The following is a 115,343-nucleotide window of genomic DNA, read 5'->3' as shown; positions in this document are numbered from 1 at the left end:
GGCCACGTACTTGAACGTCGAAGCCATGCCAAAGGCAAACATCGCGCCCAGCACAAAGAGCAGCAACGTGAACAACCACACAGGCAAATAAAGATGAAATGCCGCCGGACCGTTCAAGGTCTTGATCGTCAATGTCGTATCCGGGTAAGACAGGACAAACAAGGCCATCCAAGCCACCCACAGGCACCACCACGTCATTTTGTGCGCACCGAAACGATCGGCCAGGCCGCCACCCACCGCGCGCAGCACCGCGCCAGGCAAGGAAAAGCCCGCGGCCAATGCGGATGCCGCCACCAACGTCAGCCCGTATTCGGCCTGAAAATACTGAGGAATCCACAACGAGAGCGCGGTAAAGCCGCCAAAGGTGATCGAATAATATTGGCAATAACGCCACACGCGGGGATTCTTCAGTATCTTGAACTGCTCGAGCAGTTTGCCGCCGGTTTTCCCGGCGCCGGGATCGGGTGCCGCCACAAACCAGAACATCACAGCAGTCACCAGCAAAGCAACCGCATAGATCTTGGGCACCATGCGCCATCCGTATGCTTCCAGCAACACCGGCGTCACGAATAAATTAACCGCAGCCCCAACGGTGCCCGCGCCAAAAAACCCCATGGCAAAGCCCTTGCGCTCGGCCGAAAAAAAACGCGAAACGTAGGGCGTCCCCACCGCGAACGATGCCCCGACCAGGCCTAGAAACAGGCCGATCACCAAAAACTGCCACAAGGCCTGCGCGTAACTGACCAGATAGACCGGAATCGCGCAGCCCAGCAGCAACACCGTCATCACGATGCGGCCGCCAAATCGATCCGTCCACATGCCCAGCGGCAAACGAAAGATGGCGCCGGTCAACACAGGTGTAGAAGTGAGCAGCCCAAACTCAAACGCATTCAGTCCCAGTTCCTCGCGGATGCGGATACCCAGTACGCCGAACATCATCCACACCACAAAGCACACCATGAACGCAAACGTACTGCTGTACAACACCGCATAGGCACGTGGATGGTTGCTCATCGCGTTATTCCTGTTCGATAGGTTCACATCACGATCAATTGAGTCCGGCTCACTGCAATAGTGGTGAATCCGCTCCGGAAATATCTACGCCCTCGATGCGGGCCTGCCCTACCAGCCACTGCAAATACTGGTGCGTCGCGCGACGCTCGGAAGCCTGCGTCAGCCAGGCGGCGATACGCTCGTGGACGGCGTCAAAAGTCATGAGCGAGCCCTCGACCTTGCGCCCGGTACGCACGACATGAAAACCATGGCGCGTCTGCACCAGGCGATTCAACAAGGTATGTGCGGGCATGGCGAACACCGTCTCTTCGAATTCGGGCAAGGTCTCGCCACGTCCGATATCCCCCAGCCGCCCTCCTTCTTGAGCAGACAGGCAATTTGAATACTGTCGCGCGTAATCTGCAAAGGTCTCTGGAGGCGCTCGATGCACCTCTTGCAAAACCTCGCCCGCGCGGGCGCGCAAGCGCTGCGGATCCACACGCGGCGTGAGTTGGAACAGGATGTGCCACACCTCGACCAGCGCGCCGCTGATGAAGCGATCTGCATTCTGCTCATAGTAGCGGCGGCAACTGGTTTCGTCTGCGACCGGTGTTTTCACCTCTGCGGCCAATACTGCCTGTATCGCGGCATCGTCACCGCCCTGCGCCAACCCCAACTCACGAGATCGCTGCAACAGCAACTCGCGCAACACCAACTCATGGGCTGCGCGCTGTACCGGGTCGGCGTCATTCTGATGGCGCGCCATTTCTGCCTGCACCTGGGCATCGCTGATCGAAACGCCGTTCACGACGATCATATTTACTCCCTGTTAACGCGAGCGTACGAGTTGCCATGCGCGGGTCAGGTATCCCACTGATGCAAAACCGCTCCAGACATGCACCAAACGCGTGAAAGGAAAGATCAGGAACAATGTCATGCCCAGCACCATGTGCACCTGATACACCCATGGCACGCCCACCATCACCTCAGCAGCCCCGGCACGAAAGGTCACGATCCGCTGCGCCCAATCGCCCAGCAACAACATCAAGGACCCGTCCTTGTGCTCGGCTGAGGTCAAGATGGACAACAGTCCCAGCGACAGTACGATCAAGATCCAGATGAGCGTCACCCAATCTGAAACGCGTGAGGTCGCTCTCAAGCGCGGCTCAGACATCCTCCTATAGATCAAAATCAACAAGCCAGCCAGACAGATCAGCCCCAGAATCGCCCCGACGACGACGGCCATCAGTTGCTTCGCTTCGGTGGACAAACCCAATGCGTGATATACCGCGGGCGGCGTCAACAATCCGAACAGATGCGTAAAGAACAGGGACAGGATGCCGATGTGAAACAGGTTGCTGCCCCAACGCAACGCCCCCCGTTTCAACAATTGGCTGGAGTCGCTTTTCCAGGTGTACTGGTCACGCTCGAACCGAGCCAGGCTGCCAAACAAAAAGATAGCCAGCGCAATATAGGGGTACACCGCAAAAAAGAAATGATGCAAATAGGCAGTCATGCGGGGCCCCTTATGACGAAGCAGAACCGGACACAGCCCGTACGCGCCGAGGGTCCGTTTCGTAAAAATGCACGGGCTGTGCCGTTTGCGTGCGCGCCCGCAGCGTGGGCTCGGACCCGTCTGCGTCCGGCCCGAACGTAATCATGGACTCATCCAGTTCCTCTGGTGCAGGATCTGGCAAGGGCTGCGGCACAGCAGAGGTCAGCTCGCGCAATACGGTGAACACCGATGCATAGGGGCTGCCGTATTGCGCCAGCTTGTCGCCGATGCGCGCCAGCACATGAATCGCATCGCCCAGCAATGCAGAGGCTTTTTCGGCAGGAATCTGTCCGAGAAACTCCAGGAACAGCGGCACATAGTCCGGCAGCTCCGAAGTATCCAATATCAATCCATGGCGCAAATACTCATCACGCAAATCGACCATCGCCTGCCCGCGATCGCGCGATTGACCGTGAATGTGCTCAAACAAATGCAGGGAATGCGCGGGCCGCCGATCAAACGTCGCCACGTATCGTTCCTGCACTTCGATCACGTCGTCCGTGTCGCCCAATGCCTCAAACAGCGGTGCCAGCTGCTCGCGCTGCGCCCCCGTCACGCTGGCCTGCAGTTCGGGTAATGCCGCCAACAACGCCTGATCGGGATAGGTCAACAATGCCGACAGTACGCGATACACCGATACCGGCGGCGCCGAGGACTCGCCAGTGTGGTTATGCTCGATCGTCATCATGCCCTCCTACCCCGAGACCTTGTCGCGCTGCACTTCCATGAACACCATTTTCTGGGCATCGCCGCGCGGCTTGCTGCCAAACAGGCTGCCCTCGGATGCTCCATCCGAGCAGCCATTGCCGAACGAGAACCCACAACCGCCCCGCATATCAAAGGCGTCCTCCGCATACTCGCGATGCGAGGTGGGAATGACGAACCGGTCTTCATAATTCGCAATCGCCAGATAGCGATACATTTCCTCTATTTCACTTTTGCTTAATCCCACCTGCTGCAAAATATCAGTGCGTTCCTGACCATCGACGGTACGCGCCCGCATAAAGGCCCGCATCGCCAGCAGACGCTCCAGTGCAAGCGCCACCGGCACCTCATCACCTGCCGTCAACATGTTGGCCAAGTAACGCAACGGAATACGCAGCGATTTCACATCGGGAATATCGCCAAACGCCCCTATGTGACCGCTATTGGCCGCGGCCTGAATCGGCGACAGCGGAGGCACATACCACACCATCGGCAAGGTGCGATATTCCGGATGCAAGGGAAACGCGATGCGCCATTGCACGGCCATCTTGTAGGTCGGTGAACGCTGCGCCGCATCCAGCCACCCCTGAGGCACCCCATCTGCCAGGGCTTGCGCAATCACAGCCGGATCATCGGGGTCCAGGAACACGCTGAGCTGCGCCTCGTAAAGGTCCTTCTCGTCTGCGGTAGCGGCCGCTTGTTCGATACGGTCAGCGTCATATAACAACACGCCCAAATAACGTATGCGCCCCACACAGGTTTCCGAACAGACCGTAGGCTGACCGGCCTCGATGCGCGGATAACAGAAAATGCATTTCTCGGCCTTGCCGCTTTGCCAGTTGTAGTAGATCTTTTTATAGGGGCATCCGGACACACACATGCGCCAGCCGCGGCACTTGTCCTGATCGACCAGGACGATGCCGTCTTCTTCGCGTTTATAAATAGATCCGGACGGACAGCTCGCCACACAGCTGGGATTCAAGCAATGCTCGCACAGACGCGGCAAATACATCATGAAGGTATTTTCGAATTGACCGTAAATATCCTTCTGCACGTCTTCGAAGTTGTAGTCCTGAGATCGCTTGGCAAACTCACCCCCTAGGATTTCCTCCCAGTTCGGTCCCCATTCGATCTTTTCCATGCGCTGACCGGTAATCAACGAACGCGGCCGCGCCGTGGGTGCGGCCTGTAATTCGGGCGCGCTCTGCAGATGATCGTAGTCAAAGGTGAACGGCTCGTAATAATCGTCGATCTCTGGCAGATTTGGATTGGCGAAAATATGCGACAGCAGTCGCAATTTGCCTCCTTGGCGCGGCTCGATTTTTCCCGAGGCGGTGCGTTTCCAACCGCCGTTCCATCGTTTCTGGTTTTCCCAGTCCTTGGGATAACCAATGCCGGGTTTGGTCTCGACATTGTTGAACCATGCATATTCCATGCCTTCGCGTGACGTCCATACGTTCTTGCACGTCACGGAACAGGTATGACAGCCAATGCACTTGTCCAGATTCAGCACCATGGCGATTTGCGCGCGTACTTTCATCGTTCGGCTCCAGTGCTCAGGCTTGAGGGGTTTCGGCATGGTCGGCACGTTCGCCTTCCAGCCAATCGATCTTGCGCATCTTGCGCACGATCACAAACTCATCGCGGTTCGAACCCACCGTGCCGTAGTAATTCAAACCATACGACTGTTGGGCATAGCCGCCGATCATGTGGGTGGGTTTGAGCACGATGCGTGTCACAGAATTGTGGATGCCGCCACGCGCGCCGGTGATCTCCGAGCCGGGCATATTCACAATTTTTTCTTGCGCGTGGTACATCATCGTCATGCCCTCGGGCACGCGTTGGCTCACCACCACTCGGGCAACGAGTGCACCGTTCTCGTTGTAGGCCTCGATCCAGTCATTGTCGACCAGGCCTGCCTTGACGGCGTCTTTTTCCGAGATCCACAAGATCGGCCCACCGCGCGACAGGGTCAACATGATCAGATTGTCGGTATAGGTGGAATGAATCCCCCATTTCTGGTGGGGCGTAATGAAGTTCAACACGATCTGCGGATTGCCATTGTCATGGCGGCCGTCTGTCATGCCCCTGAGCGATTTCGTATCGACAGGTGGTCGATAGACGCAGAGGGCCTCGCCGAACGCGCGCATCCAGAGGTGATCCTGATACAGCTGTTGACGCCCCGTGAGCGTGCGCCACGGAATCAACTCGTGCACGTTGGTATAGCCGGCAGTGTAGCTGACATGATCGGATTCCACGCCTGACCAGGTGGGCGACGAAATGATTTTGCGCGGCTGCGCTTGCAGGTCGCGATAGCGAATTTTTTCGTGTTCTCGAGGCAAGGCCAGATGCGTATGATCTCGGCCCGTCATGACAGAGAGCGCCTTCCACGCCTTGACCGCGACTTCGCCATTGGTCTCCGGCGCCAATGTCAGGATCGTCTCGACCGCATCGATGTCCGTATCGATGCGGGGCAATCCTTGGCTGACGCCTTCCTCTTGCACCTCATAATTCAGCTTTGCCAGCAGATCGCATTCTTCGCCAGCGGGCCAGTTGATTCCCTTGCCGCCCACGCCCAATTTGCGCGTCAAGGGTCCCAGCGAGGTGAATTGTTTATAGATCTCGGGATAGTTGCGTTCGACGACTGCGATGGCTGGCATGGTCTTGCCCGGGATCATCTCGGCCTGACCGCGTTTCCAATCCTTGACACCAAAAGGGTCGCCCAGCTCTGCAGGGCTATCGTGCTGCATGGGCGTCAACACCACGTCTTGCGATGCCGGCAACTCGGCCTTTGCGATCTCGGAAAAAGCGCGTGCAATGCCTTTGTAGATTTCCCAATCGCTGCGAGATTCCCAGACAGGATCGACGGCGGCCGAAAACGGATGAATGAACGGATGCATATCCGAGGTATTCAGATCGTTTTTTTCATACCACGTGGCCGTGGGCAACACCACATCGGAATACACACAGGTCGTAGACATCCGAAAATCGAGCGTGACCAGCAGGTCCAATTTCCCGCGCGGCGCCTCGTCGTGCCAGGCCACCTCTTGCGGCTTGTCGCCGCCCGTCTCGCCCAGGTCTTTACCCTGCACGCCATGTTCGGTGCCGAGCAGATGCTTGAGAAAATACTCATGCCCCTTTCCTGACGAGCCCAGCAGATTGGATCGCCACAAGAACATATTGCGCGGATAGTTGTCAGGATGATCCGGATCCTCGCAAGACAGCTTCAAACGTCCGTCTCGCAGCGCCTGCACCACATAGTCAGCGGGCGATTGTCCTGCCTCGCGGGCATCGCGGGCGACTTGCAGCGGATTGGTCTGCAACTGCGGAGCCGATGGCAACCAGCCCATGCGTTCTGCACGCACATTGAAATCGATCAGCTCGCCCTGGAACGTGTCGGGCTCGGCCAATGGCGAAAGGATTTCAGAGACCTTCAGTTTTTCGTAGCGCCATTGATCCGTGTGCGCATAGAAAAACGAGGTGCCGTTCATGTGACGTGGCGGACGGCACCAGTCCAGGCCAAAGGCCAAGGTGGTCCAGCCTGTCTGCGGGCGCAGCTTTTCCTGGCCCACGTAGTGGCACCACCCGCCGCCTGATTTCCCGACACAGCCACACATCACCACCAGATTGATGATGCCGCGATACGCCATGTCCATGTGATACCAGTGATTCAGGCCGGCTCCCAAAATCACCATCGACTTGCCCTGCGTCTTGTCAGCTGTCTCGGCAAACTGCCGCGCCACCGTAATGACGTCCTCACGTTTGACGCCAGTGATACGCTCTTGCCACGCAGGGGTATACGGCACGTCATCGTCGTACGACATCGCGACGTTCGCGCCCCCCAGACCTCGGTCCAGTCCGTAATTGGCCATCAGCAGGTCGTACACCGTCACTGCCAATACCTCGCCCTCGACGGTCTGTACTCGCCGCACTGCCATGTTGCGCTCCAGCACCTCGGGATGATCCGTGCCCTGGAAATAGTCGTGCTGACGCCCGCCAAAATACGGGAACGCCACCGGCACCACTTCGTCATGGCTACCCACGAGCGACAGGCGCAGCGGCAGGGGATTCCCATCCGCGTCTTTGGCGTCCAGATTCCATTTGCCAAGATCTCCGCCTTCCTTCTGCCCCCAACGAAAGCCTATCGATCCATTCGGCGCGACCAGATCGTCCGTCGCGTCATAGCAGGCCACGGTCTTCCATTCGGGATTATTGGTTTGCCCCAGACCATCGGCAAAGTCCGAAGCGCGTAACATACGCTCAGGCACATGGCGCGTGCCCTGGCGCACCAGTCGCACCAGGAACGGCATGTCGGAATACTGCCGGCAGTACTCGCGGAAATACTCGCTCTTTCCCTCGAGGTGAAATTCTTTGAGAATCACATGCCCCATGGCCAACGCCAGTGCAGCGTCGGTGCCCTGCTTGGGATGGAGCCACACATCGCCGAATTTCGCGCCCTCGGCATAGTCGGGAAAAATCGACACGATCTTCGCGCCGCGGTAGCGTGCTTCGACCATGAAATGCGCATCCGGCGTACGCGTCTGGGGCACGTTCGAGCCCCACATCATGATGAAGCTCGAGTTATACCAATCCGCGGATTCGGCCACGTCCGTTTGTTCGCCCCAGGTCTGGGGGCTGGCGGGCGGCAGATCGCAATACCAATCGTAGAAGCTCAGAATCGTGCCGCCCAGCATCGATAGATATCGACTGCCCGCAGAAAACGACACCATTGACATGGCGGGAATAGGCGAAAACCCGATGATGCGATCCGGTCCATAACGCTTGATCGTGTGGACGTTGGCCGCCGCAACCAACTCGTTGACCTCATCCCAGGTGGCCCGAACAAAGCCTCCCAGACCCCGTACGCGCTTGTACTCGTCTGCGAGGCCTGGTGTCGTACAGATATGCTCCCACGCCGCCAAGGGCGCCATCGTCTTGCGGGCCTCGCGCCACAGCCGAGCCAGGCGCCCGCGCAGCATGGGATATTTGATGCGGTTCGCGCTATACAGATACCAGGAATACGATGCGCCACGAGAACAGCCGCGCGGTTCGTGATTCGGCATGTCGGCACGGGTACGGGGATAGTCCGTCTGCTGAGTTTCCCACGTCACAATGCCGCCCTTGACGTAGATCTTCCACGAACAGGAGCCCGTGCAGTTCACGCCATGGGTCGAGCGTACGATCTTGTCATGCTGCCAGCGATCCCGATACGCTTTTTCCCAACCCCGGTCTTCGTGGACAACGGCGCCGTGGCCGTCCGAGAAGGACTCTTTGGCGCGCGTAAAGTATTTGAGGCGATCGACGAAATAGCTCACTGTCAGGCTCCTGGCGTTATTGGGAAAGCAACAACATGCTCAGGAGCTAGGGTGGAGGCCGAAAGCGTCTGCACGAGAGAAATGCCATCGAAACGTCCTTATCGACGATCAAGCTGCAAGCAAAACGTTACTACCGTACTGTGTACGATAAATGACGTCAAGATTCGCAATATTTAACAAGAATCACCATTACTGGTAGAAATATCGCTTTCTGAGCAACAGGATGACGATAAAGCCCCCTACCGCCCGGATACGGGCGCCGACCCATTGAAAGATTGATAACGATCAAGCGCGCAGCATTTAGTCTCGCGCCGGCCCTAACAATCCGATCAAAAAAGATACAGTTTTGCGCAGTGAGGGCTTGCTAAGCTTGCTGGCTTCACAGAGAGGAACCAGCATGCAAGGGATCACCGCACCGTTTGCACTGACCTTTCGCCTATGGCGGCGCTTTTGGCCGCAATTGGTCGCCCTCGTACTAGTCGGCAGCCTGGCCCACGCGCTCCTGCTGCGCTTGGCGGTCCATACCGGCTTCGCAAACCATATGGCCGGCCTGGCGGTGTTGACGCTCGTGGCCCTGGCCCAGCTGGTGGTCACCGTGACGATGTTTCAGATGTTGCTGCCGGGCCTGCCTGCGATACGTGCTGCCCAGGAGGCCGCGCGCGGCGATGCCGCACCAGACTCGAACTCGCGCCGATTTCTGTCCGCCGTGTCCGTAGCCCTGCTGCCCTTTTTTGCCTACTACGCCGCCTGGGGATTCCTGGGCGATACCGTGAGGCAATACTCTCGTCTCGCTCTCAGCCTGGACCCGATGGGACAACACGGCATGATTCTGGACGCCCTGGATTCACGCTGGCTATTGATTTCGGTCGCCATCTCGTGGCTGGTGCGCAAGCTGGCACTGCGATGTCAGAAAGCGACGGGACGCCCCTTCTGGCAGATCGTCGTGGTGATCTGTGAGACCAACTGGATCCTGGTCGGTCTGTATGTCATCAGCCGCTGGAAAGACCAGCTCTGGGCCTGGATCGCGACCCATTCCGTGTGGGAAAACCTGCTGTCCTTCCTGAATGTATTGCTCACGCCCATTGCCACGGCCTGGGCGGCAGCCACGGACAACGGCCCGCCCATCCCTGTCGAAGACCTGGTCGACACCCCGGGCAAACTGCTGGTGAGCCTGTTTTTCTATGCCTTGCTGCCCGTGGTCTGGTTGGTGATGACCGCCTTGGTGTACGGCTATGATGTGCGCAATGATCAAGAGCTGCTGCGATCCCATCGCCGCATCGAGCGTTTCGGAGAACGCTACCAAGCCATTCCGAAATTTTTGCGCGACTTCCTCGCGCACTTCATCGGCGGATACCGGTCGCGTTATCTGCCGGTCGCCAACAGCGTGCGGCTGACACTGAATGCCGGCGTACTGCTGTTGATCACCTTGATTGTGGGTTACCGCCTGATTGATTGGTGCAGCGTTCAGTTATGGATCATCGGCGGCCGCCTGATTGGGCCGCTGGATATTGATTCGGCTCAGGTGGTCGCCCAGGGCTTGACCTTGTTGCTTGGCAGCCCGTTTCGGGATTCGTCTACAGGCATTTTGATCGAACCGTTGCGGATATGTTTTCTGGTGGCGATTCTGGAAACAGCATTTGCCCAACCTCTGCGACGCAACGCATCCCCTGCCGGACAAGCTGCCTGATCGCGCTTTCGGCGATTCCCTGACGGCCTGTCGACAGGGCCCTCCTCTTGTCTCGAAAACAACAATTCGAAAAAACAATAATGGAAATGAGAATCATAATTATATAATATCCATGCCGGTCACCTATCTAAGAAGAATTCTCATGTGCCACGCAGGTCCTCGAAAGCTGCTCCCCTTTGTCCTGTGCGCCGGTACGCTGATCCCCCTGCCGCTCGCTGCGCAAGACGCTGACACCACGACATTGGCACCCGTCATCGTCCAGGGTTCGGATGACGGCGAGAACGATCTGGCCACCGCGCCCGTATCCAACGGCGCATTGGGGACCCGCAATGCGTTGAATACGCCTTTTTCCATCACGTCGGTCGGCGAAGAGGCGTTGGCCGACCGCCAGGTGTCGTCGTTAGGCGAAGTCTTCGCGCGCGACGCCAGTGTGATCGCGGTAGGCAACAGCTATAACAGCCGGCCGTCGACTCTGGTGGTGCGTGGCCTGCAACTGGATGCCTTCAACAGCTACAAGATCGACGGCATGTCCATCGTCAACTATGGCGTGGAGCTACCGCTGGAACAGTTCGAACGCGTGGACCTATTGAAAGGTCCTGGCGGATTTATGTACGGATTCGGTTCACCGGGAGGCATCGTCAACTACGTCACGAAAAAGCCGACCGAAGATTTTCTGGCCAGTGTTGATGTGGGCTACCGGTCAGACAGCATTTTTCAAGAACATGTGGATCTGGGCGGACGCGTAGGGCCGGACAAGCGTCTAGGCTACCGCCTGAACTACACGCATGAGCAAGGCGATACCTATAACGATGGCAGCATCAACCGCGACTCGTTCTCGCTGGCGCTGGATTTGCGGCTGACGCCGGATCTGCTCTGGACATTCGAAGGCCTGTATCAAGACCGCGACACCGACGGCACCGTGCAGGCCGTCTCGCTGTCAGCGGCGCGATATACAGGCAACGGCCTGCCGGATACCATCAGTGGCCGTACGCAATTGTCGACCAATGGCAGCGGCTATCACGCAGTCAGCAAATTCGCCAAAACGGGACTGCAGTGGAAGTTTGCGCCCACATGGACGGCGTCCGTGGACTACAGTTTCAGTCAGGCGATTCGTACCTACAAAGAAGAAACCCTGAATCTGCTGAATGAGGCAGGCGACTATGACGACTACATGTACGATCAGAAAAATGCGTACCGTTTTAACCAGCTGCAAGCGATGGTCCAAGGCCAATTCGCTACCGGGTTTCTGACGCATGAGGTGGTGCTGGGCGCCGCCACCCAAACGCAGGCCAACGATTTCAATTCGAATGGATTTTACGGGTCGATCGGCTACGGCAATCTCTATGACGGCGCACGTCCGTCGCCCTACAACGGATCGCGGACGCCTCAAATGTACCGTGGTGCGGAATACGAGCAGGATGCCTTGTTTGCCAGCGATACGATCAGCATAGGCGAGCATTGGTCGCTATTGGCCGGCGCGCGTTATATCTCGTACCGCCAGCACAGTATCAATGCCGCAGGGGTCGCAGGCGAAGCCTACAAAAAACATCCTCTCACTCCGACTTTCGCGTTGATGTACAAGCCCGCTGCAGGAACCACGGTATATGCCAGCTATGTCGAGTCCTTGGAACAGGGCAGCACGGTGGGCAGTCAGTATGCGAATGCGGGCGCAACCCTGGCACCTCTCAAGAGCAAGCAGTACGAATTCGGCATCAAGACGGCGCAAAGCGATTGGGGCGCCTCCGCCGCGCTGTTTCGCATCGAACGCGGAACCGGCTACGTGAACAACGCCAATGAATATGTGCAGGATGGCGAGGGGCGCATTCAAGGGCTGGAACTGGCCGGCAATGTCCGCGTGGCGCGCGATTGGGATCTCCAGGCCAACGCCATGTGGCTGAGCGCAAAATACCAGACCGGCAATGCCGCCTTGGAGGGCAATCGTTTGCCGGGCTCCGCGCGCTTTATCGCATCGGGTCAAGTCACCTATGCCCTGCCCGCGATGCCGGGGCTCAGTGTGGCTGCCGGCGTGAAATACATAGGATCGTCCAACCTCGATTCGACCAATAATCTGACCGTGCCCAGCTATTACACCGTGGATCTGGGCGCGGTATACCGTACGCGGATCGCCACCAAAAACGTGGTGCTGCGCGCCGCTATCGATAACCTGACCAATCGCCGCTACTGGTATTACGTGGGAGAAAACAGCATCCTGCCCTCACCGTCGCGCACTGTCAGCCTGAATGCCCAGGTCTATTTCTGATTATCCGGCGGCTTGACCTGGATCAACTGTGGCGGTTGTGCGAAGCGTAGATAGCGAGGTTGCTGCGGCTGCAGCGTCACTGCGACTCTGAGCGAGTCGGCCACATCGCGGGGCGCGAGAAACGCCTCGCGCACACGCACGGTAGAGCCGGCCTTTGCGCCCGACATATAGATCGTCGTCGTGCAGGGTCTCGCTTCCGAACGAGGCAGGCGCATGGCCTCTGTCGGGGCCCAACGCCGGCCATCGGGACTTTCCAGGGAAATCGTGCATCCACGCCAGTTCTTGGCCAGATCCGCGTCCTGCACCTGTACTTCGAATTCCGCCAACATCCCCATCGCCCCCTCGGGAATGTCTTTGCCGGCGGGGACCGGCAACATACGGAATTTGCTCAGTTTCCATTGCGAGCCACCGAAATCACCGCTGCCGTTGAGCTCAACATCTTGTGCCAGACGATCCCGGCTCACCCACCATGCACTGATCGACTCATAGGCGGACACACCGATAAGCAGGGGCAACAGCACGATCAACGCATAAAGACTGCGGCGGCGCCAGCGCTTTTCGTCGGCATCTACCGGACCGTCGCTGCGCCCGTTCATGGTTGGGCTCCCTCCAGTCGATTGAGAGAAACCAAGTCTGTGACTTCCAACGCCCCATTCGCTGCCCGCGGCAAATCGTCCAATGCGATATGGGCCTCGGCATCCAGGCGCGGCGGCAGCCCTGACGGCCACACGACCAAGGTCGCATCGCCCACCTGGTCCGGCCGAATCTCGAACAGAAAACGCCCGAATGTGGACAGACCCGGATCCAACCGGATGGGCGTCATATGGGGCGGGTTCACGGCGCGATCGGATTGCTCGTAGCGCAGCCCTTGCGGCCCATCCCAAAAACCTCTCGTGATGGACATCGATTCCGAACGCGCCGTCAGGCTGGCTGTCACAATCGCCCACAGTCCCGATGTCGTGAGCACCACGTCTTTACCGATATACCGATACGCGATTTTCCGGGCAAATTGCACGCGCTGCACCTCGATATCGAACAGCCGCGTCGATGCGGTCTCGTGCATGCCGGCACGCACCGGGATCGCGCCCGTCAATTCGTCATAGCGCGGCGTGGTGCGCTGCATCGCGAACAATACGGCAGCGGCGATCAGAATCAGCGCCAATGTCGCCAAACGCCGCTTCACGAAGTTCGCTCCGTCGAGCCGGCAGCCGATGGCGCGGCTGGGGGTGTGCGAATGGCCGGTGCTGCGGCGGTGTCCAACGGCAAGGTGAATTGTCCAATCACTTTCGGGTTGGTCCACAAGGGCGTGCCATACAGGTTATCGACTGGTTTGTAGGTCTGGGCGATAACTTCTATCGGCATTTTTTCCGGCAGCGACACCGAGCCGGACAATACCCAGACGTAGGCCACGCGTTCAGGCATGCCAGGATGCAGCAGCGGTATCAGTTTTGAATCGCGCAATAGCGCCACATCAGGATTTTCGGGTTTGGCGCCCGCGGGCCATTTGGGTTTGAGCGTATCGTTGTACGCGCGGCTCGACGATGCCGAGCGATTATTCAAATCGACTTCCACGACCAGGGCTTGTTGCCCTGGCTGCACTCGCACGCCGTAGACGCGTTCGTCTTTGCTGATCCAGACGCGATGCGGCACCACCTGCCAGCGGCCGGCATCGATTTGCGCACCTGCTGGATATTGCGTCACGGGCGCAACAGCCCCCGCACCCATGATGGTGTAGACCGTCGCCGTGCAGACTGCCACGGTAGAACCCACCCCAGTGGCAATCCTTGTTTTGAGTTTGCCGAGTGCTGGACGCATCCGCGCTCCCGTATCAACGTGCGTAGATTGGGTATTGCCGAAAGTCCGAAATCGTAGCCGCCCTCGCCGCGCGAGAATCTTGCAGTTTTGTTTCTATACGTACAGCATTATTTCTTGCTGCAGTGCATGGTACGTCGACCTAGGCGAAAACGGCGCCTCGATCGGCGAGCAACTGGCGCAATACACTGCGATGGCAGCGATTTTCGTCCTCGCAATAGCACCCCACAGAGAAATCCGTCGTCGCAGACAGCGCCGCCAACACATCGAGCACCTTGGCCGCGTCGCCATGATCCAGCTCGGCGTGCATCTTGCGAGCGACCGTGCGCCATTGCGCGTCCGTGGTCACGGCCAGTGCTTGCGTGACCAGCTCGGGGCTGGGAGACAACGTAGGCAGCCAGACATCGTAGTAATTGCGGCTGGCGAACTCGGCTTTCGGCACACCGCGCGGCGGACGCCGCACTGTCCCGATGCGCAACCCTTCGCCTTCGACACGAGGCGACCCCAATCGCACGATACGAACACTCATGATTCCCTCCGTCGCCTGACTGCCTCATCGAATCGAGGTGTTACGCCTCGACCACGGCCTGATCTCGGTCCCGGTCCCCGTCCAGGTCCAGGTCTGGATCTCGGTCCCGGTGTGGGTCTGCGCCATGCTCCGGCACGACATCGACCGGAGTATCGGGCGCTACTATGCTCGCCGCTGCAGCCGATATACCAGAGTATCCAATTTTGCCAGGCCACGCTCTTTGAATTTTGGCTCCTTGTCCAGAATATCGCGCCGGTCGATCAGCGTCGCGTCAGAATGTCCGGCATAAATCGCCTGCACCTCGGCATCGCCCACGGAAAACGGAGGCCCTTCCATCTGGCTTTGATCGTAGTCCAGGGTGATCAACAGCGCGCGATAGGCATCAGACAACTGCCCGTAAACGTGCTTCGCATAGCGTTCACGCATATCCTCGGGCAGCGCCACCAATGCCGCGCGATCATAGGCACCCACGCATTCACCGAGCACATCCGCATCCAACGCGAAAATATCGCCGCAGTAGATCTCGATATTGCCGGCAGCGTAATACCGTCCTTGATCGGCGTCGCGCACCGTGGGCGTCAGATTGTTTTCTGCAAAAAACTGCTCCACGGCCAGCGACGACAATTCAACGCCCAATACCTGATGCCCCTGCTCGGCCAGCCACACCATATCCAAAGATTTCCCGCTCAACGGCACCAGCACTTTGCTGTCTGGCGGCAATTCCAGCGTAGGCCAATATTTCGCCAACAACGGCGTCACGCGTGTTTGATGAAAATGCGTACGCCCATCACGCCAGCGTTCCAGCCAAAATTCTGCGTCCATCCTGATGTCCCTGCTCCAAGTGTTCTCGATATGGATATTATTGTAGAAACAAACGAGGTGCGGCTCTCCCTCTGTCCGATTCGGGCTTTCACAAACCACAATCGTCCGGTATGCTCTTATGTATGGACAACACATACGCCAGCTTCTGCGACTCGCATTCGCGACGAACGACTCGACGATTTCGTTGAGTGGCTTTGTCTTGTCCTGACACCGTAATGGGTGTCCCCCTCAAAGGCCACGATACCGCGTGGCCTTTTTGTTGTGTAGTGCGTTCCTCGCCCCGGGGTATCCGAATTGGCCTTTGTTTTTTCAACGTTGAAGGAACAAAGTGTGAATCCGACCGAGTTTTCAATCCGGACCTACCAACCCGCTGACGCGGATGCCGTCGTGCAATTATGGACAGCCTGCGGCCTGACACGGCCGTGGAATGATCCCTACAAAGACATCGCTCGCAAACTCACCGTGCAACCCGAGATGTTTCTGGTGGGAACGGTAGGCAATACCATTGTGGCGGCAGTCATGGGTGGTTATGACGGCCATCGCGGCTGGGTGAACTATCTGGCTGTCGCGCCTGACTATCAGCGGCGCGGCTATGCCGCGGCATTGATGCAGGAAATCGAGCAGCGGCTGCTGGCCCTGGGCTGCCCCAAAATCAATCTGCTCGTACGTGGCGGCAATACGGCGGTGGTGGCGTTCTATGAAAAGCTGGCTTTCAAACAGGATGATGTCATCAGTTTGGGCAAGCGACTCATACCCGATATGGCCCCCTTGCCAGCGGCTGCGGCGGTCACTAGCGGCTAGCGGCTACGCGTTCGTACGCATCGCAAGTTGAATTTTTGCTGCATTTTGCCGCTTGCCGCCGCTCGCACTAAATGTGTACGCTAGTCACTTGCCCCATGGGTTTTACAGAATTCGGGCGCACGGTTTTCCACGCCCGAATACGTCATCCGGAGGAGTTATGAAGCGTCATCTGAAGGTCACCTTACTGGCAGGATTACTCGGTTTGGCGGCAAACGCCTATGCCGATGTCACGGTACCGCTCCACCAGGCCACGGATAAAGGCCCGGGTCAGGAAATTGGCTCCGTCAGTCTGGCCGATAGCAAGTACGGCCTGGTTTTGACGCCAAACCTGAAAGACTTGCCGCCGGGTGTGCATGGATTTCATGTGCACGAAAAAGGCAGTTGCGATGCTACGCAGCAAGATGGCAAAACCGTACCCGCGGGCGGCGCCGGCGGACACTACGATCCGGACGGCACCAAAAAACACAGTACGCCCTGGGACGACGGCGGCCATCGCGGCGACCTGCCCGCGCTGTATGTCGGTGCTGACGGCACCGCGACCACGCCAGTGTTGGCTCCCCGCTTGAAACTGTCAGAAGTCCAGGGCCGTGCGTTGATGGTGCATGCGGGCGGCGATAATCACAGCGATCATCCCAAACCGCTGGGCGGCGGCGCGGGCCGTATCGCTTGCGGTGTTATTCCGAAATAATCGCCGGTAACGCATAACGCAATCGTTCGCCGCGGAAAACTCCGGCAGGAGTCTGCCGCGGCGATCATTCCCACTAGCCCGCGGCCGCCTCCGGCTCTGCTACCGGCGCCTGAGTTTCTTGCCCATCGATCGCGTAGCGGATCGCATCCTCTATTCGGTCGAGCAACAGGAACTTCAGTTTCTGACGCGCTTCGGCGGGCACATCGTCCAGATCCTTTTCATTGCGTCTTGGGATCATCACCGTCGTGATCCCCGCACGCAATGCGGCCAGGGTCTTTTCCTTGACGCCGCCGATAGGCAATACCAACCCTCGCAGACTGACTTCACCGGTCATCGCGATATCCGAACGCACCGACCTGCCGGACAGCAGTGAGGCCAATGCCAGGAACATGGCAACGCCCGCACTGGGACCGTCTTTGGGCGTGGCACCTGCGGGGACGTGGATATGCACGTCGATTTTCTCCAACGAATCGCCGCTCCAGATCTTGGCCAGCGTCAACGCGGTCTGCGCGGATTCCTTCATCACGTCGCCCAGTTGGCCGGTCAAAATCAAGCGGCCCGCACCTGGCGTTTTGCTCGCCTCGATGAAGAGGATATCCCCGCCCACCGGCGTCCAGGCCAAACCTGTAGCCACGCCTGGCACGCTGGTGCGCAAGGCGACTTCGTTCTCGAAACGATGAGCGCCCAGAATCGCAGGCAAATCAGCGGCATCGATCACGATATGCTCGGCCTTGCCCTCTGCCACCTGCATGGCGGCGTGGCGCAGCGTCGCGCCAACCTCGCGCTCGAGTTGCCGCACGCCTGCCTCGCGGGTGTAGTCGCCCACGATGGAGGACAAAGCAGCATCCGTCAATTCGGCTTGCTCGGGTTTGAGCCCATTGGCTTCCAACTGACGCGCGACCAGATAGCGGCGAGCGATCTGGATTTTTTCTTCTTCCGTGTAACCGGGGAGTTGAATGATTTCCATACGATCGCGCAGCGGCCCTGGAATCGTGTCCAGCATGTTTGCCGTGCAAATGAACATCACATGCGACAGATCGAAATCCACGCCCAGGTAGTTGTCTCGAAATTTGTGATTCTGCTCGGGATCCAGAACCTCTAGCAGCGCACTGCCCGGATCACCATGAAATCCACCGGCGCCGAGCTTGTCGATCTCATCCAGCATCACGACCGCATTATTCGTACCCGCACGCCGCATCGCCTGGATGATATTGCCCGGCAAGGCGCCCAGATAGGTACGGCGATGGCCTCGAATTTCCGCCTCGTCGTGCACGCCCCCCAGTGCCACCCGCTGAAACGCGCGCCCGGTCGCCCGAGCGATGGATTGGCCCAGCGAGGTTTTGCCCACCCCTGGAGGGCCGGCAAAACACAGAATCGGGCTGCGGCCCTGCGGATTGAGTTTGCGTACGGCCAGATATTCCAGAATGCGACGCTTGATCTTGTCCAGGCCGAAATGGTCTTCGTCCAGGATTTTGCGCGCTTCGGTCAGGTCGATGGGCGGCTGCGGCGACTGTTTCCAAGGCAGCTCGGTCAGCCATTCCAGATAGGTGCGGAGCATGGCAGACTCGCCACTGGCCTCGCCCATGCGTTGCAGACGGCCCAGTTCCTTGCGAGCGTGGCTCAACACCTCGTCGGGCATGCCCGCGGCTTCGATGCTTTCCTTCAGGCGTGCGACTTCCGCCGCGCTGTCATCGACCTCGCCCAGCTCTTTCTGAATCTGGCGCAGTTGCTCGCGCAGCACCGTCTCGCGCTGACGCTCGTCGAATTGTGCGCGGGTGCGGTCGCCGATCTCTTTGGACAGCCGCAATACCTCGACGCGCCCTGCCAGCAGTTCGATGGATTTATCCAGGCGGCGCGACAAGTCGAACGTTTCCAGGATGTCCTGTTTTTGCTCGGGCTTGATATCGATCATGTGCGTGACCATATCGGCCAGCAACCCGGGAGACTCGATGCTGCGCACGACGCCCACCAGCTCGTCGGGCACGTTGGGCAACAGCGCAATGGCCTCTATCGCCTGCTCTTTCAATTGCAGGAAACGGGCCTCGACCTGGCTGTCCTGCGCCTCGGCCTCTGCGACCTCGGCGACACGGGCCACCATGTACGGCCACCCTTCCAGGAACTCCAGCACGCGAAAACGCGACTGCCCCTGCACCAGCAGATGATGCGCGCCTTCCTGGCCCGTGATGTAGCGGGCGATCGGCCCTTCGGTGCCCACCCAGCACAAGTCATTCGGCCCGACGTCGTTCTTGGACGGATCACGCTGCAGAAGAAACCCGACGGGGCGCTCGGTTTTCACGGCCTCTTGGGCCGCAGCAATGGAAGACTCGCGCCGCACTGTCACAGGCGACAGTACGCCGGGAAATAGCACCGCGTCGCGCAACGGAATGATGATGCGTGCGTCGTCGGGCAGAATGCGGGTGTCGCTCATGGAGCCTCCCTTACTTTGTTCAGCGTCAAAACCAGGCAGCCATCTGCCAAGGTAGAGGATTCGGGTTCCAGCGCGTGCAGCGGCAACGCGATGCGGCGGCGGAAGCGGCCGTAGGGAATTTCAAATCGATGAATGCGGGCGTTGGCCGCACACGGCATGGGGCGCACGCCCGACACCGTAATGCCGCCAGGATCGAACGCCACCACGAGCGTGTCAGACGGCACACCCGGCAGCGCCACATAGACCATGACGGCAGTAGCGGTTTCAATGATGTCCACCGGGGGTTCCCAGTGGGGTGCATCCGCGGGGCCAGCGCGCAGCAACTGACGATGCAGGCGCTCGGCGTGATCTAGCAGCGATAGTGCATCGCCCCAGATCCAGGATGAAAAATCTCGCGATCTCATGAGCTTGCCCTCTTAACCATACTAGGTATGTAGCGGCGAGTTGGCGTATTTCAAGCCGGTCGGGGCGAATCGCGATCAGGCCGCGCGGCTCAACATTTTTTGATGTGGTGCGTGAGCGACACCACGGAGACATCAAGCAAAATCCATTTGGACCGGATCCATGCCGGTCCCCTTCAGGTTACCTCTACATGATGTGCCGTGCACACCTCGTTCAGTGACGCCTACGCCGTCTTGTCCGCCACGGCGACGGGCCTGCCATAGAACGGGTAGCTGGGATCGTTATAACCCGGTGTCGAGGCATGGCCAGGCGTCACCCATGCATTGACCATGGCTTCCTCCTCAGGCGTGATCTCCAGATCCACGGCGGCGTAGTAATCCTGCATCTGGGCCAGCGTACGCGGGCCGGCGATGACGGCGGAAATCAAGGGATTGGCCAACACCCATGCGGTGGCCAGTTGGCCTGGTTTGACGCCTCGCCCTTCGGCGTAGGCTGTCAATTCAGCGGCGATTTTCAAGGATTCCTCGCGAAACTCGGTGTCCATGATGCGCTTATCCCCACGGCCTGCACGGGTATCCGCTGGGGGCTGTTGACCCGGCGCATATTTGCCCGTCAACACGCCGCGGGCAATGGGGCTGTATGGCACTACCCCCAACCCATAATGGCCGCAGGCCGGCAAAATCTCGACCTCAGGGCCCCGATTCAGCATGTTGTAGTAGGGCTGGCACACCACTGGCTGCGGCACGCCGAGTTCGCGGCACAAACGAACGACTTCGGCAATCCGCCAGCCGCGGAAATTCGACAGGCCGAAACTGTGCAGTTTTCCTGCGCGAATCAAATCGCCCAACGCGCGAATCCCCTCTTCGAGGTTCTCTTCGTGGAAGTCCCGGTGCATGTACAGAATATCGATGTAGTCGGTAGCCAGACGAGCCAGGCTGGACTCCACGCTCTGCACGATCCATTGACGGGAATAATGCGAGCGGTTCGGGGCTTTGGCCACGGCGTTGCCCATTTTGGTGGCCAGGATCCAGTCATGGCGCTGTCCGGTCAGCAATTTGCCCACGACCTCTTCGGACCGTCCGCCGTTATAGACGTCGGCAGTGTCGATGAAATTGATCCCGGCCTCGCGGGCCGACGCAACGATGCGCTCGGCCTCGTCGAACGGCGTTTGCTCGCCAAACATCATAGTTCCCAGGCACAACGGGGAAACACGCAAATTGCTGGTACCGAGACGGCGGTATTTCATTCGAGATTTCCTTGCTGAAGAAATTGAAAAACACACAGACGATCTATAAGCGACAGCGTACTGCGGCAACCTTTCAATGCCTAGGGCCTGGGCGAGCTGCCTTTCAGGGCGAACAGATGCTGGGGGTCGCCCCCAGCCATATCCCCTGCTCTGCAAACGCTCTCGCCATGCGGGTCAACATCACGCGCGCTGCGAGTCCGGCAGGTGATAACTCATCATCAGACAGGCTGACCAAAAAACATTTACGTGCCATGCGGCTGCCTGCGACGGGAATGACAGACAGGTCATCATCCTTGCCATAACCAAAAGTGGGAAAGCCAGCCTGGCTCGACAACAACGAACCTGGCTGGACGCTGGCGCCCACCCCGGCCCGCACCGCCCTCATCAAGGTATGGGCGCCGTCGATTTCGAGGATCACATTAGGCGTCGCGCCGTCAGTCCGAAAACCCTCATCGACCAGCGAACGCAAAGCATGCCCGGGCCCCGGCAGAATGAGGGGCAGCCGCTCGATGGCGCTGAGCCTGATTCCGTCCGTGTTGCTACAGGCGGGCCATCCTGCCAGATTGGGCCTGCCGATAATGAACAGGCGCTCTTCGGCCAACGGGATGACGCTCCAGCGTTTTGCTTCGATCCCCCCAAAAACGACGGCGAGATCGAGCTGCCTCGAATTAAGCATCACCTGCAGATTGCTGGTCAGGCCTTCGATAAGGCGCACATTGACTGTGGGATAACTCTCGCGCATCGCTTGCACAAAGGGCAAGGCCAACATGGTCGCAGTGGATCCTGTCATCCCCACGGTCACCTGGCCGGACAGCCGGCCTTTCTGTGCCACAGACGCCGCGATATCGACCTGTTTAAGAATGACTTGCGCCTGGTGCCAGAAATCCAGTCCGGCATCGGTCGGATAAACCCCCGTCGGCCTGCGCTGCAATAACCGCGTGCACAACTCGCTTTCCAGCATGCTGATCTGCTGGCTCAGCGTAGAAGTCGCCAATCCCAGTTCCACCGCGGCGCGTCCCATGCTGTTGAGTTCCACCACACGAACGAAAGAACGCAATTGTCTGAGTTCCATGAGAAACCTGGAAATGAGGGACCGATCAACAGATCGAACCAGTATAGCGTGTTCGAAAAAACCGAAGCCCTCTTTGCGCCAACCTAATGCGTGGGTCCGCAGAACCCGTCAGACTTTCTGGATACCCAACGTCCGCCTATGTCCGGCCACATTATTAGCCGCCAAGGGCTGAATGCACGACAACCCGTCAACCACGAGAAGCACATGTCTCATACAGGTCGAATCCATATCCCGTCGATGAAATCCCACTGCAGCGAAGCGGAATGGAAGGCCCGCGTCGATCTGGCGGCCTGTTATCGGCTGGTCGAGCTCTATGGCATGGCCGATATGATGGCGAACCATATTTCCGCCCGCGTACCGGATGAAGACGGCGCTTTCCTCATCAATCCGTACGGCATGATGTACGAGGAAATCACTGCCTCCAGTCTCATCAAGGTCGACCTGGCCGGCAATATTCTGTCCAAACCGGATTTTGGTGATTTGAACTACGGCATCAACAAGGCCGGCTATGTCATCCACAGCGCCATCCATGGCGCGCGTCACGAGGTGGACTGCGTCATTCACACGCATAGCTGGGCCTCAATGGCCGTCTCGTCTCTCGCGTGCGGGCTGCTGCCGCTCACGCAGACGGCAATGCGATTCCTGAAAATCGGCTATCACGATTATCAGGGTGTGGTGCTGGACACCAAAGAACAAGCCTCGCTGATCGAGGACTTGGGTAACGGAGAGGCCTTGATTCTGCGTAATCACGGCGCCCTTACGGTGGGCCGCACGGTCGGCGAAGCCTTTAACTGGATGCATCGACTGGAACTCGCGTGCCGCGCGCAGTTGGCTGCACAGGCTGCGCAACAACCCTTGCAGGCGGTTTCGCCTGAAGTATTAGAGGAAACCTGGAATAACTACCAACCAGGCACACGGCGCCCCTACGGCGTCATGGAATGGCCCGCATTGCTGCGCAAGCTGGATCGTCTGGACAGCAGCTACCGCGACTGACGCACCGGCGCACTTGCCGGGCTAAATAATGATAAAGACGAGGAGACCCCTATGAAAACAAGCTGCACTTCGATATTGGCCGCGGGCATTCTGACGCTGGCTGCGGCCCTACCCACCGAGGCAGCCAACTACCCTGAGCGGCCCGTCAAGGTCGTGGTGGCATTCACCGCAGGCGGCACCACCGATATCCTCACGCGCACCACCAGTGAGCAACTATCCCAAAAACTGAAGCAGTCCTTCATCGTGGAAAACCGCCCAGGCGCGGGTGGCAACATCGGCACCGAATACGTCGTGCGCGCCGACCCCGACGGCTACACCCTGATCGTCGATTCAGTCGGGCCGATCGCGGTGAACCCGTCGCTGACCAAGCTCAGTTACGACCCGCTGACCGATCTCGTCCCCATCATTCAGATCGCGACCGTGCCGAATGTGCTGGTCGTTCCTCCCGAGCTGCCAGTCAAGAATTTCGACGATTTCCTCAAATACGCCAAATCCAAAAGCAGTCTGAACTATGGGTCTACCGGCGTGGGAACATCGTCACATTTGTCCAGCTACATGCTGATGCAACGCCTGGGGGCTAAAGACGCCACCCACGTCCCGTACAAAGGCGCCGACGCCATCAACGACCTGATCGCAGGCCGGCTGGACTTTATGTTCGCCACGGCTCCCTCCGTCATGCCGCAGATCCGCGCAGGAAAATTGCGTGCATTGGCCGTCAGCACCAATAAGCGATTGGCCTCGCTGCCGGACATTCCAGCCGTCGAAGAGAAAGGCTTCGAAGATTTTGATGCCGGTTCATGGTTTGGTTTCTTTGCCCCCAAAAACACCCCGGCCAACGTCATCGACACTATCAATAAAGGCGTCAACGAGGCACTGCCCGGGCTGAAAGACAAAATGCTCAGTGAAGGCGCAATTGCAGTAGGCGGCTCTCCTGAGGACTTCGACAAGTTCACCCATGTCGAATACGAAAAATGGAAGAAAATCGTCGAACAGGCCAACATACAAGCACAATGACCGAGAACTCGCCTCTACATATCCTCTGCTCCGAAAAAGAGGCCCCGCTGCTGGCGCCTCAACTTGGATCGATGGCGCGCGCCATCGCGCTGTGCCATCCCGGCGACACTCAGGCGGCCCTGGCAGAGGCTGCCTTTATCTCCCGCGATATCACGGGCCGCTCGACCAAATTCGAGATCATGCCCGAGACGGAGCGATTCTATGACGCGATGCGCGCTGCTCCCAACATGCAATGGATGCACGTGCACTCGGCCGGGATTGATCGCGATTTTTATCAAGAGCAACAACAGCGTGGCGTTCGGGTCACAGCATCTCATGGCGCATCGGATGCCGTGGTCGCCCAAACCGCGTTGACGGGCCTGCTCGCCCTGGCACGAAAGTTCCCGCAATTAATGCGTGCGCAACAGCGGCACAAGTGGGAACCATTGTTCGGCGAACATACCCCACGCGATATCCAAGGGCAATGTGCAGTCATCGTCGGTTGGGGCGGCATCGGCCAACGTATCGGGCAATTGCTGCAAGCCCTCGGCCTGAAGGTTTGCGTCGCCAGGCATGGGGGAGAACCGGCGGGCCCTGATCTGCGCACCGTGCGCTATGACGGCCTGCGAGACATTTTGCCCGAAGCCTCCTGGCTCATTTTGGCCTGTCCGTTAACGGACACCACGCGTGGCCTCATCAGCGCGGAGTTGCTTGCGATGTTGCCCGCGCATGCTTGCCTCATTAATGTGGCACGCGGTCATGTAATTGATGAGCCCGCGCTCATTCAGGCACTACAGAGCAACCGGCTCGCTGGGGCCTTTCTGGATGTGTTCTGCCACGAGCCACTGCCTGCCGAATCGCCAATATGGGATTTGCAGAATGTCATTGCCTCCCCGCACAGCGCGGGCTTTTCTGATGGGAATCCTGCGAGGGTGCGGCAGATATTCATTGACAACCTGCAACGGTGGATACAAGGCACCCTTTGACGTGACGCGATGCCGATTCGCGTCATACGGTTGAAAAATGGCGCGCCGTACAGATAACACTGACGGCGCACTGCCATGATTACTCTACGGTAATACCACCGCGCTTTATCAACTCGCGCCACGTGGCGATCTCTGTGTTGATACGCTGAGCAAATTCCGCAGGCGAGCTGCCGACTGGATTAAAGCCCATATCGGTCAATTGCTTATGCATACTGCCGGACCGTATCGAGGTCGCGACCGTCGAAGATAATTTGTCGATCACGGCGACAGGTACGCCTGCCGGCGCAACCAGGCCGAACAAGGGTGAGAGATTCACGCCTGGCAGTCCGGCTTCAGTAAAGGTGGGCACGTCAGGCAATTGCGTTGAGCGTTGAGCACTGGTCACTGCCAATGCCCGCAAGCGCCCCGCCAAAATATGGTCACGCAGGCTAGGCACGGTCGCAAACGCAAACTGGATTTGTCCGCCCAGTAAATCGGTAAAAACAGTGCCGCCGCCTCGATAAGGCACGTGCAAGATATCAATGCCGGCTTCCTGCCGTAATTGCTCGCCGGCCAAATGCGGGCCGCTGCCTACGCCCGCGGATCCATATGACAGCGTGCCCGGCTTGGACTTTGCCAGCTTGATGAAGCCTGCCAGATCCTGCACCGGGACGGAAGGATGCACGACCAGGACAAACGGCGCCGTTGCCATCAACGAGATAGGCGCAAAGTCTTTCAGCGTGTCGTAGGGCAGACGGTCGCCTAACAAGCCGGGATTGATCGTGAAAGACGAATCCACCATCCCTATCGTGTAACCATCCGGCTTGGAGGTCGCCAGCGTGCGCGTACCGATCGTCGTACCGCCGCCGCCGCGATTTTCCACGATGAACGATTGTCCCAGCGTCTGGGTATAGGTCTGGCCTGCCATCCGCCCCAAGGTATCCGTTGCCGCCCCGGGAGGATAGGGAATGATCAGGCGCACGGGTTCCGTGGGATAGTCTGCGGCAAAAGCCGGCCGCCCCCATGCCGCTGCCATCGAACCGACGGCGAACGCGGCGCTGCCGGCTATGAATGTTCTGCGTGATGTGTTCATGGTGTCTCCTGTCTTTTCATGGATCTACGAGGCTGCGCCGATACTGACCATCCACTTTTTTGCGCAATACATCGCCGGGTTCAGATCAAGCTGTCTATTTCCGATACTGTCCTTGGGCCAGCACCTGCTCCGGATCTGCACCCAGCCCCGGCGCGTCGGGCACCGCGACCCATCCGTCCTTGATCGGCACCGTTTCGCCGTAAGGCACGTGCGCGAGCTCTACATACAAGCGCTCCAACGACACCTCGTCCTGTTGTGCGGCGATCAGATGCAAGCTCGCCAAATATCCCGGCCCGAAAAACGCCACCTGCGGCGCACACCGTACCGACGTTCCCTGGCATTGCTGCGCCAGCCCCCATGCTGCGGTAAAGCCCAGTTTGATGACGCTCGGTTGCACATACTGCACCGCCTCTTGCTCGATCAGGCGCCTTAGCGCATACACGCTGCTGGCGTTTTCCCCCACGGCCAAAGGCACCGCACATTGATGCCCTAACTGCATCAACGCCTGGTCGTCCTCCGGCGGCCACAAGGGCTCCTCGATCCAGAACGGGACATGCGGCATCATCGCAGCGATGGCGGCTGGGGCTTCGGCTGGCAGCCATGCGCAGTTGGTATCGACCATGACGGGAACCTGCGGGCCTGCTGCGCCTCGTGCTGCGCCCAAGGCATCGGCCGTGCGCTCATGCAATTTGATTTCGGTATAGCCTTCGTTCAGAGCACGCGTCACGACTTCGTGCAAACGTTGCGCATCGCCGTAGTACTGCAACAAAGACGCGTAGGCGCGAACGCGATCCCGGCGCTTGCCACCCAGCAGCGCATAAAGCGGAACGCCTTCGCGCTTGGCGCGTAAATCCCATAGTGCAATGTCCAGGCCTGCCAGCGCATGCACTACCGGCCCTGATCGCCCCAGGTTATGCAGCGTACGCTGCATGACCGGCAACAGCGTCGGGTCCGCGGCATCTTTGCCGCATGCCAGCGGCGCAATCAATGTCTCGAATACCGCCTGCAGCGCGCGCGGCTCTACACAATAGGACTCGCCCCATGCGACTGTACCGTCATGAGTCTGGACACGAACCAATGCGCTGTCCAACTTGTCGCGCGGACGCCCCGCAAACAAAGGGGGAGGATTCCAATGAAAAAAAGGCAGTCGCATCGGGATGCAGTCGACGGACACAATCGTATTGGCGCTCATTGATTCGGCTCGAGCCGAGCACCGCGGATCTGGCGGGCAGCTCATCTCACAAAACAGGATGACCAGGATTGTGTTGGCTCGCTTCCCATATGGTCAAATAGATAAATCAGCTGATTTCATACAAATTTCATATGCTCAACCGTCGCGAACTGACCTTGTTGCGCGCCATGTACCAACACGGCACGGTGACCGCCGCAGCCGCTGCTGCTCACATGACGCAGCCGGCAGCCAGCGCCCTGCTGCGCGATCTCGAAATCCGCCTCGGCTTTGCGCTCTTTAGCCGCGAAAACCGCCGGCTGCAGCTCACGAGTCAGGGACGCACGTTGATACCCGAAGTCTTGAACGCGCTGGCCGGGATTGAAGCCGTCGACCGGTTGGCGGGAGACATCCGTCAAGGCGCTCAAGCGCGCTTGGCGGTGGGTGCTGTAGCTATCGCCGCCTCCAGCCTGCTGCCCGCAGCACTGGCCAGCATGCGCGAGCGCCATCCTTCGATCGCCGTCACCGTGCGGGCAGGCACAGCGCTGGAAATCATCGAAATGGCCGTAGATCATCGGATCGATCTGGGTATCATTATTGGCTCCCCCGCCGATCAGACGCGCGTAGCCAGCCAGCGACTCAGCCCGCTGAGCTTGTATGCCGTCATGCGCGCCGATCACCCTTGGGCCGAATTGCCCGACCTGACGCTGGAGAAAGTCGCGGCAGCCTCCCCCATCGTGCTCGCAGCGGCCCTGCCCGCCGGCCGTGCTACCCGGCAGGCCACCGAGGGGCGTGGCCTGGCCTTTCAGCCCACGATCGAAGTCGCCCAGTCATCCGCCGCCTGCGCCCTCGCTGCCGAAGGATTGGGTATTGCCATCGTCGAGAGCCTGGGCGCACGCTATGCCCAGCGTCAGGGATTGCTGGCTCGCCACCTCCTGACGCTCTCCGATCCGGTATTGGCGCTGGTATGGGCTCACGACCGTGCGCTCAGCGATGCCGCGCGATGCCTGCAGCGATGCCTGCAGTCGCAGGCGACAGGCCAGACTGAATCATTGCTGCCGGCCTGACGACACGATTGCGCATAATTTGTTCACTTTTACCGATTTCAGGGGGTAAAAACGCGCAAAAGGGCGGCAACACGTGCCCATCTGCCTCACTCCCTGTAAACTGCCGGATTTTGACTCCGGCCGTATGGTGCAAGTACTCCGGCGAGGTGTCAGCGGCCCCACGCTTATCCGTCTGCTTGCCCGGCTGACGGACGCTGACGTTTCCGAATCCCGCCAACCCCTGTCAGATCGACTCAGCCTATGGTTAGGCTGGACGGACGCGATCGCCCTTTCTACTGTGTTAGAAGGCGGTCCGTTGGCGGTGACCGCCAATCCAAAGTCGCTCGATAGCGCCGAAATGCGGGAATACGATCGCATGCGCGCGGCGCTGACCTATGCCATCGCCGACGAAAAGGCGTATACGGCGGACGTGTTTGTGCCCACTCAACGCGGCGCGCCACGAACCGCCCCTGTCTCGCCCGACGAGGCGCTGCTCGAATACACGATTTACCGGAAACGCTATCAGACAATCCAGCAGGCGATGGAAACCAGCATCGCCAAGCTGCGGGGCAGCCTGCGAGCCGTTCTCGCCGCGCAAACACCTGACCGGGCTCGCCTGGCCATGGTGGACGCTATCCTGGAACGCTCATTGAGCCTGCAGGAGCGCCGGCTTTTGGCTACCGTACCCGGTCTGCTGGAAAAGCACTTCAAACGTCTGCGCCAAGCCGCTCAGAAAGCCGAAAAAGAAGCCCAAGAGCGCGCAGCGAAAGCCGCCGAGGCGGAGACGGCTGCGTCTGCTGGCCCGGCCGCCGACCCCGTAACTAATGTCGCCCAGGCAGACTCCGTCGGATCCTCCCGTAGCGAAGGGACCCAGTCCGCTGGCGAACCCGTGCCGCAGACATCAGCCTCCCAGGCCTCTGCAGCAAAAAATATCGCATCATCTCGCTTTGCAGCGGCAACGGCCACGACTGCCGAAGCCGCCGCAACGACCTCTCCCGCTGTCCAACCCACGACGCGCGCCGTTCCCTTGGCCAATACCCGCTACACAGCGAACCGCGCCAATAAACCGGCCGCGCCCGTCGTGCCCTTGTGGCTCTCCACGTTTCGCAAAGACATGCGCAGCGTGTTGCTGGCCGAACTGGACATCCGTTTACAACCGATCGAAGGCTTGCTAGCCGCTCTGCGCGCCAGTTGACCGAACCCCTATGACCCGAACAATCATCTCTCTCGTCGTTTTCCTGGCCGGTCTGGCCGTTGTAGGCTGGATCGGTGCCGGTTACATAGGCACCAACCTGCTGGCGTTAGCCATCATTGTCCTGATTGGTCTCGTCTATCTGACCGGGGTCATAGAACTGCAACGCTATCAGCGCAGTACCGACACGCTATCCCATGCCGTCGGCAGCCTGACTGTGGCGCCATCGAGCCTGGACAGCTGGCTGAGCCAATTGCACCCCAGCCTGCGCGGCGCGACGCGCCTGCGCATCGAGGGCCAGCGCGTCGCCCTGCCCGGCCCCACGCTGACGCCCTATCTGGTGGGAATGCTGGTGTTGCTCGGGATGCTCGGGACTTTCCTGGGGATGGTCGCCACCTTGCGCGGCACGGGCGTTGCCCTGGAGAGCGCCGTCGATCTGCAAGCGATCCGCGCGTCTCTCGCCGCTCCCGTCCAGGGTCTGGGTTTCGCGTTCGGCACCTCGGTCGCCGGCGTAGCGACCTCCGCAGCATTAGGTTTGCTGGCCACGCTTTGCCGGCGCTCGCGTATTCAGGCGGCGCAACAACTCGACGTCATGATCGCAACCACGTTGCGGCCCTATTCCCAGAACCATCATGGCGAACAGACCTACAAACTGATGCAGCAGCAAGCCGAGGCCATGCCCCTGCTGGTCGAACGCCTGCAAGCCATGATGACGTCCATGGAAAAGCAGAGCCAAGCCCTGCATGACCGCCTGGCCGCCAGCCAGGACGCCTTTTACGGCAAGACCGAGACCGCGTACACTGGCCTGGCCTCGTCCATCGAACAATCGCTCAAGCAAAGCGTCATCGACAGCGCTCGCATGGCCGGCGAGGCCATCCAGCCTGCCGTGCAAGCCACACTGGCAGGCTTGGCGCGCGAAACCAGCGCCTGGCAAGACACCCTGGCCATTGCCGTTCGCCAACAGTTGGAAAACCTGTCCGGCCGTTTCGAAGCAACCACCTCATCTGTTGCTGATATCTGGAATCAGGCCCTGTCGCAACAGCAGCAAGCCAACACCAAACTGGCAGACGACAACCAACGCGCGCTGACAGCCGCCACCGCCAGTTTGGAACAGCACGCCTCGGCTTTGCTGCGCAGCGTGGACCAGTCCCATACAGCGCTGCAAAACAAGCTGGCCGCGCACGATCAGCAACGCCTGGATACCTGGAAAGCGTCATTCGACCAAGTCGCCTCCGGATTGAACGCGTCGCTGGAAAATACCGCGTCTGCCTTGCAAACATCGATCGCGGGGATCGCGTCGTCGCTGGATACCTCACTGCAAGGCACCGCCTCGGCGATGCGCCAAGAATGGCAACAAGCCAGCGCTCACGCCGTTGAACGCCAACAGGCCATCTGCGATACCCTGGCTCAAACTGCCCAGGAGCTGACCGCGCAAACGCAGGCTCATGCTCGCGACACCATTACCGAAGTGTCCCAGCTGCTGCATACCGTTTCCGAAGCCCCCAAGGCAGCCGCCAGCGTCATCGCCGAGCTGCGCCAATCGCATGCCGACCTGCAGGCCCAGCTGATTGCCCAGGATCAACAACGCCTGGACAACTGGAAGGCCTCGCTCGATCACATCGGATCCGCGCTGGGCTCGTCGATGAAGGACGCGACCTCGACACTGCGCCAAGAGTGGGAACAAGCGAGCGCGCACGCCACCGAACGCCAGCAACTCATCTGCGATACCCTGGCCCAGACTGCCCAGGAACTGACCGCACAAACGCAGGCTCACGCTCGCGACACCATTACCGAAGTGTCCCAGCTGCTGCATACCGTTTCTGAGGCCCCCAAGGCCGCTGCCAGCGTCATCGCCGAGCTGCGCCAATCGCACGCCGATCTGCAGGCCCAACTGATTGCCCAGGATCAACAGCGCCTGGACAACTGGAAGGCCTCGCTCGATCACATCGCATCGAACTGGAATACCTCTCTGGAAACCACGGCAGGCGCGCTGCATACGTCGATGGCGGACACGGCATCCACATTGCATACGTCTTTCGAGAGCCTGTCGTCCTCATTGGACACCTCGTTGAAAGACACCGTCTCGACGCTGCGCCAGGAATGGGAGCAGACCAGTTCGCGGGCTGCCGAGCATCAGCAAGCCATCCGCGAGACGCTGGCCCAGACAGCGCAGGAACTGACCTCGCAAACGCAAGCTCACGCACGCGACACCATCACCGAGGTATCCCAGCTGCTGCATATCGTCTCCGAGGCGCCCAAGGCTGCAGCCGACGTCATCGCAGAACTGCGCCAATCGCACGCCGATCTGCAAGCCCAGCTGATTGCCCAGGACCAACAACGTCTGGACAACTGGAAAGCCACGCTCGATCACATCGCATCGACCTGGAATACCTCGTTGGAAAGCACAGCAAGCACACTGAGCACCTCGCTGGAAACCACCGCGACCGCGCTGAATGACTCGCTCGAAAAGACCACCACCGCGTTGAACGCCTCCATGGAGGACACTGCGGCGTCCTTGAACGCCTCGCTGACGGGCACGACCTCCACCCTGACCGTCACGCTGGAAAACACCGCGTCCACGTTGCACAACTCGTTCGACGACATTGCATCCTCGTTGAATGTGTCTCTGGAGAACACCGCCTACGCACTGCGCCAGGAATGGGAACAAGTCAGCGCCCAGACGACCAGCCGTCAGCAGGAAATCTGCGACACGCTGATCCGAACCGCACAGGAACTGTCGTCCCACACGCAGACCCAGGCACGCGACACGATTGCCGAAGTCGCGCAGTTGGTGCAGACGGCCGCCGAAGCTCCTCGCGCCGCTGCCTCGGTGATCTCCGAGCTGCGTCAAAAGCTGTCCGATGGCATGGCCCGCGACAACGAATTGCTCGACGAGCGCAACCGCCTGATGGAAACCCTCAGCACGCTGCTCGATGCAGTGAATCATGCCTCGACGCAGCAACGCGATGCCGTGGACTCGCTCATCTCCAGCTCGTCCCAGCTGCTGGAACGCGTCGGCTCGCAATTCACCGACACCGCCCAGACAGAAACGGTCAAACTGACTGACGCTGCCGCGACCATCACCGGCAGCGCCGTCGAAGTCGCCAGCCTGGGCGAAGCCTTCGGCACCGCGGTGCAGCTTTTCAGCCAGTCCAACGACAAGTTGGTCGAACACCTGGAGCGCATCGAAACCGCCCTGGAGAAATCCATGGCGCGCAGTGATGAACAGTTGGCCTATTACGTTGCACAGGCTCGCGAAGTCGTGGATCTGAGCGTCATGTCGCAGAAACAGATCATCGAAGACTTGCAACTGCTTGCCGCCCAACAGACTGCAGCCAATAGCGAAGCCTCCGCATGAAAGACGACATCGACGCGGGCGTAGAGCCCTCCGCCCCTGCGTGGGCGGTATTCGGCGACTTGATGTCGGTGCTGCTGGGCGCCTTTGTGCTGATCCTGGTCGGCGTCATCGGCATGCAGTTGGAGCTGTCCACCAAACTCGAGACCGAAGTCAAAAAACGCCTGGACCTGTCCAGCAAACTGGAAACCGAAGTCCAGCAGCGCGAGGTGGAAACGCAGCGCCGCGAAGCCCTGGAACACGCATTGGCCGTGCCCTTGGCCGCGGGCCAGGTCACGCTGATAGATGGCCGCATCGGTATCAGCGGCAGCGTGCTTTTTGCGCTGAATTCCGATCAACTGCAACCCGAAGGCCGCAAGGTCCTGCAAAGCCTGATCGCTCCGCTGTCCGCCTATCTGAAAGAGCATGACGAAGTCCTGATGGTGAGCGGCTTTACCGATGACCAGCCTATCCACGAGAACAATCGACGCTTTGCCGATAATTGGGAACTCTCCGCGCAACGTGCATTGACGGTAACGCGCGCCCTGATCAACGACGGGATCTCGCCAGAGATCGTGTTCGCTGCCGCCTTTGGAGAACAACGCCCCGTCGCTGCCAACACGGACGAGGCAGGCCGCGCCAACAACCGCCGCGTAGAGATCGCCCCGATTCCGAAATCCTCCAATGCGGGGGCTGCGACCAGTGAGTAACGCCCAGCCTGCCGACATTCAACAGACCTTGGACGCTTGGCGCGAACAGGGCGCTGATCGTCTGGATCCGGTGCGATTTCAACTCATCCAGACCATGGCGAATCGAGCAGCAGGCCTGACTGACGAGAATACACAGCGCGTACTGCACGCGAGGCTGGCGCAATTACTCCAGCAATATGGTGCGCGCATAGAAGATGCGGCCAATACCGGCACTACGGCAGCCGCCACAGCGACATCCCGCGAAGGCGCTCTCACCGGACTGCTCGCTCACCTCGCAGCGTTGACGCCCGCCGACCACACGCGCACGTTTGCCACCAGCGTCGGCAATCTGCGAGAACGCTACCCGGAGCTTCCGGTACTCGACGAGTTCCGTTCGACGTGGTCTCGCGTCAGCGCGAATCGGCAAGTACGCCAGTCCGAAGAGCAAGTCCACGAAAACGCGGGACCGCTGAACTCAAATCATCTGGTGCACCGCGCCCTGGCATACATGCGCGATGTCTCGCCGGGTTACTTGCACCAATTCTTGAGTTACCTGGATACGCTGGCTTGGGTGGAGCAACTGCAAATGAGCAGCGAGCCGCCGGCGAAAGAAACCAAACGCGGTGCGGGCAAAGCCGCGAAAAGCACCAAAAGCCCTGCAAAAGCCGCCAAGAAGAAAGCACCCAAAGCAGACAGTTAAGCGCTCAGTACCCGCGCCACCTCTCGCAAACATTTCAACAACTGCCGGCTGCTGGCCGAGAGTTTCGCCTCACGCAAGGTCATCACCCCCACGGGCGGGACCGATACCTCCAGCGGAATATTCAAGACCCGGCACAGGCCTTGCTGCTCAAAATACTGCGCTGCAAACTGTGCCAGAAAACCTACAGCGCCTCGCTGTCCGACACATGCCAGTGCCGTCAAATACGAGGACGTCTCTATCAAATCGGTCGACGGAGTCACATCGTGCCGATGAAACTGCTGCTCCAGTTTGACACGCAGTGATGCCCACGGCGGCGGCATGACACAGGGCAAGGCCGCGATATCCGCCCAGGTCGGAGTCCGCTTTTTCGCGATGGCGCTCTTTCTCGCCCCCACCGCCACCATCGGTTCCTCGTACAACACTTCCGTAGATAAATCCGGGGCGGCATAGCCGGGCTCCAAGCGGCCCACAAAAAAATCCAATTCTCCCAAACGCAATTTAGGCAGCAAATGGGTCAGGTCGCCTTCTTCGACCAAAACTGTCGCGCGCGGGGACCGGAGCTTCAGACGCTCAACGGCCTGGGTCAACAACACAGGCACTGTCACCGCCATCGCCCCGACTCGCGTCTTGCCCACCGCGCCGCTGGCAGCGGCATCGATCTCGTCACGCGTACGCTCATATTGTGCCAACACGCCGCGCGCAAAACGCACCACAGGCTCGCCCGCCAGAGTAGGCTCCGTCCCACGCGATGAACGTTCGAACAGAGTCAGCCCCAACATGGACTCAACCTCGGACAACATACGAGACACTGCAGGCTGGCTGACGGCCAGGAATTCTGCCGTTCGCCCTAAATGGCGAAACTCATCCAGCGCTACGACCAACTGCAAATGTCGCAACTTCAGATTTGAACGGAACACGCGGTCCAAATGTGCCATGACGATAAACGGCCTTTGTAATCGGGCAATGGAGGGGAACAGTCTTTACATAACAATTATGTTATCTAAAGATGCACTCATTTTATTGGATTGTTATAAAAACCTCCCACAAAATGGCCGTCGATCACAGCAAGCCATACGAGCACGACAACCCGCTGACGATCGTATAAAAACCAAGGAGACGCCCCCATGAAGCCCGCATTCCCCCTGGATCATCAGCGCCGCCGGTTACTGGCAGGCGCAGCCTGTGCTGGCGTGGCCAGCCTGCTCGCCCCGCTATCAGTCCGCGCCGCCAGCTATCCTTCGCGGCCCATCACATTCATCTGTCCCTGGCCCGTCGGTGGCACGGCAGATCAATCGATGCGCGCGCTCTGTCAGGTGGCTTCCAGCAAACTGGGCGTCTCCATCGTCGTCGAGAACCGTGCGGGCGCTTCTGGCATGATAGGAACCGCGGCCCTGGCGCAGGCCCAGCCTGACGGCTACACCATCGGCCAAATCCCGATCTCGGTCACCCGGTTTTCGCAGCTGGGCATGCTGCAATTGGACCCGCGCAACGACTTGACCTATCTGGCTCGCACGTCTGGCCAGACGTTCGGCATCGCGGTACTGGCCAGCTCACCCTTTAAATCCCTGCAAGAGGTCGTCGCCTACGCCAAAGCCAACCCCGGCCGCGTCACCTACGGACATGCAGGCGTAGGCGGCGCCACTCACGTGGGCATGGAACAGTTCGCCATGGCTGCCGGGGTGCAATTCAATCCCATCGCCTACAAAGGCGGCTCGGCCGCACTGCAAGATCTGCTCGGCGGCCAGGTCGACCTGCTCGCGGACTCCAGTTCCTGGGCTCCCCATGTCGAGTCGGGAAAACTACGCCTGCTGGCGACATGGGGCGCCGAGCGCACGCCGCGCTTTAACCAGACCCCCACGTTGAAAGAGCTCGGTTACGACGTCGTCGTAGAAGCCCCCAACGGTGTCGGCGCTCCCAAAGGACTGCCGCCCGACGTCGAAAACAAGCTGCGCGACGCCTTTCGCGCTGCTGTCGAGAGCGACACGTTCAAGCAGGTCGCCAGTCGCATCGATGCCCCCGTCATGTACCTGGACGGCCCCGACTACAAAGCCTACGTGGCAGAGGTCTACCAGCAAGAGACCGCATTGATAGACAGCCTGAAACTCAAAGCCTTGCTGCAAAAGGGTTGATGCCGCAGTGAATAACCTTCCTCTGATACGGTTGCACGCCAACGACAATGTCTTGATCGCCAAACAGACGCTGGCATTAGGCATGGCCATTGGCGAACTGGGGCTGCGCCTGCGCGCGCAGGTCCCCGGCGGACACAAAATCGCAGCGTGCCACATCCCGGCCGGCGCACCGGTACGCAAATACGACACCGTCATCGGCGTCGCTGCACGCGACATCGAAGCCGGCGAACATGTGCATACCCATAACCTGGCGCTGGTGGATTTCGACCGCGACCCCGCCTTCTGCCAAGACATGCGCCCCGTGACGCTTTTGCCCGATCACGAGCGCGCGACATTTCAGGGTTACCTGCGCCCGGACGGGCGGGTCGGCACGCGTAATTTCATCGGAATCATTGCCTCGGTCAATTGTTCCGCTACCGTCATCAACCATATCGCCAATCACTTCACTGCCGAGCGTCTGGCCGCCTTTCCGAACGTCGACGGCGTGGCGGCGTTTGCGCAGACCAGCGGCTGCGGCATGTCGTCGCCCAGCGAACACTTTGACGTACTGAGACGCACACTGGCCGGCTATGCCCGCCATCCGAATCTGGCCGGCGTGCTCATTGTGGGATTGGGCTGTGAGCGCAATCAGGTTGCCTCTCTCGTAGAATCGCAAAACCTGGCATCGAGCTCCCGGCTGCGCACGCTGGTCATGCAGGACAGCGGCGGCACGCGCGCCACAATCGCCGCCGGCATTCGCGCCATCGAGGAAATGCTGCCCGCCGCCAATGCCGCACAACGCCAGACGGTGTCGGCGAGCCACCTCAAAATCGGGCTCGAATGCGGCGGCTCCGATGGATTCTCCGCTATCACGGCCAACCCGGCATTGGGTGCCGCCATGGATATCCTGGTACGCCACGGCGGCACCGCGATTCTGTCGGAAACGCCCGAAATCCATGGCGTCGAATACATGTTGACCCGCCGTGCCGTCACGCCTGAAGTCGGCAAGAAACTCCTCGATCGCCTCGCCTGGTGGGAACAATACACTGCCGGCCACAACGCCCAATTCAATGGCGTGGTCGGCCACGGCAATCAACAAGGCGGCTTGGCCAATATCTTTGAAAAATCGCTAGGCTCTGCGATGAAGGGTGGGACAACTCCTCTGCAGGCGGTCTACGAATACGCGGAACCGATCGATAAAGCAGGGTTCGTGTTTATGGATTCCCCAGGCTACGATCCCGTGGCAGTCACCGGACAAATCGCCAGCGGCGCAAACATGATCTGCTTCACCACGGGACGCGGTTCCATGTTCGGCTCCAAGCCTGCTCCCACGCTGAAACTCGCCAGCAACACCGCCATGTATTCGCGGCTGCAGGACGACATGGACATCAACTGCGGTGTCGTACTCGACGGCGAACTGGACATTGACGCCATGGGCCAGCGGATCTTCGAACGCATTCTGAGCGCAGCCTCTGGCGAACGCACCAAAAGCGAAATGCTAGGCCTGGGCAGCTACGAATTCGTTCCGTGGCATTTAGGTATTGTGAGTTGAGCCGATACTCTGAGACCATAACGGCCCCGCTTCCCTTTTTTCACATAGGCGCTTTCACATGTCCGCAGACAACTCCTTTAAATCCGCCTTGACGGCAGGTCAGGCACAAATCGGGCTATGGCTTTCCATGGCGGATCCCTATCTGGCCGAAGTCTCAGCCACAGCGGGATTTGACTGGCTGTTGATCGATGGCGAACACGCCCCCAACGATCTGCGCAGCGTCCTGGCGGCATTGCAATCCATCGCTCCCTATCGCTCGCAGCCCGTCGTACGTGTCGTGGCGGGAGAAACCGCGCTCATCAAACAGGTGCTGGACATAGGCGCCAAGAGCATTCTGGTGCCCATGGTAGACACTGCCGAACAAGCCAAAGCCGTCGTCTCGGCAACGCGCTACCCCCCCGAGGGCGTACGCGGTGTCGGCAGCGCCGTTGCGCGCGCGTCGCGCTGGGCGCAGCGCAGCGACTATCTGGATGTCGCCGACGACGAAATCTGCCTGCTCGTCCAAGTCGAAACCGTCACGGCGCTCAACAACCTGGAGAGCATCTGCGCGGTACCAGGTGTAGACGGCGTATTTATCGGTCCGGCGGATCTGGCAGCGTCCATGGGCTTTCGCGGGCATCCAGAAAACCCCGCCGTGCAGGCTGCCATCGAAAACGCCATGAAAACCATCATCGCCAGCGGCAAGGCAGCAGGCACATTGACCTCGGACCCGGCGTTGGCACGACGCTACCTGGACCTGGGATGCACCTTTGTCGCCACGGGTGTGGATGTCTTGGTCTATGCTGGCGCCGCCCGTCGATTGGCCGCACAGTTCCAGGCGCCCGGCGCCTCTTCTGCAGCGCCAGCCGCTTCTTCCGCCGCCTATTGAGCTTGGCGTTTCCGGCAATCGCCCGGAAACGTTTTATCTCTCCGCTCGGGCAATCGATACGCCGCGCATCCTTGCGCGGTGCAACGATGCAATATACCTATCCGCCAGAGCCGCAAAATCTCGTCCTGCACCTGTCACGGTACGGATACATCGCTTACGCACACTTGCAAATACTTCGCCCGCTCCAGGGGTATGCAACGCCGATTGTCACGGGCGGCATACACTCCGTCACGAATATGTGCATTCGTCACGATTAAGTAATTTCTAAACGATTACAGAATCGAACGCAGCCCCTTGCTCTATGCCTAAATAGGCGCGTCTGTGCATTACCGGCACGACGTTAAAGGAGCTACCATCATGAGAACCCTCGCCATATTGTTCATCGCCGTCACCACGTTGGCAGGATGCATTGTGGTGCCGCATCACCACAGAGGCGGGCACGATCACTATCGTGGCGGTCGGGGCTATTATTCTCAACCGGGGCCCCCACCGTATTACTACCACTCTGGCCCTCGCTACTATAGATACTGATTTTCCCCACGGGAGATCATCATGAATACATTAAAACGACTATCCGCTGGCGTCTTGATATCGGGCTCGCTGCTCGCCACGCTGGCTGCACCGCTACCGGCCGCGGCGGCCGATGTCTCGATCAGCATCGGCGTCAACGCATGGGACGCGCCGCCACCACCGCTGCCCGTCTACGATCAGCCGATGATTCCCGGCCCAGGCTATATCTGGACGCCCGGCTATTGGGCGATTAATCATGGCGGGTATTACTGGGTGCCTGGCGCCTGGATCATGCCGCCTTTCATCGGCGCACTCTGGACGCCGGGTTATTGGGGTTTCGTCGGCAACCTCTATCGCTGGCATCCGGGTTACTGGGGCCGCCAGGTAGGCTATTACGGCGGCATCAATTATGGCTTTGGCTATATCGGCTCGGGATACCACGGCGGCTATTGGAAGAGCAATCGCTTTTACTACAACCGCGAGGTCAACCATATCGACGTGCATCGCGTCACGAACGTCTATAACCGCAAGGTCGTGGTCAACAACGTAGATAACCGTCGTATCAGCTACCACGGCGGCAGGGACGGCATTCAACGCCGCCCCACCGACAGAGAACGGCAAATCGACCGCGAACATCGTCGCACCGTCGAGGCGCGCGAACGCCAGAATCAGCGACGCGATGACGATCGCGATCATGCGCAACGCGGTGATCAGCGTCCGGGGCAACCAGGACGAGGCGACAACGATCACCGTCCGAACGGGCAGCCTGATCGGCGCGATTTTCAACAGAACCAGAATGCCAACCGTGGCGATGATGGACGACGTGCTCAAGAGCAACGTCAGCAACAGGAACGCCAGCAACGGCAGGATGAGCAGCGCCAGCAGCAAGCTCGTCAACAGCAACAGCGAGAACAACGCGAGCAACAAGGTCGCCAGCAGCGGCAGGAAGAACAACGCCAGCTGCAGGATCGTCAACAGCGGCAGAACGAACAACGTCAACAGCAAGCTCGCCAACAGCAGCAACGAAAGCAACGCGAGCAACAAGATCGCCAGCAACGGCAGCAAGAGCAGCGGCAGCAACAGGCGCGTCAACAGCAACAAGAGCAACGTCAACAACAAGCTCGTCAACAGCAACAAGAGCAACGTCAACAACAAGCTCGTCAACAGCAACAAGAGCAACGTCAGCAACAAGCTCGTCAACAGCAGCAAGCGCAGCGTCAGCAGCAGGCGCGTCAACAGCAGCAACAAGCGCAGCGTCAGCAGCAATCGCGCCAACAACAGGAGCGCCGAGGTGGTGGCGGCGGCGGTGGCGACCACGGAGGCGGTCGAGGCAACCGGGATTAGAACACCTGAATGACCTCAACCCCGGGGCAACCCCATGGCATATTCCTCCAGCAGATGACAGGCCCAGACGCTACGCAACTGGGCCTGTCGTCAATCAATCGGAATATTCGCGTCCTGATCAGCTTGGTCCATCTTTCTTGCGGACTTGCTCCACACCCTGCGAATCGTCCGTTATAGCGCTTTTGTCATATCCATCTCCAATACGCACATTACTTTCTGATGTACATTCGCGAAGCACAATTTCCGGGGCATGACCATCGCCCCTGCAATAAGCGTGCGGAAACACAGTAATTATGTAATTGGAGATGTTGGTATGGCTGTTTCAGTACAGGAAAGCCGGTCCGCCCGGTTCGCCATGCGTTGTGCCAGTTGGGCAGAACGCTGGTTCCCCGATTCCTGGGTATTCGCCACGGTTGCCGTCTTGATCGTCGTCGTAGCCGCGTTGGCGATGGGAGCTCCCGCTGCCGCTGCGGCCAAGGCATTCGGGGATGGATTCTGGAGCCTGATTCCGTTCACCATGCAGATGGCGTTCGTGGTGATCGGGGGCTATGTGGTGGCGAGCTCCAAACCCGCCTCGCGTTTGATCGACGTTCTGGCGAGAGTGCCCCGTAACGGCCGCTCTGCCGTTGCATGGGTGGCCTTCATCTCCATGCTGGCCTCGCTGCTGAACTGGGGATTGAGTCTGGTATTCGGCGGGCTGCTGGTTAAAGCGCTGGCTCGCCGCACGGACATCAAAATGGATTACCGTGCCGCCGGCGCCGCCGCCTATCTGGGCTTGGGCGCGGTGTGGGCGTTGGGCCTGTCATCATCGGCAGCACAATTGCAGGCCAACCCGGCCAGCTTGCCGCCGTCGATACTGGCCATCACCGGTGTGATTCCTTTTACCGAGACCATTTTCCTGTGGCAGTCGGGCGTCATGCTCCTGGCGCTGGTGATTGTTTCCATCATCGTGTCGTATATGACTGCCCCCGGCGACCAGAGCGCCAAAGACGCCGCAGCCTGCGGCATCGATCCGGTCGTGGTGGTGCCCGAGCTGCCCAAGCGCACGCGCCCGGGCGAATGGCTGGAATACAGCCCGTTCCTGATTCTCGTTCTGGTAGCCCTCGCGGGTGGATGGCTTTGGCACGAATTCGCGACCAAGCCCGCCATCCTCGCCATCTCGGGGCTGAACACCTATAACCTGCTGTTCCTGATGGCGGGCGCGCTGCTGCACTGGCGGCCGCGCAGCTTTCTGGACGCCGTCGCTCGCGCCGTGCCGACCACGACAGGTGTGCTGATTCAGTTCCCGTTGTACGGCTCCATCGCCGCCATCATGACGACAGTACAGGGCGCCGACGGATCCACCCTGGCCCACCACATTTCAGATTTCTTTGTACAGATCGCCTCGCACGATACCTATGCGTTGCTCATGGGTGTGTATTCGGCGATATTGGGGTTCTTCATTCCGTCAGGCGGCGGAAAGTGGATCATCGAGGCCCCGTACGTCATGCAAGTCGCCAACGATTTGCAGTATCACCTGGGCTGGGCGGTACAGATCTATAACGCTGCCGAGGCCTTGCCCAACCTGATCAACCCGTTCTATATGCTGCCGCTGCTAGGCGTACTGGGCCTGAAGGCGCGGGACCTGATCGGATTCACGTTCGTGCAGTTGCTGGTGCATATCCCGCTGGTGCTTGGCTTGCTATGGCTGCTCGGCGCAACGCTGAGCTATTTCCCGCCCATGCAGCCCTGACCGGGCCTCAAAAGCCGAAGCCGTGATGCACCCCAAGGGCATCACGGCTTTCGTCGGTTTGGACAAGACGTACGGCCGCCTTGTCCCAATTTTAGCGCCCCAGCATAGGCGTGTTGTGAGATTGCTGCGAGAAATAGGCTGCTGTAACGACTTGGTCCTCGTAATGTGAAATCGATGCTATCAAGCCCGATGCTGCACCTAAAAGCGCAGATCGGCCCATTCGAGTCGACGTATCACTTCCCGCCAAATACAGATCAGCAAAGAACGGAAGAACCCCGCCATAAGCCATCGCCTTGACGATCCCGACGCGAGCTACCGGGCCCATCAGCGATGCACCAACGACATAACCTGCGGTAGTCGCAACCGACCCCACAGCGGCAGAAGCGATATACATCCCCTCTGATCCGCCCACGGCAGGTCCCAGGGCGCTCGCACCACCAGCACTAGAGATCTCATGTAACGTGAGCTCACGCATAACTCCTCCACATTTCGCTAATAAGAAAAATTTAGCCTCGAAACCTCTGAGGAATACAAAGTCGTCGCACGACTGCGAACAACTGAGGCATTTTGAAATGGGCAGTGTAGGCGTATGAGTCCTATCGACGACGCGAACGCTCGCATCCCCATAAAAATCAGACATTGCTCCATCATTCCTTTGCACAAGGCCTCATCACAGCGATAGGATCTGATCATTCTTCGGCTAACACTGCTCCTGGTCGGTCAAGTGAAGGATTTGTCCCGCTCCAGCAGACATCCTCAGCCAGGCACACCACAAAAAAGCCCTCCGTTTTACGGGAGGGCTAGTTCGAGCCTGCATTACCACAGGCGGCTCATGTGGGCTTACTTGCCGGCGCGTTCGATCAGCGCCTTCAGTTGCGCTTTCTCTTCAGCCGTCAGGTTGGTCAACGGCGCACGAACCGGCCCCGGCTTGTGGCCGATCAATTCAACACCGGCCTTGATGATCGACACGGCATAACCCTTTTGGCGATCACGCAGTTGGGCGAACGGGAAGAAGAAATCGTCCAGGATCTTGGCCATGGTCGCATTGTCGTTGGCGTTCAAGGCGTTGTAGAAACGCAGAGCCAACTCGGGCACAAAGTTGAACACGGCCGACGAGTAGGTGCTCAGGCCCAGACCGTTGAAGCCCTGGGCGAACAATTCGTGCGTGGGCATACCGCCGATGTAAGACAGGCGATCGCCCAGCTTGGCCGTGATGTGGCGGACCAGATCGGTCTTGCCGGTGCCGTCCTTGAAGCCCACCAGGTTGGGGCAAGCATCGGCCAGACGAGCCACCGTGTCAGCCGTCGCCACCGAGTTGGCACGGTTGTAAATGATGACGCCCAGGCGGGTGGAATCGCACACGGCTTTGACGTGTTGATAGATCCCTTCTTGGGGCGCTTCCATCAGGTAGTGAGGCAGCAACAGCAGACCGTCGGCGCCAGCGTCTTCGGCACGGCGGGCGATGTCTTTGGCGATGGCGGTGCCATAGCCGCAACCGGAAATAATGGGGACATTGCCAGCAACCGACTTGGCGGCGCGGGTGACCTCGCCGATTTCCTCGGGGGTCAACGAGAACATTTCACCGGTGCCGCCCGCGGCAAACAGCGCGGCGGCGTCATAGCCCGACAACCAGCCTACGTGTTCCTGGTAGCTGTCCAGGTTCAAGCTGAAATCGTCTTTGAAGTGGGTGACGGGAAACGACAACAGTCCGGAGGCGATGCGGGTCTTGAGTTCTTGCGGTGTCATGTGATCCTCACTAGGTCATAATATGAATTCTGAACAAATCATATTATGAATTTTGAAAACAAGTCAATCGACTTCGACGGGTGTGGGGTGCGCACTACGCCGGGTCAGCAAACGATAGCGCTGGATCCCGATCAACAGGTGCCGTCGCATGGCGTCCCGCGCCCGGTCGACGTCACTGGCAAAAATCGCATCGGCGATTTCTTCGTGTTCGGCCAATATCGTGTGGTCCCGGCTGGGCAGCGGGTCGATGCCCCCCATTACCGTACGCAGCTTGACCCGCGGGATCATCCGGCGCCCGATGTGCTCTAGGAAGGTCTTGAACCGGCTGTTATTGGTAGCCGCAGCGATCGCCATATGAAAGCGAAAATCCGATTCATCGGTCGATTTTCCCTCGGCAATCAATTGTGCAAACTGATCCAATTCAGCCTGGATTGCCGCCTCTTGCGCCGGAGAGCTGCGAGCGGCTGCCAGACCGGCCGCCTCAACCTCGATACCGATGCGCAATTCCAGTTCCTCGATGATGTCCGAGATTTTGTCACTGGCGTGCGAAAACAGGGTCAGGGTTTCGTCCGACTGCTGCGGTCCCAGCACAAACACGCCCGCGCCCTGGCGGGACTCCAGCAAGCCATCGGCGCGCAGGGTCGCCACGGCCTCGCGGATCACGGTCCGGCTAAAGCCGAATTTCTCCACCAGGACTTGCTCGGTCGGCAGCTTGTCGCCCGGCGCGTAGATACCGCCTTCGATCTGGGCACGCAGCTCATCCGCGACCTGAGACGAAAGCGTCTTTTTCTTCGTCGGAGCGGGGGGGCTGGCTTTCAAGGTATTCTCCTGCAATGCGGCGTCGTAAGCCGTCATATTACTGGGAAAACCATGTCATATGACAAATTTCACATCAACGGAAATCACGAATTTTAGTTAACTAAAAACCCCGTCAGGCAGATGACGGGGCTCCCCCGCACTTCTCACCGAAATCTCTCCTGCGCCGCCATCCCCGTCCATGAGCAGAGCGGCTAACCCGCCTGGACGACGGGTGGCCACGCACCGCACAGTCACTGCGCCGGCGCAGTCGCTGCCAACTGGTCGAATTGCCGATCCAGATCCGCCAGGGAATTCTTGATGTGATCGCGACGCGCTTGTATCCACGCCGCCTGGGCCGTCAAACGCTCATTTGCCTCTTTCAGCATCCGTTGCATTTCCGCCGGCTGCGGGCCGCCCGAGGTGTGGCGGTTTTTCACGATCGCCACCGGATCCAGTGTCGAGCGAAACTCGGCTTCGCTCATCTGCAGCTCGGCAGGATAGTCTGTGCCCTTCACCGCCTCAGCATAGATCCGGCGAGCCTGTTCATACGGAAAATCCAGGGGCTTGATGTTATTGGTCTTGGCATAGTCCACTACCTCCGAGGCAAAGTGATGGCCAACCCGGAATGGCAGCTTGTATTTACGCATCAGCACATCGGCCAGTTCCTGGGATGCCGTCCAATCGCTGTTGAGCTCTTCCAACGCCCGTTCCGGGCTCACCACCAGGGCTTTCAAGACGCGATCCCAGCGCTTTAACACGACGATGGCGCTATCGACCATGGCGGCATTCTGCTTGTCGTCTTTCGGGTCACTCATGCCCGGTGTGATGTTATGCGTCTGCCAGACCGGCCCCATCGCCAATGTCACCGCCGTCGAGGCGTCGCTGCGCGTGCTGTTCAGCAAACCGGGATTGCGTTTCTGAGGCATCGCGCTGGATACATAGGTATTGCCGCTGCCCTCCTGCAACAGGATCCATGGTCGCGGCTGCGCGTACTGCGTCATCACGTCCTCGATAAAGTTGCCCGTATGCAAGGCGATGCTGGTGACGATAGCCCCCACTTCGACCGGTTGATCCATCGCCGATATCTGCGCCGCATCGTAGGCGTTGTCCACCACCGCCTCAAAGCCCAGGTACTGGGCCATACGTTTGCGATCCAGCGGCCAGCTCGTGCCATTAAGCACCGTCGTCCCCATGGGGGAACGGTCAATCCGCGCGTAGGCCTCGCGAATACGCTGCGCGTCACGATCCAGGCCCGCTGCATGGCCCAGCAAATAATGGCCGTAGCTATTGGGCTGCGCCGCCACACCGTTCGTATAGTTGGGCACGACGGTATCGGCGTGTTTAGCCGCCAGATTCACCAGCGTCGTCGAGGTGGCATTCAGTTGATCGGCCAGCTCCAGCAGTTTGTCGCGCAGGATCGCGCTACGGTAGGTCGCATGCATATCCTGGCTGGATCGTCCGGCATGCAATAGCGTGATGTCCTGCCCCGCCGCCTTGATCAACAGCGGCTCAAACGTAATCACGGTGGAGGGCCGTTTTGCGCCGGGCTGATTACCGTCGTTGATGACCTTGGCAACACCTGCAGCCAGGCGGGCGCCCAGCGCCTTATCCAGCAGTCCCTCGTCGGTATTGATCACCGCGGTGGCTTTGTTGATTTCCCCCAGCCAGAAAAAGGGATCGCGCGCGGGCGCTTTGTTGGTCGCCGCAGCCTCGGCTTTAGCGGGCGCCGGCTGCTGTGCCCAGACACCGCTACTGGCCAACGAAAAGATAAACGCGACACTCAAAATAACGGGGGTATGTCTCATCCTTTGCTCCAAGAATCCGCGTCGCTCCTACCGAGAGGGGAAGCGGCATAGCCGCAAGACCGCGGGATTGGTCTGATTTGAGTCCAATACTGGCTAAACGTCCAGGCATTAATTTAATGCGGATAGCATCTCGGGAACAGGCGCTCAGCGTGTCTACTGATTCCCGTCCAATCCAACGCCCGAGCAAGTCATTATGCTGGCAAAACTGGCTTCAACCCGCCCTATCCTCTTTGGGCGAGTCCCCCACTCTTGCCCGAATAGGTCTGTCTCACGTAAAATTCCCTATAACAAAACCCGCCAAGGCTCTGCGCACAAACGTACCCTCAAACCGGCGGGTTACTTTTTTGGGCCGCCAGGGCTCTCAATGCCGAACGCATTGACGGGCAGGCGATGAAACGCCCCTTTGGCAAACCTGCCACTACTCACGCTCAGCAGGTCATACAACTGCAACGCCGCGGCATGATCGTTGATGATCCGACAGCCGCTGCGTTTTCCCTGCAGCACCTCAATTACTATCGCTTGAGCGCTTATTGGCTCCCTTTCGAGGCCGATCACGCGTGAATTCACCATCACTCCACTACTGCCCCGCAAGAAACCCGCAGAACTCGCCCCCAGCTTCAACACGGCTCCCGCAAGCTCTACAACGCGTTAGCCTTTCTCTTGCATTGCATCGATCTGATCTCGCCCAGTCATTGTTGGCGAACACGTCTAAAACATCTCATCACCTCGCATGACGTCTCCATGTCGAGTATGGGGTTTCCTGCAAACTGGCACACTCTGCCTATATGGCAGGACAGAGGGGACTTCACCGCTGCATCGCTATCATCAACGGGCTAATACATTCCGACGGGGTGTTGATGCAAGGACCTGCCGCAAAGCCTTCAGGCAGCCCACAATCTGCAATCTCTGATCGATGCGTCGACCCAGCAATATGAAGCAAATGTGGATTTCTCGTCTGAAACGGAGCTTTTCCCATTTCATGGTGCAAAATTTCGCTTTATGCCTCTTTTCCCACGCCCGACTATGAAGCTCGGCATCACGTCCAAGTTGTTTCTGGCAGTCCTCGTCTCGTGCGCGATCGTGCTGCTGATCAACAACTTTGCCTCGCGTATCAGTTTCCAGCGCGGCTTCCTGGGCTATCTGAACGAACAAGGGGAAAGCCGCATGCTGTCGGTCATACCGCGCATCGCCCAAGCCTATCAAGCCCATGGCAGCTGGGATTTTCTGCGCACCGACAATCTGCAGCCCTGGTTTGAATTCATGCGCCCCGATCCCCTTCCGGATCAGCCCCGGCTCGCGCCGCCAGTGTCCGACCAAACGGGAGCCATCCTGCGTTTCGCGCTGCTGGATCGCGACTATTCATTCATCGTTGGCAATCCTGACGCCAATCGCAGCTCCATCCTGCGTCCGGTCAATGTGAACGGAGATACCGTGGGATGGATGGCCCTCGTGCCCTTTCAACAAGCGGTTTCGGCAGGCGATGTACGTTTCTACGAGTCCATCGACGGCGTAGGCTACCGTTTTGAGTCTTGATCGGCTTGATCGTCATCGTCATCGATATCGCCGATCTCCACCGCATTCGGCACCTCGCCCCAGCGCGGCATATTAGGCATGTCCAAGCCAAAACAATCCAGCGCGCGTCCCAACGATTGATCCACAATGTCCTCGATGGACTTGGGATTCGTATAAAACGCCGGGACAGGGGGATGGATGATCGCCCCCATCTCCGTTGCCGTCAGCATATTACGCAGATGACCTGCATGCAGCGGCGCCTCGCGCACCATCATCACCAGCGTACGGCGCTCTTTCAGCACCACGTCGGCTGCGCGCGTCAGCAGCGACGTCGTCACGCCGGTGGCGACCTCGGCCAGACTGCGTACCGAACACGGAGCAATCAGCATGCCCATCGTGCGAAATGAGCCGCTGGCGATTGCCGCTCCAACATCGTTAATGGGATACACGACATCTGCCAAGGCATGCAAATCTCGCCGGCTCAGCTGAGTTTCGTATTCGCGCGTCATTTCCCCGGCCCGCGACACCACCAAGTGAGTCTCGATGCCGAGCTCACGCAGCACTTGCAGCGCGCGTATACCGTAAACCACCCCGGTCGCACCGGTAATGCCGACAATCAGGCGGCGGGGGGAATTGGACTGCTTCATTATTCAGGGAGCCTTGGGGGAACGAGATTGCGCACGGACGAATCCAGATACTTTAACGTATTTGAAGTTCCCCGCTTCAGCCTAGTCTTTCGTCACCCCGGCACTCTGCACCACGGCGCGCCAGCGATCGGACTCCTGAGCGATAAATCGCCCGAATGCCTCCGGACTGCCTTTTACGGGCATCGATCCCAGTTGCGCCAGACGTTGCCGGGTTTCCGGTTCGTCCAGAATCAGATTCACCTGTTCGTTCAAGTAGGACACAATGGGCTTTGCCACCCCTGTCGGCGCCAACAATCCATACCAGACCGGTGCATTGAATTGCGGATACCCCGCCTGGGCAAACGTGGGCACGCCAGGCAATGCCTCCAGCGGCTGATCGCCCGTCACCGCCAGAACCTTCACCTTGCCGCCTGCGACTTGCGGCACTGCCGAGGGTGCGGTATCGAACATGGCCTGTATCTGCCCACCGATCAGATCCACCATCGCGGGGCCGCTGCCCTTATAGGGCACATGCTGCATATCGAGCGTGTTCTGCGATGCAAACAGATACCCTGCCAAATGCACGGAGGTCCCCGCGCCACCAGAGCCGTAGTTGACCTCGCCAGGATGCTGTTTGGCATACGTGGTAAACGTCTTGACGTCTTTGAAAGAACTGGTCGCGCTGACCAAAAGCACTGTCGGCGAGTTCGCGATATGGGCAATGGGAGTGAAGTCCTGCGTCACGTCATAACGCAGTTTCGGATACAGAGACGGGTTGATGGACAAAGTCACCTGGCCGAATAACAACGTGTAGCCATCGGCCGCCGCACGTGCAACGAACTCGTTGCCGATATTGGTACCTGCACCGGGACGATTTTCCACAATCACGCTGGCGCCTAGCCTGTCGTTCAAGCGCGAGGCGATATAACGCGCGATATTATCGCTGCCGCCTCCCGGAGAAAACGGCACGACCACCGTCACCGGGCGTGCCGGATACCCATCCGGCCCATTACCCGCCATCGCCACAACAGGCGCAACCATCCCCAGTGCAGCACATAGTGCCGCACGCAAACGTGCAATATTCATTGATGTCTCCTCACTCAACCGGCAGGTGGCTCGAACGGCCACCTTGACGGCGATATGCTTAGTTCAGAATCACAACTGTTTGGCCACTGCGGCGCCAAACGCTTGAGTCCCTATGCTGCCGCCAATATCCGGCGTACGCGTGGCCGGATCGTCCAACACCCGATCAACGGCGGTATGGATCGCCTGCGCGGCCTTTGCGTAGTTTTCCAATTGGCGGTGCTCGCCCACCCAATCCAACAGCATCGCCACTGACAGAATCATGGACGTAGGATTGGCCTTGTCCTGTCCCTGGATGTCGGGCGCCGAGCCATGTTGAGCCTGTGCGCAACATAGATCATCGCCTGCCATTACCGAACCCGCCAGGCCCAGGCTGCCCGACAGCTCGCTGGCCAGATCGGAAAGGATATCGCCATAAAAATTCTCGGCCACCAGTACGTCAAAGCGCTCCGGCGATTTCACCAGATGCGCGGTCGAAGCATCGACCAGCAGATCATCCAATGCCACCTCAGGAAACTCCGCTGCGACGTTGCGTACGCACTCCAGAAACAGCCCGTCCGTCATGTGAAAGCTATTTGCTTTGTGGATAGCGGTCACTTTTTTTCGGCGTTTCATCGCCAGCTCGAAAGCACGACGGGCAATACGCTCGCTGCAATGACGCGTGATCTTGCGCACGGACAATGCCATATCGGGCGACGGCATCATTTCGCCCCAACCGCGCGCCATATTCCTATCCGGATAGAAACCCTCGGTCGCCTCGCGCATGATCACCAGATCCATCTTGCGGCCCGCGCGCATATTGCTGGGGATACTCTCACGTGTACGCGCCGGCCGGACGTTGGCGTACAGATCCAGGCCCACGCGAAATGTGCCCGAAATATTGCGACCACCCTTTTCCGGGGCGGGATAGTCTGCATGCGATTGCGTGCCCAGAATAATGCCATCGTAGGCGCGCGCGCCCTGCAGCACCTCTTCACGCAGTGTCGTGCCATGTTTTTCCAGGCTGACAAAACCCACATCCTCGTACACGAAAGAGAGGTCCAGGCCATAGCGCTGATCAGCGGCCTTGAGCACGTTAACGGAGGCTTCGACAATTTCGGGCCCGATACCATCACCGGGCAGCACCAAGAATTTCATGTTCCTATCCTAAAAAATAACCGCTTATTTGTTGTGCTTGCAGCGTCATGCGCATCCTCACCCTGAACGAGCCAGGCACCGTGACCATTCACGCCGCCCAGGGCAGTTCCAGGTGATTAGCCTTGGCTGCCATGCTCCGCCGCAATGGGCCGCGTTTCGCCGCTGTCTACCAATGTGCGAGTGGCATTCTGCGAGCCGTAAATCCACAGAATCTTCATAGGCTCGGTCTGCGATGCATTACGAAATCGATGCGGCACCCCTGGCGGAATAAACGTGACGTCCTGCGCCTTGACCACGAACTCCTCGCCATCGATGTCAAAGATCGCATTCCCCTCGACCAGCATCACACTTTCCTCGCAGTTGTGATGATGAAAAGGAATCTGCGCGCCGCCCTGAAACTCGGTATAGCCGGTAATGAACGCAGTCGCACCGACGTCGCGCGTGACCAGCGGCGTCGTGCTCGCACCACCGCCTCGGTCATGTTTTTGAACCGTTTCCGGTTGGATCAGCACCGCATTGGAGCTTGTCTTGATCATGAGTACATTCCTTTAAAAAACAACCCGTGCATGACGCTTACCTGCACGGACACATAGCCAAATCAAAGATCGAAGCCATAGAGACGCGCAGGGTTGTCGACCATCAACGCGTTGAATTGCTGCGGGTCCGAGACCCACTTGCGTAACAACATCAGCATGGCCGCCACGTCCACCTCTCGGAACGGCTCGATCTCCGGCACTGCGCCCTTGCGCTGGCCATTCCCGCCGGTATGCGGCCAATCGGATGCCCATACCAGGCGATCCGGCGCGATCTCCAGGCACTCGCGCACCATGGACGCCAAGTCAGCGTACTCGGCCACCTGCGACACCCGATACGGCGCCGAAAGCTTCATCCACACATGACGGCAGGGCAATAGCAAGGCCAGCGTTTTCATCGATGCAGCACCGCCGCCAAAATGATCCAGTACGACAGGCACTTTCGCATTCCGCAACACCGGCGCCAACACAGCCAACGTATCGCTATCGACGTGCAATTGCACATGCCAGCCACGCCCGCTGATCCGATCTGCTGCCGACTGAAAGCTCTGAATCAACACCGACGGATCCATGGCGGCATGCACATGAAAATTCAAACGCACGCCTCTTACCCCTTGGTCCTGCAACGCATCCAGCTCCGATTCAGGCACGGTGGCGGGATCCACGACAGCAACGCCACGAGCCCGCTCCACGCCCAACGTTCGCAATGCCTGGCACATGGCGCGGTTATCCAGTCCGTAGCAACTGGGCTGCACCAGCACTGCTCGCTCAATGCCCAGCGAGGACTGCCACTGCCGTAACGCCTGGACTGGTGCCGCCGCGGGGGTATAAGCCCTGCCGGCGTCATAGGGATAGCGCTCGGGGCAAAACACATGCACGTGGCAGTCACAGGCATGGGCTGGCAAAACGGTCACAACAGAGGACATGTGAACTGCCTAATCAAGGGAAGCGTCTCGGCTGAGCGCTCCGGGGTATCGGCCCTGGAAACAATCGAGTGGTCTTTTGTTAAAATAAAGTACCATTCATTCAAACCCCGGCGCAAGCAAATTTTGAAACCGAACCATCGCCCCGGACGAACCCGGCATCGTCAAACGTGCGCCTCTCGCTGGCACTGAGATACGATAGGCAGGCATTCCCTTTCCATTGAGCGCATGTCCCAATCCCTTCAGTCTCAACTCGCCACCGATATCCTTCAGCGGATCAATGCTCAGTCGATGCCGGCAGGGACACGTTTGTCCGAACGCAGTCTGGCCGAGGCACTGCGGGTGTCTCGATCCCCGGTGCGCACGGCGCTGCGGCAATTAGCCGACCAGGCATTGATCGATCCCCATCCCGACGGCGGATTCGTAGTTGGCGCAGGCGCGCTCCAGGTCAAACCCACGGCCCTGATCAGCACGTCCGACCAGGAAGACCTCTACCTGCGCATTGCGCAGGAACGGCTCGATGGCAAGCTGCCCGCGCGAGTATCTGAAAATGAATTGATGCGCCGCTACGAGGTCACGCGCAGCCAGCTCACCGACATACTGCGCCGCATTTCAAACGAAGGCTGGATGGAACGGTTGCCCGGCCATGGCTGGGCCTTTACCGAGGTCATGACGTCGTCGGTCGCTTATGCGGACAGTTATCGATACCGCATCCTGGTCGAGCCGGCCGCGATTCTGGAACCTACGTTTCGCATCGACGAAGCTGGGCTGAAACAATGCCGCCAGGAACAACAATCCCTGGTCAACAGCGAAGTGCATCATGTATCGCCAGCGCAGATTTTCGACGCCAACACGCGGCTGCACGAAACCATTGCGGCGTGCTGCGGCAACACTTTTATTCTGGATTCACTGCGGCGCATCAACCGCGTTCGCCGGTTGATGGAATACCGTAAAGCCGTGGACCGGCAACAGGCGTTGCGCCGTTGCGAGGAACACCTGGTGTTGATTGATCTGCTGCTGGCGGGGCAACTGGAAAAAGCCTCCAGCATGATGCGCACCCATCTGCGGGACGCTGCCCGCGAAAAGCGGGCAGTGGTATCGGCGTAGCGGAAAAGCTTTAAACGTGGATGCCCGCGACCTGGACCAATTTCTTCCAGCGCTGGCTTTCCTGGGCCATGAACGCAGCCGTCTCTGCCTGGGACATCTTTGGCATGAGCGGCGTGCCCTGGCGTTCGAAATTTTCCACCAGTTGCTTATTATCCCGTGCGGCCTCGAAAGCCTGTCCCAAGCGGTCCACGATACTTTGCGGCGTCCCTGTCGGCGCCCACAAGCCGTTCCACGTCACAATCGTGAAGTCTTTCTTCAACAGCTCGCTCAGCGTCGGGATATCGGGAGCTACCGAAAGCCGTTCGCCATTGGTCGTGGCAATCGCCCGCAAACGTCCAGACTGCACCAGTGGCCCCACCACGGACCATGGATCCACCGCATACGTCAACCGGCCGCCGATGACATCCGCCATCACCCCCTGCGAGCCTTGTTTGTAAGGCACGTGCAACAGATCGGGATACCCCAATTCCGCCGCCAGGCTTTTGCAGATGATGTGGCTGGACGTCCCCACACCGTTCGAGGCATAGCTGTCGGTCTGCGGGTTCGCCTTGATATGGGCTGCCAAGTCATCCAAGGTATGGATCTTGCTCTCGGCCGAGACCACCACAAACACCGGCACACTGATCGTGACTGCAATCGGCGCAAAATCCCGCGCAGGATCATAAGGCAGGTCGGCATACACGAACGGCGCGATGACATAAGGTGTCGCCGCGCTATACAACAGGGAATAGCCATCCGGCTCGGCGCGTGCGATGACATTGGCGCCCAGATTGCCGCCTGCTCCCGCGCGGTTTTCAACCACGACGGAAGCGCCTTTTATGGCTTTCGCGACCACCTCCGCGTAAACGCGCGCTGCAATATCGGTACTGCTGCCTGCTGAAAATGGCACCACGAATTTGATCGGACGGTCTGGATAGTTCGCTGCATTAGCGGGATTGGCCAGGGCCAAACGCCCGCCCCCCAAAACCGCAGGTGCAGCGGCAAGTGTGCCCAAAAACGCTCTTCGGCTATAACGCATCGTTGTATTCCCCTTGTTGACGTGATCACTGCTAAAAACCGAGCTGCTGCACCATGGCGGCAGCGGTCATTCAATACAGAATGCTGGGTTGCAAGCGCCGTCCGTCTATCAAGCGCTCATACGAAAAATCATCCAACGCTATCTCGGCACGCCCATGTACCATCCATTGCGCCAGACTTCGCCCCGCTCCCAATGACGAGCTGAAGCCATGGCCGCTAAAGCCGGTACATAGAAACAAGCCAGGCAAACGCGAAACCTCTGAAATGATGGGAATGCCATCCGGCGTGTTGTCGATCATTCCCCCCCAGGCCTTATCAATCAGATTCGGTCCCATGCCTGAAAACAAAGCCGCCGCGTCCTCATAAGCACTTCTGACCAGATTCATATCGGGCTTCGGATCGAGAATCCGGTGGCGGGTATAAGGCGACTGGTTCAAATAGAAATAGCGAAACTCATCCCAGAGCTGGGCAAAGAATTTGCGCCCCAGAGAAACATTGACGTTCGCCTTTCTGGCTTGATACAGCGACCGGAACGTCATCCCGTAACGCAGCAGATCGGGCACCACGTGCATGGTGCCGCGTCCGCTCTTGGCCAGAGTCAGACCGCCATCCTCCCGATCACGAAATGAGAACTGCGTCGCACGGGCGGGCGAGCGGCCGCCGGTGTCGAACTGCAGGCTCTTCGATGCCGACGAATGTACCTGCAGGATCGGCAGCCGCAGCCGATGCTTCCTGCAAAACATGGAGGACCATGCACCGCCAGCCAAGACCACTTGCTTCGCTCGCACGATGCCCTTTTCTGTCTGGACGCCCGCAATACGGCCGCCCTCGATCAGCAACTCATTTACGGCGCACTGCTGAACGATTTTTGCGCCCTGCTCCTGCGTATGCTTGGCTAACAACGGAATCGCCCGAGACGGCTCGGCATAGCCATCCCGCTCGGTGAGTATCCCTCCGATCCAGGCGGACTTTCCCCACGCATGCGTAGCGTTGGCTTCGCGCGCGCTCAACATCTTGGACGGAACACCGCGCGCGGACGCCGCGCCATGCCATCGTTCCCAGGTTTGCAGTTCCTTGGGGTTATCGGTCACGAACACTACGCCGGTCTCGCGAAATCCCACATCCGCACCGATGTCGGATTTCAGATGACGCCACAGATCCACACTGAGCTTTGCCATCTCCAACTCGCGGATATCCCGCCCGAGTGTGCGGCACCAGCCCCAATTTCTACTGCTTTGTTCCGCCGCGACCCATCCCTTCTCGATCACTGCGACGCTGGCGCCCAATCGCGTCAGTTCATAGGCCGTCGCGATCCCCGCCGCTCCCGCTCCGATCACCACGACATCTGCCGATGGCGGTGGCGACTGAGCCGTATCCACGCGCAAGAGCGCTTGCTTCAGTTGTTGCATGACAATGGCTGCCTGATAGAGTTCTTGGTCGCTCAGACATCACGCGTCTGCGGCTTGCAATTGGGGATAGGCCCTCTGCATCTGCTCGAATATCTCGTCGATCAGTTCAGGCCGTGTGTCGCTGGCGTCTTGCCGCACTCGCTGGTCCACCGCGTCAAAGATCTTTATCTTGAGAAAATGCCGCCAGATCGGCGCCACACCTGCCAGATGCTGAGTCAGCTTCGCATATCGGGCCGGTGTCCATACCGATTCGAACGCCGTTCTGCCATCGCCGTAGTCATAGTGCGCGCCGTTCGGAGCCTGATCGGCAGATAGCTGAGCGCGCAGCGCTTTGGTTTCGTCCCGGCGAACTTCGTCACCGTCGATCACCACGCCGTACTGCTGACGGGCGTTACCGACCGACACATAACCGCAACGCACATCGTGCAGCACTTGCTGAGGATCCCGCTCAAAGGGCGAGCCATAGCCGCCGCCTCCGCAGCCATCCAATCGAATCACATCACCGGGTTGGCATTGAATAAAATCGTTGACGCCCAGATCCTCTTCGTGCGGCGTGCCAGGATTGCGTGTGAATTTCGACACCGTACCGGCCTTACCCCCTAGCACTCCCCAGGACGCAAAGCGCGAGCGATCGCGGTTGCGTGCCGTGACCGCCGAGTTGGGCGTAAAGACCTGAAACTCCATCGAGGTACCCAGTCCTCCGCGATATTTTCCAGGCCCGCCGCTATCGGGGACCATGCCATAGCGAGTAATCCGGATCGGCACCTCGGTCTCATTGATCTCTACCGGCGTATTACGCAAGAACGCTACAATCGCGCCCGACGCATCGACTCCATCGCTCCACGGGTCTCCGCCCGCACCACCGCCTACAGGCCCGATAGCAGCAATGATGTTCTTACCCGAGCGATCCGTGGTCTTGACGTTCACGATGCTCATGCCACCAGCCGGAGACGCAGGCAAGCGATCTGGCACAACCTGGGAAAACACACCCATCGTGGCGTATTGCACGACCTTGCATGTCAAACTGCGCATTCCTACAGCGGCTGGCGGCAAAGGATTGACTACCGACCCCTCCGGCAAAATGCATCGGGCGACGCGCAACATCCCCGCATTGAGCAAGATGTCCGGATTCAAGGAATACAGTACGTAGTTCAGGCCCACCAAGGCCAACACATGACGCTCTTTGCCGCCGGTGGGCATATTCAGCGATGAATTCAACTGAGGGTCGCTACCCGAAAAATCGAACTCCAGACTGCCATCCCGGATACGCAGCGTAATCGCAACGCGCAAAGGCTTGCCGTTCAACGAATCTTCGTCGGCATATTCTGCAAAGAAGTATTCGCCGTCCGGCATGGACCGCACGATGGCGCGCGCCTGCTCCTCGGAATAATCCAGCATGGCCTCTACGCCATCCTGGAACGTCTCCAGTCCGAATCGCTCGATGATCTCGAGAATGCGCCGCTCGCCGGTCATCAGCATGGCGATCTGCGCCTGCAAGTCACCGCGGTTCTGCTCGGGCGAACGCACGTTGATTTCCATCATGCGCATCAACTCATTATTGAGTTCGCCACGGCGCACGATCTTGGTCGGCGGAAAACGGATGCCTTCTTGCTGCACCTCGGTCAGGGTACGCGACAACGAGGCAGGAACAGCGCCTCCCATATCGGTATTATGAATATGCCCCCCAACAAAGCATACAATCTTGCCCTGGTAATACACGGGCTTCCACATCATGATGTCGGGCGTATGCGTCGCGACGAAGCCACTGTAGGCATCGTTCGTCATGCAGATATCGCCCGGCTCGTAGCTGTCAATCATCTGGATCACGCTGCCAAAATCCAATCCTGGGTACCAGGTGGCTCCCAATGTCTTCGGTGACGCAAACGTCTGCCCTGCCAGATTCATGATCGTGCAGGAAAAGTCCTCCGTTTCCTTCACAAATGCCGAATGAGCCGTACGCATCAAGGTATGCGCCATGCTCTCAGCAGCCGCAACGCAGTAGTTGGCAAAAATCTGCAGTACCGTTTTATCGAAATTCATTTGATCCTCGCCCGATTCAGTTCAAGCGCTGTAAGCTCGAGATTCCCGTAGACATCCACCTGCGCGTCAAAGCCGGGCAGCACGCATGTTGTGCAATCGTCCTGCGCCACGATCGCCGGCCCGCTGAACGTCTGTCCGGCGAGCAATTTGTCCCGCCGATAAAGCGGCACATCCCGATACTCGCCTTCCATCCAGACTTGCAACGTGGACTCGGTTGTCGGCGTTCCCGAGCCTTTGGCGATATGGCGCAATTCCGGCTTGGGAGTTCTATACGTAATCACCAGGCGTATCGCGACGATCTGAACGTCGGCGCTCGCATCACCATGCCCGTACAGACGTTCATGCTCTTGATGAAAGGCATGGCTCAATTCATCGATCCGGCCTTGCTCCAGCCATGCGCGCTGAATAGGCGTATCGATCTCGAACGACTGGCCGCGGTATCGCATATCCGCAGAGACATCGATCTCGGCGCCGCTATCGCTGCCGACCTCGGCGACGAGCCATTCGCGCGCCCGCGTCTCCAGTGCCTGGACCGCAGTCGCCAGACCAGGCAGCGTCCCCGCATTCAGATCGCAATACGTGGTCTGAACGAAGTCGTTCTTCACATCGGCAATCAACCCGCCCAGAGCGCTCAGCACTCCCGGCGTCGTAGGCACCAGCAGTTTCTGTACCTTGAGCGCCTTTGCGAGATAGCAGGCCAGCATCGGGCCCGCACCGCCAAAAGGCATCAGGTTGAACACCCGCGGGTCGATACCGAACCGCGAGATCACTCGGCTGACTCCAGCATACATGCTCGATACGGACACGTTGACGATGGCTTCGGCAGTGCGCAGCACGTCCGTTCCCAAACGCTCGGCCAATGGCGCAATTGCCCGACGCGCGGCATCGACATCGACTTTGACGGCGTTGTAGCCCAACTGCTGCGAGCCGATCACACCCATCACGGCAAACGCGTCCGTGATGGTGGGCTGAGTCCCGCCCTTGCCATAGCACACGGGCCCCGGGGTCGAGCCTGCACTTTGCGGCCCCACCTTCAACACGCCCAGATCGTCGACCCAGGCAATGGAGCCGCCGCCATCGCCCACAGACGATACGGAAACCGAAGGAATATGAATCTGAAAATCGCCGATGTATTCGCCCGTCGCGAACTGCGGTTTGCCATCCACGATCAACGCGATATCAGCGGTAGTCCCGCCGATATCCAGGCTCATGCAGTTGGGGATATTGCACAACTTGGCGATATACGCTGCGCCAATCACCCCAGAGGCCGTGCCGGATAGAATCATCTGGACGCAGTTCGCTTTGCCGTGCTCCGCACTCATGACGCCGCCATTGGACTTCGTCACTTTCAGGTCGACAGGAACACCGCTCTCGCGCAATGCCCCCTGCAAGCTCTCCAGATAATGCGACACGCGCGGCTGCACATAACCGCCGATGACCGCTGTCAAGGTACGCTCGTATTCCCGGATGATCGGCCAGACTTCGTGCGAGCACGACACAAACATACCCGGCAACGCACGCTGCAAGATCGCCTTGACCTCGATTTCGTGGGCAGGATTACGATAAGCATGCAATAGGGAAATCACGATCCCTTCGCAGCCCGCCTCGCGCAAGGATTCTGCCACAGCCAACACGCTGGCCTCATCGACGGGCGACACCACGCGTCCGTCTGCGGCCATCCGCTCGTCGACCCCGAACACCCGGTCACGGGAAATCAACGGCACGGGGCGTTTGGACATCAGGTGGTACATGTCCGGGATCTTCAGGCGGCCGATATCAAGCACGTCCTCGAAATTGCGCGTCGTAATCAGCGCCAGCTTCAATCCGCGGCGCTGCACCACGGCATTCACGCCCACGGTCGTGCCATGTGTGAAATACGACACCTGCGCAGGATCAATGGCATACCGCGCCTTCAGTTGCTCGATACCGGCCAACACCTCGCTGCCTGGCGCGTCGGGGCGGGAAAATACTTTCAAGGTCTGGATGGTCCGCGTCGACTCATCCAACACGGCGAAATCCGCAAAGGATCCACCGATATCCACGCCTATCCGAAGGCTCATTGGGCACTCCTCAAAATTGGGGGTCAGATTCGAGCAGCCCCCCGATCAGCTGCATCAATGTGCCCATGGTAGGGATTCGCATCCCATATGACTAATTGAATTATCATCAGATGTCATGCAAAAATGATATGACCCTTTCCATGCTGAATTTCCGCCAGATCGAAACATTCAGAGCCGTCATGCTGACGCGGTCCATGACCCAGGCGGCCAAAGACCTAAACACGACCCAGCCCAACGTCAGCCGGGTCATCGCCCAATTGGAAAGCCGCATCGGTCTGCGCTTGTTTGAACGCATCGCGGGCAAACTCATCCCCACACGGGAAGGCGAGGTTTTCTTTCGTGATGTCGAATTGACGTTCGCAGGCCTGCGCAGCCTGGAGCGATCTGCGGCGACATTGCGTACGCGCGGGACAGGACATTTGCGCATCTCGGCCGTGCCGTCTCCTGCCCTGGTGACCGTACCCGAGGCCATCCGGCTGTTCGCGGAAAAATTCCCCGACGTCACGGTATCGTTGCATGTGGCGGACTCCATCACGGTCTGCCAATGGACCGCTGCAGGTTATAGCGACATCGGCGTCGCGTCCGATATTTTCAGCAACCCGGGCATCGGCCATCACGTGGCCAGCAAATCGCTGGGCGTCTGCATCGTATCGACCAAGCATCCCCTGGCCACGAAACGCCGCCCGCTGACCCCCAAAGACCTGGCGGGCGAACGATTTCTCTCGCTGTCACCGAACGACGCCATGCGCAAGGTGATCGACGCCGTGTTCGCCGCGGCAGGCGATCAGCGGCGCCTATCCTACGAATCGCATTTTGCCGCCGCGATCTGCCATATGGTGGATCTGAATCTAGGCGTCAGCATCGCCAATCCCGATGTCGCCGACAGCTTTCGGTCCTTGAATATTGCGATCAAACCGTTTGCGCCGGATATCGTGTTCTCAACATATCTCGTGTACCCGTCGGGAAATCCGCTCAGCCTGTTGGCCAAGACTTTTTGCGAGTGCTACCAGACCGTAGCGACCCGCCGGCGATTACTGAGAGATTCGCCCTGAGCAGCCTCGCGGAGGCACCCAGCCTGGTCAATGACAAGCAAGAGATCTTTCGCATTACGACTTACATATCATCCGCACGCTCTATGCATCATCACCGCATGCATCAACTATCGCCAAGCAGGTCTTCCAAACTGGCACCGCGCCACCCCGCCCCATGCCCGGACCGATCGCCATTTTCGGGGGTGCAGGGCACCCGAAAATGGCAGCCCTGCAAGATCTTCCTCTTTGCCAACACGGCTGCAGAAAAATGCCAAGCAAAACAACCGTGCCAGCGATGTCATGAGCTTGAGTTACTGCGAGTCGAGCCGAGGCAATCGGGCCGTGAGGGCTTCACAAAGCCGGTCCGGCGCGCGGGCGCCGGACACCGTGTTCGCTCGTCTCGTCCGCGCCTTCGCGCTGCCTTCGACATCCGCTCCACTCGGCTTTGAGGCGCCCTCACGGCCCGATTGCCTCGGCTCGACGTCCATAAGCACGCTAACGTCGCCGACACCGAAGCCCCCCCAAACTGCCTCGCCATATATCTTCAACACTTGCCTAACCCAATGCCTGTGCCGCCAAGGCATAAGCATGAAACTTCCCATCGCCCGCGGCAGGCGCACCGCAGACCATCCGTGTGCCTGTATCGACCCGCATCAACCCCGCCGTGGCCAGCCAGCTGGCAATACCCATCTCAGGTGGAATATCAATGCGTACGAATCGGCCCGCGCAGACAGCTAGCCAATGCGCGATCAATACACGCGCTGCCTTTTCATCAACGGCGACGACAGGCCCGATCAATTCGCCACGCCCAAATGGACGCAACATCGAAAACCCGATCATTTCGTCATGCTCTTGCAGTACCACGCCCTGCCCTTGATCGAGCAATGCTTGCATTAGCGGGCGGCGCGACAGCCCCGATGCCCGCCGGTCCAATTCGGCCAGGGCATCCAGATCATCACGTATCGCAGGACGTAGAGACCAACCCGCCGGTAGCGTCTCAAGCTGCTTGTCGATCGCCACGCCCTGATGCTGGCTGATCTGCCCCACCGGTTGAAAACCATGCCGGGCGTACACGCCTGCGCCATGCGGCGTCGCATGCAACAGCGCTGCAGGCGCCGACAAGGTATTCAATATGCGCGCCACCAATTGGCTTGCAATACCTCGCCCCCGATACGCCTCAGAAACAATAATCATCCCCAACGTAGCGTATGACCCAAAATCCCAATGCATGGCGACGCCAATCAGCTGATCGCCGTCGAGCACCGCTACGCCACTACCCAGCGGATAGATGAATTGCCAATCCTCCAGCCGGTGCGGCCACCGGGCGGCTTGCGACAACCCCCATGCCTGCGCCAGGTCCTCCGGCCGCAGCGCCCGAAACACCATTCCACCCCAAACGGGGCCTTCACCAGATTCAGTTTGCTCTTGCACAATGCGCTCCCATTCCAAAATGGGCAATTCTTTGCACGGAAACTGCCATATTATTGCGACAATTGAACGAGGCCATCAACCGCGTCACGCTCTACAAAGTGCTGGGTGGCAGCGCGGACGCGTCATCGACCGTGGCTAACGCGGACCAAACGCCTTAAAGAAAGTCTCCAACGCCAAATTGGCCCAGCGCTTGCGCTGGGCCGCTGTCGGCGGGCGATCGGACAACAACAAGCTTTGCAGTTGAATGTGTCCACGGACCAGGCTGAAAAAGACCGCAGAGGCCTCTTTGGCAGTCATTGCGCCTAGATCCAACTCTTTGGCTTGCACCGCCCGCTCTAGATGTTCGGCCACGATCGTGCAATAGACCTTGGGGCCTTTCTCGTAAAAAGTGCGCGCCAGCTCTGGAAAGCGGATCGCTTCCGCTGCCGCCACGCGGAACAGAGCCAGGCCCGACGGCGCCAATCCAAAATCCAGGTATGCGTTTGCCAGGTCGGCCAACACCGCCCGGATACCTCCCGACATCGACCGCCCGGCTCTGAGCGCGTCCATATGCATGGCGCATTGCCGTTCGATCACCGCAGCAAACAAGGCCTCTTTGGTAGGGTAGTGCGCATAAACCGTGGCTTTGGACACACCCGCGGCCTGCTGAATCATGTCCGTCGTCGCCGCAGAAAAACCGTGCGTCAAAAAAACATCGCGCGCAGCATCAAGCACCGCCAATGCCTTGCCCGTTGGACACGGAGACGATTCCGAGGACTTGAAACCGCTGCCAGGGCCAGGCTGTGCGCCGTTTGTTCCTCGTGCAGCCCCCGCGTTCCTCGACTGGCCCGCAGCGGATTCAGATTGGTGATCGGCCTTTTTCATCTGCGTATGTGTACCGTTCGGTTTAAAAAATGATTGACCTGTCTCTCGACAAAGAATACCATACTGTACCGAGAGGTTTAGTTCAATCCGCAAAGTTTTCGTACGGCTTATCCCATGTCTATCGTCACCTACTTCGGCAGCCGGGCAGCGCCAATTCTGGCCTTGGCGTTGCTTGCCGGCTGCGCCGTCGGCCCGGATTTCCAGGCACCGCACGCGGCGCTTGACGGCATGCAGCTCCAGCCTAAAGCGGGGCACGCTCGACAAACACTATCGGCGGACCCCGTACCCCGAGACTGGTGGCACTTGCTGAACGATCCGGTGTTGGACAGCCTGATCGCCCGAGCTTGGGAAGGTAACCTCGACATACAAACTGCCGCGCTGCGCGTACAGCAGAGCCGCGCGCGCTCTGGCATCATCATGTCCAGCCTGTTTCCGCGCATCGGGCTGGACGCCGGCGTGACGCGCCAGGCGCTGAGTGAAAACGGGCCGATGGTCGCCCTCGGGGCTCCTACGGCTGCGACCGATCTGTGGCAGGCAGGTTTTGATGCCAGTTGGGAAATCGATATCTGGGGCAGATTGCGCCGGCAACGCGAGCAGTCCCTCGCCTCGCTCGAGGCCTCGGTCTATGAAGAACGCGGCGTACAAGTCTCCTTGTCCGCGGAAATCGCCCGGCAATACCTCGCGCTGCGCGGCGTGCAGACACGCCTGGCTATCGCGCTGCAAAACCAGGATATCGCAACCCATCTTGTCCGACTGACGCAGAGCCGCCAGAAAAATGGCGTCGCAACGCGTTTTGACGTCGCCTCGTCCCTGTCTCAACAGGCGTCCGTCGATGCGTTGATTCCACAATTGCGCGATGAGCAGAATGTCCTGCTCAATGCGCTGGCGCTGCTGGTCGGCGAACCACCTCGCAGTCTGGATGCTCAATTGGAGCAAGCCCGCGCGCTGCCCAACGCCGCTGTACAGCTGCCCGTTGGACTACCCTCTGAACTGGCCCTGCGCCGTCCCGACATCCAACGTGCCCAGGCTGATCTGCACGCGGCCACCGCTGCAATCGGCGTGGCCAAGGCGGACTTTTATCCCCGTATATCCCTGATCGGCAGCTTTGGCACTCAGGCTTTTGATCGTGATGACCTGGGCTTATGGAGCTCTACGAATTTCTCTATCGGCCCAGCCATTCATTTGCCGATTTTCGAAGGCGGCCGCCTGACACGCACGCTGGAGCTCACCGAACTGAAGCAGAAAGAGGCCGCCATTAGCTATCGTCGAACCGTGCTGCAAGCCTGGCACGAAGTCGACAATGCCTTCAACGCTCTCGTCGCGCAACAACAGCGGCAGACCGCATTGCAGCGCGCCATGACCGAAAGCCGAGAGGCGCTGGACGCCGCAGAAAGTGCCTATCGTGCCGGGGCGACAGACTACGTCACAGTCCTGACCGCTCAGCGCAACCTTTTAGCGAGCGAATTGGAGCTCAGCAATGCGACTACGGGTAGCGCCGTGGCGATCGTCTATCTCTACAAAGCGCTAGGTGGCGGCTGGGCACCGCAGGCAGAGACCAAGGCACAATCATGACCTCGACCACGGCCTCTCTTGCCGCGCCGCCAGCCTCAGGCAATATTGCTGCGGCGGCGGCATCGACCAGCGCACCGTCAATCGCCGGCGCTCCGTCTCCGAACAACATTCCCGCAGCGGCCAGCCATAACGCCAACACACTCACCCCGCGCCTGGCTGTTGGGTTGACCGGCATATTCCTGGCCGCCATGATCGCTGGCATCAATAACCGGGTAGGTTCGTTGGCCCTGGCCGATCTGCGTGGCGCCAGCGGCTTTGGCCTGGACGATGGATCCTGGATCACCACCGTCTATAGCGCTGGCGAACTGCTTGCCATGCCGATCGCGGGCTGGTTTGCGATCACGCTCAGTTTGCGCCGTTTTCATCTGATGATGCTGGGAACCTGCAGCGCGATTGCCTGCTTACTACCGTTCGTGCACGACATGAGCTTGTTGTTGATCCTGCGCGCGCTGCAGGGGTTGACCGCCGGTTCCCTGATCCCCTTGTTGATGATGGCCGCACTGAGATTCCTGCCGCCATCGATCCGGTTGTATGCACTGGCGCTGTACTCGATGACAGCGACCTTTGCGCCCAACGTGTCTACATGGTTGGCCGGACTATGGACCGACCAATTGCTTGATCTGCGGATGGTGTATTGGCAGATCATCCCTGCAGGCCTGGTTGCAGGCCTATTGGTCGCCTGGGGTGTGCCGCAAGACATGCCCAAACCCGAGCGCTTTAGTCAGGCGAACTGGTTCGGGTTGATTTTCGGCGCCCTCGGCCTGGGGCTCGTGGCCGTCGGTCTGGATCAGGGAAATCGACTCGAATGGTTCTCCTCCCCATTGATCAGCACCTGCCTTGTCGTAGGCATACTGCTGGTGGCGTACTACCTGTTTACGGAATGGCACCATCCTGCACCGTTCATCAAACTGCAATTGCTGGGCCGGCGTAACCTGGGACTGGGCTTCACGATTTTCTTTTCCTTGTTGGTCATCTTCCTGTCCGGATCATTGCTGCCTTCACTGCACCTGGGCCACGCCTGGAATTATCGTGCGCAGCAAAGCGCTCCCATCGGCTTGATGATCGGGCTTCCCCAACTCATTGTCGCTCCCGCGGTGTCGCTGCTGCTATACCGCAAATGGGTAGACGCCCGTGCCGTCATGGCGCTAGGGCTCGCATGTCTATCCTTGTCTTGCGTGATAGGCGCACACCTGACATCCGAATGGATGTGGATGGAATTCATCTGGGCCCAGAGCCTGCAAGCCATCGGCCAACCGTTGGCGGTCGTGGCGCTGCTGTTTCTGTCGACCAGTGTGGTTCAACCTATGGAAGGCCCCTATGTCTCAGGCATGGTCAATCTCCTGCGCGCCTTGGGGACATTGGCAGGCTCCGCGGTGATCAGCCGCCTGATCGAACTGCGCACGCGCTTTCACAGCGAAATGCTGCTGGATCACGCCGCGCGGGCGCAGACTCCCGCACCGGCTGACTTGGCATCCGCGATCGCCGGCCAAGCTGCCGTGCTGTCCGTCGCCGACGCTTATTGGACGCTGGCGGTCTTCGCAGCCATCTTGATTCCGCTGGTATTCGCCCTCCAATACATCCCCTCGCCGACAGTGGCGATGCATTCGAAACACTGATTCAAAGCACTGAGAACCATCATGGCATTGAGCAAGAAAACCAAAGCCGTATCCGGCGGCGTATTGATAGCCGCCGCCGTCATCGCGGCCATCCTGATCAACCGTCCCGAAGCCGCCGCGTCGTCTCAATCGACGGACGATGCCTATATCCGGGCCGATATCACCTCCGTCGCCCCTCAGGTCGCAGGGCTGGTTACCCAGGTTCTGGCCGAAGAAAACGACACCGTCAAAGCCGGCCAGTTACTCGCTCGCATTGACGATCGTGATTACGAATTAGCCGTGCGCAGCGCCAAGGCCACGCTCGCCAGCGCACAAGCCAGCGTCGACGCATTAAAGGCGCAGGCCACGGTGCAGCAATCGGTCATCCATCAAGCCAGCTCGACGTTAGACGCCGACCAAGCCAATCTCAAACTGGCTCGTGCCGATTTCAACCGCTATAGCAACCTCGCAGCAGATGGTTCAGGCACCATTCAAGCTCGCCAGCAGGCCCAGGCCCGTCTGCGCGTACAAGAAGCCCAGCACGAGAAAAACCGTGCCATTCACCAAGCCGAAACCGAACGCCTGACCATTTTGCAGGCCGATCTGCAACGCGCCGCTGCCACCGTCGAACAAGCCAAAGCGGCTGTCGCACAAGCCGAGCTCAACCTGTCCTATACCCATATCAAGGCCCCGATCACGGGCGTGATCGGCCACAAGAACATCCGGGTCGGCAATTTCGCAAAAGTCGGCGAATCGCTCGTCACCGTGGTCCCGCTGGCGGACATCTACGTAGAAGCCAACTTCCGCGAAACCCAGCTGGCAAAGATGCGCGCAGGCCAGCCTGTCACCCTGACTGTCGACGCGCTGCCCGGACAAACATTTTCCGGCAAAGTGCAAAGCGTAGGTCCCGCCAGCGGCGTCAGCTATTCCGCCATCGCGCCTCACAACGCGACGGGCAACTTCACGAAAATCGTGCAACGCTTGCCCGTGCGTATTGCGCTGGATCCTGACCAAGAAAACACCAGCCTGCTGCGCGTAGGCATGTCGGTACAACCGGAAGTCGACGTCAGCAGCTCAAGCTCAGGATCGTGATCCGAGTCCTCCGGGGCATGAGTTTGCCGCGGCTGGGCAGCCGCGGCAAACGTCTCAAGAACCCGTCCCGCCTCCACCAGGCCACACCTTCGACCTGCACCTTCCAAAAAAAACCATCACACCGCCGATACAGCCCCGCCCTGCCCCTGTCCATCCAACACGGGCGGCGCCGTCACAATCGACGTCAACGCCGGTTCGGCAACCTGCAATGCCGCCAGATTCGGACGCGGGCGGCGCAGCGCCTCGATGCGCGAGAACGCCTGCTCCATCGCGTACGACGCTCCCAGCACCTCACTATCGCCCCGGAACGGCCCCACGATCTGCAAACCGAACGGCATTCCATGTCCGTCCAGACCGCAAGGCAAGGACAAGGCAGGATGCGTGGTCAAGGTCACCACGTACGTCAGCGCCAGCCAACGGTAGTAGTTTTCCTGCTTTTCGCCGTTGATCGTATCCGCATACAAGCTCGTCCACGGGAACGGCGACACCGGCGTGGTCGGCGACAGGATCAAATCGTAGTCGGCGTAAACCTCCTGGAAACGCTTCAGGATACGTGTCTGTTCGGCTTGCGCCCACGCGCTATCCTTCAGGCTCATCGCCGCGCCCATCTCATAATTCGCGCGAGGATTGGGCCCCAGGCTGGCGGGGTCCCGCTCATAGGCCTCGCGCATCCCCGCCACGAATGCCTCGGCGCGCAACACATCAAAACAACGATGAGCATCACCGAGGTCCAACTCGATCGGATCGCAGGCCGCAAACAAATGCTTCATCGCCGCGATCTTTGTACGGAACGTGGCACGAATGCCATCATCCACCGCGCACACGCCGAAATCCTCGGTATACGCCACGCGCAACGAGCCCAGGTCGACCGACTCCGGTCGCAGGAACGACAACGGATCCAGAGGATAGCTCAACGGATCGCCCGCATCCATCCCGGCCGAGGCTGCCATCTGCAGACAAGCCTCTTCGACGGTGCGCCCCATCGGGCCCACGACTGAAATCGGCGTCCAGCCCAGCAACTTGCGCACACTGGGCACCACGCCAGGTGAGGGACGGAATCCCACCACACCGCACTTGGCAGCGGGAATACGCAACGATCCGCCCGTGTCCGAGCCTGTGCAGACCGGCAACATATCGCATGCCAACGCCGCAGCGGATCCGCCCGAGGACCCACCCGCATTCAGATTCGGATTGAATGGATTCCCCGTCGCACCCCATACAACGTTGCGCGAGTTCGCTCCCGCCCCCATCTCGGGCACGTTGGTCTTGGCCGTCACGATCGCGCCCGCGCGGCGCAAACGCGCGATCAGCTCGACATCGTGCTCTGGCACATGATCCCGATAGATCGGCGAACCAAACGTCGTCAGCAACCCCGCGGTAGGCTCCAGGTCTTTCACCCCCATTGGCAAGCCATGCAACAAGCCCAGCATGTCCCCCGCCATCACTGCGCGCTCGGCGGCGCGAGCCTCTTCGCGCGCACGCGCATAGGCCTTGGCCGTCACCGCGTTGACGTACGGGTTCACCGCTTCGATACGCGCGATGCAGGCCTCCAGCAACTCGACTGGCGACAACTGCCGCGCGCCGATCATTTGCCGCAGCGTAACGGCCGAAAGAGAAACCAGGGAATCATCCAGTGCCATGAGAGAACCTTAATCAAGCTTGATATGAGCGCGCTCTGCAATGTCGCGCATGATCGGCAATTCTTTTTGAATCAGTGCCTCGCCGTCCGCGGCACTGCCGTAGTCCGGTTCGAACCCCTGGGCCTCCAGATTTTTCTGAACCTCGGGGTTCGACACCGCGGTCTGCAGCGCCGCCTCCAATTTGGTCTTGACCGCTGCCGGCAAGCCACGCGGCGCAACCACCATGAACCACGTATCCATCTCGGGCCCAGCATACCCCTGTTCTACAAACGTAGGAAGGTCCGGAAAAAACTTGGAACGTTTCGGACTGGACAAAGCAATCGCCCGCACAGTGCCCTGCTTGACCTGCGGGATCGCAGCCGACACCGTATCGAACGTAAACGGGATCTGCCCGCCGATCAAATCCGTCATCGCGGGCGCACTGCCTTTATAGGGAATATGCGCCATCTGCAATCCGGCCTCGGCCAAAAACGCCTCGCCGACAAACTGCGACGTGGTCCCCGTGCCGTACGAACCATAAGGCGGCTGCTTGTTCGCGGGGTCTTTTACATACGCCACGAACTCTTTCAGGTTATGCACTGGCACCTTGGGATTCGCCAATAGCACCAGGCCTGTACGCCCCACGATGCCCAACGGCTCGAAACTCTTGACCGGATCGTAGGGCATGTTGGTGCGAATCGCGGGATTGACCGTGAACGTCGTGCCCGAACTGACCAACAAGGTATATCCATCCGGCGCGGCCTTGGCCGCATAGCTGGCGCCGATCACCGTGCCCGCGCCACCCTTGTTTTCCACCACGACGCTCTGCCCCAGCACATCGCCCAAGGCCTTGGCCATGACGCGGCCCATCGTATCGGTAGAGCCGCCCGGCGGGAATGGCACGACCAGCGTGATGGAACGAGAGGGGTAAGGCTCTTGCGCCACGGCGGATGGCATTCCTACTGCCATGCAGGACATGGCGAGGCTCATCGCCAGTAAAGCTTTTTTCATGCATTGCTCCGATAGTGAATCAACGGCGATTCAGGAAACGCGCATATTCTTCGTCGGGCACAAACAGCCCGCCGGTGGTCCATACCAGATGTGTTGATTGCGGCATCTGCGCCAGCAAGCCTTGTCCGGCTAGATAGGATTGGCCGGCACTGCTCAGACAGATATGCTGAGGACCGGCGAAACCCGCCGCCGCGGAAGGTTCAATCCGTATGCCTTCGGTATCGTGCAGACGAATCAGGTCGTCAAACAAGGTCTGATCCGCCACCGTATAGACTCCAGACAACATCCCCCCCACCGCGCCATATGCCAGTTCAGAGGCGCGCGGTACTGCCAACCCATCAGCCTCGGTACGATTGTGCAAGCCGACGTCATACACCGAAGGCGCTGCCGGCAGGCCGGGCAACTGACCATGGCCCGCCATCATGCGCACCAGAAAACACGGCGATTGCACGGGCTCGGCAAAAAAACAATGCACATGCTCACCCAGCACCTGCCGCAAACCATAAGCAATCCCGCCAGGCGCACCACCCACGCCGCAGGGCAGATAAACAAATAAGGGATGCTGCGCATCCACGCGAATCTGTGCAGCATCGAGCTGTGCACGCAAATGCAGCGCCGCGGCGGCATACCCCATAAACAGCGAGGCCGAACGTTCATCATCGACAAAATAGCCATGAGGATCGGCCTGTACCTGCGCCCGGCCCGCCGCAACAGCGCGCTCGTAATCGCCGCTATGCTCGACGACCTCGACGCCACGTGCCCGCAGGCGGGCTTTTTTCCAGGCCTTCGCATCCGCAGACATATGCACTGCAGCACGGAAACCCAGCGCTGACGCCATCACGCCGATTGACAGCCCCAGATTGCCAGTGGACCCCACCGCAACTTGATAACGTGCGAAGCATGCCCGCGCGGCGGGCGTGGCCAATTTCCGGTAATCGTCGCCAGATTGAATCAGCCCCTCTCGCAACGCCACGGACTCCGCAAATTCCAGAACCTCGTGAATGCCGCCGCGCGCCTTGATCGATCCAGCCACTGGCAACGCATGATCCGCCTTGAGCCACAATCGCCCCTGCGTCTCGGGCAAACCCAAAGCCGCCTGCATTTTCGGCGTACGCAGCAACGGCGACTCGATCATCCCGCCGATGTCGCGCAACTCGGGAAAGAGCTCCGCCAGCAATGGCGTAAATCGATCAAACCGTGCCTGCGCAGCCGCGATCTGATCCGTCGTCAATCCTGTGTCTGCGGGCGCGTCCACACGACAATCCCCAGGCCCGGGACGTAACCACAGCACGGGTTCGGCATTACGCAGCGTTTGTAAAAACTCAGGCGTCACAATATTCGATGGCATAACCGGCACTCACTGCGCCTGAATATTGGCGCGCTTGGCAATTTCCGCAAAACGCGGAGTTTCTTCTGCAATGGTCTTGCGCAGCGACTCTGCGGACTCGAACGAGGCCTCAACGCCAGCGGTACGCAACTGATCCAGCGTGGCGGGATCCTTCAGCGCGGTTTCCATCGCCTGGCTCAACGTATGCTGCACGTCTTCGGGCAGGCCTTTCGGCGCAAACAAGGCGATCCACGTATCCACGTTAAACCCAGGATATCCGCTTTCCGCCAATGTGGGCACATCGGGCAAAAAGCTCGATCGCTTTGCCGTTGTCACGGCCAGTGCCTTGATTTTTCCCGCCTTTACCTGCGGCATGGCAGCCACCACGGTATCGAACATCACCGGAACCTGGCCGCCAATCAAGTCCGTCATCCCAGGCGCGCTGCCCTTATAAGGGATATGCATCATCTTGATGCCCGCAGCCTCTTGAAACTGCTCGGCCACAAAATGCGAGACTGTCCCGATGCCGAAAGACGCATAGGCGATACTGTCGGGCTTGGCCTTTGCAGCGCTCACCAGATCAGCCAGATTGGAGTACGGTGTTTTCGGGTTCGCCACGATCGCCATGGCCGTTCGCCCGAGAACACCCAAGGGCACGAAATCCTCTTTGGGCGAATAAGGCAACGAAGGATAAATCGCGGGATTGATGGTGAATGTCGTCCCGGAACTCAGCAGCAGCGTATAGCCATCCGGACTCGCTTTAGCGACAAACTGCGCGCCGAGAATCGTGCCTGCTCCCGCCTTGTTTTCCACCACGACCGTCTGCTTCAATGCGTCGCTCATCGCCTTGGCCAGAATACGGCCAGCCACATCGCCAGCGCCCCCCGGCGAATAGGGAATGATCAACTGAATGGGCCGCTCGGGATAGGCCGCCACGCTGAGTGGAGTGGCAGCCATCGCCGCTACGCCGATGGCCAAAGCGCCACATATCGTTGATAAGGTCTTCATGGTTTCCCCTTGTGCTTGATCAGCCGCGTATCGGCGGGCTTATTTAAGAATCAACGCAGACGCGCAGGTGCAATGACCGCGGCCTGTACGCCGTGGGCCAACAACGTATCGGGTACCGGCTGATTCAACAACAACGCCGCCGCCAGCTCGGATACCCCGGCGGCCGATTGAATCCCGTAGCCGCCTTGCGCAGCCAACCAGAAAAATCCGGGCATTGCATCATCCCACCCGACGACCAGATCGCCATCACGCACAAACGAACGCAACCCGGCCCATGTATGACGCGGGCGTCGAATCGTGAGAGTGGTGGCCTCTTCGATGTGATAAATGCCTGTCGCCACGTCCAGTTCCTCGGGCATGACGTCGTGGGCGGCCACCGGGTCGGCATTCGCCGGTGAACCCAGCAGCTGTCCGGCATCCGGTTTGAAATAAAACTGCTCGTCCAGATCCGACACCGTAGGCCACTGCGAACAATCCACGCCCTCCGGACCGGCAAAGGTAAATGCGGTGCGTCGGCGCGGCTCCAATCCGATAGGCTGCACGCCGAAATGAGCCGCCACGTGATCCGCCCACGCACCCGCAGCATTGACCACGTGCGCCGCACGTACCGTCTGCCCATCGGCCAGCGTCAAGGTCCAATGCCCCGCATCCCGCACTGCAGAGGCCACCTCGGCCTTGCAACGCAGCACTCCGCCCTGCTGACGCATGGCCTTCAGGAATCCTTGGTGCAATCCGTGCACATCCAGATCCTGCGCCTCGGGCTCGAACATCGCGCCGATCAAACGGTCCGCGCGTAAACATGGCACTCTGGACATCGCGTCATCGACGCTGAGGAGGCTGACATTGGGCGCGGCTTTGACGGTCTCTTCGTAGACCTGTTGCAGCAATGCTTCCTGGCCGGTCTTGCCCAGGTATAGGCACCCACGGGACGACAGAATCGGATGTTCGGCAAACCCCTCGGGCGGCTGCTCGTAAAACGCCCGGCTGGCGCGCGTCAATGCCTGAATCTGCGGTGTCCCGTAGGCCTCCATGAACATGGCGGCCGAACGGCCGGTGGAATGGTAGCCAGGCTGTTCCTCCCGCTCCAGCACCACCACCCGGGCGTGGCGGGATAACCGATACGCCACCGAGGCCCCGGCGATTCCGCCACCGACCACGGCAAAGTCAAATACATCAGATTCGTTCATAGCGGGACTGCGCTTCCATAATTCTCATTTAAGAGAATTCTCTTATGTGACAAAATTACAGTCAATCAGTAGTTACCTTATACGGTGCGGAACGAGTTTTGCGTAGCATGTAGCGCCACCCATATCATCCTGTCTGCACTCCCAAGCAGCCGCGCCCCGCCGGCGTTGCACATTTTCGAGGTATCGCGCTTGACTCAGCCCTCTGCCCCCTCTTCGCCGGATACGGCGCGCGTACGCATGGGTCAACAGTTGCGCGCCGCCCGCAAAGCCTGTGCCCTGACCCTGAAGCAATTGTCCGCCGTCTCCGGCGTGGCCCTGTCTACCCTGTCCAAGATGGAATTGGGCCAGGTTTCCGTCAGCTACGAGAAATTCACCGCCGTTGCGCGTGCGCTGAACATCGACATTTCTCAGTTGCTGTCTGACCCGGACGCACACCATGGCACCGTTCCAACGCGGGCCTCGACCACTCAGTCACCGGACTACGACACGGGCAACTACAGCTATCGATTGCTCGCCGGCGACTATCCCCAACGCACCATGACGCCCATGTACGGGCGCATCATGGCTCGCCGCATTGAGGATTTTGACGGCTTCATCCGACACGCGGGCCAGGAATTCATCGTGGTCTTGTCTGGCAAAGTCCGTATCTGTTTCGAGTCGGGTGAGAACCTGACGCTCAGCAAACATGAGTCTGCCTATTTCGATAGCGGACAAGGCCACATATACCTGTCATTGAGTGCCCGCGATGCGGAGATCATGGTGGTGATGACGCCGGCTTGATGGCACTGTCGGTTCAATGGGGAAAGTCAGTAAAGCCGCCGTGACTCAAGCCGATTGAACCGGGCGTTCAGAAGCCCTCCAGCACGATCTTTCCGCGAGACCGGCCGCTCTCGATCAACGTATGTGCCTGGCGCAGATTCTCTGCGTTGATCTGGCCCAGATGCTCCCCGAGCGTGGTGCGCAATGTGCCGTCATCGATCAGCCTCGCCACGTTGGTCAAGATCTCGTGTTGACGCACCATGTCCGGGGTTTCGAACAAAGCGCGCGTGAACATCAGTTCCCAGTGAAACGAAATGGCCTTGCGTTTGAGCGGCATGACGTCCAGCGTCTCTGGATCGTCGATCACGCCCAGCTTGCCTTGCGGCGCCAAGGCTTCGATCAATTGCGGATAATGGCTGCCCGTGTGCGTCAGGCTGGCCACGTAGCGTACTTGAGGCACGCCTATGGCTCGCAATCCCTCTAACAGCGGCTGCGTATGATCAATCACATCATGCGCACCCAGATCACGGATCCACTGGCTTGTCTCTGGCCTCGAAGCGGTGCCGATGACCCGCAATTTGGTCAACTTCGCGGCAAGCTGCGTCAATATCGAGCCAACGCCGCCAGCTGCGCCCACGATCAATAACGCATCGCCGTTACCGCCGCCCTCCTCGACACCCAGCCGGTCGAACAATAGCTCCCAGGCTGTCAACGAGGTCAGCGGCAGTGCTGCCGCAGCGTCGTCCGCGAGCGTGCGAGGCTTTTTGGCAGCGATACGCTCGTCAACCAAGCCATATTCGGCGTACGAGCCAGGCCGCGCGATAGAGCCCGCGTAATAGACTTCGTCACCCGGCTGAAACAGGGACACGTCGCTCCCGATGGCTTCGACTACACCTACGGCATCCCAGCCCAGAATACGCGGCTTGTCGGTCGGCGCGCCGGCACGTACTTTGGTATCGACCGGGTTGACCGCAATCGCCCGAATCTTGACCAGCAAATCACGAGGGCCCGGTGTGGGCTGAGGCAAATCCATTTCGAACAGGGATTTCGGATCGCTGGCCGGCAAACCGTGCTGGGTATACACAATGGCTTTCATGATGAGTGTCCGGATCAAAGGTCAAATCAAACCGGCGGCGGGGAAACTGCCGTCAGCGCATAACCGAATCTTCCATCATTTTCATGTCCCGACAAAGTAGAAAAAGCCAACAGGACTTTTAATTCGTGGGATTTCGCACCCGTTCGAATTCGATCGTGACCCGCGACCCTTCGGGGCGCTGGAAACGCTCGGACATGCGGTCGCCCTTCACGACGAGGCTGAGCTCCTTGCTCGTGCGCGTGCTTCCCACCCAATTGGGAAAGGTCGAGCCGAGGACGCGATTGCCGCTGAACTCTCCGTGCTCGTCTACGCTATAGGTGCCGAAAAAGCCGATACTGCTCGCCATAGCGGCGCGGTTCTCGGCATCGGTGCCCTGACCGCGCGCGCTGGAGGCGAATCGCGGCGTCGAACCATCGGTGAGGACTTCGACGAAATGCATGTCGGGAGTGAACACCAGCATGCCTTGCGGTTGCTCGCCGTAGACCGGACGCGTCTTGCCATCCTCCTCGATCTGCGCCGACACGACCCGCCAGGTGCCCTGCACCTTGTTGGGCGATGAGGACTGGGCTTGCGCGCTCGTCGCGGTAATGGCAGCAGCCGCGATGGCCGCCGCGAAATAGGCTCTCATCAATGGCATCGTCTGCTCCCCCTGTCGACGCGGCGCATGGTCGGCCGCGGCCTCATGCTGACTCCATGACGGACAAGGCGACCGCCCTTTGCGACTGCAAGGTTTCCAGTCGTTGCTGCAGGGCGCTGCCCACCTTGTCGTAGGTCGAACTGCCCAGGGCCAGCCGCAGCGGGGGATGTTCGGCATCGATGGCGTCGACCATGGCGTCGACCGTCTTGCCCGCGTCCCCGAACGCCGCAAAGCTGCCGGACGTGATCGATCGCCGGACTTCGTCGGCCGGCGTCCCGGCGTAGCAATCCATGATCGGCGCGTTGTCCAGCGCCGCGCTGAAGTTCGTGCGCGTGGGGCCCGGCTGGACGATGATGAAATCGATGCCGAAGGGCACGACCTCTTGTGACACGGCTTCGACGAAGCCCTCAATGCCCCATTTGGTGGCGTGATAGAGACTGAAACCCGGATACGCGATCTGGCCGCCCTCGGAAGACACCTGCACGATGCGCCCGCCACCCTGCTCTCGCAGCTTCGGCAGCACAGCGCGGATCAACTGGATCGAGCCCATCAGGTTGGTCGCGAGCTGGCGGTCGATCTGCGCGTCGCTCAGCTCTTCGGCGGCGCCGAACAATCCGTAGGCCGCGTTGCTGACCACCACGTCGATACGGCCCATGGCGCTGAACGCCTGCTCCACGCGCTCACGAATCTCCGTGGCGTCGGTGATTTCCAGTTTGAGGACCAGAAGCCGTTCGCCGTGCAGGGATTGGAGTTCGTCCAGTACGCCGTCGCGGCGCACGGTCGCCACCACGCGGTCCTTGCGCGCCAACAGGCGTTCGGTCAACAGCCTGCCCAGTCCTGTCGAGGCGCCGGTGATAAACCAAGTTTTGCTCATGTTCGTTCCTTGTTTGAGTGCCATGGACACCATGGTACGGAGCCTCGATTAGTTAGGGAATACCGTACTGATTGCATGAATAGATGAGTAAAATGAACCAATGAAGACACCTTCGATTTCCGATCTGCATGCCTTCATGGCGGTGGCCTCGCATAAAAGCTTTCGCCGCGCGGCCGACGTGCTGGGCGTCTCGCACTCCGCTCTCAGCCATGCCATGCGAGGTCTCGAAAGCAACCTGGGGGTGCGCCTGCTGAACCGCACCACGCGCAGCGTTTCTTTGACGCAGGACGGCGAACGGCTGTTGGCGCGTCTGTCGCCCATTCTGAGCGACCTGAGCACGGCGTTGAGCGAAGCCGCCGCCGCCGCAGGCCAACCCAGCGGCGTAGTCCGTGTCAACGGCAGCGAAGGCGCCATCCGGATGCTGCTGCAGATCGCGGTGCCGCGCCTGCGGGAACGCTATCCGAAAGTCGAACTGGATCTCTCGGTCGAAGGCCAGTTGATTGACGTGGTCGGGCGCGGCTTCGATGCCGGCATCCGCCTGGGCGAGGCGGTGCCCAAGGACATGGTCGCGGTTCGCCTGGGGCCGTCGCTGCGTTTTCTTCCCGTCGCCGCCCCGGGGTACCTGAAGTCGCATCCCGCGCCCCGCACCCCCGACGATCTGATGACGCACGAATGCATTCGCCAGCGCCTGCCCAGCGGCAAGCGATATCGCTGGGAATTCAAGAAGCACGACCAGGAACTCGCCATCGACGTGCCGGGCGGGATGACACTGGACAATAACCAGCTCATGGTGGAGGCGGCCGCGCAGGGCCTGGGCATTGCATTCGTGCCGGAGCCTTACGCCGCGCCCTATTTCGGCGCCAAGCGGTTGCTCCCCTTGCTTGAGGACTGGTGCCCGGACATACCAGGACTGTTCCTCTATTTTCCTAGCAACCGCCACGTGCCTCCCGCGCTGCGCGCGCTGATCGACGTGGTGAAGCAGTCACAGTGATGCGTCAGGCAGAACGGGACAACGCAGCCCAAAAATCGCCATCTGCTACCATCGCCCCCTTTGCCACGGAAGACAGGGAACATCGATTAATGACTCAATATCTGCGCATCAAACCCATTTTGGCCGCTGTCAGCGTCGCGATCGGGACGGTAATGAGCGTCAATGCTCATGCACAATCTCCCACCTGCGAACTCGACAGACCGATGAAATTCGGCGGGATGAATTGGGAATCGAATCAGATATTGGTCAACGTCGAACGCTACATCGTCGAACACGGCTACGGCTGCCAGACCCAAGTCGAACAGGGCGACACCTTGCCCATGTTTGCCGCACTACAACGCGGTGACGTCGATATCAATAGCGAAATCTGGATCACCCAGATGCAAGAGCCCTGGGACGAAGCCATCGCGGCAGGCAAGATCAAAGCCGTCGGCACCGTCTTTACCGGGACCGATGGCTGGTACGTGCCTCGTTATACCGCCGAAAAATTTCCGCAATTGCGCAGCGCCACCGATCTCAAAGGCCTGCATGAGACCTTCATCGACAATGAGGATCCCGGTAAAGGACGCATCTACGGCTGCGCGGCGGGCTGGACCTGCGGCACCATCAATGCCAATCTGCTGAAGGCCTTCAACCTGCAAGACGAATACCTGGTGTACTCACCCGGCAACGCTGCCGCGCAGCGCGCCGCAATCACCTCGGCCTATAAGCGCAAAAAGGACATCGTGTTCTATTACTGGACACCTACCTCGCTCGTCGGCTCGCTGGACCTGGTCAAACTGAAAATGCCGCCGGTGGATGAGAAAGCGTTGGCATGCATCACCGACCCAAAATGCGAAAACCCTCGACCCACAGGCCTGGCCGAGTATCCCGTCGTGACAGCGGTCAACAGCCAATTTGCGCAGCGCGCGCCGCAGCTGACCGCCTTTCTCGCCAAGGTCAACGTACCCGAAGAAAAGCTGACGGCCACATTGGGGCACATGGAAAATGAGGGCCTGGAACTCGAAGAAGCCTCTCTCTATTTCTTGCAGACCTATCCGGATATCTGGACAAATTGGGTACCGGCCGATGTTGCGCAACGCGTACAAGACAAGCTATCGAGCTCATAAAACGTAGACGGCGCTGGCATACGGGCGAGGGACGAATGTCTCCGCACTGCGACACGCTCGCCCGCCTTCGCCTATGACGCATGCCCATTAGCATGTAAGATTTCCCCATGTTTTCACACTGGGGCGCTGAAGACCATGGGTAAGCTGGTTCTATTGCTGTTAGGTTTGGACTACCTGCACAAACGCGCAAGAGCCCTCGTCATCACAGGTTATCTATTGGTATTGGTGGGGGTGGTCGTCCTGATCGACGCCACGGATGGTGTCGCCTATTTCCCGCTAGAACTCTTTGCCATATTGTTCATCATCGACGGCGTCTCCACTTTGCTCATTGCGCAATCCGGCGTGGGCGGCCAACGTGTCTTGCGCTACGCCAAGGGCATTTTCGTATTATTAGCCGGCATGTTGGTATTGGCTGGCCATCATCACGGTCATTTTGTCCTGTCGATGATTTTCGGCCTGCTGTTCCTGGCCGACGGGCTGATGCAGAGCATCTCTGCCTACGTCGTGCGATATCGCCGATGGCGTTATGTGCTCGCATCGGGCATTGCCGAAATCCTGCTCGCGATTTTCTTTTTCCAGCCCTATCCCACGCATTATGTCGGCACCGTTCCGTACTGCATCGCGCTGTTCCTGATATTTGCCGGTTTGAAACTGGTGGCCCTGGCTCGCCGCGTCCGCAGCCTGAAATCCAATCCAGCCCTGGCGACAAATACCCACCCCGATTTCATGCCGACCAAGGTCACCAATCCCAGGCCCACTACTTATGACGGCCCGCCAGCAGATTCCGACCATGCCCTGACGGTACACATCTGGACCCCCTCGGGATCCGCCAAAACGGAAACCCGCAATTATCTTTTGGTGAATCGCTATATCGCCGCCGTCGACGTCAACGGCGTGGTGTCCACCGGCCATGCGGCGCTGGAGTCTCCCGAAGGCGTATACGTCAGTCTCTATCCCGCTCAGGAAATCGATCACTCTCCCGAGCAGTTCGGCAATCTACTGCGGGCAACAGATGCCAACAACGTTCCTGGCACGTTCCAACCGGACTATGCCACCGAGTCCAAGGCCTGGTGCCCATCGACCGTGCAAGTCCGCATACGCAACTACGATCCCGCAAAGCTGCAAGCGTTCTGGGACGAGTACCGGCAAAACACCACCTATAACCTGACATACCGTAATTGCTCGACTTCCGTCGCGAGAGCATTGGAGGCTGCAGTGGACGGAGCCGTAGGGCACTTGCATGGTCCCGATGCCGGATGGACCGTATTGCTGCGTCTGCTGATCACCCCTGAACTCTGGGTAGCCGCCCAGATCCGCAAGCGCGCGCTGACGATGGCCTGGACGCCAGGCCTGATGCTGGACTACGCGCGCGCAGTGAGCATGCTGGCCGATCCGCGTCCGTTTGGATGGTGGAAAGTCTCGCAGTCGGCAATTCGAAAGATCGCCGCCATGCGAGCCGGCTGGCGCGCTCAGGATCGTGAAGCAACCTCGCAGCATACAGAAACGCGAGCCTCTCGCGAAACATCGTAAGCATCCATGGCCACTTCGGCACCCCACACAAAAATCCTGCCGTGAAACGGAAAACAAAAGCCATGCTCTTACACACTGTGATTGTGCTTGCGGTGTTGGCCGTAGCATTCTGGGGAGCGCTCGCGCTGTGGTTTCAGGCTCCGCTACGCATTATTTTCGTTGCCGCGTGGACCGTGCTGGCAATCGCAGCGATCGTGGGCGTAATACGGGGAACCTATCTCCCCCTCGCCCTGTTCGCAGCCGCATGGATCGTGATGCAGGCATGGTGGTGGCTAGGCGTGCGCCCCTCGAATACGCGGGAATGGATGCCGGAGGTGGCCGAGCAAACTCACGGATCCGTCAATGGCAACCTGGTCACACTGCACAACGTGCGCAATTTCGAATGGCGCTCGCGAACCGACTACGATCCGCGCTGGGAAACACGCACCTATGACCTGAGCAAGCTGCAATCTGTCGATATGGCGCTGTCATACTGGGGCCGTCCAGCCATTGCCCATACCATGGTGTCGTTTGGTTTCTCCGATGGACAGCATGTGATTTTTTCGGTCGAGATCCGCCGCAAACTAGGCGATAAATTTTCCGAAATCGGAGGTTTTTTCCGTCAATATGAATTGGCGGTGCTCGCCTCTACCGAAGAAGACAGCCTGCGCGTACGCACCAACGTGCGCGGCGAGGAAGGCTACCTATATCGAATACAAATGTCCCCGGATGCCGCCCGTGCGCTGTTCCTGTCATACCTGGACACGGCCAACCAGTTACGAGATCGCCCCCGTTTCTACAATACCGTCACGGCCAACTGCACCACCATCATTTATCAGCTGACCAAACAGATCGTACCTGGCCTGCCCCTGGATCGCCGGCTATTGCTATCTGGTTACCTACCCGAATACATGTACGAACTGGACGCGCTGTCGGGGGCCGACAGCATCGAGGCCTATCGACGCGCCGGCCACTACACCCAGCGCGCACTGGACAACAAGGACATCGCGACTTTCTCGCAGGATATACGAAGAGGTGTCCCGGGCGTTGCCGAATCGGCAGCGCACTGACACCGCTCCCATACCCGCTACGAGCGCCGCCGCAACGTAATTTCCGTAATTTCCGAGGGGCGCCCGATACGCTGTGGAAAGCCGGGCCACAGCCCAGCGCCATTGCTTACATACAACGACATGCCATCGACATCGTAGAGACCTGAAACGAATCCGGCATTAAAGCGCGCCACCAGCAAATCGAATCCACGAATATGGCCGCCATGGGTGTGGCCCGACAGTTGCAGGTCCACGCCTTGCGCGCGATTACTTCTGGCATTGCCAGGACGGTGATCCATCAGGATGACAGGCACGCCTTGCGGTCTGCCGGCCAATGCTTTGGCTACATCAGGGCCGATCTGGCCATAACGGGAGCCGACCTGATCAGGCACACCCGCGATGACCAGCTCGCCCGCACCCTCACGAATCACGGTGTACTCATTCTCCAGAACGGTGATACCCAGCCGGCGAAAGACCTCTATCCATTGAGAATAGGCGGCGTAATATTCATGATTGCCCGCGACGGCATACACGCCGTCCTTGGCAGCCAATCGTCCCAAGGGCGGAATATCGTTTGCGCGCGTCGATGGCGTGCCATCCACCAGATCCCCGGAGATCAAGATCAAATCGGGATTCAGCGCATTCGCCTGGTCCACCACGGCATCTAGCCAGGGGCGATCCAGAAGACGACTAACGTGTAGATCCGTCAGATGCACAATGCGATAGCCATCGAACTCCGCAGCCAATCCCGCGACAGGCAACTCCATCCTGCGTATGTCAGGCACACGAACGGCCTGTGATGTTCCCCATGCGCCGAGCGTCAGAGCCGACACCGCCATGAAATGGGGCAACTTGTGCGCAGCCAACAACCGGCTTCCGACAGGCCTGGAAACCAGATATAGCAGCCCGCCAAGCACATCCCTGATCAGCAGGAAGCATGCCAGCAGGATCAGCGCGCCATAGGCGACACCAAACCCGATGATGAGCCAACGCGGACTTTCCGGTGACGCCATGGTTCCGGCTACCTGGCTGACCAGCCATTGATGCTCTGCCACGATCAAGACAGCCACTGACAGAACGGCCTTTGCCATCAGGCCCAGCTTCAGTCGCCATACATAACGCCACGCCACGTAAAAACCGATCAGACCCGCTGCCAACAGAAACACTTGCGTCTATCCCGTAGAAAAGTGAGCAATCCGAGAGCCAAACTGCCCGAGGCAGGCGAGTCTACAAGACCATCTCAGTCGCTCTACTGACCGACGGCTGACAGTTTTGTCAGAATGGCCCAAAGCCGTCCTTTGCTTGAACGCGTCGTAGTGCCGGCCAGGTATGACTCCCGGGCCGGGAATCAACTGGATATCAATTTTCTTGACATCTCTGTCAGCTTTCTGACCGCGAATCGTCAGTTTGATGTCACCGCTCTGACAGCGGCAGCGCTCTACAGTGACACCCATCAGCAGCTGGGCTATTGGTCCTCGATCGTTGCTGACATCAATGCTGCCGCGCAATTTCATTGCGTATATCCGTCATCGACCTCAAAAAGGGCTAATGTCATGGAACGAACCGGATCAGGTTTCGACTTTAACTTCAACGACATTGCGGTTTTCGTGCAAGTTGCGAAACAACGCAGCATCTCCCGCACCGCGGAGCAGACAGGGATGCCCGCATCGACCGTATCGCGCCGTCTGAGCATGCTGGAGGAACGCCTAGGCGTACAGCTCCTGTCGCGTACGACAAGGCGCATCCTGCTGACAGAAGCCGGAAAGCTCTATTACGAACACTGCCATCAACTCATTGAGCAGGCGCAGGACGCTCAAGACGTATTGCTGGACCATGGCGCACAGCCACGCGGCACCCTCAAGGTATTGCTACCTGACATGCTGGACGCCATTGAACTGCCCGCTTTCATTCCGCAGTTTGCGCGCGCCTGGCCTGAACTGCAGTTTCGCTATGACTATCACCACGGCCCGCAGTGGGAACAGCATCGCGATTTTGACGTCGCGTTGCGTTGGGGGACACAGATCAACAGCGATCTTGTGGCACGCAGTATCGCTCAGGTCGAATTCGGACTCTATGCCTCTGAACACTACCTCAAAAAGCGGGGCATGCCCAAGCATCCCAGTGAATTGACGCTGCATGACTGCGTTTACGCCGACCTATGTAAAGAGCTCGTCAGCTGGAGCTTTCGCAGCACGGGACAACCGCTCGTCATCGAGCCTCAAAGCCGTCTCGGCCTCAGTGACATGAACCTGGCGCATCGTCTCGCATGCGAAGGCGCCGGCATCGTAGCCCTGCCACTTTCGACAAAAATCGACGAATCATTGATACCGGTTCTACCCACGTGGCGGCTTGCTCCGATCACGCTATATGCCATGTATTCGAGCCGCACGCCGCCCGCCCGTGTCCGGGTTTTTATCGATGCGCTGATCGAGCACGCCAAAACACGGCATGCAGGCGTGCCGAAATCGAAATTTTCCCTAAAGCCCACGCAAGGCCCCTCCCAGCCGGATCACCATCTCGTTGGCAAGTCAGCGCTCCGGCACATAGATCATGCGTCCGTCCTCTAAACGGTACGTCACGCCCGCCCGGGCGCCCTGCCCTTGTCCGACCTCACCACTGGATTCATATCGCGTCAACTCCTGGCCCTCTTTGATCGTGATACGCATATCCGATTCGCCAGGATTCTCTACCACGACGACCTTGTCTTGTGAAAACGGGCTCAATGGGTTCTCGGCAATCACCACCATCAAGACACCAATGATCACCAGGAACAAGTCAATCAGATTGACGACAGACAGCATGGGATCATTGGCCTCGTCATCATCCAGGAAGCGCATCACGATCCTCCCTTGTCTTGCCGCTGACGCTCGAGGTCGCGCAAATCCTGCAATAACCAACGCCGGCGTATCGTCAGGATAAAGAAGCAGATGCTCGCTGCCAACAGCGCCAGGATCACAGCGGAAAACGCAGCGACCATATTGCGGCCCACGCTTGCGCCGTCGTTATTGCCCAACGCCAGCAATGCCGGGCCCATGGGAATCATGGTGGCAATCAGGCCCAGCATCGGCGCAGAGCGTGACACAATGCGCAGCCATTCGAGCTGCCGCATGATCCACAACTCAATGTCGTCACTGGTCATCCGATCACCATATGCTGCCCTATCGGCAAACACAAACAATGCCCGAGGATGAGAGGACATCCGCCGCTGCCAGGCCTCGACGGCAAACGCTCCCAGCATGTACAAGGCATAACCCAAGGCCGCAGCGATCAACAGCATCACCGGGGCCAAGAAGACACGCGACACGGCATATAGCAGCGTTTCGATTTCTGCAAAGAAAGACATAAACCCTCTGAGATGATGTGTTATTGCGTAGCGTGGCTGACATGCCGGCTACGCAATCCCTGACGCAATGCGCCGCTACCGAGCAAAATCAGCATCAGCAGCAATACCCACCGGGGCGAAGCATCCTCGGAAACCGCAGCGGGCTCGACGGGCTCCAAGACTTGCCCTTGAACAGACTGCGGCGACTGCGCAGCTGGCGAGTCGGGCTGGCTCGGTTTTGCCGCTGGACCGGCATCCGATGCAGCGCGTGCATCCAGGCCGAACCCCTGGGCCATATCTGCGATGTACTGCCGTGTCACCTCGGCGCCGGTATCGACGTCGAACCGCTGCGCCAACTCCTGCCAACGCTCTGCCAACGCTCGGCGCGTCTGCTCCGAAGCGTCCCAGTACCCTTTTCGAATCGCTTCCGCCATACGCTCCAGCACCTGGGCCTGTGCCGTCGGATTGTGTTGTTCGAACCATTCCCCGGTTCCCAGCGCTCGCGTATCGCTGACGTAGGTATCGAACAACGCCTGCCATTGATCGTCGCGCACCGTACTGGCATCCGCCGCCTGCCAGCCAAACAGGTTGTTCGTGACGTTCAGCACCTGCAACGTGCCCGAATATCCCTCTTTCTGCATGGAATCTATCCACAGTGGATTCAAGTAACGCTCGCGCAATTCGGCAGACAAGAAGCGTGCGAGCCCCGTCGTCCGGATCTCACCGTCGCGCAAGTCAGAGATCATCAGTTGAGGCGCCTGCCCGTCGAGATGCCGGATCGCAGCCGATAGTCCACCCAGAAACTCGAACGGGTGATCCGTGGAAAGCACGCCATGCACTGTCGACGAACGTGACATGATGACTGCCTGTGTTCCTCGCAACTGCGCGGCAAACACATTGGTTTGTGCCGGACTCTCACCCCACCCCTCGGCGCCATAGGCATATTGGCTGCTGAGCAAGAACTGTTTGCCCAGCGCTGCGTCAGCGTCCCATTGAGTCGAGTCCAGCGCCAGATGCGGCACACCCGTTCCGTACTCGCCGGGCGCATTGCTGAAAATGCGATAACGGGCCGCCACGGCTGCTGCGTCAGCAGAAAGGCCCGCCTCGCTCAGCGCGGCGGCAGTACGCTGATTGTTGAGCGCAATCGGATTACCGGGTTCGCGCAACGCGGCCAGTCTTGTCAGTGCGTCATCCAGCAGTCGCATGAAACTGTCGAACTGGTCACGATATACCCCCGTGACCTGCACCACCACATCAACCCTGGGACGGCCCAATTCTGCCCCGGGGATGATGTCCAATGAAACAACCCTTCCACCACTATCCCAAACCGGCCGCAAGCCCAGTGCGTGCAGGACCTGAGCCTCGGTCACCCCTAGATGCCGAGTCGCCTCGGATGCCCATAGACTGAATGCGAGCTTTTGCGGCCGGGCTCCAGCGTGTTCATGTTGGAACGCCTGGACCAGTTGCTCATAGGCAGTGGCAGCGGTTTCGTAGGCTGCTTGCGTAGGCACCTTGTCTGCCTCGAAGGCATACAAATTGCGCCCACTGCGTACGTCCGGATTACGTATGGGATCTCCGCCCGCACCCGGAACAACAAAGCGCCCTGCCAGACCTGCCAGCAACATGTCATTCTCTTGCGTGTCTTGCAGATGCGCATCCAACTCGCGAGCGCGCTGCTCGAATGCCGCCAGCGAGGACGGCATCTCATTTCCGGCGGGGTTCAGCATCTGCGCTACGGCGCGATAAGCGGGACTATCCTGCAAGCCTTGCTCACCCGCAAAACGTTCGTCCTGGTCGATATCCAATGCGTCGTACAAAGGCCGGCCCAATTGCTGCATCACCGTGCTGATACGATGCTCGGCCTGTGGCGCCTGCCCGAACGTGTGCAATCCCAGGGGCACGGCGCGGCGGGCCAGTTCATGCAAATGATCATGCAACTGCTGCAGAAATTCACTGAAATCCTGTTCGGCCTGCTGCGCAGTCCATCCCAGATCGTCGTTCAGATGCGCCGCAACCGCAGCACTGCGGATCTGATGGCTGACCTGCTCACGCACTGCCCCCTCGTCGAGCTGCTGGTACTCGTGTATCCACTGATGCAAATCGCGCAATTGATCGTACAGACCCGCTGGCGAAAAAGGCGGCGTCTGATGGCTGACGATGACAGCACGTCCCCGGCGCTTCGCCTGAATAGCTTCGCTCACGTTGTCCTGGATGTATGGATAAAACACAGGCAAACTGCCCACACTGAGCCAGGGGTAATCAGTCGCCGCCAATCCGCGATCCTTGCCGGGCAACCATTCCTGTGTGCCATGCGTACCTAGATGAATCAATGCATGTGCCGCGTACTGCTGCTGCAAATACAGATAGGCCGCCATATAGAGATGGTCGGGAGCACTGCTCAGGTCGTGATAGTGGTTCCCTGCGCCAAAGGTCCGCGGCATTTGCGGCATCACCACCAAATGCCCGAGCTGCCAACGCGGAATCACAAAATAGCGCTTGCCCTTTATTTCTCGTACTGCCTGATGCTGTGCGGGAACGCCGACTCGCCGCAACTCGTCCTGGCGCGCAACCGGCAACACCGACAGCCACTGTTCATAATCCTCCAACGGATAGAGCGCTGCTAGATCGTCATCCAGCAGCGACTCTAGCGGCACGGTGCCATATAAAGCGCCCAGCATACGCTGCGCGGTTTCAATGACTTCGGTTTCAACAACTGGCTTTCCCACCGCGTATCCCTGCGCTGCCAACGCGGCCTGGATAGACACGATACTTCTGGGAATATTCAAGTGCGAAGCACCCAGGCTTTTTTCACCAGCGGGATAATTCCAGAACTTCAATGCCAGTTTTTTCTGAGGCTCTGGTGTGTGGCGCAACGCGACGAGGCTGCGCAACTTTCCCATCAAGGCATCGACTTGTGCAGGCAACAGATCGCTGATACCCGCAGTGCTCGCAGACAAGACGAGCGGGTCGCTGATTCCCCAGCCTTCGGGGCCAGCCAAGAACACCGCCGTCGTGCGCGAACCGATACCGCTGGTCGTATCTGGCCACGCGCTCGCCTCCCCCTCGCGAAATCTCAGCGTCTGCAGAACCGGCACATCGAGAGCCAGAAAATCCCGGCTACGCGCCGCGCCGTCTTGCAGATGAGTCAGATTGACGAGGACATCGATGCTGCTCTTTTTCAACGCCCCGGCCAACCCGGCCGGATTCTGACTATCGAACCAAAAGACGATCGGCAGCAGACCCTCTGCCTCGCTGCGCCGTATCAGCTGGTCCACCTCGCGGGTGAGCAGATCGGCGACCACCCCTTGATGAATGAGAAAGGCAATGCGCCCCGCGGAAGACGGATCGCCTACGGGCGTGGACACCGCGGCCTGCGCGACGGAGGTGTACCAGTGCAGATAGGCATCGATATTGTCAAAGACGCGCGGCGCATCCGGATGATAAAAACCCGTAGCAGGTAGCCGCACAGGCGGATCCAACAGCGGCAACGACGGTTCGGCACGTTCGCTCAGCGCCTTGGCCAACGCAAAAAAATGAGCGAAATTCTCTGCTCCGCCAGCTGTATAAAGCGCTGCCATCGCCTTGCCGTATTGCGGTGGCAATTGTTCCCAGCCCGGCTTGCCGCCGCCGATGATCAGACGAGGACGAATGGTGCTTGGCGACAGTGCTTGCAAGTGCCGCTGTACGGCTGCGCGGTCACTGGGCCTAGGGACATCCCATATCAGCAATGCTGCCTGTTCAATGGCACGCTCCAGTACGGCGGGCGTAGCCTGCTCGACATTCAGATGCTGCAGCGTCACGGATTGCTGGGTAGCGAGCGACTGCAAACGCTGAAACTTCTCTGCGGAAACAAACCCCGTATGCAACACCTGTATGACGGCCCTGTCTTGCGCGACAGACAGCGTCGGCAGCATCGCAGCACATATCGCCAGAGCCAGCCAACGCCACACGGCGTGTTGATATAAGCAGGCCATCAGAATCTCGCCGTCAGACCGGCAAAATAACGCCGTCCCTCGTCGGCACGACCGTAGATATCGGCGTCGTCATTGGCAAGCCGCTCATCGGTCAGGTTTTCAATACCTGCATGCAAGCTCAAATGGCTATTGACGTCATAATCCAGGTACCAATGCAACAAGGTATAGCCCGGACGATCGCTTTCCGTGGCAGAGCGATATTGCGAACCGATATATTCCGTCCGAATCCGTGTATCCAGCCTGTCTGTCACAGCCCAGGTCAATGTCGCATTGGCGCGATGCCTGGAACGATCCGCCAAGCGCTCTCCGGTCGTTCGATCCTCAGCATCGAGGTACGTATAGTTGGCATCCAGGCGTACGTTGCGCAGCACGTCGACCCCGGCAGTCAGCTCCAGCCCCTGCAGTCTCGCTTTGGACACGTTCTCGTACTCGAGACACACTCGTCCTGGTACGTAGCAGGTCGGCTGCCGCACCGTCTCGATCAGGTTTCTCACGTCGTTATGAAACAGCGTCACGCCGGCAGACCAACGCGGCTGTTCATAGGACAGCCCGAGCTCATATGAACGGTTGGTTTCCGGTTGCAGTTGCGGGTTGCCACGAACGATCCCTCGTCCTCCCATGGCCGCTCTGGACTCATAGTCCGGTGACAATTGCTTGAGCGTTGGCGCCTTGAACCCCTGGCCAAAACCCGCCTTTACCGTCCACGCTGAGGTCGGGCGAAACATCAGGTAGGCCCGAGGGCTGGACTCCCAGCCAAAGTCCTCGTGGTGGTCAAAACGGCTGCTCAGCACCAATTCCCATTGTTCACTGAAGAGAATTTCGTCTTGGGCAAAAAACGCGTAATGATCCAAGGACGCCACGCCGCGCTGATTGACAGATGGGTCCTCCAACCGTTCGCGCCGCGTTTCGGCGCCGAGTGTCAGCTTGTGCATCTGGCCTAGCGCAAAACCCACACGCCCATCCAACACCGTATCGGTGAAACGATTGGGACCTGTCGCATCACCACCGTCGCTGCGCCACGCGTGGCGATCAAGCGTCGAACGATACAACCGGATCTGGCTGTCGCCCCAGCTCCAGTCGCCCGTGTGAGATATCGCATATCGACGACGATTGACCTTGTTCTCCGACCCGTAGATCGAGTTGTCGGTATTGCTGCGATAGGCCTCCAGGTCTTCGTGCCCCGCATCGACTGACACATCAATGCGTTGCTGCGCGTCGGGCGTCCAGCTCAGGCCCACATGCCCCGACGCGGCGCGCCGTTCGTCCAACGCCGTCAACGCCGTATTGGCGGCATCGTGCAGCGGCGCCCGGCGATTGAATTCACCCCACACGTTCAACCCCAGTGTCCCCGGTACGATGGGACCGCCGAGATAAAAGCCGCTCTTGTACTGATTGCCATCCAGACCATGATCATTCAAGACCGCGTAACTGCTGAACGAGCCCTGCCATTCGTCGGTAGCTTTGCGGGTAATGACATTGACCACGCCCCCCAAAGCCTCGGAACCGTACAGCGAGGACATGGGCCCTCGCACCACCTCAACCCGTTCGATCGCTTCGGTCGGTACCCAACCCAACTCGAAATCGGAATGAGAGATAGCGGAAGCCGAGGCATTGATACGCTGACCATCGACCAGCATCAGCGTGTGTTCTGCGCTCATGCCGCGAATCGAGATGCCTCGGCGCCCCAGACCGGCGTCCTCCAATCCCACTCCGACGGTATCTTGCACCGCGTCAGCCAGGTCCAGGACGGGCTGCCTACGCAACGCCTGGCCGTCGATCACGGTCACGCTCGCTGGCGCCTCGGCCTCACTGCGTTCCCAGGCGGTTGCCGTCACCACGACTGGCGACAGCGTGGACGGGTGCGCCGCCAGGCCTGGTTGACGCCGCTCTGCGTCGTCTTCCTCCGCCCATGCCGCCCCGCTCACGGTGGCGAGGACGATCAAGCAACTGGCTGCGACGTCGCGGCCTGCGTTCATTTTGCACATCGTTATTGGATTTCATTGCGCCGTATCTTCAGAGCCAGCGTTTGGGCTTTGATGAATACCGATCACGGCCGATTCAAAAAAACGGTATGTTATATCATATCAAAATTGGATGCGAAATCGGCCTCTCGAGCAGAGTCCGCGCTGCATGAAAAGCGGCAGTACTCAGAACTGATATGCTGCACAGATCTGTTCTGTGAAGAGCGCCCATGCAGACCGTCAGCACCCACGATACGTTTATCCCGACCCCTGGCGGCCGTCTGTTCGCCCGCAACTGGACACCCGACATATCCGGTGACGGCCACACGCCGATTGTCCTGCAGCACGACTCACTGGGATGTGTGGAACTGTGGCGGGACTTCCCCGAACAACTGGCCATCGCCACCGGCCGGCCGGTCATTGCCTATGACCGCCTGGGCTTTGGACGCTCGGATCCACATCCGGGTACGGTAGGTGTCGATCTCGTTGACGAGGAGGCACACGGGGATTTTCGTACGGTACTCGACACCCTGGGCGTCGACCGGTTTATCACCTTTGGCCACAGCATCGGCGGCGGAATGAGCATTGCCTGTGCTGCCCTGTATCCCGACGCATGTGTTGCCTTGATTACGGAATCCGCCCAAGTCTTTGCCGAAGCCCATACCTTGGAAGGCATCCGGCAGGCCAAAATCGCGTTTGCAGAGCCAGGGCAACTGGACCGGTTAAAGAAATACCATGGCGACAAAGCGGCCTGGGTGCTGGGCGCCTGGACAGAAACATGGCTATCGCCGGCCTTTGCCGACTGGAATCTGAACAACCATCTGAGCAAAGTGCGTTGCCCGGTATTGAGCCTGCACGGCGACAACGACGAATACGGCTCACTGGAACACATACACCGTATTCACGCCCAGACGGGGTCCACGACCGCGATTATGAAAGGGTGCGGGCATCTGCCTCACCGAGAAAAACCGCAAGCCGTGATAACGATCATTCGCGATTGGCTGCAAACGGCGAACATTCCCGGATAGTCCGTCGGCCATTTCCCCGCGCTCGCCGAGCCAAAGGAAAAACCTATACGCGCATAGGAAAGCGGTATTTGAATTGACATCATCCCGTCTCTAGCATCTGCGTAAACCCGCTTTATACAAAAACGCAGTAAATGCATTGACTCAGGGGAAAACAATGTTCAAATTCCGCTCAGCCCGCCGGGCTCATCTCCTATGCTCCTTGTTGGCCGCGGCAGCACCCTCTCTCGGGTCGGCCGCACAGGCCGCGCGACAGGCGTATCCCGACCATCCCGTCAGATTGGTCGTGCCGCAATCAGCAGGCTCAGGCGGTGACGTCGTCGCACGTCTGCTCGGGGAAAAACTGGGATCCCTGCTCGGCGCGTCCATCGTGGTCGAAAACAAACCTGGCGCCAATGGCATCGTCGCTATGTCGTATGTCGCGAAATCCCCTGCCGACGGCTACACGCTGCTGCTGACGGGCGTGTCACAGATGAGCTTTAATCCCGCTCTCTATCACTCGCTGCCCTACGACCCGGACAAAGACTTCACCTATGTCTCGCCCGTCGTCGACACGCCGTTTGTCTTGGTAGCAGGGAAAAACAGCCCGTATAAGACTCTTGCAGAGCTGCTGTCCGCAGCCAAGGCTGCCCCTGACACCGTGACATTTGCCAGTGCTGGCGCGGGCAACTCGACGCACTTGTCCACGGAGATGATTGCTGCGGGCGCGGGTATCAAACTCAAACATATTCCGTACAAAGGATCAGGTCCCGCCTTGAACGCTGTGATCGGTGGCCAAGTGGACCTCATGACCAGCGTAGTAGGTTCGGCCTTGCCGCAAATTCAGGGCGGCAATGTCATCCCTCTGGCTGTATTGGCCGAGCAGCGCGCCAGCGACCTGCCTGACGTTCCTACTCTCAAAGAAGCCGGGATCGAAGTCCCCCCCATGCCGGGCTGGTTCGCGATCGTCGGCCCGGTAGGGCTGGATCAAGCCGTGGTCGACAAACTGAATGCCGCCATTCAAGCCACTATTGCCGATCCCGTGATCAACAAAAAGCTGAAAGATCTGTACTTTATTCCTCTGTCCGGCACGGCCGACAACATCCGCACGCGAGCTCAGGCCGACGCGAAGGTATGGGGAGACTTCATCTCTCGTACCGGCATTCAGGTTGAGTAACACTCTCCTGGACTCCAGCGTTCACGGTTCGATGGTACGCCGCGAATTACATCCGAGCTGCGCGATGGCCAGCATCTGCCAGCCAAGTCACGCCCGCCCAACGTTTGGTCTGCACTAGATTGCGTGCGACCTCGATGAGCATCCGATGTATATGGGTGCAGACACCGCTTTTCTCGGCCGACAAGGACATGCACACCGAGACCCTGCGGTTAAAGCTCTGATCTGCAATCGGTGTGAACGCCACCTGATCGGCATCGGCCTCGGGACCGACCGCGGCCGATGCCGGCAACACTGTCCATCCCCGCCCTGCACGAGCCAGCGCGAGCAACACGGATACCGCGCTGGTTTCAGCGATGAGGTTCACAGAGAGAGCCTGCTCGGCAAGAGCACGCGCTGCCAACACACGTACCGAGTTGGGAAAACTCGGCAACACCAACGGCAACTCCGCCATTTGCTGCAGTGTAATCGCCTCGAGGCCCAGGTCTGGGCCGACGAGATAGAGGCTCTCCATCAACAACGGCGTTGTCGTCATCCGGGTGGGCTGCGGTTGCACGTCCATGGCCACGGCAATGTCCATCCGGTGCAGAGACACTGCCACCGCTAAATCGGCGCTGCTGCCCTCAATGATTTCAAGCAATACTTCCGGATAATGCTCTGCCACCGCCTCGATCAACGGCAACGCCAGCACACGCGATGTGCTGGTGGGCAACCCAATAGTGACATGCCCGGCGGGCGTATCCCGGCCGTGTTTAAGCGCGGACTTAGCCTCCTCGACTTGCCGCAACACCATTTTGGCGTGCCGGTACAGCAGTTTGCCCGCATCCGTGGCGCGCACACCAGCTGGCCCCCGCAACAACAATTGCGTCTCGAGCTCGTTCTCTAGATTGGCCACATGCTGGCTCAGCGAGGGCTGCGCAATATGCAACGTCTCGGCCGCTGCCGTGATGCTCTCCAGCTCAACAATACGGGTGAAATATCTGAGTTGTCGCAGGTCCATCGGAATTTCCTATTTCAGAATTCCATCATACTCAACGACAAAGGGCCGACTCACCATCTGTGAGAACTTTACAGCGTGGGCAGGCAATTATCTGATCAATGCTGCACATCGTTTTTTCCTATGCCCGCATCAGGATTGCATATTGGCGCCCCTAAAAAGCCCTGCCTAATATGAGGGCAACGCTGCGGCGGCCGATTCGTCATTACGGCCTCGCGTCACGCGCACCAACAGGATATTTGATGCAGTCCTACACCAAGAACGAAGACATTGCCTGGGTCGTTCCTCCCCAAGCCTATGCCGATGCACGGCCCGTCGATTATCGGCTGTCCGCCCCTCTGTCTCGTTATCTGACCATGCGCGACGGCTGCCGCTTGGCTGTCGATATCTATATTCCGGAAAGCAACTCAGCAGCTCCTGACGATCAAGCGCCCGGGCGTTTTCCCACCATCGTGCTTTTCACGCCCTACTATCGGCGCTTCAAGCTGAAATCCGGCGGCAGCGGCGAATGCGCACCGAATACCGCGAAGTTTCGTGATTACTTCGTGCCGCGCGGCTACGCCGTCGTCGTCATTGATGTGCGAGGCACCGGCGCCAGTTTTGGGACACGCGATAGTTTTCGATCACCCCGTGAGCGCGATGACAGCTACGAAGTCGTCGACTGGATTGCCGCCCAGCCGTGGTCCGATGGCGTGGTCGGCGCCACAGGGATTTCGTATCTCGGCGCGGCGTCGGACTTTCTCGCCAGCACTCGCCATCCGTCGGTAAAGGCAATAGCTCCGTTGTTTTCTGTTTGGGATACCTACACCGACAACTATTTCCCCGGTGGGATCCAACTGAAAGCCCTGACGCAGAGCTATGACGACTTGATGGTGGCGCTCGACCACGATCGCCGCGAGATGCTGCACAGGTTCGTCTACTATGCGAACCCCGATTTTGAAGGGCCGCAACCGGTCGATGAAGACCCCGACGGGGTGCTGTTGCAAGAAGCGATCCATCAGCATTTGGGCAATTTCCGCCAGACTGAATTCATGCCCGAATTCCGTTTTCGCGAAGACCCGCTGCCCTACGACCCTACGTTCAGTTCTGCCACGTTCAGCCCCTACAGCCTGGCGGCGCAAATTCCCGAGGACGTGGCGGTACTCTCCGTCTCGGGTTGGATGGACGGCGGCGGGTATATGAACGGCGCAATCTCACGCTACCTGACCTTGTCGAAGAATCCCCGGCACCTGTTGCTGGGGCCCTGGGACCATGGAGCCCGTATCGATATTTCTCCGTGGCGCACCACACAGATGGCGGATTTCCCGTGGCTCGCGGAAATCTTGCGGTTCTTTGATCATTATCTGCTCGGCATGCAGACCGGCCAGGAAAACGAGGATCCTATTCATTACTATGCCCTGCATGCAGAGCAGTGGCGCAGTGCGAAACAATGGCCTCCGTACAGCGCAGCGCAAACGCATACGAGCTATCTAGGTCCGAATCAGACGCTGGAAACTGCTCCCCTGGCAGCACCCATGCATCGTGACTACCAAGTCGATTTTTCGATCGGCACAGGCGCGGGCACACGCTACGAGCGCATCGCAGCGATCAATAGCATCGAGTATTACCCCGACTGGCAAGGCCGTACAGACGCGATGTGCAGCTTCACGTCCGAACCGTTGAAGGTACAGACGGAATTAGCAGGCCATGTGGTGGCCGACCTCTGGGTCAGCAGCAGCGAACCGGACGCAGCACTTTTTGTTTACCTGACCGAGATCGAAGCCGATGGAACAGAACGCTATGTCACGGAAGGCATTTTGCGCCTGCTGCATCGCAAAGTATCCCCATGCCCAGCCGGCTACCAGACGACATGGCCGTTCCGCTCTTTCCGCAAGGACGATGCCTCGCCCTTGACTCCGGGCCTGTTCGAACGCGTCACCATTCCCCTGCTACCTACAGCATGGCGATTTTCCGAGGGCAGCCGCATTCGTCTATCGATTGCAGGCGCAGACAAAGATCATTGCGGGCAAGTTCCGCATGGCAGGCCGCCTTTGCTGCAGATCGGAACTGGCGGGGAGCATGGGTCGAGCGTGAGCTTGCCCTTACGCGAAATAAAGTAAGTACATTCCGCACAGTCGGCATGGATGGGGCGCAGCTCGGTACGCCCCCCAAATCTTTCCGGCCCATCTGATCAAGCACTGAGCAGCGTCTAATCGGTACACTTGCGTTATTAAAAGAACGCTCGCGGATCCGAATACGATGTTTCCTCCCCACGACCTTCGGCGTATGCTGGTTGGGTGGCTGTACGCAGCCACCCTGGTGCACCTGCTCGTCGGCCTCATATTGACGTGGGCGGGTCACACCGGTGTGTTCGACAGTTATGTCCATCATATCGAGCAGGCGTTCTGGGGCGCCACGGCGCCCGCCCCCGCGCATACGCAGCAGATCTGGTGGCTGGCCTTGTTCGGCGCCACGCTGCAAAGCTATTCGCTTTATATGTTGGGGCTGGTCCATATCGGCAACCGCTACAAGATCCCGTCGGTCTGGGGCTGGATGATGATAGGCGTCGCGCTCTGGGCGCCCCAGGATATCTGGATATCGCTGCAGGCGGGCATCTGGTCACACCTGTGGGTCGACAGTTTTGCGCTATTCGTGTTGCTGCCCCCTTTGTTCTGGCTGTACAGGCTGGATAAACGCGCTGAATTGGCGACTGACACTGGCCCCATTGATGCCGCATCTCCTGGAAGCGCCTCTTGAGCGCTGTCCCCAACCGGACATCCCTCCTCGAACAGCCATCACACATCCACTGCATTCCATCCGACCATGCTTGAATTCTCGCCACTAGACTGGGCCCTCACGCTGCTGATCGCACAAGCGATCCTCGGTGCCCTGGACACCATTTACCATCACGAATTGACGGTGGCGCTGCCCTACCGGTACGGGGCGCGGCTGGAGCTGTCGATTCATGCCATGCGCTCTTGTTTTTACGGTGTCCTGTTTCTAGGCATGGCGCATTTCGCGTTTCAAGGCACGTGGGCTGTCGCAATCGCATTGCTGTTCTTCCTGGAGATCTGCCTGACGCTGTGGGATTTCGTCGTCGAGGACCGCACTCGAAAGCTGCCTGCAATCGAACGCATCATGCATACCGTGCTGGCGATTAACGCAGGGGCATTTTTCGCTCTGTACGGAGCGCAGTTGATGCAGTGGTATCAATTGCCCACTGCACTGGCCGCGGCCGATTACGGCTGGCGTGGCTGGATACTGACGCTTTTCGCCATCGGCGTCACGGTCTCCGGTATCCGCGACGGCATTGCAGCATTTCGCCTGCAGCGCAAAGGCGCACCACCCAATCCATTCATCGGCATCGGACATCGGAACGTCTTGATCACCGGCGGCACGGGATTCATCGGAGAATACCTGGTCAATCATTTACTCGACGCCGGCCATGCCGTCACTGTGCTCACGCGCGACCCGTTGAAGGCCGCATACTTGTTCGATGGCCGGGCACGCTGTGTGCGCGTCATCAACGCCCTGAGCCACAAGGAAGTTTTTGACGTCATCATCAACCTGGCCGGCGCGCCCATTGCGGGCGGGCCCTGGAGCGCCAAGCGCAAAGCGAAACTGCTGGCCAGCCGGGTCAACACCACAGAGGCCTTGGTCGCCTGGCTGAGCAAAGCAGTGCATAAACCCGAGCTCTGGATACAAGCGTCCGCCATCGGTTTTTACGGCGTACGCGACGCCAATGAAAGCCTTGATGAAAACGCCGCGGCGGGCCAGGGCTTTATGGCCGAGCTATGCGTGCGCTGGGAAGAATCCGCGCGGCCTGTTCAGGCGCTCGGCATTCGGCAGGTCGTCATGCGCCTGGGCGTCGTCTTTGGTCCCGGTGGTGCCTTGTTGCCGCTGCTGTTGCCGTTCCGGCTGGGATTCGGCGGCCGCATGGGCGACGGAAAACAGATCATGAGCTGGGTGCATCGTGACGATGTCATCCAGATCATGGCTCGCGCCTTTAACGATACGAATTTAAGCGGCACCTACAACGTCGTAGCTCCAGATGCCCTGCCCCAGGCAGAGTTCGCGGCCAAAGTCGGCAAGATCCTCAAGCGCCCAGTTTGGCTGCACGTGCCCGCTGCCCCCGTACGGGCAGCAGCAGGCGAAATGGCTCAGCTGTTCTTTGATGGCCAGCGTGTCGTTCCCTTCCGGCTCACGCAGGCGGGATATACCTTCCGTTATCCGACAGTCGATAGCGCACTGCGCGACGTCGCCTAGCATCACCCTTTCATGAGCAGCAAACCGATCCTGTATTTGTTGGCAGGCAATGGCGGCGCGGCAGACTGGTGGGACGATGCTTTGCCTCACTTTACCCAGTACCAGGCCGTGCCTCTGGAGCTGCCAGGCTTTGGCGACAATCCGGCGCCTCCGTGCGTTGATCTGGCGGCATACGCCCAAGCCTTGATCGACACAACAGAACGGGGCAGTGCCATCATGGCCGTCGGCGTCAACGCGCTGTTGGTACTGCATGCGCTGCAACGCCAGCCAGGCCATTTCAGCCGTAGTGTATTGCTCGCACCCGTGGGCGCATTTCTTTGGCAACGGCGGCTGCCCGCGCTCATGTCGCCTCGGCCGCTACGCAAAGCCATCCATTGGTTGTTGTCGAACAAACCCACGCTGTTCGCAAGAAAGTTTTCCAATAAAAAGTGGACACCTCAGCAATATGCACGCATGGGCCGCGGATACGCGCGCTGCCGCGCCTTTATCCCGTATTGGGATTTGGTGCGCGCCGACACAGCGCTGCCCTTGCTGGAATGGATTGCCGATCCGATCGAGTTGATCTGGGGCGATCAAGACAATGTATTGGGCATTGCGCAGGCTGCCGCATGGTCTGCGATTCTGGCTCGCGCGGATCTGACCATCAGTCTGAAACCTGGCTGGGGCCATTACCCCTGGATCGATGCACCTGCAGACTTCGTCTCGTGGCTGGAATCCGGCGAACGCGGTTTCGTCGCGCATACAAAGGGCGGACGCGTGCGATTGGCAGCGTTGGCGGGACAACCCGTGCCGCCTGCGCTCTCTCTCAATGATCCATACGACGAACGACTGCAGCCTTTCCTGGCCGCTCAGCCCGATGCAGCATGGGCCGTACGATCCTCCAGTTATGGTGAAGACCAGGCCGATGCGGCCAATGCGGGCATGCATCACACTTTTCTGCGCGAACGCGCCGGCGATGTGCCCGCGCGTATCGCAGCGCTCACCGCCTCAGGCATTGAAGAGGTTGTCGTCCAACGCTTCATTACGCCTGTGGTATCCGGCATCGCGTTTGTACGCCACCTGTCCGTAGAGCTGGAATGGGTAGAAGGACATCTGGAATCTCTGGCGGATGGCCAGGTCACGCCGCATCGAGCGATTCTCTCCCGCATGACGGCATCATGGCGCGAGGGTGAATTTGCACCATCGCATGGCCTGACCGCCGGCATGTTGTGGGAATTCCTGCAAAAGGTACTGCGAACTTTTCACTACGTCGCGGGCGATGTGGAATGGGCATGGGATGGTACCGAACTCTGGCTATTGCAATACCGCCCGATCAGCGACTATGGCTGGCGACGGCACTTGACCTCAGCCAACATTGCCGAAATTCTGCCACCGCAGCCCAGTCGATTCGTCGAATACGCACAACGCCGAGCAGCAGCCAGTATCCCCGCCATCATGGCGCGCTGGGATCCACGCGTTCTGCAGGACAACGAGCCCTTCACCTCGGTGTATGGCGGCGCATCCTACATTAACAATGACCTGTTTTTGGCGCGGTTGGCAAACTGGGGCGTATCCTCTCGGAACTACGCTGACGAGGTCGGCGGCGCCACCCCCATCCTGCCGTGGCGGCCTCCGCGGTTGCTGCGTTCCTCGCTCCTGTTCGTGCGCATGCAACGCATCGCCCGCCGGCATTTATTGACGTTGGAAAGCGGATTGCAGCACTTTGACCGAGAGCTCTCCACGCTGATCGCCCAAGACGCGACGGGCCAACAGTTGGCCGACTGGTTCACCCGGTTTTATGTATTTGTCGTCCAAGGCAATCTTTGTATCGCAACGGCCTTGGCCAGCAGCGGCGGCAGCGTGCTGGGGCGTCCACCGACCGCCTACGGCAACCTCGAAAACAGCCCGCATCGGTTGCCATGGGAAACCGATCCGGCAACGCCACGCTCTCCAGCCATTGATTTACCGCTGCAGGCATTTCCCGTTTGGTCCCATAGCATTTCACTCGCCCACTCGATGGGCTTGCCCGGCCTGCGAGGCTATTACCTGCAAGTCCGAGAGTGGTATCGAGACAACCTGATGCGCCTGTTTTTCAAGCTGCATCATGCGGTGCCCGCGGCTGATCGTGCGTACTGGTTTGCGCCTCATCCCGACGTACGCACCCGCAATGGGAGTTTCTGGCAAAACGGCAGTGACAGCGCAGAGCAAGCCGTAGGTTTCATGATCTACCCAGGACGCGCCGAGGGCATCCTGGGTCAAGACATCCTGCTCGAGGAAACACTGGACCCGGGCCGCCACGCTCACTACCAGACTGCCCGAGCCGTCATTGCCCGCATGGGCGGACGACTATCTCACGGCTCGACGCTCCTGCGCGAACTGCGCAAACCCTCGGCAGTCCTGCCACAGGTAGACATGGCGTGGATAGGGCAAAAAGTCCTGTATCAGGATGGCAAACTCTCGTTGATCGAGTAAATACCCGCATCGATCGAACAACTTCGCGTTCAGCCGCCTGTCAGATCTGACAGGTGCGTCAACTTGGCATGGAGAGAATTCCGAATCGAGAGTATATTTTGCGACTTATTCTCATTCCGAATTTTCTCTCCGCATGAATTCCCTGCGTTTGTCCGATCTTGCCTTGCACGACCGTGCTGTCGTCGAGCAAGTTCTCGACACCTGCCCCGCTGACCCCATATCGGCAAGATTGCGCGATCTGGGCTTTGTAAACGGGGAACCTTTACGATTGACCGCCAAAGGCCCATTTGGCGGCAACCCGCTGCTCATCGCCATCGGCACCACGCGATTTGCCTTGCGCCGCAACGAAGCCGAGCGTGTCATTGTTCGTCGCGAGGCAGCGCATGACTGATACCGCATTACGCATCGCGCTGGTCGGCAACCCGAATGCCGGCAAAACCGCGCTATTCAACCGCCTGACCGGCGCACGCCAAAAGGTCGCCAACTATGCGGGCGTCACGGTCGATCGCAAAGAAGGCCTTCTATCCACGCCTGGCGGCCGCGCCGTCCGCGTACTCGACTTGCCCGGCACGTATAGCTTTGAATCAGCCAGTGCCGACGAGGCGATCACGCTGGCCGTGCTCAGCGGGCGCTATCGCGGCGAGGCCGTGCCCGAAGCCATCGTATTCGTGATGGATGCGACCAACCTGCGGCTGCACTTGCGCCTGTTGCTCGAAGTCCGCCGCCTGGGCTTGCCCATCATCGTCGCACTCAACATGGCCGACCAAGCCAAACGCCTGGGCATCAGTATCGATGTCCCGCAGTTGTCGCAACGCCTGGGGATGCCAGTTGTTGAAACCGTGGCGGTACGCCGAGACGGTACGCAAGCCCTGCTCGCACAATTGGAACTCGGCATTCCGCCCGCCTCGCCTCATCGCGACTCCGGTGATCTGCACGCGGATGTACGCGCCATCATGGCTGACGTCGTACGCCTGCCGACGGACACAAAGACGCTGGACGACCATATCGACCGCTGGACGCTGCACCCGGTATTCGGATTATTGATTCTCGCATTAGTGATGTTCCTGACCTTCCAGGCCGTGTATGCGATAGGCAAGCCGATGACCGACGCCATTGCTGACGGCATGGAATGGTTGGGCCAAGCGTTGACAGCCTCAATGGGCGACGGCCCGCTCAAAGGGCTGCTCCAGGAAGGCATCTTTGGCGGGCTGGGCAGCCTGCTCGGGTTCCTGCCGCAGATCTTGACGTTGTTCTTTTTCATTTTGGTTCTGGAGGAATCCGGCTACCTGCCGCGTGCCGCCTTTCTGCTGGATCGCTCCATGCTGGCCGTCGGCCTGAGCGGCCGCTCCTTTATTCCACTGCTATCCAGCTTTGCCTGCGCGATTCCCAGCATCATCGGCACACGCAGTATCCCTGATCGCAGAGACCGCCTCGTCACCATCCTGGTCGCGCCTCTCATGACGTGCTCGGCACGGCTGCCCGTCTATGCCCTGCTGATCAGCGCATTCATCCCGCATCGCCTGTTGTTCGGTGTCTTTAACTTGCAGGGCGCCGTACTCTTCGCGCTCTATGCAGGCGGAATTCTCGCCGCACTGGCTGTCGCCTACGTCGGCAAACTGCTGCGGCGTCGTAATCAGGAAACGGCCCTGCTCATGGAGCTGCCACCCTACCGCCTGCCCAAATGGCGCGATATCGGCATCGGTCTGTGGGAACGCATCTGGATATTCCTCAAGCGGCTCACGGGCGTCATGCTGGCGCTGACCATTGTGATGTGGTTCATTGCCAGTTTTCCCAGCGCGCCTGCCGATGCCACGAATCCGGCCATTGAGTACAGTCTCGCCGGTATATTAGGTCAATGGATGCAGCCGCTCTTTGCGCCATTGGGATTTAATTGGCAAATCACACTGGCTCTCATACCCGCATTTGCCGCGCGTGAATCCGCCGTGGCGACCTTGGCAACGGTGTACAGCGTCGCCGAGGGTCAGGACGCGATGCTAGGCAGCATGCTCGCCGGTAATTTCTCTGTTGCATCGGCGCTCTCTCTCATGGTGTGGTTCGCTTTCGCGCCGCAATGCATGTCTACATTGGCCATCATCAAACGTGAAACCGGGAACTGGCGCATCGTCGTACTGTCTTTTGCGTATATGTTCGTACTGGCCTATATCGCGGCCTTTGTGACTTATCGTTTGGCGATGGTGTGGCTGTGATGGCGACAGAGAAACGCACATTGACCAGCCGTGTACGCGCGAACAGTGCACTTTATCGGAGTACTCCATGAACCCCAGTAGCCCACTCTGGCAAACCCTCGTCATGCTGGCCGTGCTCGTTGCCAGCATCATCGGGCTCGTCCTGCATTTCGTGCCCAGCCTGAAAGGGCGTATGCGTAATGGATTGGGACAGTTGCTGAGCCAGACCTTCATGCCCAAAGCCGCGCGGCAGTACGCCACACAACACCTGATTGTGAAACAAAGCTCGGCATGCGGTTGCTGCTCTGGTTGCAGTAGCTCTCCTCCGCCTGCTGCAACTATTTCTTTGCGTCCGCGCGGCAGGGACTAAAGGGGCGTGAGTGCTACTAGGGGGGATGAGTGCTATTGGACGTCGAAGCTGGGCAGTGACCGTGTTGGCGCTTCACGGAGTCGGTCGGCCGCCTGCGCGTCCGACTGCCGCATCGCTCGTCTCGTACGGCCCCTTCGGGCCTTCCTTCGACTTCCGCTCGCGCGACTCCGAGGCGCGCCAACACGGTCACTGCCCAGCTTCGACTCGCAGCATCTCTGATTCCCTCCGTCGCTGGCACGGCTGGTCTACGTAGGCTTCGTAGGAACTGGCTTTTGCAAGGATGAATATCTTGCAGGGCTGCTATGCATGGGCGCCTACGGGCGCGCCCGTGCATAGCGTTCGTGATTGGCATGCGAAGGCTGTGGCATAGGAGATGAACAGAAGATCTCTCGAGCTACGATTTTGTTATACCTAGAGCTGAGCTACGCATCATCTTCGCATGCATCAACGCTAACCAAGCAGATCTTCCAACCTGGCACCACGCCACCCCGCCGCATGCCCGGACCGATCGCCATTTTCGGGGGTGCAGGGCACCCGAAAATGGCAGCCCTGCAAGATCTTCCTCTTTGCCAACACGGCAGCATAAAAATGCCAAGCAAAACAACCGTGCCGGCGATGTCATGAGCTTGAATTACTGCGAGTCGAGCCGAGGCAATCGGGCCGTGAGGGCGCCTCAAAGCCGAGTGGAGCGGACACCGTAGGGAGCGCGAAGGCGCGGACGAGGTGAGCGAACACGGTGTCCGGCGCCCGCGCGCCGGACCGGCTTTGTGAAGCCCTCACGGCCCGATTGCCTCGGCTCGACGTCCAATAAGCACGCCAACCTCTTGCCAACCCAGCCCCTCGATCACCAAAAACCGCACAACAAGCAACGTGCAAGCTTATTCAAAACCGCCATCGATATATCCCAGCTACGCAGCAACAGCCACCGGCGCATGCTCTTGCAATAACGCCACGAACGCATCGAGTGCCCGAGAAACCGTATCGCTGCGCCAAATCAACCACGTCGGCAACACCGAAAACGCGCCGTGCATAGGCCATGCGGTCACAGACGTATATCCCGGCATGCTTTCCAGCATCGCTCTGGGCATGATGGCCAGGCCGCCCCCCGCGCTGACGCACGCCAACATGCTGTGATAAGACTCCAGCTCCCGCACTTTACCTGGAATGGCTTTGTCGGCTGCGAACCATTTTTCGAAATGATGGCGATACGAGCAGTTTTGACGAAACACATAGATCGCTTCGCCTGCCGCATCGCGACCACGGCGAATCGGTGCATGCTGAACGGGCGAGATGACAACCATTTCCTCCTCAAACACCGGGACACCTCTAAGCGCAGGATGATTGATCGGACCATCGACAAGCGCCGCCACCAGACGGCCATCCAACACCCCATCGATCATCGGCCCAGACGGCCCGGTGGCCAGATCCAGCTCCACCTTGGGATAACGGCCATTGAACTCAGCCAGCACAGCAGGGATGCGAACAGCCGCCGTGCTTTCCAGCGCACCGATCGGAAACCAGCCTGCAGGCTCCGTACCGGAAACCGCCGTACGCGCCTCCTCCACCAAGCCGAGAATTCTCTGTGCATAGTCCAGAAAATTGTGCCCCGTGGCCGACAAACGCAGCCTGTTGTTCTCGCGAATGAACAGATCCACCCCCAAATCAGACTCCAGCTGCTTGAGCCGGGTGGTCAGATTGGAGGGCACACGGTGCACCGCCTCAGCAGCCGCGGCAATGCTCTTGTGCGCCGCAACAGCACAGAAAATCTCCAGCTGAACCAAATCCATCCGTTTCCCCTGTCCGCACACATTCTCAAATCGAGAAAGAAACCATTATAAATATTCAGTTTTATAAACTCCATCCGCCGCGTATTCTTGCCGGAAGTCGAATCCCTAGGAGAGCGCTCTCATGGCCAGCAGCACGCACGCAATATCCCTGAACCCGGCTACCGGCGAGCAAATCGGCGCCTACGCCTTTGAATCCGCCGCCGACCTGGAAACGGTGCTTTCCCAAAGCGCCAAGGCCTACACCAGCTGGCGCCGTACACCTGTGGACACGCGCAGCGCCGCACTAGCCCGGCTCGGACAGGCCTTGCGTGCGGACATTGATCGTCTGGCAGGCATGATCACTGCCGAAATGGGCAAACCTATTACCCAAGCACGCGGCGAAATCACCAAATGCGCCGGACTGTGCGACTGGTATGCAGAGCATGGCCCCGCCATGCTGGCCAGCGAGCCCACTCAGATTGAAAACGACAAAGCCAGAATCGAATATCGCCCCTTGGGTCCGATCCTGGCCGTGATGCCCTGGAACTTCCCGATTTGGCAGGTCATCCGCAGCGTCGTCCCCGCACTGCTGGCAGGTAATACCTACATCCTGAAGCATGCGCCCAACGTCATGGGCAGCGCATATTTGCTGCGCGAAGCGTTCGGGCGTGCAGACTTCCCGCAAGGCGTATTCGAAGTCGTCAACGTGCAAAACGACCTCGTCTCGCAGGCGATTGCCGACGACCGCATCGCCGCTATCACCTTGACCGGCAGCGTCCGGGCTGGCTCGGCGATCGGCTCGCAGGCCGGCTTTGCCTTGAAAAAATGCGTGCTTGAACTGGGTGGGTCGGATGCATTCATCGTCCTGGCCGACGCCGACCTGGACGAGGCCATCCGTGCTGCCGTCGTCGGTCGCTTTCAAAACACGGGACAAGTTTGCGCAGCCGCCAAACGGTTCATCGTCGAAGACAGCGTTGCCGACGCCTTCACCGAAGGCGTCGTCGCCGGCACTAAAGCATTGGTCATCGGCGACCCCACTGACCCGTCGACGTATATCGGCCCCATGGCCCGCTACGATCTGCGGGACGAACTCGATGCGCAAGTACAACGCACGCTGTCAGAGGGCGCGAAACTGCTCGTGGGCGGACACAAGATCGATGGTGCGGGCAACTACTACCAACCTACTGTGTTGGCCGATATCGTTCCTGGCATGACTTCGTTCCGTGAAGAAATCTTCGGCCCGGTCGCGTCCATCATCCGCGCCTCCGATGCGCGCAATGCCCTGGAACTCGCCAACAACAGCCAATTCGGCCTGACTGCGAGTGTCTTTACCAAGGATATCGCAGCAGCGCACCAGATCGCAGCCGACCTGGAAGTGGGCGGCGTATTCATCAACGGCTACAGCGCCAGCGATGTCCGCGTCGGATTCGGTGGCGTCAAGAAAAGCGGCTTTGGCCGGGAACTGTCTCACTTCGGCGTGAGAGAGTTCTGCAACGCACAGACCGTGTGGTTTGATCGCAAGTGATCCATGGCGGGCTGCGGCCGCTGCGCAATGCGCAGCGGCATGCTGCCATCAACCTGCACTGGCGCCCGAGGCTTTCACGACCTTGCCCCAGCGATCGATCTCAGTCTGCAAAAAGCCCTGAAACTCTGCTGGCGTGCCGCCTTGAGCTACCAAGCCCTCGTCCAGCAAACGACGTTTGATCGCCGCGTCATTCATGATCTGGGCGACCGCTTTCGACAACTGTTCTGTACGCGCCGCATCCAGTCCCGCAGGTCCCAGCAGACCATACCAGGCACTGAAGTCATAACCCGGCAACGTATCGGCAATCGGCGGAATATCGGGATATTCGCTCATGCGCTGCGCACTGCTGATACCCAAAGGCTTTAGCGCTTTTGATTTCAACTGGCCTTTGGCCAAAGCTGCCCCGGCAAACATCATGCTGACTTGACCACCCAGCACATCGGTCATTGCGGGCGCGGTGCCTTTATAAGGCACCAGCAATACGTCTATCCCTGCTTGCATCTTGATCACCTCGGCGCCGAGGTGGCCTGCAGAGCCGATGCCAGGTAATGCCATACTCAGTTTGCCCGGCTCCGCCTTTGCCAGCGCGATCAACTCGGCAACATTATTCGCGGCAACAGAAGGATGCGCCAACAAGATCGATGGCGCATCGGCCACGTGGGATACCGGCGTGAAATCCTTGATCGGATCGAACGGTAAATTGGGATACAACGTCGCGTTGATCGCATGGCTGGTGTAGCACATCAGCAGCGAACGGCCATCAGGCGCGGATCGTGCGATCTCTTGCGCCGCGATATTACCGCCGGCGCCCGGACGATTTTCCACCACAAACGTTTCGCCCAATACGCGTCCCAGCTCTGCTGCCAATACACGCGCGACCGTATCGGTGCCGCCACCCGGGGTAGCGCCAACAATGACGCGGGTAGTGGGCGTTTGCGCCTTGGCCATTCCTGATGCTGCCAACGCACAGGCGCCGAACATTCCCATGAATGTTCTTCTTTGCATAGATGTCTCCGTCCATCCTACTTGATGTCTGCCCGTAGTCTAGTCATAGACGGAACATTCAGAAAAGCGAAGTTATTTGACTTGTTTGCTAAGGATTTTTGTTCAACTGCACCACGTCATATCGCTGCACAAATCGCATCAACCGCGCAACGGCAGCGGCCCCCCGCCCTCACGTCTGCCGCGCACTCACTGCTTTAACAACTTCTGATATTCCGTACAGGCCATGGCCATCGCCTCGCGTACCACCGCCAACGGCCGGCTATCGTCATCCGCCTTGCGGCTCACCATGGAAAGCTGCAATACCGGGGCGGCCTTACCCAAGCGGAATACACGCGCGGGATAACTATGCAAGACAGCGGAATCCGGCCGCTGTACCACCGATATGCCCAGGCCGGAACTCACCATCGCCACAATCGCCGCCGCATTATCGAATTCAAGCGTACTGCGCACGTCACCGATCTGATTGTTGACGTACTGTGCCGCCATGGTGCCAGACACGGTCTTGCGGTCGTAACGTATCCACTCCAATTGGCGAAACAGCGTGGGAATCGGTGTGTCAGGGGTATCGGGCGGCGTAATCAACACCAATTCCCGGCGCAACATCGGCGTCCACGACATACGGCCTGCTTTAGCCCCGGAGGGCTCGGCCACCAAGGCGGCGTCAATCTCACCGGCCTTGACCGCCGCTGTCAAACCGCTGCTGCGGCCCCGGATAGGTACAACATCCAGCTTGGGATGCCGGGCACGTATAAAGCGCAACATGCCTGGCAACACAATGGGCTGCATTGATTCGATAACACCCACTCGCACAACGCCCTCGATGGCCAGCACCGTACCAGAGCGCAATGCATCCAACCCCTTTAGCGCGTCACGCATGGTGTCGGCGACCTCATGTGCCAACTGCGTGGGACGTACCTGCAACCCCGAACGATCAAAAAGCGGCTTGCCCAAATAGCCCTCGAGCTGCTTCATCTGCATGCTCACTGCACTGGGCGTGATATTCATCAGTCTCGCGCCCCCCACAAAGGTGCCTGTCTGCAGCACGGCCTCCAGCGTGGCAAAGGTCTCGATCTTCATCAAATTCTCTTATGAAATTCTTCAAATAACATCGCTATTCTAAATGAAGCGGCGTCCTTACACTGGCGGTTATTGGTCCTCTGACATTCTTATCCATTACGGAGACGTACATGAACGCCATCGATTCCGCCATGCGCCCATTGCCCTGGACAGCCGAACAAGTACGCCAGGACAACTCCTGGGTTTTGCGCCTGACCGACGAGCAAGTCGACGGCATCCAGGCGGCATTGGCACATGCCAAGCGCCTGGATAAACCCCTGCTCGCGATGGAACAAGCAGACTTCCCGCTATCGGCCGCCGCTCAGGCTGCCCTGCAGCAAGCCATCGATATGACGCAACGCCGTTGGGGCATGTGCTTGCTGAAAGGTTTTCCCGTCAATGACTGGAGCGAAGACGACACGCGCCTGGCCTATTGGGGCCTGGCGTTGTACATGGGCGTGGGCCGCACGCAGAACCGTGCCAGCCAGTTCATCAACGATGTACGTGACGCCGGTGGCGAGTACAAAGTCAAAGGCGGCCGTGGCTACAACACCAATGCGGGCCTGGATTTTCACCAGGATTCCTGCGACGTGGTAGCACTGCTTTGCCGCCGTACCGCCAAATCTGGCGGCACCAGCAAAGTCGTCAGTTCAATTGCGCTGCGCGACGAGGTCCTCAAACGCCGTCCCGACTTGATCGCCGCGCTGCAAACCCCGTATTTCCATAGCTATCAGAGCACGCAAGATCCCACCCAGCCGCCCTACTATCAGTTGCCCATTCTCGGCTCGCACCCGGAATATTTCTCGGCGCGCACCAATCGCAAGAACATCGTGGCCGCTCAACGCGATTTCCCGGAGATCCCGCGCCTGACCACTGCACAGACCGAGGCCCTGGACCTGCTGGATGAACTCATGCCCAGCGAGCGCTTTTGCTATTCGATGGAACTTGAGCGTGGCGACATGCAGCTGCTGAACAACTACGTGACGCTGCATTCACGCACGCCGTTCGAGGATTACGAAGAGCCCGACCTCAAACGCCACCTGCTGCGTTTGTGGCTGGCCGTCCCCGGTTCGCAACCCCTGCCTGACGACTGGGCGACGTACTACGGCGACGTTCGTGCAGGCGCGGTGCGCGGCGGCGTACGCGGCAGCTCCATTACCGAGGAATTCCTCGCCTACGAAAAGCGCCAAGCCGCAGCGTTGAGCATGCCCTTCGAAACATGGCGTCCCAAGGTCACCAAAGAGCAAATGGAAACTATCGTCGCTGATTTGGCTGCTCAATCCAACGACACCCTGACCGCAGGAAGCGCCGCATGAACCAGCTCAACTTGCGCGAACGCCTCGCACAAGGCCCCGCGGTCCTGGCACCCGGCGTCTACGATCCCTTGACCGCGCTGATCGCCGAACAAGCCGGTTTCGACGCCCTATATTTGTCAGGCGGGGCCGTCGCCTATACCCAACTGGGCCGATCCGACGTCGGCCTGACAACTGCAACAGAAACTGCCGATGTCCTGGCGCGCATCACCGACCGTGTGCAACTGCCGGTCATCGTCGATGGTGATACGGGTTACGGCAATGCGCTGAATACGCAACGCACCGTACGCGTTTTCGAGCGCGCCGGCGCTGCCATGATCCAGCTGGAAGACCAGACATTTCCAAAGCGCTGCGGCCACCTGGAAAACAAGACCTTGGTATCCACGCAGGAAATGTGCGGCAAGCTGCGCGCGGCACTGGATGCGCGCCATTCATCCGACACACTCATTCTCGCACGTACCGACGCCGTGGCAGTCGAGGGTCTGGATGCCGCGCTGGAGCGTGCCGACGCCTATCTGGCATGCGGTGTCGACGCGCTATTCATCGAAGCCGTCGTCTCCGCTGACGATATGGACCGGGTCTGCGGCAAGTACGCAACCCGTATCCCCTTGCTGGCCAACATGGTCGAAGGCGGCAAAACGCCGGTGGGCAGCGTGGACGAATTGTCTGCACGCGGCTATCGCATCGTGATCTATCCCGGTGGCACGGCGCGTTTTGTGTCCCGCCAATTGCAGCGCTACATGGCCGGCCTGAAAACCCACGGGACGACCCGCCCCTTGTGGGACGAGATGAATAATTTCGATGCGCTCAATGGCCTGATAGGTACACCCGAGCTATTGGAGCTGGGGCGTAAATACGAAGCCTGATAGCCCACGCGACGCGCGTTGGGAAGCGATGCGTATGACACGACACGCCCCAATGCGATCATTGCGTTGCAGTCCCACGGCCAAGGCTTGGCCGTGGCGTCAATTCGGCTTTTCGTCAAATCCAGGATAGCCGTCGATATAGGCACGCCCTGAACAACGAACCATGGCGACGCAACTGGAGGTACCCCGCTTGGCATTGCAGGTCGCACGGGCTTCGTTTCGTGCGGCGACAGGATCGAGGTTAAGTAGCGTGAAACTCGTCCCGCGGCCTTTGACACCCTTCTCCCAGGCCAATCCGACGCAGCTATCGGTGTAGGTCAGCAGTTTCGTGCAACCTTTGCACTCCTCCCATTCGAGCAGGGTTTTAACTGCCTCCTCTTCACTGGGATAGTCGTCTGCGTACTGCAAGCCGCCGGTTTCTGTTTCTGTAATGGCGCCCCAATAGCCGCGCTGATCCAGCTTGGCTGACAAGGCCTCCAATTGAGCCGACGTCGCCTTTGCTGCGGCCTGATTATGCTCAGGGCTATAACCCGGCCCGACGCAAACAGGCAGCATAGCCAGTTTGCATTTGCCCGGCGGGCTCTCGGCGGTACAACGGCGAATGGCCTGCTTGGCGGCGATTTCAGGAGACGCGCTATACCCTGGAAACAGCCGCCCGCCTGTATCACGCGCCCATGTAGAACAACTGTCAGCAAACCAATTCAGTGCCTGGCATTTTTTGCCGCCAGCACGCTTGCATTCAGCCACTGCGGCAGCCTGCGCCTCCTCGGAGCTTGTCTCGGGCAACGCCCAATACAGCTTTTCGAATTTTTCATCCGTAGATGTGGCGCCATAGAACCTTTCGGTTTCCGCATGAACCGGCGAAAGCACGAATACAGAGAACAGCGCAAGCGCGGTGCCGGCAGCACGCATCAGGGGCAAGCAACGGGAAAGCAAATGGATAGGCATTTTCAGGATTCAGGTAGCGGGCTTGCCACGCGATAGCGGCACGCATGCAAACAGTGACTGGCACACAAGGGCGCTGTCACAAATGGGCACGATCTTAGCAAAGCCCTTTAGACTTTCTGACACGAGATGTCACGCCGGCTCGCATATTACGTAACAATTTTTATTTAACACTAAGCAAAGCGATTTCCATCTTCAGTAAAAATATCGGCGTTTCTGCGCCCTGCAGAAAAAGCCGACGTAAACGAAACAAGCCGAACGTCACGAAATGAAACAAAATGCACCGCCTCAAAACCCGTATTCCGCCCCATAACGGCTGGCGCTGTGGCATTGTGCGCGGAACCCCGATACGTCACATCCAGACATCACCACATCACTTAGGTTTGCACATGTCCCGCTGTTCTCGACTGGGCATTTTTGCCGCACTGCTGGCCACGCTGGGCTTGAGCGCTTGCGCCCCTATGCCGTCCGGCGGCAGCTCTTCGCTGCCCTCGTTGAGCGGATTGCTACAGGGCGATTTTTCCCTATCTCCGAGCGTGAACATTGCCCGCAACATGAAAGGCCGGTCCATCGATGACGCGATTGCAGCCTTGGGCGAGCCGTCCAGGCAGCGCCCCGTCGGCAACACCATGGAATTAGAGTGGTCGGATTACCAGGCTCAGCCATATCAAGCATGGGTCTCTGACGGCAGCAGCCAGCAAGTGGTCGGCATGATTCCCGGCTCCAGGGGCGGAGCTGCGACACCTGTTTTCCAACAGACCAACTACGGCCACTATGAAAATCGCACCTCGGTCTACGAATGCACGGTGCTGCTACGCATGCAAGACAGCGTCATCGTCGATACCAGCGTACAAGGCAACGTATGCCCCGAATTCATCTCGGCACTGCGCAAATGGGCCGGTGAGAAAGAGGCTCGCAATTACATGGACTGATCGCCGCTGACATAATCGGCGTTTAGAATCCGGCACATCCATTCAGGTTGAATCGACAAGACCCGCCATGCCCCCGATCCCTGTTTGGTCTTTTCACCTTTGCATTGGAAAAAAAAGAATGCAGCGTCTGTTTTTTCTTACGCTCGGCCTCGCCTTGAGTGCCTCTGCCGTCATGGCAGCGCCCGACACCACACAAAAAAATGAGTCTGCACCGGCTGCCACGGCCAAACCTGCTGCACTCGCCCCCGTGCAAAAAACCGAAATCCGCGACCAGACTGCCTACGAACGCCTGATGCACAATAGCGGCGTCACCCTGCAATGGCTCTGGTCCGACGAACGGGGCCACCTGGTGGCGACGGATAAAAACGATGTCATCAGCATCGCAGGCACACAAGAAAACGCCGAAGGTGCGCTCGATATCAAAGGCGATATTGTCTCGATCGACAAAGACCGCTTTGTCTTTCGCGGCACCATCCTGATCGTGGACGCACCGGACCAAGGACGTCGTTGCGAGCGTACCGGCGATTTTGAATTCAAAGCCACAGGCAAACGCCGCTACTGGCGCCTGCAGCAAATGCAGACCTGCGATCACCTGACCGATTACGTCGATATCTATTACTAGGGCACGGAAGCACCGGAATACGCATAGCAACGCCGTCCCCCCAAGCGGCAGATTCTGCGCGGGGACATAGCAAACTGGTTCGTTTAAATTACTCAAAACGGGATCTTCCTATTGATCCAGTTTTTGAGAAAAAATACCCGGCATCGTCCGCCAACCACGCCACTTTCCCCAACTGCTATGTATATCCCCGCTCATTTTGCTGAAAACCAGCCGGAAACGCTGCATCGCATCATTCGCGAACATCCGCTGGGCATCCTGATTACTCATAGCGGCCATGGCCTGGACGCCAATCACATTCCATTCGAGCTGGACCCGGCTGTTGGCGCGCACGGACGGCTGTCGGCCCACGTTGCGCGCGCCAATCCGGTATGGCAAAGCTGTCCGACAGGGTCCGAGGTGCTGGTCGTCTTTCGGGGCGCCGAGGGCTACATCTCGCCAAACTGGTACCCCAGCAAGCACGAAGCCCACCGCCAAGTTCCCACCTGGAACTATGAGGTCGTACACGCTCATGGCGTTCTCACCATCCACGACGACGAACGCTTCGTGCGCCGCATTGTGGCGCGTCTGACCAAAACCCATGAGGCATCCGAACCCAAGCCATGGAAAATGGGCGACTCCGAGCCCGCATTCATCGATGAAATGCTGCAACACATCGTGGGCATAGAAATCGACATCACGTCCCTGATCGGCAAGCGTAAACTCAGCCAGAACAAAGACACTCGCGATCGACTGGGCGCAGTCGATGCCCTGCAGGCACGTGGCGCGATCGAGTTGTCGGCTTCCATGCGGGACCTCGACTGAACCGACGCGAAAATACGACCAATCAACGCTGGACACTCTCCGATAAGTGCCATTAAATACGACAGCCTTCTGATCCTTTGTGGATGTCCTGCCTTGCCCTTTGGCTTCCCTGACGTAGCGAAGCCACGCTCCCCTAAAAAACGAAAGCCCCTCCCGAGGAAAGCTTCATGTTTCAAACAAAAAGCGTGCGTACCGCGGCCATCGTCGCGGCCTTGTTCACTACTCCGTTGGCAGCCAGCAGCGTCAGCGTCTTTGCGCAACCAGCACCACAACAAACCGCGGCACCGCAATCCCAGAGCGCAGCCCCCCAATGGCCTCGCACGCTGGAGTTTCATGGCACGCGCTACGAGGTCTACCAGCCGCAAATCGATACCTGGACAGGTAACCGCATCACAGGCCGCATGGCCATTGCAATGGGCCCGAGCAATGGCCAACCAACGTACGGGGTAGCGGATTTCAGTGCCGACGCCAATACCGACAAAGCCAACGACGAAGTCCACCTGACACAACTGCAGATTACGCGTGTCCAAGTTCCCACCGAACCCGACAAAGCACAGGCCATACGAGACCAGTTCAGCTCGCGCCTGCCGGTTGAGCTGACGCTGCGCCTGAGCGAACTGCAACTGAGCTATGCCGCTTCCAAGCAGCTATCGAGCTTGAAGGCCATGC

97 protein-coding genes (2 of these 97 cut by a window edge) are annotated in these 115,343 nt (G+C 59.2%); 46 read left to right on the top strand and 51 right to left on the bottom strand.

Annotation, left to right across the window (positions count from 1 at the left end):
* The 6 genes in view from ACYVIT_RS04445 to ACYVIT_RS04420 are tightly spaced (at most 49 nt apart) and all read right to left on the bottom strand, a layout consistent with a single transcriptional unit that may run on beyond the window.
* Positions 1 to 1,014: the 5' portion of an MFS transporter gene (locus ACYVIT_RS04445; RefSeq protein ID WP_415807642.1), read on the bottom strand. Its footprint begins 231 nt before the window's first position; only the first 1,014 of its 1,245 coding nucleotides appear in the window; it begins with the start codon at positions 1,012 to 1,014; its stop codon lies off the left edge, out of view.
* 49 nt (positions 1,015 to 1,063) lie between these two features.
* A complete protein-coding gene (locus ACYVIT_RS04440; RefSeq protein WP_415807643.1) occupies positions 1,064 to 1,810 on the bottom strand; it encodes a peptidylprolyl isomerase in 747 nt (248 codons plus the stop codon).
* A gap of 12 nt (positions 1,811 to 1,822) precedes the next feature.
* Entirely contained in the window at positions 1,823 to 2,509 is a 687-nt protein-coding gene (gene narI, locus ACYVIT_RS04435; protein ID WP_415807644.1) for a respiratory nitrate reductase subunit gamma, read from the bottom strand.
* 10 nt (positions 2,510 to 2,519) lie between these two features.
* A complete protein-coding gene (gene narJ, locus ACYVIT_RS04430; RefSeq protein WP_415807645.1) occupies positions 2,520 to 3,233 on the bottom strand; it encodes a nitrate reductase molybdenum cofactor assembly chaperone in 714 nt (237 codons plus the stop codon).
* Positions 3,234 to 3,242: 9 nt separating this feature from the next.
* Positions 3,243 to 4,793 (bottom strand): nitrate reductase subunit beta, encoded by a 1,551-nt coding sequence (narH, locus tag ACYVIT_RS04425; protein ID WP_415807646.1) that lies wholly within the window; start codon positions 4,791 to 4,793, stop codon positions 3,243 to 3,245.
* A 16-nt stretch (positions 4,794 to 4,809) separates the two neighbouring features.
* Complete coding sequence (locus ACYVIT_RS04420) at positions 4,810 to 8,568, bottom strand: nitrate reductase subunit alpha (RefSeq protein ID WP_415807647.1); 3,759 nt, start codon at positions 8,566 to 8,568, stop codon at positions 4,810 to 4,812.
* A 397-nt stretch (positions 8,569 to 8,965) separates the two neighbouring features.
* On the opposite strand from ACYVIT_RS04420, the gene ACYVIT_RS04415 reads away from it, so the two are divergent.
* Complete coding sequence (locus ACYVIT_RS04415; RefSeq protein ID WP_415807648.1) at positions 8,966 to 10,255, top strand: hypothetical protein; 1,290 nt, start codon at positions 8,966 to 8,968, stop codon at positions 10,253 to 10,255.
* Positions 10,256 to 10,397: 142 nt separating this feature from the next.
* Positions 10,398 to 12,515, top strand: a complete 2,118-nt coding sequence (locus tag ACYVIT_RS04410) for a TonB-dependent siderophore receptor (RefSeq protein WP_415807649.1) — start codon at positions 10,398 to 10,400, stop codon at positions 12,513 to 12,515.
* On the opposite strand, the gene ACYVIT_RS04405 is transcribed toward ACYVIT_RS04410, so the two are convergent.
* From ACYVIT_RS04405 to ACYVIT_RS04385, 5 genes are all read right to left on the bottom strand, one after another.
* Positions 12,506 to 13,111 carry a hypothetical protein gene (locus ACYVIT_RS04405; RefSeq protein ID WP_415807650.1) on the bottom strand — a complete coding sequence of 202 codons (606 nt, stop codon included), beginning with the start codon at positions 13,109 to 13,111 and terminating at the stop codon, positions 12,506 to 12,508. The two genes, ACYVIT_RS04410 and ACYVIT_RS04405, sit on opposite strands and share 10 nt — an antisense overlap.
* The gene (locus tag ACYVIT_RS04400; RefSeq protein ID WP_415807651.1) at positions 13,108 to 13,698 is read right to left on the bottom strand and encodes a hypothetical protein; all 591 of its coding nucleotides are present in this window, start codon (positions 13,696 to 13,698) and stop codon (positions 13,108 to 13,110) included. The genes ACYVIT_RS04405 and ACYVIT_RS04400 overlap by 4 nt, the downstream gene beginning before the upstream one ends.
* Complete coding sequence (locus tag ACYVIT_RS04395; RefSeq protein ID WP_415807652.1) at positions 13,695 to 14,330, bottom strand: hypothetical protein; 636 nt, start codon at positions 14,328 to 14,330, stop codon at positions 13,695 to 13,697. Before ACYVIT_RS04395 ends, ACYVIT_RS04400 begins: the two co-directional genes overlap by 4 nt.
* A gap of 139 nt (positions 14,331 to 14,469) precedes the next feature.
* Positions 14,470 to 14,856 carry a DUF488 domain-containing protein gene (locus ACYVIT_RS04390; protein ID WP_415807653.1) on the bottom strand — a complete coding sequence of 129 codons (387 nt, stop codon included), beginning with the start codon at positions 14,854 to 14,856 and terminating at the stop codon, positions 14,470 to 14,472.
* Between the two features lie 162 nt (positions 14,857 to 15,018).
* On the bottom strand, positions 15,019 to 15,678 hold the full coding sequence (locus ACYVIT_RS04385) for a thiopurine S-methyltransferase (RefSeq protein ID WP_415807654.1): 660 nt from the start codon (positions 15,676 to 15,678) through the stop codon (positions 15,019 to 15,021).
* Between the two features lie 330 nt (positions 15,679 to 16,008).
* Here ACYVIT_RS04385 and ACYVIT_RS04380 point away from each other — a divergent pair, with 330 nt between their 5' ends.
* Both ACYVIT_RS04380 and sodC read left to right on the top strand, forming a co-directional pair.
* Entirely contained in the window at positions 16,009 to 16,479 is a 471-nt protein-coding gene (locus ACYVIT_RS04380; protein WP_415807655.1) for a GNAT family acetyltransferase, read from the top strand.
* Between the two features lie 157 nt (positions 16,480 to 16,636).
* On the top strand, positions 16,637 to 17,167 hold the full coding sequence (gene sodC / locus ACYVIT_RS04375; RefSeq protein WP_415807656.1) for a superoxide dismutase [Cu-Zn] SodC: 531 nt from the start codon (positions 16,637 to 16,639) through the stop codon (positions 17,165 to 17,167).
* A 73-nt stretch (positions 17,168 to 17,240) separates the two neighbouring features.
* On the opposite strand, the gene lon is transcribed toward sodC, so the two are convergent.
* The 4 genes from lon to ACYVIT_RS04355 all read right to left on the bottom strand — a co-directional run bounded on the left by lon (position 17,241) and on the right by ACYVIT_RS04355 (position 22,315).
* The gene (lon, locus tag ACYVIT_RS04370; RefSeq protein WP_415807657.1) at positions 17,241 to 19,595 is read right to left on the bottom strand and encodes an endopeptidase La; all 2,355 of its coding nucleotides are present in this window, start codon (positions 19,593 to 19,595) and stop codon (positions 17,241 to 17,243) included.
* Positions 19,592 to 19,999 carry an Hsp20/alpha crystallin family protein gene (locus ACYVIT_RS04365; RefSeq protein ID WP_415807658.1) on the bottom strand — a complete coding sequence of 136 codons (408 nt, stop codon included), beginning with the start codon at positions 19,997 to 19,999 and terminating at the stop codon, positions 19,592 to 19,594. The genes lon and ACYVIT_RS04365 overlap by 4 nt, the downstream gene beginning before the upstream one ends.
* A gap of 221 nt (positions 20,000 to 20,220) precedes the next feature.
* On the bottom strand, positions 20,221 to 21,243 hold the full coding sequence (locus ACYVIT_RS04360) for an aldo/keto reductase (RefSeq protein ID WP_415807659.1): 1,023 nt from the start codon (positions 21,241 to 21,243) through the stop codon (positions 20,221 to 20,223).
* Between the two features lie 103 nt (positions 21,244 to 21,346).
* Entirely contained in the window at positions 21,347 to 22,315 is a 969-nt protein-coding gene (locus ACYVIT_RS04355) for a LysR substrate-binding domain-containing protein (protein ID WP_415807660.1), read from the bottom strand.
* A 204-nt stretch (positions 22,316 to 22,519) separates the two neighbouring features.
* On the opposite strand from ACYVIT_RS04355, the gene ACYVIT_RS04350 reads away from it, so the two are divergent.
* The 3 genes from ACYVIT_RS04350 to ACYVIT_RS04340 are packed head-to-tail and all read left to right on the top strand — an operon-like array spanning position 22,520 to position 25,287.
* Positions 22,520 to 23,308: a class II aldolase/adducin family protein gene (locus tag ACYVIT_RS04350; RefSeq protein ID WP_415807661.1), complete on the top strand. Its 789-nt coding sequence runs from the start codon at positions 22,520 to 22,522 to the stop codon at positions 23,306 to 23,308.
* 51 nt (positions 23,309 to 23,359) lie between these two features.
* Positions 23,360 to 24,322: a Bug family tripartite tricarboxylate transporter substrate binding protein gene (locus tag ACYVIT_RS04345; RefSeq protein WP_415807662.1), complete on the top strand. Its 963-nt coding sequence runs from the start codon at positions 23,360 to 23,362 to the stop codon at positions 24,320 to 24,322.
* Positions 24,319 to 25,287, top strand: a complete 969-nt coding sequence (locus ACYVIT_RS04340) for a D-2-hydroxyacid dehydrogenase (protein ID WP_415807663.1) — start codon at positions 24,319 to 24,321, stop codon at positions 25,285 to 25,287. The genes ACYVIT_RS04345 and ACYVIT_RS04340 overlap by 4 nt, the downstream gene beginning before the upstream one ends.
* A gap of 79 nt (positions 25,288 to 25,366) precedes the next feature.
* On the opposite strand, the gene ACYVIT_RS04335 is transcribed toward ACYVIT_RS04340, so the two are convergent.
* Together ACYVIT_RS04335 and ACYVIT_RS04330 are read right to left on the bottom strand one after the other, a co-directional pair.
* On the bottom strand, positions 25,367 to 26,359 hold the full coding sequence (locus ACYVIT_RS04335) for a Bug family tripartite tricarboxylate transporter substrate binding protein (protein WP_415807664.1): 993 nt from the start codon (positions 26,357 to 26,359) through the stop codon (positions 25,367 to 25,369).
* 94 nt (positions 26,360 to 26,453) lie between these two features.
* Complete coding sequence (locus ACYVIT_RS04330; RefSeq protein WP_415807665.1) at positions 26,454 to 27,551, bottom strand: mandelate racemase/muconate lactonizing enzyme family protein; 1,098 nt, start codon at positions 27,549 to 27,551, stop codon at positions 26,454 to 26,456.
* Positions 27,552 to 27,682: 131 nt separating this feature from the next.
* Here ACYVIT_RS04330 and ACYVIT_RS04325 point away from each other — a divergent pair, with 131 nt between their 5' ends.
* From ACYVIT_RS04325 to ACYVIT_RS04305, 5 genes are all read left to right on the top strand, one after another.
* Complete coding sequence (locus ACYVIT_RS04325) at positions 27,683 to 28,594, top strand: LysR family transcriptional regulator (protein ID WP_415807666.1); 912 nt, start codon at positions 27,683 to 27,685, stop codon at positions 28,592 to 28,594.
* A 124-nt stretch (positions 28,595 to 28,718) separates the two neighbouring features.
* Positions 28,719 to 29,768: a DUF3348 domain-containing protein gene (locus tag ACYVIT_RS04320; protein WP_415807667.1), complete on the top strand. Its 1,050-nt coding sequence runs from the start codon at positions 28,719 to 28,721 to the stop codon at positions 29,766 to 29,768.
* Positions 29,769 to 29,778: 10 nt separating this feature from the next.
* Positions 29,779 to 33,123 carry a DUF802 domain-containing protein gene (locus ACYVIT_RS04315; RefSeq protein ID WP_415807668.1) on the top strand — a complete coding sequence of 1,115 codons (3,345 nt, stop codon included), beginning with the start codon at positions 29,779 to 29,781 and terminating at the stop codon, positions 33,121 to 33,123.
* Positions 33,120 to 33,809: an OmpA family protein gene (locus tag ACYVIT_RS04310; RefSeq protein WP_415807669.1), complete on the top strand. Its 690-nt coding sequence runs from the start codon at positions 33,120 to 33,122 to the stop codon at positions 33,807 to 33,809. Before ACYVIT_RS04315 ends, ACYVIT_RS04310 begins: the two co-directional genes overlap by 4 nt.
* On the top strand, positions 33,802 to 34,488 hold the full coding sequence (locus ACYVIT_RS04305) for a DUF2894 domain-containing protein (protein ID WP_415807670.1): 687 nt from the start codon (positions 33,802 to 33,804) through the stop codon (positions 34,486 to 34,488). The genes ACYVIT_RS04310 and ACYVIT_RS04305 overlap by 8 nt, the downstream gene beginning before the upstream one ends.
* Here the strand turns inward: ACYVIT_RS04305 and ACYVIT_RS04300 are convergent.
* Positions 34,485 to 35,423, bottom strand: coding sequence for a LysR substrate-binding domain-containing protein (locus tag ACYVIT_RS04300; RefSeq protein WP_415807671.1), 939 nt, complete (start codon positions 35,421 to 35,423; stop codon positions 34,485 to 34,487). The two genes, ACYVIT_RS04305 and ACYVIT_RS04300, sit on opposite strands and share 4 nt — an antisense overlap.
* A gap of 189 nt (positions 35,424 to 35,612) precedes the next feature.
* Between ACYVIT_RS04300 and ACYVIT_RS04295 the strand changes: the two genes are divergently transcribed.
* From ACYVIT_RS04295 to ACYVIT_RS04275, 5 genes are all read left to right on the top strand, one after another.
* The gene (locus ACYVIT_RS04295; RefSeq protein WP_415807672.1) at positions 35,613 to 36,617 is read left to right on the top strand and encodes a Bug family tripartite tricarboxylate transporter substrate binding protein; all 1,005 of its coding nucleotides are present in this window, start codon (positions 35,613 to 35,615) and stop codon (positions 36,615 to 36,617) included.
* Between the two features lie 7 nt (positions 36,618 to 36,624).
* Positions 36,625 to 38,148, top strand: coding sequence for a UxaA family hydrolase (locus ACYVIT_RS04290; RefSeq protein WP_415807673.1), 1,524 nt, complete (start codon positions 36,625 to 36,627; stop codon positions 38,146 to 38,148).
* Between the two features lie 58 nt (positions 38,149 to 38,206).
* Positions 38,207 to 39,016: a 4-hydroxy-2-oxoheptanedioate aldolase gene (hpaI, locus tag ACYVIT_RS04285; RefSeq protein ID WP_415807674.1), complete on the top strand. Its 810-nt coding sequence runs from the start codon at positions 38,207 to 38,209 to the stop codon at positions 39,014 to 39,016.
* Positions 39,017 to 39,568: 552 nt separating this feature from the next.
* Complete coding sequence (locus ACYVIT_RS04280) at positions 39,569 to 40,870, top strand: YXWGXW repeat-containing protein (protein WP_415807675.1); 1,302 nt, start codon at positions 39,569 to 39,571, stop codon at positions 40,868 to 40,870.
* A 313-nt stretch (positions 40,871 to 41,183) separates the two neighbouring features.
* A complete protein-coding gene (locus tag ACYVIT_RS04275; protein WP_415807676.1) occupies positions 41,184 to 42,602 on the top strand; it encodes a short-chain fatty acid transporter in 1,419 nt (472 codons plus the stop codon).
* A 91-nt stretch (positions 42,603 to 42,693) separates the two neighbouring features.
* Here the strand turns inward: ACYVIT_RS04275 and ACYVIT_RS04270 are convergent, their stop codons facing one another.
* The 4 genes from ACYVIT_RS04270 to ACYVIT_RS04255 form a co-directional block, all read right to left on the bottom strand.
* Entirely contained in the window at positions 42,694 to 43,242 is a 549-nt protein-coding gene (locus tag ACYVIT_RS04270; protein ID WP_415807677.1) for a hypothetical protein, read from the bottom strand.
* 200 nt (positions 43,243 to 43,442) lie between these two features.
* Positions 43,443 to 44,348, bottom strand: a complete 906-nt coding sequence (gene kdgD / locus ACYVIT_RS04265; RefSeq protein ID WP_415807678.1) for a 5-dehydro-4-deoxyglucarate dehydratase — start codon at positions 44,346 to 44,348, stop codon at positions 43,443 to 43,445.
* A gap of 63 nt (positions 44,349 to 44,411) precedes the next feature.
* Positions 44,412 to 45,167 (bottom strand): FadR/GntR family transcriptional regulator, encoded by a 756-nt coding sequence (locus ACYVIT_RS04260; protein ID WP_415807679.1) that lies wholly within the window; start codon positions 45,165 to 45,167, stop codon positions 44,412 to 44,414.
* Between the two features lie 230 nt (positions 45,168 to 45,397).
* Positions 45,398 to 46,951: an argininosuccinate lyase gene (locus ACYVIT_RS04255; RefSeq protein ID WP_415807680.1), complete on the bottom strand. Its 1,554-nt coding sequence runs from the start codon at positions 46,949 to 46,951 to the stop codon at positions 45,398 to 45,400.
* A 390-nt stretch (positions 46,952 to 47,341) separates the two neighbouring features.
* Between ACYVIT_RS04255 and ACYVIT_RS04250 the strand changes: the two genes are divergently transcribed.
* Both ACYVIT_RS04250 and ACYVIT_RS04245 read left to right on the top strand, forming a co-directional pair.
* Positions 47,342 to 47,512, top strand: coding sequence for a hypothetical protein (locus ACYVIT_RS04250; RefSeq protein WP_415807681.1), 171 nt, complete (start codon positions 47,342 to 47,344; stop codon positions 47,510 to 47,512).
* Positions 47,513 to 47,974: 462 nt separating this feature from the next.
* The gene (locus ACYVIT_RS04245; protein ID WP_415807682.1) at positions 47,975 to 48,484 is read left to right on the top strand and encodes a sensor histidine kinase; all 510 of its coding nucleotides are present in this window, start codon (positions 47,975 to 47,977) and stop codon (positions 48,482 to 48,484) included.
* Here ACYVIT_RS04245 and ACYVIT_RS04240 read toward each other — a convergent pair.
* From ACYVIT_RS04240 to ACYVIT_RS04220, 5 genes are all read right to left on the bottom strand, one after another.
* Positions 48,466 to 49,110, bottom strand: a complete 645-nt coding sequence (locus ACYVIT_RS04240; protein ID WP_415807683.1) for a UbiX family flavin prenyltransferase — start codon at positions 49,108 to 49,110, stop codon at positions 48,466 to 48,468. The genes ACYVIT_RS04245 and ACYVIT_RS04240 overlap by 19 nt on opposite strands.
* Before the next feature lie 81 nt (positions 49,111 to 49,191).
* Positions 49,192 to 50,175: a Bug family tripartite tricarboxylate transporter substrate binding protein gene (locus ACYVIT_RS04235; RefSeq protein ID WP_415807684.1), complete on the bottom strand. Its 984-nt coding sequence runs from the start codon at positions 50,173 to 50,175 to the stop codon at positions 49,192 to 49,194.
* Between the two features lie 69 nt (positions 50,176 to 50,244).
* Positions 50,245 to 51,309 carry an isocitrate/isopropylmalate dehydrogenase family protein gene (locus ACYVIT_RS04230; protein WP_415807685.1) on the bottom strand — a complete coding sequence of 355 codons (1,065 nt, stop codon included), beginning with the start codon at positions 51,307 to 51,309 and terminating at the stop codon, positions 50,245 to 50,247.
* Between the two features lie 116 nt (positions 51,310 to 51,425).
* Positions 51,426 to 51,845 (bottom strand): cupin domain-containing protein, encoded by a 420-nt coding sequence (locus ACYVIT_RS04225; RefSeq protein ID WP_415807686.1) that lies wholly within the window; start codon positions 51,843 to 51,845, stop codon positions 51,426 to 51,428.
* Between the two features lie 62 nt (positions 51,846 to 51,907).
* Positions 51,908 to 52,768: an amidohydrolase family protein gene (locus ACYVIT_RS04220; RefSeq protein WP_415807687.1), complete on the bottom strand. Its 861-nt coding sequence runs from the start codon at positions 52,766 to 52,768 to the stop codon at positions 51,908 to 51,910.
* Positions 52,769 to 52,993: 225 nt separating this feature from the next.
* On the opposite strand from ACYVIT_RS04220, the gene ACYVIT_RS04215 reads away from it, so the two are divergent.
* The gene (locus ACYVIT_RS04215; RefSeq protein ID WP_415807688.1) at positions 52,994 to 53,872 is read left to right on the top strand and encodes a GntR family transcriptional regulator; all 879 of its coding nucleotides are present in this window, start codon (positions 52,994 to 52,996) and stop codon (positions 53,870 to 53,872) included.
* A 10-nt stretch (positions 53,873 to 53,882) separates the two neighbouring features.
* Here the strand turns inward: ACYVIT_RS04215 and ACYVIT_RS04210 are convergent, their stop codons facing one another.
* The 4 genes from ACYVIT_RS04210 to ACYVIT_RS04195 all read right to left on the bottom strand — a co-directional run bounded on the left by ACYVIT_RS04210 (position 53,883) and on the right by ACYVIT_RS04195 (position 60,398).
* Complete coding sequence (locus ACYVIT_RS04210) at positions 53,883 to 54,890, bottom strand: Bug family tripartite tricarboxylate transporter substrate binding protein (protein ID WP_415807689.1); 1,008 nt, start codon at positions 54,888 to 54,890, stop codon at positions 53,883 to 53,885.
* A 70-nt stretch (positions 54,891 to 54,960) separates the two neighbouring features.
* Complete coding sequence (locus ACYVIT_RS04205) at positions 54,961 to 56,298, bottom strand: NAD(P)/FAD-dependent oxidoreductase (protein WP_415807690.1); 1,338 nt, start codon at positions 56,296 to 56,298, stop codon at positions 54,961 to 54,963.
* 39 nt (positions 56,299 to 56,337) lie between these two features.
* Positions 56,338 to 58,338 carry a hydantoinase B/oxoprolinase family protein gene (locus ACYVIT_RS04200; RefSeq protein ID WP_415807691.1) on the bottom strand — a complete coding sequence of 667 codons (2,001 nt, stop codon included), beginning with the start codon at positions 58,336 to 58,338 and terminating at the stop codon, positions 56,338 to 56,340.
* Positions 58,335 to 60,398, bottom strand: a complete 2,064-nt coding sequence (locus ACYVIT_RS04195; protein WP_415807692.1) for a hydantoinase/oxoprolinase family protein — start codon at positions 60,396 to 60,398, stop codon at positions 58,335 to 58,337. The genes ACYVIT_RS04200 and ACYVIT_RS04195 overlap by 4 nt, the downstream gene beginning before the upstream one ends.
* 140 nt (positions 60,399 to 60,538) lie before the next feature.
* On the opposite strand from ACYVIT_RS04195, the gene ACYVIT_RS04190 reads away from it, so the two are divergent.
* Positions 60,539 to 61,450: a LysR substrate-binding domain-containing protein gene (locus ACYVIT_RS04190; protein ID WP_415807727.1), complete on the top strand. Its 912-nt coding sequence runs from the start codon at positions 60,539 to 60,541 to the stop codon at positions 61,448 to 61,450.
* 534 nt (positions 61,451 to 61,984) lie between these two features.
* Here the strand turns inward: ACYVIT_RS04190 and ACYVIT_RS04185 are convergent.
* On the bottom strand, positions 61,985 to 62,860 hold the full coding sequence (locus tag ACYVIT_RS04185; RefSeq protein ID WP_415807693.1) for a GNAT family N-acetyltransferase: 876 nt from the start codon (positions 62,858 to 62,860) through the stop codon (positions 61,985 to 61,987).
* A gap of 135 nt (positions 62,861 to 62,995) precedes the next feature.
* The gene (locus ACYVIT_RS04180) at positions 62,996 to 63,574 is read right to left on the bottom strand and encodes a TetR/AcrR family transcriptional regulator (RefSeq protein WP_415807728.1); all 579 of its coding nucleotides are present in this window, start codon (positions 63,572 to 63,574) and stop codon (positions 62,996 to 62,998) included.
* A gap of 264 nt (positions 63,575 to 63,838) precedes the next feature.
* Here ACYVIT_RS04180 and ACYVIT_RS04175 point away from each other — a divergent pair, with 264 nt between their 5' ends.
* From ACYVIT_RS04175 to ACYVIT_RS04165, 3 genes are read left to right on the top strand one after another with little or no spacing between them, the layout of a single operon-like run.
* Positions 63,839 to 65,296: an efflux transporter outer membrane subunit gene (locus ACYVIT_RS04175; protein ID WP_415807694.1), complete on the top strand. Its 1,458-nt coding sequence runs from the start codon at positions 63,839 to 63,841 to the stop codon at positions 65,294 to 65,296.
* Positions 65,293 to 66,912 (top strand): MFS transporter, encoded by a 1,620-nt coding sequence (locus ACYVIT_RS04170; protein ID WP_415807695.1) that lies wholly within the window; start codon positions 65,293 to 65,295, stop codon positions 66,910 to 66,912. Before ACYVIT_RS04175 ends, ACYVIT_RS04170 begins: the two co-directional genes overlap by 4 nt.
* 21 nt (positions 66,913 to 66,933) lie before the next feature.
* Entirely contained in the window at positions 66,934 to 67,983 is a 1,050-nt protein-coding gene (locus ACYVIT_RS04165; RefSeq protein WP_415807696.1) for an HlyD family secretion protein, read from the top strand.
* Between the two features lie 116 nt (positions 67,984 to 68,099).
* Here ACYVIT_RS04165 and ACYVIT_RS04160 read toward each other — a convergent pair whose 3' ends face one another.
* From ACYVIT_RS04160 to ACYVIT_RS04140, 5 genes are read right to left on the bottom strand one after another with little or no spacing between them, the layout of a single operon-like run.
* On the bottom strand, positions 68,100 to 69,623 hold the full coding sequence (locus ACYVIT_RS04160; protein ID WP_415807697.1) for an amidase: 1,524 nt from the start codon (positions 69,621 to 69,623) through the stop codon (positions 68,100 to 68,102).
* Between the two features lie 9 nt (positions 69,624 to 69,632).
* Entirely contained in the window at positions 69,633 to 70,613 is a 981-nt protein-coding gene (locus ACYVIT_RS04155) for a Bug family tripartite tricarboxylate transporter substrate binding protein (RefSeq protein WP_415807698.1), read from the bottom strand.
* 19 nt (positions 70,614 to 70,632) lie between these two features.
* The gene (locus ACYVIT_RS04150) at positions 70,633 to 71,961 is read right to left on the bottom strand and encodes a D-serine ammonia-lyase (RefSeq protein WP_415807699.1); all 1,329 of its coding nucleotides are present in this window, start codon (positions 71,959 to 71,961) and stop codon (positions 70,633 to 70,635) included.
* A 9-nt stretch (positions 71,962 to 71,970) separates the two neighbouring features.
* The gene (locus ACYVIT_RS04145) at positions 71,971 to 72,948 is read right to left on the bottom strand and encodes a Bug family tripartite tricarboxylate transporter substrate binding protein (RefSeq protein ID WP_415807700.1); all 978 of its coding nucleotides are present in this window, start codon (positions 72,946 to 72,948) and stop codon (positions 71,971 to 71,973) included.
* A 50-nt stretch (positions 72,949 to 72,998) separates the two neighbouring features.
* A complete protein-coding gene (locus ACYVIT_RS04140; RefSeq protein ID WP_415807701.1) occupies positions 72,999 to 74,135 on the bottom strand; it encodes an NAD(P)/FAD-dependent oxidoreductase in 1,137 nt (378 codons plus the stop codon).
* Between the two features lie 189 nt (positions 74,136 to 74,324).
* Here ACYVIT_RS04140 and ACYVIT_RS04135 point away from each other — a divergent pair, with 189 nt between their 5' ends.
* Complete coding sequence (locus ACYVIT_RS04135; protein WP_415807702.1) at positions 74,325 to 74,915, top strand: helix-turn-helix domain-containing protein; 591 nt, start codon at positions 74,325 to 74,327, stop codon at positions 74,913 to 74,915.
* Between the two features lie 67 nt (positions 74,916 to 74,982).
* Here the strand turns inward: ACYVIT_RS04135 and ACYVIT_RS04130 are convergent, their stop codons facing one another.
* From ACYVIT_RS04130 to ACYVIT_RS04120, 3 genes are all read right to left on the bottom strand, one after another.
* Entirely contained in the window at positions 74,983 to 75,990 is a 1,008-nt protein-coding gene (locus ACYVIT_RS04130) for a zinc-binding alcohol dehydrogenase family protein (RefSeq protein ID WP_415807703.1), read from the bottom strand.
* A gap of 118 nt (positions 75,991 to 76,108) precedes the next feature.
* Positions 76,109 to 76,627 carry a lipocalin-like domain-containing protein gene (locus tag ACYVIT_RS04125; RefSeq protein ID WP_415807704.1) on the bottom strand — a complete coding sequence of 173 codons (519 nt, stop codon included), beginning with the start codon at positions 76,625 to 76,627 and terminating at the stop codon, positions 76,109 to 76,111.
* 43 nt (positions 76,628 to 76,670) lie between these two features.
* Positions 76,671 to 77,501 (bottom strand): SDR family oxidoreductase, encoded by an 831-nt coding sequence (locus ACYVIT_RS04120; RefSeq protein WP_415807705.1) that lies wholly within the window; start codon positions 77,499 to 77,501, stop codon positions 76,671 to 76,673.
* A 100-nt stretch (positions 77,502 to 77,601) separates the two neighbouring features.
* Here ACYVIT_RS04120 and ACYVIT_RS04115 point away from each other — a divergent pair, with 100 nt between their 5' ends.
* The 4 genes from ACYVIT_RS04115 to ACYVIT_RS04100 all read left to right on the top strand — a co-directional run bounded on the left by ACYVIT_RS04115 (position 77,602) and on the right by ACYVIT_RS04100 (position 82,180).
* Positions 77,602 to 78,492 (top strand): LysR family transcriptional regulator, encoded by an 891-nt coding sequence (locus ACYVIT_RS04115; protein ID WP_415807706.1) that lies wholly within the window; start codon positions 77,602 to 77,604, stop codon positions 78,490 to 78,492.
* A gap of 89 nt (positions 78,493 to 78,581) precedes the next feature.
* Positions 78,582 to 79,601 carry an ABC transporter substrate-binding protein gene (locus tag ACYVIT_RS04110; RefSeq protein ID WP_415807707.1) on the top strand — a complete coding sequence of 340 codons (1,020 nt, stop codon included), beginning with the start codon at positions 78,582 to 78,584 and terminating at the stop codon, positions 79,599 to 79,601.
* A 135-nt stretch (positions 79,602 to 79,736) separates the two neighbouring features.
* Positions 79,737 to 81,131: an HdeD family acid-resistance protein gene (locus tag ACYVIT_RS04105; RefSeq protein WP_415807708.1), complete on the top strand. Its 1,395-nt coding sequence runs from the start codon at positions 79,737 to 79,739 to the stop codon at positions 81,129 to 81,131.
* 62 nt (positions 81,132 to 81,193) lie between these two features.
* On the top strand, positions 81,194 to 82,180 hold the full coding sequence (locus tag ACYVIT_RS04100) for an Lnb N-terminal periplasmic domain-containing protein (protein WP_415807709.1): 987 nt from the start codon (positions 81,194 to 81,196) through the stop codon (positions 82,178 to 82,180).
* A gap of 17 nt (positions 82,181 to 82,197) precedes the next feature.
* Here ACYVIT_RS04100 and ACYVIT_RS04095 read toward each other — a convergent pair whose 3' ends face one another.
* On the bottom strand, positions 82,198 to 83,325 hold the full coding sequence (locus ACYVIT_RS04095; protein ID WP_415807710.1) for a metallophosphoesterase: 1,128 nt from the start codon (positions 83,323 to 83,325) through the stop codon (positions 82,198 to 82,200).
* Positions 83,326 to 83,712: 387 nt separating this feature from the next.
* On the opposite strand from ACYVIT_RS04095, the gene ACYVIT_RS04090 reads away from it, so the two are divergent.
* Positions 83,713 to 84,726: a LysR family transcriptional regulator gene (locus tag ACYVIT_RS04090; protein WP_415807711.1), complete on the top strand. Its 1,014-nt coding sequence runs from the start codon at positions 83,713 to 83,715 to the stop codon at positions 84,724 to 84,726.
* On the opposite strand, the gene ACYVIT_RS04085 is transcribed toward ACYVIT_RS04090, so the two are convergent.
* From ACYVIT_RS04085 to ACYVIT_RS04070, 4 genes are read right to left on the bottom strand one after another with little or no spacing between them, the layout of a single operon-like run.
* Positions 84,688 to 84,996 (bottom strand): DUF2149 domain-containing protein, encoded by a 309-nt coding sequence (locus tag ACYVIT_RS04085; protein WP_415807712.1) that lies wholly within the window; start codon positions 84,994 to 84,996, stop codon positions 84,688 to 84,690. The genes ACYVIT_RS04090 and ACYVIT_RS04085 overlap by 39 nt on opposite strands.
* Positions 84,996 to 85,502, bottom strand: coding sequence for a MotA/TolQ/ExbB proton channel family protein (locus ACYVIT_RS04080; protein ID WP_415807713.1), 507 nt, complete (start codon positions 85,500 to 85,502; stop codon positions 84,996 to 84,998). Before ACYVIT_RS04080 ends, ACYVIT_RS04085 begins: the two co-directional genes overlap by 1 nt.
* Before the next feature lie 20 nt (positions 85,503 to 85,522).
* A complete protein-coding gene (gene cobN, locus ACYVIT_RS04075) occupies positions 85,523 to 89,455 on the bottom strand; it encodes a cobaltochelatase subunit CobN (RefSeq protein WP_415807714.1) in 3,933 nt (1,310 codons plus the stop codon).
* Positions 89,455 to 91,431, bottom strand: a complete 1,977-nt coding sequence (locus ACYVIT_RS04070; protein WP_415807715.1) for a TonB-dependent receptor domain-containing protein — start codon at positions 91,429 to 91,431, stop codon at positions 89,455 to 89,457. Before ACYVIT_RS04070 ends, cobN begins: the two co-directional genes overlap by 1 nt.
* A 215-nt stretch (positions 91,432 to 91,646) precedes the next feature.
* On the opposite strand from ACYVIT_RS04070, the gene ACYVIT_RS04065 reads away from it, so the two are divergent.
* Together ACYVIT_RS04065 and ACYVIT_RS04060 are read left to right on the top strand one after the other, a co-directional pair.
* Complete coding sequence (locus tag ACYVIT_RS04065) at positions 91,647 to 92,444, top strand: alpha/beta fold hydrolase (RefSeq protein ID WP_415807716.1); 798 nt, start codon at positions 91,647 to 91,649, stop codon at positions 92,442 to 92,444.
* A gap of 154 nt (positions 92,445 to 92,598) precedes the next feature.
* Positions 92,599 to 93,597 carry a Bug family tripartite tricarboxylate transporter substrate binding protein gene (locus ACYVIT_RS04060; protein ID WP_415807717.1) on the top strand — a complete coding sequence of 333 codons (999 nt, stop codon included), beginning with the start codon at positions 92,599 to 92,601 and terminating at the stop codon, positions 93,595 to 93,597.
* 46 nt (positions 93,598 to 93,643) lie between these two features.
* Here the strand turns inward: ACYVIT_RS04060 and ACYVIT_RS04055 are convergent, their stop codons facing one another.
* A complete protein-coding gene (locus ACYVIT_RS04055) occupies positions 93,644 to 94,594 on the bottom strand; it encodes a LysR substrate-binding domain-containing protein (RefSeq protein ID WP_415807718.1) in 951 nt (316 codons plus the stop codon).
* A 239-nt stretch (positions 94,595 to 94,833) separates the two neighbouring features.
* Here ACYVIT_RS04055 and ACYVIT_RS04050 point away from each other — a divergent pair, with 239 nt between their 5' ends.
* The 7 genes from ACYVIT_RS04050 to ACYVIT_RS04020 all read left to right on the top strand — a co-directional run bounded on the left by ACYVIT_RS04050 (position 94,834) and on the right by ACYVIT_RS04020 (position 103,843).
* Complete coding sequence (locus ACYVIT_RS04050; protein ID WP_415807719.1) at positions 94,834 to 96,690, top strand: CocE/NonD family hydrolase; 1,857 nt, start codon at positions 94,834 to 94,836, stop codon at positions 96,688 to 96,690.
* A 139-nt stretch (positions 96,691 to 96,829) separates the two neighbouring features.
* Positions 96,830 to 97,327: a cell division protein gene (locus ACYVIT_RS04045; RefSeq protein WP_415807720.1), complete on the top strand. Its 498-nt coding sequence runs from the start codon at positions 96,830 to 96,832 to the stop codon at positions 97,325 to 97,327.
* 66 nt (positions 97,328 to 97,393) lie between these two features.
* On the top strand, positions 97,394 to 98,836 hold the full coding sequence (locus tag ACYVIT_RS04040) for a TIGR01777 family oxidoreductase (protein WP_415807721.1): 1,443 nt from the start codon (positions 97,394 to 97,396) through the stop codon (positions 98,834 to 98,836).
* A gap of 12 nt (positions 98,837 to 98,848) precedes the next feature.
* The gene (locus tag ACYVIT_RS04035) at positions 98,849 to 101,287 is read left to right on the top strand and encodes an alpha/beta hydrolase (RefSeq protein WP_415807722.1); all 2,439 of its coding nucleotides are present in this window, start codon (positions 98,849 to 98,851) and stop codon (positions 101,285 to 101,287) included.
* A gap of 133 nt (positions 101,288 to 101,420) precedes the next feature.
* Complete coding sequence (locus ACYVIT_RS04030; RefSeq protein WP_415807723.1) at positions 101,421 to 101,678, top strand: FeoA family protein; 258 nt, start codon at positions 101,421 to 101,423, stop codon at positions 101,676 to 101,678.
* Positions 101,671 to 103,494, top strand: a complete 1,824-nt coding sequence (gene feoB, locus ACYVIT_RS04025) for a ferrous iron transporter B (RefSeq protein ID WP_415807724.1) — start codon at positions 101,671 to 101,673, stop codon at positions 103,492 to 103,494. Before ACYVIT_RS04030 ends, feoB begins: the two co-directional genes overlap by 8 nt.
* A 67-nt stretch (positions 103,495 to 103,561) precedes the next feature.
* A complete protein-coding gene (locus ACYVIT_RS04020; RefSeq protein ID WP_415807725.1) occupies positions 103,562 to 103,843 on the top strand; it encodes a DUF6587 family protein in 282 nt (93 codons plus the stop codon).
* A gap of 908 nt (positions 103,844 to 104,751) precedes the next feature.
* Here ACYVIT_RS04020 and ptrR read toward each other — a convergent pair.
* On the bottom strand, positions 104,752 to 105,630 hold the full coding sequence (gene ptrR / locus ACYVIT_RS04015; RefSeq protein ID WP_415808959.1) for a putrescine utilization regulator PtrR: 879 nt from the start codon (positions 105,628 to 105,630) through the stop codon (positions 104,752 to 104,754).
* 121 nt (positions 105,631 to 105,751) lie between these two features.
* Between ptrR and ACYVIT_RS04010 the strand changes: the two genes are divergently transcribed.
* Complete coding sequence (locus ACYVIT_RS04010) at positions 105,752 to 107,134, top strand: aldehyde dehydrogenase family protein (RefSeq protein WP_415808958.1); 1,383 nt, start codon at positions 105,752 to 105,754, stop codon at positions 107,132 to 107,134.
* 48 nt (positions 107,135 to 107,182) lie between these two features.
* Here ACYVIT_RS04010 and ACYVIT_RS04005 read toward each other — a convergent pair whose 3' ends face one another.
* Together ACYVIT_RS04005 and ACYVIT_RS04000 are read right to left on the bottom strand one after the other, a co-directional pair.
* The gene (locus tag ACYVIT_RS04005) at positions 107,183 to 108,139 is read right to left on the bottom strand and encodes a Bug family tripartite tricarboxylate transporter substrate binding protein (RefSeq protein WP_415808957.1); all 957 of its coding nucleotides are present in this window, start codon (positions 108,137 to 108,139) and stop codon (positions 107,183 to 107,185) included.
* A 186-nt stretch (positions 108,140 to 108,325) separates the two neighbouring features.
* On the bottom strand, positions 108,326 to 109,216 hold the full coding sequence (locus ACYVIT_RS04000; RefSeq protein ID WP_415808956.1) for a LysR family transcriptional regulator: 891 nt from the start codon (positions 109,214 to 109,216) through the stop codon (positions 108,326 to 108,328).
* A 110-nt stretch (positions 109,217 to 109,326) separates the two neighbouring features.
* Between ACYVIT_RS04000 and ACYVIT_RS03995 the strand changes: the two genes are divergently transcribed.
* Entirely contained in the window at positions 109,327 to 110,511 is a 1,185-nt protein-coding gene (locus tag ACYVIT_RS03995; RefSeq protein ID WP_415808955.1) for a TauD/TfdA family dioxygenase, read from the top strand.
* A complete protein-coding gene (locus ACYVIT_RS03990) occupies positions 110,508 to 111,374 on the top strand; it encodes an isocitrate lyase/PEP mutase family protein (RefSeq protein WP_415808954.1) in 867 nt (288 codons plus the stop codon). Before ACYVIT_RS03995 ends, ACYVIT_RS03990 begins: the two co-directional genes overlap by 4 nt.
* A 99-nt stretch (positions 111,375 to 111,473) precedes the next feature.
* Here ACYVIT_RS03990 and ACYVIT_RS03985 read toward each other — a convergent pair whose 3' ends face one another.
* Positions 111,474 to 112,322 carry a DUF4189 domain-containing protein gene (locus tag ACYVIT_RS03985; RefSeq protein ID WP_415808953.1) on the bottom strand — a complete coding sequence of 283 codons (849 nt, stop codon included), beginning with the start codon at positions 112,320 to 112,322 and terminating at the stop codon, positions 111,474 to 111,476.
* 386 nt (positions 112,323 to 112,708) lie between these two features.
* Between ACYVIT_RS03985 and ACYVIT_RS03980 the strand changes: the two genes are divergently transcribed.
* The 4 genes from ACYVIT_RS03980 to ACYVIT_RS03965 all read left to right on the top strand — a co-directional run.
* Positions 112,709 to 113,251 (top strand): hypothetical protein, encoded by a 543-nt coding sequence (locus ACYVIT_RS03980; protein ID WP_415808952.1) that lies wholly within the window; start codon positions 112,709 to 112,711, stop codon positions 113,249 to 113,251.
* Between the two features lie 118 nt (positions 113,252 to 113,369).
* On the top strand, positions 113,370 to 113,873 hold the full coding sequence (locus ACYVIT_RS03975; protein ID WP_415808951.1) for a hypothetical protein: 504 nt from the start codon (positions 113,370 to 113,372) through the stop codon (positions 113,871 to 113,873).
* A 177-nt stretch (positions 113,874 to 114,050) separates the two neighbouring features.
* Positions 114,051 to 114,674, top strand: a complete 624-nt coding sequence (locus ACYVIT_RS03970; RefSeq protein ID WP_460478154.1) for an FMN-binding negative transcriptional regulator — start codon at positions 114,051 to 114,053, stop codon at positions 114,672 to 114,674.
* 167 nt (positions 114,675 to 114,841) lie between these two features.
* Positions 114,842 to 115,343: the beginning of a carbohydrate-binding family V/XII gene (locus tag ACYVIT_RS03965; protein ID WP_415808949.1), read on the top strand. Its footprint extends 1,928 nt past the window's final position; only the first 502 of its 2,430 coding nucleotides appear in the window; the start codon lies at positions 114,842 to 114,844; its stop codon lies off the right edge, out of view.

Source organism: Bordetella muralis, assembly GCF_054781015.1.
The sequence above is the reverse complement of the archived record's forward strand: the minus strand, read 5'-3'. Positions and strand labels throughout refer to the sequence as shown.

Coding starts and splice junctions, on each gene's coding strand:
- ACYVIT_RS04325 (WP_415807666.1), top strand. CDS start 27,683: ATGCTCAACCGTCGCGAACTGACCTTGTTGCGCGCCATGTACCAACAC.
- ACYVIT_RS04365 (WP_415807658.1), bottom strand. CDS start 19,999: ATGAGATCGCGAGATTTTTCATCCTGGATCTGGGGCGATGCACTATCG.
- ACYVIT_RS04330 (WP_415807665.1), bottom strand. CDS start 27,551: ATGAGCGCCAATACGATTGTGTCCGTCGACTGCATCCCGATGCGACTG.
- ACYVIT_RS04245 (WP_415807682.1), top strand. CDS start 47,975: ATGAAGCTCGGCATCACGTCCAAGTTGTTTCTGGCAGTCCTCGTCTCG.
- ACYVIT_RS04155 (WP_415807698.1), bottom strand. CDS start 70,613: ATGAAAAAAGCTTTACTGGCGATGAGCCTCGCCATGTCCTGCATGGCA.
- ACYVIT_RS03980 (WP_415808952.1), top strand. CDS start 112,709: ATGTCCCGCTGTTCTCGACTGGGCATTTTTGCCGCACTGCTGGCCACG.
- ACYVIT_RS04360 (WP_415807659.1), bottom strand. CDS start 21,243: ATGAAATACCGCCGTCTCGGTACCAGCAATTTGCGTGTTTCCCCGTTG.
- narI (WP_415807644.1), bottom strand. CDS start 2,509: ATGACTGCCTATTTGCATCATTTCTTTTTTGCGGTGTACCCCTATATT.
- ACYVIT_RS04045 (WP_415807720.1), top strand. CDS start 96,830: ATGTTTCCTCCCCACGACCTTCGGCGTATGCTGGTTGGGTGGCTGTAC.
- ptrR (WP_415808959.1), bottom strand. CDS start 105,630: ATGGATTTGGTTCAGCTGGAGATTTTCTGTGCTGTTGCGGCGCACAAG.
- feoB (WP_415807724.1), top strand. CDS start 101,671: ATGACTGATACCGCATTACGCATCGCGCTGGTCGGCAACCCGAATGCC.
- ACYVIT_RS04235 (WP_415807684.1), bottom strand. CDS start 50,175: ATGAATATTGCACGTTTGCGTGCGGCACTATGTGCTGCACTGGGGATG.
- ACYVIT_RS03975 (WP_415808951.1), top strand. CDS start 113,370: ATGCAGCGTCTGTTTTTTCTTACGCTCGGCCTCGCCTTGAGTGCCTCT.
- ACYVIT_RS04300 (WP_415807671.1), bottom strand. CDS start 35,423: ATGGCACATTTGGACCGCGTGTTCCGTTCAAATCTGAAGTTGCGACAT.
- ACYVIT_RS04080 (WP_415807713.1), bottom strand. CDS start 85,502: ATGTCTTTCTTTGCAGAAATCGAAACGCTGCTATATGCCGTGTCGCGT.
- ACYVIT_RS04410 (WP_415807649.1), top strand. CDS start 10,398: ATGTGCCACGCAGGTCCTCGAAAGCTGCTCCCCTTTGTCCTGTGCGCC.
- ACYVIT_RS04415 (WP_415807648.1), top strand. CDS start 8,966: ATGCAAGGGATCACCGCACCGTTTGCACTGACCTTTCGCCTATGGCGG.
- ACYVIT_RS04215 (WP_415807688.1), top strand. CDS start 52,994: ATGTCCCAATCCCTTCAGTCTCAACTCGCCACCGATATCCTTCAGCGG.
- ACYVIT_RS04165 (WP_415807696.1), top strand. CDS start 66,934: ATGGCATTGAGCAAGAAAACCAAAGCCGTATCCGGCGGCGTATTGATA.
- lon (WP_415807657.1), bottom strand. CDS start 19,595: ATGAGCGACACCCGCATTCTGCCCGACGACGCACGCATCATCATTCCG.
- ACYVIT_RS04130 (WP_415807703.1), bottom strand. CDS start 75,990: ATGAAAGCCATTGTGTATACCCAGCACGGTTTGCCGGCCAGCGATCCG.
- ACYVIT_RS04150 (WP_415807699.1), bottom strand. CDS start 71,961: ATGCCATCGAATATTGTGACGCCTGAGTTTTTACAAACGCTGCGTAAT.
- ACYVIT_RS04125 (WP_415807704.1), bottom strand. CDS start 76,627: ATGCCATTGATGAGAGCCTATTTCGCGGCGGCCATCGCGGCTGCTGCC.
- ACYVIT_RS04405 (WP_415807650.1), bottom strand. CDS start 13,111: ATGAACGGGCGCAGCGACGGTCCGGTAGATGCCGACGAAAAGCGCTGG.
- ACYVIT_RS04310 (WP_415807669.1), top strand. CDS start 33,120: ATGAAAGACGACATCGACGCGGGCGTAGAGCCCTCCGCCCCTGCGTGG.
- ACYVIT_RS04335 (WP_415807664.1), bottom strand. CDS start 26,359: ATGAACACATCACGCAGAACATTCATAGCCGGCAGCGCCGCGTTCGCC.
- ACYVIT_RS04160 (WP_415807697.1), bottom strand. CDS start 69,623: ATGGCACTGGATGATTCCCTGGTTTCTCTTTCGGCCGTTACGCTGCGG.
- ACYVIT_RS04005 (WP_415808957.1), bottom strand. CDS start 108,139: ATGCAAAGAAGAACATTCATGGGAATGTTCGGCGCCTGTGCGTTGGCA.
- ACYVIT_RS04345 (WP_415807662.1), top strand. CDS start 23,360: ATGAAAACAAGCTGCACTTCGATATTGGCCGCGGGCATTCTGACGCTG.
- ACYVIT_RS04200 (WP_415807691.1), bottom strand. CDS start 58,338: ATGAATTTCGATAAAACGGTACTGCAGATTTTTGCCAACTACTGCGTT.
- ACYVIT_RS04190 (WP_415807727.1), top strand. CDS start 60,539: ATGCTGAATTTCCGCCAGATCGAAACATTCAGAGCCGTCATGCTGACG.
- ACYVIT_RS04295 (WP_415807672.1), top strand. CDS start 35,613: ATGAAGCCCGCATTCCCCCTGGATCATCAGCGCCGCCGGTTACTGGCA.
- ACYVIT_RS04225 (WP_415807686.1), bottom strand. CDS start 51,845: ATGATCAAGACAAGCTCCAATGCGGTGCTGATCCAACCGGAAACGGTT.
- ACYVIT_RS04105 (WP_415807708.1), top strand. CDS start 79,737: ATGGGTAAGCTGGTTCTATTGCTGTTAGGTTTGGACTACCTGCACAAA.
- ACYVIT_RS04355 (WP_415807660.1), bottom strand. CDS start 22,315: ATGGAACTCAGACAATTGCGTTCTTTCGTTCGTGTGGTGGAACTCAAC.
- ACYVIT_RS04240 (WP_415807683.1), bottom strand. CDS start 49,110: ATGAAGCAGTCCAATTCCCCCCGCCGCCTGATTGTCGGCATTACCGGT.
- ACYVIT_RS04120 (WP_415807705.1), bottom strand. CDS start 77,501: ATGAGCAAAACTTGGTTTATCACCGGCGCCTCGACAGGACTGGGCAGG.
- ACYVIT_RS04320 (WP_415807667.1), top strand. CDS start 28,719: ATGGTGCAAGTACTCCGGCGAGGTGTCAGCGGCCCCACGCTTATCCGT.
- narH (WP_415807646.1), bottom strand. CDS start 4,793: ATGAAAGTACGCGCGCAAATCGCCATGGTGCTGAATCTGGACAAGTGC.
- ACYVIT_RS04230 (WP_415807685.1), bottom strand. CDS start 51,309: ATGAAATTCTTGGTGCTGCCCGGTGATGGTATCGGGCCCGAAATTGTC.
- kdgD (WP_415807678.1), bottom strand. CDS start 44,348: ATGACACCGCAAGAACTCAAGACCCGCATCGCCTCCGGACTGTTGTCG.
- ACYVIT_RS04060 (WP_415807717.1), top strand. CDS start 92,599: ATGTTCAAATTCCGCTCAGCCCGCCGGGCTCATCTCCTATGCTCCTTG.
- ACYVIT_RS04440 (WP_415807643.1), bottom strand. CDS start 1,810: ATGATCGTCGTGAACGGCGTTTCGATCAGCGATGCCCAGGTGCAGGCA.
- ACYVIT_RS04070 (WP_415807715.1), bottom strand. CDS start 91,431: ATGAACGCAGGCCGCGACGTCGCAGCCAGTTGCTTGATCGTCCTCGCC.
- ACYVIT_RS04205 (WP_415807690.1), bottom strand. CDS start 56,298: ATGCAACAACTGAAGCAAGCGCTCTTGCGCGTGGATACGGCTCAGTCG.
- cobN (WP_415807714.1), bottom strand. CDS start 89,455: ATGGCCTGCTTATATCAACACGCCGTGTGGCGTTGGCTGGCTCTGGCG.
- ACYVIT_RS04275 (WP_415807676.1), top strand. CDS start 41,184: ATGGCTGTTTCAGTACAGGAAAGCCGGTCCGCCCGGTTCGCCATGCGT.
- ACYVIT_RS04050 (WP_415807719.1), top strand. CDS start 94,834: ATGCAGTCCTACACCAAGAACGAAGACATTGCCTGGGTCGTTCCTCCC.
- ACYVIT_RS04145 (WP_415807700.1), bottom strand. CDS start 72,948: ATGAAGACCTTATCAACGATATGTGGCGCTTTGGCCATCGGCGTAGCG.
- ACYVIT_RS04040 (WP_415807721.1), top strand. CDS start 97,394: ATGCTTGAATTCTCGCCACTAGACTGGGCCCTCACGCTGCTGATCGCA.
- ACYVIT_RS04210 (WP_415807689.1), bottom strand. CDS start 54,890: ATGCGTTATAGCCGAAGAGCGTTTTTGGGCACACTTGCCGCTGCACCT.
- ACYVIT_RS04000 (WP_415808956.1), bottom strand. CDS start 109,216: ATGAAGATCGAGACCTTTGCCACGCTGGAGGCCGTGCTGCAGACAGGC.
- narJ (WP_415807645.1), bottom strand. CDS start 3,233: ATGACGATCGAGCATAACCACACTGGCGAGTCCTCGGCGCCGCCGGTA.
- ACYVIT_RS04085 (WP_415807712.1), bottom strand. CDS start 84,996: ATGCGCTTCCTGGATGATGACGAGGCCAATGATCCCATGCTGTCTGTC.
- ACYVIT_RS04035 (WP_415807722.1), top strand. CDS start 98,849: ATGAGCAGCAAACCGATCCTGTATTTGTTGGCAGGCAATGGCGGCGCG.
- ACYVIT_RS04395 (WP_415807652.1), bottom strand. CDS start 14,330: ATGCGTCCAGCACTCGGCAAACTCAAAACAAGGATTGCCACTGGGGTG.
- hpaI (WP_415807674.1), top strand. CDS start 38,207: ATGTCCGCAGACAACTCCTTTAAATCCGCCTTGACGGCAGGTCAGGCA.
- ACYVIT_RS03985 (WP_415808953.1), bottom strand. CDS start 112,322: ATGCCTATCCATTTGCTTTCCCGTTGCTTGCCCCTGATGCGTGCTGCC.
- ACYVIT_RS04250 (WP_415807681.1), top strand. CDS start 47,342: ATGAAACGCCCCTTTGGCAAACCTGCCACTACTCACGCTCAGCAGGTC.
- ACYVIT_RS04350 (WP_415807661.1), top strand. CDS start 22,520: ATGTCTCATACAGGTCGAATCCATATCCCGTCGATGAAATCCCACTGC.
- ACYVIT_RS04340 (WP_415807663.1), top strand. CDS start 24,319: ATGACCGAGAACTCGCCTCTACATATCCTCTGCTCCGAAAAAGAGGCC.
- ACYVIT_RS04280 (WP_415807675.1), top strand. CDS start 39,569: ATGAATACATTAAAACGACTATCCGCTGGCGTCTTGATATCGGGCTCG.
- ACYVIT_RS03990 (WP_415808954.1), top strand. CDS start 110,508: ATGAACCAGCTCAACTTGCGCGAACGCCTCGCACAAGGCCCCGCGGTC.
- sodC (WP_415807656.1), top strand. CDS start 16,637: ATGAAGCGTCATCTGAAGGTCACCTTACTGGCAGGATTACTCGGTTTG.
- ACYVIT_RS04115 (WP_415807706.1), top strand. CDS start 77,602: ATGAAGACACCTTCGATTTCCGATCTGCATGCCTTCATGGCGGTGGCC.
- ACYVIT_RS04110 (WP_415807707.1), top strand. CDS start 78,582: ATGACTCAATATCTGCGCATCAAACCCATTTTGGCCGCTGTCAGCGTC.
- ACYVIT_RS04030 (WP_415807723.1), top strand. CDS start 101,421: ATGAATTCCCTGCGTTTGTCCGATCTTGCCTTGCACGACCGTGCTGTC.
- ACYVIT_RS04140 (WP_415807701.1), bottom strand. CDS start 74,135: ATGAACGAATCTGATGTATTTGACTTTGCCGTGGTCGGTGGCGGAATC.
- ACYVIT_RS04315 (WP_415807668.1), top strand. CDS start 29,779: ATGACCCGAACAATCATCTCTCTCGTCGTTTTCCTGGCCGGTCTGGCC.
- ACYVIT_RS03970 (WP_460478154.1), top strand. CDS start 114,051: ATGTATATCCCCGCTCATTTTGCTGAAAACCAGCCGGAAACGCTGCAT.
- ACYVIT_RS04270 (WP_415807677.1), bottom strand. CDS start 43,242: ATGTCTGATTTTTATGGGGATGCGAGCGTTCGCGTCGTCGATAGGACT.
- ACYVIT_RS04195 (WP_415807692.1), bottom strand. CDS start 60,398: ATGAGCCTTCGGATAGGCGTGGATATCGGTGGATCCTTTGCGGATTTC.
- ACYVIT_RS04170 (WP_415807695.1), top strand. CDS start 65,293: ATGACCTCGACCACGGCCTCTCTTGCCGCGCCGCCAGCCTCAGGCAAT.
- ACYVIT_RS04100 (WP_415807709.1), top strand. CDS start 81,194: ATGCTCTTACACACTGTGATTGTGCTTGCGGTGTTGGCCGTAGCATTC.
- ACYVIT_RS04010 (WP_415808958.1), top strand. CDS start 105,752: ATGGCCAGCAGCACGCACGCAATATCCCTGAACCCGGCTACCGGCGAG.
- ACYVIT_RS04020 (WP_415807725.1), top strand. CDS start 103,562: ATGAACCCCAGTAGCCCACTCTGGCAAACCCTCGTCATGCTGGCCGTG.
- ACYVIT_RS04175 (WP_415807694.1), top strand. CDS start 63,839: ATGTCTATCGTCACCTACTTCGGCAGCCGGGCAGCGCCAATTCTGGCC.
- ACYVIT_RS04390 (WP_415807653.1), bottom strand. CDS start 14,856: ATGAGTGTTCGTATCGTGCGATTGGGGTCGCCTCGTGTCGAAGGCGAA.
- ACYVIT_RS03995 (WP_415808955.1), top strand. CDS start 109,327: ATGAACGCCATCGATTCCGCCATGCGCCCATTGCCCTGGACAGCCGAA.
- ACYVIT_RS04385 (WP_415807654.1), bottom strand. CDS start 15,678: ATGGACGCAGAATTTTGGCTGGAACGCTGGCGTGATGGGCGTACGCAT.
- ACYVIT_RS04255 (WP_415807680.1), bottom strand. CDS start 46,951: ATGAGACATACCCCCGTTATTTTGAGTGTCGCGTTTATCTTTTCGTTG.
- ACYVIT_RS04055 (WP_415807718.1), bottom strand. CDS start 94,594: ATGGACCTGCGACAACTCAGATATTTCACCCGTATTGTTGAGCTGGAG.
- ACYVIT_RS04090 (WP_415807711.1), top strand. CDS start 83,713: ATGGAACGAACCGGATCAGGTTTCGACTTTAACTTCAACGACATTGCG.
- ACYVIT_RS04065 (WP_415807716.1), top strand. CDS start 91,647: ATGCAGACCGTCAGCACCCACGATACGTTTATCCCGACCCCTGGCGGC.
- ACYVIT_RS04220 (WP_415807687.1), bottom strand. CDS start 52,768: ATGTCCTCTGTTGTGACCGTTTTGCCAGCCCATGCCTGTGACTGCCAC.